Here is a 115343-nt window from a genome sequence, read left to right as displayed (position 1 = left end):
GGCGCGTTCGGCCTGTGGGCGCGTGCATCGGCGAAATCGGCCCTGACCGAGGGCGTCGAACATGCGGACAGCTGGACCGCCGACGCGCACAAATGGCTCAACACGCCGTACGACGGCGCGATGACGATCTGCCGCGATGCCTCCGCGCTTGCCGCTGCAATGAACGCCGATGCCGTGTATTCGACGGCATCGCACGATGCGCAGAAGAACCTGAATCTGGAGTTCTCGCGCCGTCCGCGCGGGCTGCCGGTGTGGGCGGCATTGCGCACTTTGGGTCGCGCGGGCGTGGCCGAAATGGTCGAACGTCATTGCGCGCTGGCCGCGCGCATCGGGCAGGGTTTGCGTGACGAGGGCTACGAGGTGCTGAATCGAGTCGTGCTCAACCAGGTGCTGGTGCGCGCGCAAAGCGATGCGCAGACCGTGGCGATCCGCGAGGCCGCGCAGGCCTGCGGAGAAGTGTGGTTCGGCGCGACAGTGTGGCAAGGGCGACCCGCTTTCCGCATCAGCGTATCGTCGTGGCGCACCCAGGAAGCGCATGTCGATCGACTGATCGCGTTGCTGGCGGCGTTGCACGCCCAGCCAGCGAATCCCCGCTAATATCCCCGGCCAGGCAACGCGTTTCCTGGCCCTCCCTTCGCGCGATTAGTACCTGTTTCAGGAAAGGTACTTTCGCGCGCATCGTCTTAATTCCCCTCCCGCCTGCGTCGACAATCGCGATCTTGCGCGTGCACGGCCTCTGCGCGCCCCCTTTCTCCAACAACAAAACGGGTACACGGTGCAACGCGTGGTGTTGGCGCGCGGCCCTGACGCCCGCAAGACCCGCACATGATGAACAGGAAAGTCCTCTCCACCTGCGTCGCCTGCCTTGGCGGCCTGAGCACGGGTGTTGCTCACGCGCAGAGTAGCGTCACGCTCTACGGCTTGATTGATACTTCGATATCCTATGTAAATAACCAGCGCACCAACGGTGCGGGTTCGTCGGGCAGCAGCAACGTGTCGATGAACAGCGGCAACCTCAGCGCGTCGCGATGGGGCCTGCGCGGCAGCGAGGACCTGGGCGGCGGCGCATCGGCCATCTTTATGCTGGAAAGCGGTTTCTCGTCGGTCAACGGCAAGACCAGCAACGGCGGCAATCTGTTCGGGCGTCAGGCCTATGTGGGCCTACGCGCGAACGGTTATGGCACGTTCACGATGGGCCGCCAGTACGACTTCATTCTCACCTTCGTCACGCCGCTGGGCGCGGCCGGTTCGGGCTGGGGCGGCAATCTGGCGATGCACCCCTACGACAACGACGATTCGATCCAGAACATCCGCATCAACAACGCCGTGCGTTATACGAGCGAAACGTATCGCGGCTTCACGGCGGGCGCGATGTATGGCTTCTCGAACACGCCGGGCAGCTTCGGCAACAATGCCGCCTATAGCGCGGGCCTGTCGTATGCGAATGGCCCCTTCAAGGCGGGCGCGGCCTTCCTCAAGATCAACCGCGACGGGCACGTCGCCAACCCGGAGGGCGCGGTGAGCGTGACCGACGGCTCCGCGACCGTCACGGGCGGCGATCAACTGATCGTGGCGGTGGGCGCGCGCTACGCGTTCGGCCCGCATTCGGTGGGCGTGAGCTGGACCCATTCGGCCACCGACGATGTCACGGGCCTCTATCAGGGCGGCAAGATCGCGACGCTCAAAGGCAACACGATCATTTTCGACAACTACTCGATCGACGGACGCTACGCCGTCACGCCCTCGCTCTATGTGTCGGCGGCCTACACCTATACGCAGGCGCGTTTCGATGCGGGTGCGGGCTCCGCACGGCCCAAGTGGAACCAGGTAGTCGCGCAGATCGACAAGTCAGTGACGCCGCGTACCGACCTCTATCTGGAAGGCGTGTATCAAAGCGTGAGCGGTGGACGCAATAACGCCGTATTCGATGCATCCGTGTACACGCTCACGCCTTCGTCGAACAGCAATCAGGTGGTGGTGGCGCTCGGCATGCGGCATCGCTTCTGATCGCACGCACACAGCAATGGCCGCTACGCAATCAGGCGTTTTTTGCCGACTCCAGCAGCCATTGTGCGAGCCGCTGCGCGCCGTTCGGCATTTCCGCGTCGGCGCGCCAGCAGAGGTAATAATGACGCCCATCGTCCAGTTCGTGATCGAACAGCTTGTGCAGCGCGCCCGATGCCAGCTCGCGCGAAACCAGCGGCGCGCGTATCAGCGCCGCGCCCAGATCGGCCAGTGCCGCACTCAAGGTCAACTGGCCATCCTCGAAGAGCGGACCTTCGGTGCGCGTGACGTGGCGCGCGCCCGCGCTTTGCAGCCAGTTCGCCCAGGTGCTGCGGTCTTCGTCATGCACGAGCGGCACGCTCGCGAGATCGGCGGGCTTGCGCAGCGGCCCGTAGCGGCGCATAAAACGCGGCGTGCACACGGGCACCACTGCGCCCGAAAGCAGCGGCGTGCTCGTATAGCCGATCCAGTCGCCGGTGCCGAAGCGGATCGACAGATCGGCGGCGTCGCTGCGGTAGTTGCGGTGGTTCGCGTAGAGCACGGTGACGTCCACGTCTTCGTTGGCGTCGAGGAAGTCGTGCAGGCGCGGAATGAACCAGCCGATGCCGAACAACGGAATCAGACTGATCGTGATCTGGCGGCGCGAGGAGCGCTCGCGCACGAAGCCCGTCGCGCTGCGCAACACCGAAAACGCCGCGCTGATCGAGCGATAGTAGTCGCGTCCTTCGTCCGTGAGGATGAGCGAGCGGCCGCTGCGCACGGTAAGCGGCGTCTGCACGAAGGACTCGAGCAATTGCAGTTGATGGCTCACCGCCGAGGGCGTGATGTCCAGTTCGCGCGCCGCCGCGACAACCGAGCCGTGGCGAGCGAACGCCTCGAAGGCACGCACGGCGCGCAACGGTGGATCATCGGCAATCTGCTGAATTTTATTCATGTATCGAATTATATCGAACGGCATTGTAGCTGGTTAAATTGCGATTTATATCGTTAGATCATGGGTTTACTGGCTATCTCTGCGCGCTGGAATATTGATCGAACTAAAGATAATTTAGGCGGTTTCGCATCAAACCGTAATCTTTTTCATGATTCGACGGCAGCGCAACCCGCGCCTGGCCGTTCCCCGCATACATGAATACGCACGCCACTACACGCACATGAAAAAGAAAGCCCTGCTGTTGTTGCCGATCGCCGCGCTGGCCGCGACGCTTTTCGCTAGCGCCGCGCGCGCCCAGGATGAACAGGTCGTTTTGATTGGTCTCGCCGCGCCGCTCACCGGCGGTTCCGCGCGGATCGGCAAGGATCTGGAAAACGGCGCGCAACTCGCCATCGACGACGCCAACGCGAAGCATCCGAGCATCGGCGGCAAGCCGGTCGTCTACAAGCTCGCGAGCGCTGACGATCAATCGGACCCGCGCACGGCCGTCACCGTCGCGCAGCAACTCGTCGATCGTCATGTGATCGGCGTGGTGGGGCACTGGAATACCGGCTGCAGCGTGCCGGCCGCACACGTCTATCACGACGCGGGCATCGCGCAGATTGCGCCAGCCTCCACGGGGCATCAATACACACTGCAAGGCTTCGACACGTCGTTCCGCATCATGGGTCACGACGACGACAGCGGCGCCTACACGGGCGCCTATGCCGTGAGGACGCTCAAGGCGCAGCGCATCGTCGTGATCGACGATCAGACCGCCTTTGGCGCGGGACTCGCGAACCAGTTCATCAAGGGCGTGCAGGCCAATGGCGGCACCGTGATCGATCACCAGTACGTGACCGACAAGACCATCGACTTCAGCGGCGTGCTCACCGAAATCAAGGGCAAGCGCCCCGATCTGATCTTCCTCGGCGGGATCGATGTGGAGGCCGCGCCGCTCGTGCGTCGCATGCGTCAGCTGCATATTCAGGCACCGCTGCTGGGCGCGGGCGGTTTCGTCAGCCAGACTTTCCTCAAGCTCGCCGGGCCGGCAGGCGAGGGCGTGACGGCGCTGGAGCCGGGCCGTCCGCTCGACCGTATGCCGGGCGGTCCTGCTTTCGACGCGCAATATCGTGCGCGCTGGCATGCGCCGATCGAACTGCACGCGCCGTTCGCCTACGATGCGGCGGCCACGATCATCGCGGCCACGCAGCAAGCCAATTCGACCGACCCGAAGAAGATCGTCGCGACGCTGCACACGATCCGCCGCGACGGCGTGACGGGCACCATCGCCTTCGATGCGCAAGGCAATCTCAAGGACCCGGCGTACACGATTTATCAGGTGCGCAGCGGCAAGTGGGCCGTGGTCGATGTGCTCGGCGGCGGCGCAAAAGCCGCTGCGCACTGAAGCTCGAGGAGAAGATCATGACGCAGCAAAACGATCAACATGATGAAGGCGTGAACGGCGAAACGCTGGGCATTCTTGCGCGCCGCCGCATCGAGGCCGAAATCATCAAGCCGATCTACGAGATCCTCAAGCGCGACTTCGGCGCCGAGCGCGCGCAGGCTGTGATCGCCGAGGCCGTGCGCGGTGCGGCGATCGAAGCGGGTCAGCAGTTCGCGCAGCGCGAGCCGAACGGCACGAGCATCGCTTCCTTCGTCGCCCTCCAGGTGCTCTGGGAGAAGGACGACGCGCTCGACGTGGAGACGTTGCGCGCCGACGCGGATGCCTACGATTACGACGTGAAGCGTTGCAGCTATGCTGAGATGTATCACGCGATGGGACTCGGCGAAATCGGTCATCTGCTGAGTTGCGCGCGCGATAGCGAATTCATCGCGGGCTACGATCCGCGCGTCGAACTCACGCGCACGAGCACCATCATGCAGGGCGGCAAGCGCTGCGATTTCCGCTACCGCATGCGCGATGACGGTCTCGGGGGGAAAGCCGATGTCTGAGCACGACCAAACGAATCGGGCCGCGCTGCGCGTGAACGGCGCGCGCCTTTGGGAATCGCTCGAACGCATGGCGCAGATCGGTGCGACGCCCAAAGGCGGTGTCTGCCGCCTCGCGCTCACCGACCTCGACCGCGAGGGCCGCGATCTGTTCGTGCAATGGGCGCGTGAAGCCGGTTGCACGATTCGCGTCGACCGCATGGGCAATATCTTCGCGCGGCGCGCGGGCCGCGATCCACAGGCCGCCCCCGTGCTGACCGGCTCGCATGCCGATACCCAGCCCACGGGCGGCCGCTACGACGGTATCTACGGCGTGCTGGGCGGCCTCGAGGTCGTGCGCGCGCTCAACGACGCGGGCATCGAGACGGATCACCCGCTCGAAGTGGTGATCTGGACCAACGAGGAAGGTTCGCGCTTTGCGCCCGCGATGATTGCCTCGGGCGTCTATGCGGGCGTGTATCCGCTCGAATATGGACTGTCACGCACGGATGCGTCGGGCACGACGATCGGCGAAGCACTCGCGCAAATCGGCTATGCGGGTGAGGAGCCGGTGGGCGGTACGCCGGTTCATGCCGCGTACGAATTGCATATCGAACAAGGCGCGATTCTCGAACGCAGCGGCAAGACGATTGGCGTCGTCACCGCGGGGCAAGGGCAGCGCTGGTACGAAATCGAACTCACCGGCGTGGATGCGCACGCGGGCACCACGCCGATGGATCTGCGTCGTGACGCGCTGGTTGGCGCAGCGCGCATGATCGCGTTCGTGGAGTCGCTCGGGCGCAGCCATGCGCCGCACGGCCGCGCGACCGTCGGCATGATCGAGGCGAAGCCGAACTCGCGCAACACCGTGCCGGGGCGCTGCTTTTTCACGGTGGAGTTTCGTCATCCGCAGTCCGAAGTATTGGCGCAGATGGACGCCGCGTTGCGTGCAGAACTCACGCGCGTGGCGCAGGAAGCGCATCTCGGCCACACAATCGAGCAGATTTTCGACTACGCGCCTGTGCCGTTCGCGCCGGAATGTATCGAAGCCGTGCGCAACGCCGCCGATGCGCTCGGCCTGTCGAATGCCGAGATCGTTTCGGGTGCGGGACACGACGCCTGCTATCTGGCGCGCGTCGCGCCCACGGGCATGATCTTTATCCCTTGCGTCGATGGTTTGAGCCACAACGAAGGCGAAGCGATCACGCCCGAGTGGGCCGAAGCGGGCGCGAACGTGCTGCTGCACGCGATGCTCGCGAGCGCCGTTTAATTCTCCCTTTGACGCGCGGCGTCTAGAGATCGAGCACGAGCAGCGGCGTGCGCGAGCGCGAACAGCACGGCAGGAACTGATCGCACGCCGCCTTTTCTTCGTCGGTGAGGTAGGCGTCGCGATGGTCGGGCTGACCTTCGATCACGCGCGTGAGGCAGGTGCCGCACACGCCTTGTTCGCACGACGTCAGCACCTCCACGCCGTTCGCCGCGAGCACTTCGATCACGGTGCGGCCTGCCGGCACATCGAGGGTCGCGCCGCTGCTCGCAATACGCACCTGAAACGCAGCGTCGGTGGCCGACTGCTCGACCACAGCGCCGAAGAACTCATAGTGCAGACGCGTTTCGTCCCACTGTTGGCGGCGCGCCTCGGCGAGCACGGCATCCATGAAGCCGCGCGGGCCGCACACGTACAGATGACTGCCCGTGGGCGCATTCGCGAGCGTGGCCGCGATATCGAAGCGTTGCGCTTGCGCCTCATCGTCGAAATGAAACGCCGCGCGCTCGCCGAAAGGCGACGCCGCGATGCGCGAGACGAACGCCGTGCGCGCGCGCGAGCGCGCACAGTAGTGAAGGTTGAAGGCTTCGTCGGCGCGAAACAGGCGCTCCGCCATGCACAGAATGGGCGTGATGCCGATGCCGCCCGCGATCAGCAGATGATGGGGCGCACCGTGCGCGAGCGGGAAATGATTGCGCGGCGCGCTGATTTTCAAGGCGTCGCCTTGTTCGACCCGATCATGAATCGCACGCGAGCCGCCCCGACCGTTCTCATCGCGCAATACTGCAATGTGATAGCGCTGCGTGCTGGCGGGATCGTTGCACAGCGAGTATTGGCGTATCAGGCCACCGGGCAGATGCACGTCGATATGCGCGCCCGCGCTGAAAGCGGGCAGTGACGTGCCGTCCGCATTGACGAGCTCGAATCCGTAGATATCCTGAGCTTCGTTCCACTTGCGCGCGACGGTGACGTTGAGCGTGGCGTCCGACATCATGCCTCCGTGGCCGTCGTGGTGGTGGTGTCGCGTTCGGCGGCGAGCAGCCGGTCGATGACCTTGCGCGAAAGCACGCCGCCAGCGTCGATATTGAGCTTGAGCAGCTTGCGCTGCGGCCACGCTTCGAGATTGCGCTGCTGGCGCTCCAGCATTTCGAGGTCTTCGGAGAAGATCTTGCCCTGGCCTTCGCGAATCTGGTCGGTGAGCGCGGCGTCGCCAGGCTGGAAATTGCGCGCCATGCCCCAGAAATACCAGATCGACGATTCGGTTTCCGGCGTGATGAAATCCACCACGATCGACGACGCCTTGTATTGCGCGGGCGCGTGATAACCGCCGTGCCCCGCATGCGCCACGCCCACTTCGATCATTACGTGGCTGGGCGGCGAGAAGCGGCAGATTTGCCAGCGGTCCACGGGCACATCGTCGGCGAGACCGTTGCCGCGCAGCGCCATGCGCCAGAACGGCGGCGCCATGATGTTTTCCATGAAGCGGCTCGTCACCACTTCGTCGCCTTCGCTCGTGGTCTTGGGCGGCGCTTCGTCGATTTCCTTCTGGCCGATGCTGCTCGCGTGCACGTAGGTCTCGTGCGTGAGGTCCATCAGGTTGTCGATCATGAGGCGGTAATCGCAGCCGATGTGATAGAGGCCGCCGCCATAGGCCCACGCGGGATCTTCGGCCCACGGCAACGCGTGGAGTTTGGTGGGATCGGCTGCTGCGGCGTCGCCGGGCCACACCCAGATGAAACCGTAGCGCTCGATCACTGGAAAGCTGCGCACGGCCGGAAAGCCGTTCACGCGCTGACCCGGCATGCCTGTGGCTTTGCCCTGGCAGCCCATCTCCAGACCGTGATAGCCGCACACGAGGGTGCCGTCGCGCACGAAGCCGAGCGAGAGCGGCGCGCCGCGATGCGGGCAGAAGTCTTCCAGCGCCGCCACCTTGCCGCCTGCGGCGCGGTAGAACACCATCGCCTCGCCGCAGATCGTGCGGCCCAGCGGCTTCTGCGCGAACTCGTCGGGCGTGCACGCCACATACCATGCGTTCTTGAGAAACACCTTGCGTCTCCTTGGGGATGAGTTTGTCGTCGCGCGGGGAAGGATCGACTCGTCGGTCAATCATTCCGTACACTGAATGACGTTCAGTGTACTTACCGATTCCCCGGCCGGCAAGCGGTGCGGTATGCTGGTTTTCCCGTAACGCTTTTGCTGAGCGCTCTCTCATGGCAACAATTGAGGCAAACCACGACGACCTTCACGCGCGCACGCGCAAGCTCGATCTTTACGACGACGCGGGCCACCTGATCCGCCGGGCGAATCAGATCGCGGTTGCGCTGTTTCTGGAGAAGATGGGGCGCGACGTCACCCCTGTGCAGTACGCTGTGCTGCGTATGCTGCACGAAGCGCCGGGCATCGATCAGGTGACGCTCGCGCAGCGTGTGGCGCTCGATACGTCGACGACGGCGGAACTCGCCGCGCGTCTGGAGGCGAAAGGCTGGATCGTGCGCGAGTTGCTCGCGCGACGTCAGCGGCGGCTTGCGCTCACCGAAGCGGGCGAGGCGCTGCTGATGAAGCTGACGCCATCGGTGGAGTCGCTGCGCGCAGGGTTGTTCGAAGGCATGGACGAAGGCGACGCCAGCGAACTGATCCGCCTGCTGCGCAAGTTCGTCGATCTGAACAACGAGCAGAGCCGCGCACCGTTGCGGGTGCGCGGCGGGGTGACTGCGGATTAACGCGTAGAAGACAAGCTGATAGTGGGTGCTTTCGTAAGACCCGCGATGATACGGCGCGCGCGGTTGGCGCCCACATCGACATGAATGTCGATCTGCGGCCCCGCGCCGAAACGCTGCTGGTTGTGATACTGGGCTTCGATCACGATCTTGTCTTCTTCGAAAGTCAGCGCAGTCTGCTCGAAAACCTGGTCCATATTGCTGCCGCCGTCGGGCCGCCGGTTGGTGGACATGGTCCAGAAGTAGTGCGTCGTGCTATCCGTCTCTGGCGTGACGCCGTGCAGCCCGCGCATATGGAAGCCGCCGCGCGCCGGGTCGTCGAGCGATTCCGTATTGGCGTCCACCGCGCCGGTCCAGATGCGCAGATGGCTCACCTCGAATTCGATTTCCTGCCAGCGGTCGATCCGGTCGGCGAACGGCCATGCGGCGGCATAGGTCGCGGGCGGCTTCGATTCGCGCATATGGCGCACGACGCGCACGCTGTTGCCGGCGCTTTCGACTTTCATCTCGGCCTGCATGTGCGTCGAGGGATCGCCGCCGATCGTGCGCAGGTGCACGTATCCGAGGTGGCTCAGATCGAGCAGGTTGTCGTGAATGAGCTGATACGGCGCCTCGTAGTGGTAGACATCGCCGCGAAATTCGTAGCGCGGGTCGGCATGCCACGGATAGTCGGGCGGGTCTTGCAGCGGCGTGGAGTGATCGGCATCGCCAAACCAGATCCAGAGAATCCGGTCCTTCTCGACCAGGGTATGGGCCGGAACCCGGCATTTTCCGGGTACCTTGTCCTGACCGGGGATTTCCAGGCAGGCGCCGTCAGCACCGAATAGCAGACCATGATAGCCGCAGCGCAGACCGCGTGCTTCGATCGTGCCGAACGACAGCGGAAGCGAGCGATGGCAGCAACGATCCTCCAGTGCGGCGGCTCGTCCATCAGGGGTGCGAAATAGCACGATCGGCTTGTTCAACAGCGTACGTGCGAGAGGCGCGGCGTGATCGAGTTCCCAACTAAAACCGGCGATGTACCACTGATTGAGTGCAAACACGATGTCTCCCTGTTCTGGACTTTGCAATGGTTTGAAAGTATTCAGCATGCTTAATATCTAACGTTCAGTGTACATAACGTTAATCGAGGAGGCTTTCCGTACCTTCCCTGGTAGGAGCGGCTTCGATCCCGACACAGGCAGGTCATAAGCTCTGCATGCGATGCGTTAAAATTCACGGAATAGAAACGGGCGCGATGCAGCACCGTTTGACCAGAGGACATTCCATGAGCAGTACGGCATCGCGGCCAGCGACACGGGCGCGCAAAAAGAAGAAAGACGAACTGTCCACCGATCTCTACGAGCAACCGGGGCACCTGATTCGCCGCGCGCATCAAATCGCGGTGTCGATGTTCCACACCGTGCTTGGGCCCGACATCACGCCGGTGCAGTACGCGGCGCTGCGCATTCTCCAGGACCATCCGGATATCGATCAGGTGACGCTCGCGCGTTACTGCGCGCTCGACAATTCGACGACGGCGACGCTTGCCGTGCGACTCGAAGAAAAAGGGCTGATCGAGCGCTTCACGCCGCCCGAGGACAAGCGCGTACGCCTGCTGCGTCTGAGCGAGGCGGGCGCGGCGCTGCTGGAGAGTCTCGTGCCCTCGGTGCACGAGTTGCGCCGGCGCATGATGCAGACGCTGTCTGCGCAGGAGCAGGAGACCTTCCTCACGCTGCTCTCCAAGTTCGTGCACATCAACAACGAGAAGAGCCGCGCGCCGCTGCGCCGTGGCGACGCCGACTGACGCGAACCCGCGCGTCTCCATTAGCCGGGAGCGGTGCCTGAATGGCGCCGCTTTGCGCTTCTGTTCTGCAACTAACTGCCTGCCTCTTCCCGTCACACCCAACGCCGTTTCACGGCGCAAACACACGCTGTCAGACATTGCTTGCGCGCAGCGCTTATTTTGCAATCTTTATAGATGTCTGACGTCGTATCTAATGATGCAGCGCCAAGATTTTCGTTTCTGTTCGTTTGGAGGGATTTTGGCTATTGACTGCGTTCGAATGCGAACATAGGATCGGTCTGGCCTTAAAGTCGCCAAGCGATGCTTCGCGCATGCAAGGTAAAAAATCCGGAATCTTTACCCGGATAGTCATACGACAACGTAACAGATCAAAACAACATGGAGACAAGCGGTATGGAGACAGTCTCGCAAGGCGTCAAAGGATTGCGCTGGTGGATCATCGCGCTGGTCTGCATCGGCACGATCATGAATTACCTCACGCGCAACTCGCTCGGCGTACTCGCGCCCGAGTTGAAGGGCGAGCTCAACATGTCCACGCAGCAGTATTCGTATGTGGTGGCCGCGTTCCAGGTGGGCTACACGATCATGCAGCCGGTGTGCGGCATCATCGTGGACCTGATCGGGCTGCGCCTGGGCTTCGCGCTGTTCGCGGCGCTCTGGTCCGCTACCGGCGTGCTGCATGGCTTCGCCACGAGTTGGATGTCGCTTGGCGCGATGCGTGGCCTGCTTGGCGTGTTCGAGGCCGCGGCGATTCCCTCGGGCATGAAGGCCGTGGCCGAGTGGTTCCCCGACCGGCAGAAGTCCGTCGCGGTGGGCTATTTCAATGCGGGCACGTCGCTGGGCGCCTTGCTCGCGCCGCCCGTGGTCGTGTTTCTTTCGCTGCACTATGGCTGGCAGTCGGCATTCGTGGCGACGGGCGCGCTCGGGTTTGTCTGGGCGGGCGTCTGGTACTTCCTCTATCGCTCGCCGGCGCAGCATCCGCGTATTTCCGCTCAGGAGCTCAACCTGATCGAAAGCGGTCAGGCGCGCGTGGCATCGGTGAACCGCCGCCCCGTGCTCGATATTCTCGGCTCGCGGCGCTTCTGGGCCATCGCGCTGCCGCGCTTTTTCGCCGAACCCGCCTGGCAGACCTTCAGCTTCTGGATTCCGCTCTATCTCGCCACCGAACGCCACATGGATCTCAAGCAGATTGCGATCTTCGCGTGGCTGCCGTTCCTCGCGGCGGACCTGGGCGGCATTCTCGGCGGCTATCTTTCGCCGTTCCTCATGCGCTTTTTCCGCGTGCCGCTGCTGTGGTCGCGCGTGGCGGGCGTGGTGCTTGGGGCGTTCATGATGATCGGTCCCGCGTGTATTGGCCTCGTCGCTTCGCCGTATATGGCGATCGCGCTGTTCTGCCTGGGCGGCTTCGCGCATCAGATGCTGTCCACGCTCGTCAACACGCTGTCCGCCGATGTCTTCGATCCCGACGAAGTCGCCACGGCCAGCGGTTTTGGCGGCATGGCGGCGTGGATCGGCGGCCTGAGCTTTTCGCTGGTGGTGGGCGCGCTGGCCGACAAGGTCGGATTCGGGCCGCTGTTCGCGTGCCTTGGCGCATTCGACCTGATTGGCGCGGGCTTGCTGATCGTGCTGATACGCGGCCAGACGAGAGCGGCGCGCGCTGCGCTGGCGACTTCATGAGCTATCCGGTCGGTAAAACGCATCGGACTCCCTACGATAAAAAATAGAGACACCAGAACAAGATGAAAAATTCACACTTCTCGTATCGCAGTCGGGCACTCAAGACGTGGCTGGTTGCAGGCGCATCCATCGGTGCGGCCATGATTGGACAGGGCGCGCAAGCGCAATCGAGCGTCACGCTTTACGGCGTACTCGACGACTCGATCGCCTACGTCAACAACCAGAAGGGCCACTCAAACGTCTATCTGCGGCAAGGGAATCTCTACGCATCGAAGTTCGGCTTCAAGGGCGCGGAAGATCTCGGCGGTGGCACCAGCGCGATCTTCGACGTGCAAGCCGGCTTCGATCCGAATAACGGCACCGCGTCGTCGGCGGGCCTGCTGTTCAATCGCCAGGCCTATGTGGGCCTGCAAAACAAGAGCTGGGGCACGCTCACCGCGGGCCGGCAGTACACGCCGTACTTCCAGTTCGTCGGCCCGCTGGCGTCGAGCGCCTGGCTGACGGGGGCAACGGGCGCGCATCCCGGCGATATCGACAGCCTCGACACGACCGTGCGCATCAACAACTCGGTGACGTGGACCTCGCCCACCTGGCAAGGCTTCAGCGCGAGCGCGCTCTATGGGCTGAGCGGCATACCCGGCAATATCGGCGCGGGGCAGAGCTGGAGCGGCGCGGTGCGTTACGCGATTGGCGGCGTCAATCTCGCGGCGGGCTTCCTGCGCTTGAACAATACCGGCCGCACGGCGGGTTTCGATCCCGGTGCGAGCGGCTCGTTCGCTGCGTCGGCGCTCAATGCGGGCTATCTCTCCGCGCGCGCGGTGCAGAACGCGGCGATTGCCGGAACGTGGACCACAGGCGGTTTGACGCTAGGCCTGAGTTACACCAACGTCGAATATTTGTCCGGCGGCGCTTCGGCGTTCAGGGATACCGCCGTGTTCAACACCTACGGCGGGTTCGCGTCGTATCGCATCACGCCCGCCTTCGATATGGGCGCGGGCTATGCGTGGACGCTGGCATCGAAGGCCAACGGCGTCGCGAGCTCCGCGCGCTATCAGCAGGTCTCGCTCAAAGAGGCGTATCACCTGTCCAAGCGCACGACGCTCTACGCCTTGCAGGCGTGGCAGCACGCGAGCGGGCAGACGCTCGGCTCGAATGGCGCGATCGTCGACGCCGTACCGAACGTGGGCGATTCGCAAAACTCGACGCCTTCGTCCACCCGCTCGCAATTCGTCGGGATGCTCGGCATCGCGACGACCTTCTGACGACCATGAGATCACGAGGAAACGCCAGATGGCATCGTTATTGAATCCCCCATTTTTCCGCCTGGTCGAAGAGGCGCACAATCGACTGACGCTGCAAAGCGAGGAGGGGGCGAGCGTCGATATCTTCGTGCTCGAAGACGATATCGTGCGGGTTCGTGTGCTGCCCGACGGCCAGCCACGCGGCCCGCGCACCTGGGCCATCGCGCCCGGAATGGACGACGTGCCGTTCGAAGGCCGTGACCGCCTCGATGTATCGGGCTTTACGCTGCCGCACTACGTCAGCGAGATTACGCCCGACTGTCTGCGCGTGAATACGGCAAAGATCCGCCTGACCGTAAAGCTCGACGGCGGTTTCTGTTCATGGGAAATTCGTCAGGATGACGAATGGTGCGTGGCGCTCGAAGATCGCCCCACGCAGGCCTATAACTTCGGCTGGTGGGACGAGCGCGCCTATCACTACGTGCGCCGCCTTCCCGGCGAGATGTATCTCGGTCTGGGCGAGCGCGCGGGCGCGCTCGATCGCGCCAATCAGTCGTTCCGCATGACCAACGTCGATGCGATGGGTTACAGCGCGAAGAACACGGACCCGCTCTACAAGCACATTCCGTTTTACGTGACATGGCGCGCGCAAACGCGCACGGGCTATGGCCTGTTCTACGACACGCTCGCCGATTGCACCTTCGACATGGGCCGCGAGCTCGACAATTACCACGGCCACTATCGCCATTTCGTGGCCGATCATGGCGATCTCGATTACTACTTCATCGCCTCGGCGGGCACGCCTCTGAATGCGGTGCGGCGCTTCACATGGATGACGGGCCGCCCGGCGCTGATGCCGAAATGGGGCCTCGGCTATTCGGGCTCGACGATGACCTACACCGACGCGCCCGACGCCCAGGCGCGCATGAACGAGTTCACCACGCGCTGCGCCGAACACGACATCCTGTGCGATTCGTTCCATCTTTCGTCGGGCTATACGTCGATCGGCGCGAAGCGTTATGTGTTCAACTGGAATCGCGAGAAGTTTCCCGATGTCGAGCGTTTCGTGCAGCGCTATCTCGACCACGGCGTCAAGCTGTGTGCGAACATCAAGCCCTGCCTGCTGCGCGACCATCCCGAGTTCGCGCACGCGCGGCGCGAAGGCCTCTTGATCCAGGCCGCCGATGGCGAGCCGGCCTGGGTGCAGTTCTGGGACGAAGTGGGCGCCTATCTGGACTTCACGAACCCCGCCACGGTGGCGTGGTGGAAGGCGCGTGTGACCGATACGCTGCTGCGCTACGGCATCGCCTCGACCTGGAACGACAACAACGAATTCGAAATCTGGACGCCCAATGCGCTGGCGCACGGTTTCGGCAAGCCGTTTCCCGCGCGCGAAGCCAAGGTGTTGCAGACGCTGCTGATGATGCGCGCCTCGCGCGATGCGCAACGCGCTTATGCGCCTGACAAACGGCCGTTCCTCGTGTCGCGTTCGGGGTGCGTTGGCATGCACCGTTATGTACAGACGTGGTCGGGCGACAACGCGACTTCATGGGAGACGCTGCGCTACAACCTCAAGATGGGACTGGGGCTCGCGCTTTCCGGCGTGTCGAACATCGGCCACGATATTGGCGGCTTCGCGGGGCCTGCGCCCGAGCCGGAACTGTGTATCCGCTGGGTGCAGTTTGGCGTGTTCATGCCGCGTTTCAGCATTCACTCATGGAACGACGATGGCACCGTCAACGAGCCGTGGATGTATCCCGACCTCACGCCGCGGATCGCGAATCTGTTGAAACTGCGCTATCGCCTGATTCCGTACCTCTATCAACTGCTGCACGATTCCAGCGCGCATTACGAACCGGTGCTGCGCCCGACCTTCGCCGAATTCCCCGCGGACGCACAGTGCTATGCCGAGTGCGACGACATGATGCTGGGCGCGTCGCTGCTGGTCGCGCCGGTCGTGGAGGCGGGTCAGCATGAGCGGCAAGTGTATCTGCCGGCGGGCGCGCGTTGGTACGACTACTGGAGCGGCGCGGCCTTTGAAGGCGGCCAGACCGTGACGCTGCCCGCGCCGTGGGATGCACCGGTCATGCTGATACGCGAAGGCGGCGTGATTGCGTTGAACGTCGCCGAGCAGCACTTCGGCCAGCGTGCCGATCGTCGCGCGTTTATCGTTGCGCCGATGGCGGGTGAGGGCAGTGCGATCACGCGCTACATCGAGGACGATGGCGAAACGCACGCGTGGCGCGATGGGGTTTGCGGGTCGTGGCGCATTGCTGTGCAGGGCAGCGTGGCCACGCTCGCGATCACGGTCGATCGCGAAGGGGATGCTGCGTTCCTCGCATCGACGGTCGAATTGCACCTGCCGGTTAGTGAGGTGCGTCCGATCGCGTTGGGCGCAGGCCGCATCGTCGCGGATCAGCGCGACGGCGGCTGGCGCAAGCTGACGGTGGATCTAGGCGATTCGGCAGGCCGTTAAATCGTCATCACGCGCACGTCGATGCGCGCGAGCCGCTTGAGGTGACGCGGCGCGGGCACGAGGTCCGCGCCGGAAAAGAGCAGCGGCGCGCCGCTTTCTTCGGTGAGCGGCGTGCTGCCGCATTCGTAGGCGACGATGGCCTGCTTGCCCACCGGCGAATTGAACAACTCGTGCCAGCTGAAGGGCACGGCATAGCCGTCGTGGCCAATCGCGAGAAAGATCATCCGCTTGAATTCGCCGTGGACTTTGCAGTGCAGTCCGGCGTGCTCGATCAGATCGGTCAGCAGGACGCCGCGATACGGCTCGACGGTGCGGATGAAGCGTTGCGTCGTGTAGCAGCGCAGATCGAAGGGCGCGCAGGTCACGGCCGGGAAGGCGCGCAAGGCGTCGAGCGTGAGCGCCTGCGGGCGCAGCAGGCGGCCCGTGAGCCGCAACGTGGTCGCTTCGCCGGTCGGGGTGGTCGAGGCGGCAGGGCGGGCGGCGGTCTGCGCGATATCCATCGTCGGGTCTCCGGGGCGAATGCGGCAATCAGTGGATCGAAAAACGGATCGATATGATCGCACGTATATTACGCCGCGCGCAGGGGCTTCTCCAATGCGCCTCAGGGCATGGCGGTTATGTCGGTGCGGTTATTCGGTAGGCGGGGTCGGAACGTTTATCGGACGCATAGGGATGCGTCTGGAGCCGATTTGGAAAGCGATGATCAGAGATCGCCGCGTACTTCGCCGGTTCCCAGCGCGTTGCGCTGCCGGTTGATTTCCGCCCACAGCTCGTCGGTGTCGTCGTTGCGCAGCAGGACCATGCAGTCGAGTTGTTCGTCGGTCACTTCGAAGTATTCGAGGAGTTCCTTGCGCACGGCATCGATGAATTGCGCGTATTCCGGGGTGGTTTGGGCTTGGGCGTGCAAGGCGTCGTATTGCGCATCGTCCGCGCCGCCGCCGTGGTCATCGATGTAACGAGTGATCCACAGGTCGCGTTCGCGGTCGTAGTCGGCCTCGGCACGCATCGCCTGCACGGCCGTGTAGATGTCCAGTTGGGCGAATGTAGCGATGGCTGCTGTTGTGGCTTCGTCGAATTTCGTTGTCATTCCGTATCTCGTGGTGGTTGTGGGTCATGAAGGACCGCCGAAAAGCACCGTTGCCAGTGCTTCCTGCATCAACCGTAGTGATATCGGCACTGCATGACATAGGTCACGCCGTCTTGCACGATATAGACGAGGCGATCGGCCTTGGTGATCCGGCGAGACCAGAAACCCGTGAGGTTGCCCTTCAAGGGCTCGGGCTTGCCGGTGCCGCGAGCAGGGTCGCGGGAGATCTCTTCCAGAAGGTTGTTGATTTCGCGCACGATTGCCATATCCGTGGCTTGCCAGTGCAGATAATCGTCCCAGGCGTGGCTTGACCACGCGACTTCAACTGCGTTTAGTGCCTCGGCCTTGTTTCGGGCCTTTTTCTTCTGCTGCTGGTTCATCGATCAAGCCTCGCTTGAAGGGCTTGCCAGCGTTGAATTCGGTGATGGATTCGCTCAGACGCTTCGCATTGGTGGGCGACCCCAGCAGATGCAGCGTCTCCTGCATGCTATTGAAGTCTTCGAGCGAAATAAGCACAACGTGCTCGCCGCGCTGTCGTGTGATCACGGCGGGTTCGTGATCGCGGCAGACATCGTCCATCGCCTGTTTCAGGCCGGCTCGCGCCTCACTGAAAGTCAGGATGTTCATCGTGAGCTCCAAGGGACCCTGTCCGATCCCGGCAAAGTGGGCAATGGGCTGTTGGAAATTGGCGGTTGGCGGTTGATTAGCCCCAGCCAGGCCCGTTGCAGTGGAACACCGGACAGTGCGACTAGCTTCCACCAAGCAAAACATTGTACTTTTCATTGTACAATGCGTCAATCTCCCTCCCACGCCTCCTCATCCAGCCCTCTCAGCCAGTCCAGCCGATCGGCGAAGCGCGCCTCCAGCCCGCGCGGCACGGGCCGATACCACTGGGTTAGCCCCACGCCATCGGGCAAATAGCGTTGTCCCGCCGCATAACCCTGCGGCTCCTCATGCGGATTCCGATACGCCGTGCGCGCGTCGCCCGTCGCACTCAGAGCCTGCGCTGCCACGCTCAAATGCGTGGGCACCGGCCGCGCGCGGTCCTGCGCAACGAACCCGCGCGCCTGCGTGAACGCCATCCCGCCCGCGTTGCTTTTGGCCGCACAGGCCAGCATCAGCACCGCTTGTGCAAGCGCGAGATCGCCTTCCTCGCCGCCGAGCATTTCGCTCGCCTTCACTGCATCGCTCGCGTAGCGCAGAGCGCGCGGATCGGCGAGACCGATATCGTCCCAGCCGATCGCGATGATGCGTCGCGCCAGATAGCTGCGCTTCACGCCGCCATCGAGCATGCGCGTGAGCCAATAAAGCGCGGCATCGGGGTTCGAGCCGCGCACGGATTTGTGCAGCGCCGAAATCTGGTCGTAGAACTGTTCGCCGCCCTTGTCGAAGCGTCGCGCGCCGCGCGTGAGCATGCCGGAGACGAAGCTTTCGTCGATAGCGTGCGTACCCGTCGCGCTCGCCAGGGTGCGAATCTGCTCCAGCAGGTTCAGGAGCCGTCGCGCGTCACCATCGGCGTAACGGACCAGCGTTTGCACGGCGAGCGCGTCGAAGTCGAGATCGGCCAGCGCGCGCTCGCACGCACGTTCGAGCAACTTGCGCAAATCGCCATCGTCGAGCGGATGCAGCACATGCACGCGCACGCGCGCGAGCAGCGCGCGGCTCACTTCGAAACTGGGGTTTTCCGTGGTCGCGCCAATCAGGATCACGCGGCCCGCCTGCACGAAGGGCAGCAGCGCGTCCTGTTGACTCGCATTGAGCCGATGAATTTCGTCGATAAAGAGAATCGTGCGGCGACCGGTACGCGCAAAGCTTTCCTGCACGCCCGCAAGGGTTGCGCGGATCGCCTTGATGCCGTCGAGCACCGCGGACAGCGCGACGAATTCGCCATCGAACGCCTGCGCGGCCAGGCGTCCGAGCGTGGTCTTGCCGACGCCGGGTGGCCCCCAGAGAATCATCGAATGCGCTTCGCCGCTCGCGAATGCGCGTTGCAGCGGCTTGCCCGCGCCGAGCAGATGCGACTGGCCGATCACGTCGGCGAAACTCGCCGGGCGCAGCGATTCCGCAAGCGGCGTGCGCGGCTGCGCGTGCGATGCGAATAAATCGGCCATGAAGCGCGAACTTCTCCCGTACCGTGACGTGCAACGAAGCGCTGCGGAGCCGGGATTATGCCGCGAGTTTCACTCCACGTCGCCGCCGCGCGCCTTGTGCTGCGCGGCGAGCTTGTCCTGTTGCCCCGGCGGCACGGGATCGTAGTGGCTCAACTGGATGCTGTAGTTGCCGTTGCCGCCCGCCATCGCATTCAGGCGCGACTGGTAGTCGTTGAGTTCGGCGAGCGGCACCTTGCCCGCTATCACCATCGCGTTGCCATTCACCGTGCGCGTGCCGTGCACCTGGCCGCGCCGCGAGGACAGATCGCCGATCACATCGCCCATCGCCGCTTCGGGCGTCATCACCTCGATGTCGACGATCGGTTCGAGCACCACGGGCTGTGCCTTGAGCACGGCGTCGATGAAGGCCTTGCGCCCGGCCGTGACGAAGGCGACTTCCTTCGAATCGACCGGATGGCTCTTGCCGTCGAACACGATCACGCGCACGTCCTGCATCGGGAAGCCCGCGAGCGGGCCATTGTCGATGACCTGCTGGATGCCTTTCTCGACGGCCGGAATGAACTGCGAGGGAATCGCGCCGCCCTTGACCGCATCGACGAATTCGAAGCCCGCGCCGCGCGGCAGCGGCTCCACGCGCAGCATCACTTCGCCGAACTGGCCCGCGCCGCCGGTTTGCTTCTTGTGGCGGCAGTGCCCCTCGGCCTTGCCGCCGATAGTCTCGCGCCACGCAATGGTGGGCGGGCGCGTGACGACTTCGAGTTTGTGCTGCTCGGTGAGCCGCTCCAGCATGTAGCGCAAATGCAGTTCGCCGAGACCCCGCACGACCGTCTCGTTGGTGCCCGCCGGATGGCTGATCAAGAGGCAGGGATCTTCGGCGGCGAGCTTTTGCAGCACGTCCCAGAGGCGCTGCTCGTTGCCGCGCCGCGCGGGCTCGATCGCGAGGCCGTAAATCGGGTTCGGAAACGCGGGGGGCGTGAGATGGATGTTGCCGTCCTCGGGCGCGTCGTGCAGCACGTCGCCAAATGCGATGTCGTCCGCTTTCGCCACCGCGCAAATATGGCCCGGTCCCGCGCGCGGGATTTCGGTGTGATCCTTGCCCTGCAACAGCAGCAGATGCGCGACCTTGAATGGCTGGCGACCGTTGCCGATATAGAGCTGGCTGTCGCGCGTGAGCGTGCCCTGATGAATGCGGAACACGGCCACTTTGCCGATATACGGGTCCACCACGACCTTGAAGACGTGCGCGAGTACGTGTTTATCGGCGCGCGGCTCAGCCTGAACGGGTTCGGTTTTGCCCCCGGCTTCGCGGTAAAAGAGCGGTGGATTGCCTTCGGTGACATTGGGCAGTAGACGCACAAACACGTCGAGCAATTGCGTGACGCCCGCGCCCGTCGCCGCCGAGGTGAAGCAGACCGGCACCAGATGGCCCTCGCGCAGCGCGCGCTCGAACGGCTCGTGCAACTGCTCGGGGCGAATGGCCTCGCCCTGTTCGAGATACAGCTCCATTAATTCGGGGTCCAGTTCGATCACCTGATCGACGAGCGCATTGTGCGCTGCTTCCACCGAATAAAAATCCGCCTCGCCGGACGGATTGAAGAAGCAGTCCACCACATCGGTGCCGCCTTTTGCGGGCAGATTGATCGGCAGGCACTGTTTGCCGAACATCTCCTGGATCTGCGAGAGCAGCCCCGGCAGATCGACTTTTTCACCGTCGATGCCATTCACGACGATCAGGCGGCAGAGCTTGCGCGCCTCGGCGGCGGCCATCATGCGGCCTGTGGTCATCTCGATGCCGGTGCGTGCGTCGATCACGATGGCCGCGGTTTCGACGGCCGGCAGCGTGCCCATCGAGAGGCCTGCGAAGTCGGGATAACCGGGCGTGTCGAGCAGATAAATGCGCGTGTCGCGATAGTCGAGGTGGGTGACCGCGGAGTTGAGCGAGTGGTGATACTTGCGCTCGAGCGGATCGAAATCGCACAGGGCCGTGCCGCGGCTCACGCTGCCGGGTGCGTGCAGCGCGCCGCTCTGATGGAGCAGGGCCTCGGCGAGCGAGGTCTTTCCGCAGCCGGCATGACCGACCAATGCGACTGTGCGGATGGCTTCGGGACTGTAATCCATGATCGCCATCGTCCAGTAGTGGATGTTCGGGCATTATTGGCGAAAATCGTCCGCACTGCCAACTCTCTTCGATCGACGCCGGTGCGGGCCCGCGCATTCGCTGCGGCGCAATAAATCAAGGGGTTTTGCGCGCGTCGAGCCGTTCCAGCAGCGCCGTGAGCAGGTCGATCGGCAGCGGGAAAACGATGGTCGAATTCTTGTCGGCGGCAATCGTGGTAAGCGTCTGAAGATAGCGTAGCTGCATCGCCTGCGGTTGCAGTGCGAGTCGTTGTGCGGCCTGTAGCAATTGTTCGGACGCCTGTAGTTCACCTTCGGCGTGAATCACCTTGGCGCGGCGCTCGCGCTCCGCTTCGGCCTGGCGCGCAATGGCGCGGATCATCGTTTCATTGAGGTCCACGTGCTTGATTTCGACGGTTGAGACCTTGATGCCCCAGGCGTCGGTCTGCGCGTCGAGCGTCTTCTGGATATCCGCGTTCAGTTGCTCGCGCTCGGCCAGCAGCGCGTCGAGTTCGTGCTTGCCGAGCACCGCGCGCAGTGTGGTCTGCGCGAGCTGACTCGTGGCCTCGACGTAGCGCGCCACCTGAATCACGGCCTTTTCCGGGTCGACCACGCGAAAATAGACCACGGCGTTGACCTTCACCGAAACATTGTCGCGCGTGATGACGTCCTGCGACGGCACGTCGAACACGACCGTGCGCAGGTCGATACGCACGGCCTGCTGCACGATCGGCAGAATGAACACGAGGCCCGGCCCCTTGACTTTCCAGAAGCGGCCGAGCATGAAGACGACGCCGCGCTCGTATTCGCGGAAGATGCGGATCGCCGAGACGGCGAGCAACGCCGCGAGCACGATCAGCAGACTCGAAAAGCCGAAGGTGAAGCCGATCATGGTGAGTTACCTCCCTGTTCTTGTGCCTGCCGCTGTTCTTGATGGGTGGTTGCATCGGCCACTGGAGACAGCGGCGCAACGGTCAGCGTGAGGCCGTGACGCGCCGTCACCCGCACCCGCGCGCCTGTCGCGAGCGGCGCCGCGCACGCCACGCGCCAACGCTCGCCATGCACGCGCGCCCAGCCTGAACTCAGGTTTGATCCGGCGCGTTCGACGCGCAGCCCTTCGTCGATGATCTCGCCCAGGCTGCCGACCATCGCCTCCGCGCCCGTCACCACGGGCTGGCGCCGCGCGCGCAGCGCGAGGCTGGACACCGCCGCCACGAACACCACGCCGCCTAGCGCGAGGCCCGCGATCAGCGGCAGCGGAATGCCATAGCCGGGCACATCGGTATCCATGAGCATCAGCGCGCCAAAGCCGAACGCGACGATGCCGCCGAAGCCCAGCACGCCGAAGGTCGGCAAGAACGCCTCGGCGACGAGGCACGCGAGGCCCAGCAGCACGAGCGCGAGGCCCGCGTAGTTCACTGGCAACAGTTGCATGGCGAAGAGGCCGACCAGCAGGCAGATGCCGCCCGCCACGCCCGGCAGCACGAAGCCGGGATTGGCGAATTCGAACACCAGGCCGTAAATGCCGAGCGTCAGCAGGATCAGCGCGACATTGGGGTCGGCGACGATGGCGAGAAAGCGGCTGCGCCAGTCCGGCGCGACGGCCACCAGCGGCGCGTGGGCGGTTGCCAGCCGCACATTGCCCGCCGAGGTGGCGACGGCGCGGCCATCGACCTGCCGGGCGAGATCGGCCGCATCGGTGGCGATCAGGTCGATCACGTGCTGATCGAGCGCCTCGCTAGCCGACAGACTCACAGCCTCGCGCACCGCGCGCTCGCCCCACACGGCGTTGCGCCCGCGCAGTTGCGCGAGGCCGCGGATATACGCGGCGGCGTCGTGGGTCATCTTGCGGGTTTCGGTCGAGGCGGTGTCGGAGGGCAGGGGCGCCGAGGCACCCGAAGCGGGCGCGGCGCCAGGCATGCCCGGCGTCGAACCCGCGCCCAGTTGCACGGGCGACGCCGCGCCGAGATTGGTGCCGGGCGCCATCGCCGCGACGTGGCTGGCGTAGACGATGTAGGTCCCGGCGCTCGCGGCACGCGCGCCGCCGGGGGCCACGAACGCGGCCACCGGCACGGGCGAGGCGAGGATCGCCTTGACGATTTCGCGCATCGAGGTGTCGAGGCCGCCAGGTGTGTCGAGCTGGAGAATCGCGAGCGCCGCATGCTGCTGCGCGGCACGTTCAAGCGTGCGGACGATGAAGTCGGCGCTGGCGGGGCCGATCGCGCCATCGACCGTCATCACGACGACGGCGGCGGGCGGCGTGGCCCAGGCGCTCATGCGCGCGGCCAGAGCGCATAGGCCGAACAAGGTCAGGAACAGGGCGGCGCGTAGTACCCGCGCCAGCGAACGCGAGTGCGCACGGCGAAGATGAGGCGGCAGCGTGTCGTGCTCCGCCGCCCGGGTGGGGCGATGAGCGCGCATCGGAACGTCCGGACGGGCAGTGGGGTGGCCCGATATTCAAAGAGTAGGCGCTTTCCGGACGTTGCGCAGGGTCGAAGAGGTTTAAGCGGCCACGCTCTCTTCGCCCACCTTGAACACGGCTACCAGACGGTCCAGTTCGGCGGCCTGCTGCTTGAGGCTTTCCGCCGCCGCTGCGCTTTCCTCGACCAGCGCGGCGTTCTGCTGCGTCACCTGATCGAGTTGCTGCACCGCATCGCCGATCTGGCCGATGCCCGCGCTTTGCTCGACGCTCGCCGACGTGATCTCGCTCATCATCGTGCTCACGCCCTGCACCTGCGCGACCACGTCGCTCATCACGCGACCCGCATCGGCGACAAGGCGCGAACCGGCGTCGACGGTCCCCGCGCTGTGCTCGATCAGCGCCTTGATCTCCTTGGCAGCCTGCGCGCTGCGCTGCGCGAGATTGCGCACTTCCGAGGCCACCACCGCAAAGCCGCGACCTTGCTCGCCCGCACGCGCCGCCTCGACGGCCGCATTGAGCGCGAGGATATTCGTCTGGAACGCGATGCTGTCGATTACCACGATGATTTCGGAGATCTTGCGCGACGCGCCGCTGATCTGCTCCATCGTGCTGACCACCTGACCGACCACCTCGCCACCCTGCGCGGCGGCCGCGGACGCGGTGCTGGCCATTTGCGCGGCGGTGCGCGCCGTGTCGGTGTTGTTCTTCACGGCGGCGGTGATTTCCTCCATCGACGCGGCCGTGCGTTCGAGATTGCTGGCCTGGTCCTCGGTGCGCTGGCTCAGATCGGCGTTGCCCATGGCAATCTGCGTCGAGCCGATGGCGATCGAGGTCGACGAGGCGCGCACGCGGCGCACCAGCGTGCCCATCGAGGCCACGAAGCGGTTGAATGCGTCGGCGAGCTGGCCGACCTCGTCGCCGGTCTCGACCGCCATCTGGCGCGTGAGATCGCCCTGGCCGTCCGCGATTTCGGCGAGCAGCATGGCGGCGCGGCGCACCGGCGCGGCAATCGCGCGGCCTACCAGCAGGATCACGGCGAGCGCAGCCGCGAGGCCCACCACGGCGGCGATCAGCGTGGCCGTGCGGATCGTGCGCTCGAACGGGCCGAGCAGTTCGCTCTGCGGCACTTCGACCACGACGTAGGCGTTCAGCTCAGGGATGTACGAGGTCGCGATGTAGCGCGTGCCGCCGGGGGCCGGGTAGGTCGTCGACTGGTAGGTCTTGCTGTCCAGCAGCGCGGTCGCAGCGGCGGCTGGCATGCCGGGCGTGTCTTTCAGGAAGTGCTTGCCGTCCACGAGGGCGGTGTCGCGATGCATCATGATCGCGCCGTCCGGATGCACGAGGTACGCGAAGCCCGTCTGGCCGATCTTGTAGCTCGATATCCCTGCTGCGAGCGCGTCGACCGAGAGCGCCATGCCTGCCACGCCGGTGGCGCCTTCCGTCGGGTTCGCGCTCTCCACTCGCGCGTTGATGAACATCATGTAGCCGCCTACGGCTACGTCGCGGTCCATGTTCACTTCGTACGGTTTCCCCGTCGCGAGAAACGCCTTCAGCCAGCCGTCCTGGTCGCCAATCTTCCGCTGCAAGCCGGCTTCCGTGTAGTAGTTGCTGGTTTTGGTCGAAACCCATTGCACGCTTGCCGCCTTTTGCTCCGCTTTGATGTTGGCGGCGAGGTGCGTCCAGTTGGTCGTGCCCGTGTCTGGCTCGCCTTGGGCTTCCCATTGCTGCAGGAAAGGATCGAGCGCCAGCGCCCGTGCAGCTGTAATCGGGCCCGCCAGTTGGCGCTGGACGTCCGCGCGGATGCCGTTGACCGCCGTCGGCAATTCGTCATTCACCACCCGCTCACGTACCGTGTCGCCTATCAACCAGATACTCAGTCCGCTCGATATGCCGATGAAAATCAGCAGGCAGGTGGTCATGCTCAGAATCAGCTTGTTCTGGATGGATAGTTTGCGCCAGATGGACATGAAAGTTTTTTGTCAGCGATGGAACGGGGACCCGTGCTGTCGTTATCGGTCGTTTGGTGCTTAAACTTCATGCGGGCTGGCGTATAGCGGGTATTTGTAAGTGCTCGTTTCGGACTTTCTCCGGTTTCGCGTTTCTTTGTCGATGTGCAAGTACCAACCAGTCAACCGGATCACGGGATTACTGCCTCTGTGCGCGTATCCTTGGTCCCTGCGTGAGGCGTTTTCGAATTACCCGTGGACGTGCGAGCGGAAGCGCAGCATGCATGGCGCGTGCGGGCCGGATGGGCGGCTTTAGGAAGTGCGCGAAGCGTGCAATGACGCGCGGGCATCGTGGCCCGTGCGAGCATGGCGGGCGATCGCGCTGCGCTGCGGATTGGCCCAGGCGCACAAATGAAAAGCCCCGCCGAAGCGGAGCCATCGACATCGCTTAGGCGCTCGTGGGCGGGCCGATCCAGGTCCATGAGATTGCGCCTGACTCCAGCCCTAGGCGCGGCATACGTTCACCTGATTTCAACTCGCGCGGGCCTCCTGCCGCCTTAAAAACGTCCCACGCGCTGGCCGACATACCCGCCGCCATCTGCGGCACCCAGCGGCCCGCACGGGGGCATGGCTCGCCGGTATGCGCGCTTACCTTCGCATCAGGGTAGGCGTCCCATCGCCATAGCTTCGCGGGGCCGATTTCCTTATGGCTACCGCCATCGCGCCGTTCCATCGTGCGCTCGGGAAACTTCTCACCCTTGCGCAGTAGCTGCGGGAAATCGTCGCGGTCTTTGTCGTCCATGCCATATGCGCGGTAGTAGCCCGTTTCCTCTACCTGAGTGCCTATTGATTTCGGGCGATTGAAGAGCAGTTCCCTTCGATATTGTTCGAATTTCTGCATATCGGCATCGTTCGATGGAAAATCATGGGGGATTTCAACGAATGAATTTTCAATGGAAAATTCAACAGCACCCTTCAATTTTTCCGGTGCTAGCACAACACAAATCGTCACTGTTGCGCCAATCACGTATCTTCCATGCTTCAATCTGTTATCTGGAATGGCCAGGAATTTTAGATATCGAATCTGACCAGGTGGTATTTCCACGATTCCATTCGGATAATCAACTTTATTGATAAATTCATCGCTTCCAAGTCTAATATCAAAATCACTGTCGTCGCTACCAACAAGTCCTCCGCCCACGCCAATCTCAGAGTTTTTTGTCATCGCTATGGCTTCGTGTCCCCAAACTTCAGGGCTGTTGAACACGATCTTCGCACTCTCCCCACTGTTCTTGAATTTGAAGGTGAATAGTAGTTTTCCACCCATCGGCTTGATGTCGACCGAAGCATCCAGGCGGGCGACGGGCGTCCCTTCGTTGTAGAACTTCGCGACCATGTCACGCGTGGGAGAGAGCACCTCCGCGCCGACGGATTTAGGCAACGAGGGGATGTCCATCAACCCATTGATTTCCCGGCCGTCGGGGCACGTTACGCTCGCCGAAAATGACGCGGGGTTTCCTGGCCTGACCGTCATCGGCTCTTTCATGGAGCAGATGCTGGTTCGCATGTTGCGAAATGCCGTCTGGTCATCGGTATCGATGATGCCTTCAGATACCCCGGCGCCATATATCGTTCCCTTGGTGCTCATAGTGTCACCCCGGAATATCACGGAGAAATTATGTTCGTCCAATCCGATTGAATCTCTCGTATTCAGATAATTATTGCTTGTCATATCGAAGCCCATCAAATCGTCATTTGCCATTACAGCCTCGCCATTTAATTTTCCAGAAATCAATAGTGAAACGAGTAAAATCTTTCGCATGCTCATGCCTCGATGCGGGGCGTCACCACCCACGATTTGCCCGTCTGACGATCGAACCAGTCCACCGCCCGTTGCAGATAATAGGAAGGAAAGCGTGGCGTAGCGAGATAGACCCCGGGACCCATCAACGTTCTATTTCCTACACCCTGCCAGGTGTTCAAATCGGGATTATGGTTGGCCAGGGGGAGATTGACCTTTTGTTCTGCCGTAATATAGTTTTTGTGGATCGACCCGCCAGCATCGAAATATTCGTCAGGGAACGAGAATAAATGTCCTGTTTCATGGGCTTGGACATGTTCGATCGGATTGTCTATCCATTCAGTTTTTTTCTTGTTGCGTATGACATTGCGCTCCCCCCAATTCCCAGAATCCGCACGCATCGACATCGGGTAAAGATTGACTCTCCGATGTGCCCGCTGCTTCGGATCGGTGATGAAATCAATTTCGAATTTGACATTGACCTGTTGAACGCAGGTGCTCTGCCAGAGAGGTGCCGTGCCACTCGGTGCATCAGGCGTGCAGGTATCGGCCGGACTGGAAAACGGACACTGTTTCAATGCCATTTTGTAGTTATTGCCGTTCAGAAAGGTTTCAATCTTTTGTTTCATATTGGCGAGATTGGTGATTTCCGAAACAGGGCGATCCGATTTCAGGAATTGCTCGTCGAAACGGGGGTCATTGTCGCGCGCGGATTCATACGGCGTTTCCACGTCGGGGGTGGCTGAGGTTGGACTTTTTTCCTTCACACTCCTGGGAATGACCAGCACGATCACCCGCATGGTGAGTGTCTTGCTTGCTTTGTCGAATCCGATATCGAATGTCCCGTTCGAACCGGCCATGCGGATAAATTTCTGCTTGCCGGTTTTCTCGTCGATGTAGGGGCTTCCGTCGGCAAGGAGCCCCCAGTAATCGGCACACTCCATATCCCAGGTGACTTCCGACATCGGGATATCTCTTAGATCGTTGATCTTGCAGGGTTCCGTCGGCGCATGCACGGGCGTAGTGGCCTGGGGCGCGGTGGTGCCAGCGGGCGCGGTGGACGCCTGCGCGGCGGGCAGGGACGCCGGGAGCCCCGCTGGCATCATGCCCGCCGCTGACTGCATATCGCTGGCGGAGAGCATCTGCGGCGAGGGAGCAGGCGAAAGGGACGCCACCGCCGCCGATGTTGAGGACGCGGGTGACGGCACCGCGCTGCGACTCTCCCCAGTGTCCGTCGCCTCGACCGCATTGAACGCTGCGCACGAGACGGTCATCGGGTAAGGGGCCACGACGGCGAAGTGTGACGGCGCGGCCAGGGGGGCGTCCGTCGCGTGATCGGCACCATGCAGCCGCACCTCGCCACGGGTGCGCGCGGTCACGCCCTGCGCATCAATCACGACCTCCGATTCGCCCGCCCTCAGGACGATCCGCTCCTTGCCGAGCACAAAGACCGTGCCATTCTCGCTTAACACGGTGACGTTGCCGTGCCCCGCCAGGTCGAGCGTACTGGCCTGCGCATGCACACGTACCTTGCCAAATGCCGAGCCAATAAAGACACCGGCCTTGTGCGAATAGAGCGAAATCCTCTCGATGACGGAAGCGAGGAACGAACCCGCCGACGCAATCGCCACGCTACCGCCCGCACTGATCGCGGTATGGCGCTCGCTTGCAAAGTGCGCCGTGCCTGCTGCCGTCGTGTGCAGGTTTCCCGCGCTGGAAACGGCGATATCCGGGTTTTCGAATTCCGGAAAATCATCTTCGCGATGGCCTGCCTGGCCGCGCAGCGCTGCATTGATTTCCTTGATGTCTTTCGCTACGTCTGCCTGTTCGCCCGTCGCGCCCTGTGCGCCGTTCTTCTGCGCGATACCGGCCATGCGCTCCTGAAGATCGCGCGCCTGGGTGAGCCGCGCGATGGTTTCGGCGATTTCAAGGGCCTTCCCCACTGCGCCGATTCGCGCCCATGTTGTGATCAACAACCCCATTGCGGCCCGGATCGCCGCCTTCAAGTCCGTGCGCAGATCGACGCCTTCGCCGCGCGCGTCTTGCCGCCCCTTGTTGCCCTCGATGCGGGTGTTATAGCCCAGCGCCAGGCTCGATTTGCCGTGATCGCTCGCGAGCTGGACCTGTTGCTTGCCCTGGGTATCGTCGAACCCGAGAAGGTTAGATGTGCCGCCATATCCCAGGCTTTTCGTCACCACGCCGCTGAGTGCCTGGTTAGTCGACATTTCCCACGGCGGCATGTTGAAGTTATTGACGACGAAATGCGCGATAAACGGGCGGTCACAATCACCTTCCTCGTACCCAATCAATACTTCCTGCCCCGCGCGCGCATGGAATACCGTGCCCATCTGGTTACCTTGCCACTGCATCCCGAGACGGACCCATATCGAATTTCGTCCCGTGAAATCTTCCTTCCGATCCCATGTAAACCGGACCAGTGCACGGTTGTACTTGTCCACCCACACTTCGGCATCGTTCGGGCTGACAATCACGGCCCGCTCGAAATGGTCAATACGCGGACGGGGCGTGACCTGGGGTAAGCGCAGATATTCGGTGACGGGATGAAGCTCGAATTCAGTCTCAATCGAATAGGTACGATCGCGCCCCGTGCCCGTACCGACATCGACCAGCTTCATATAAACAGTGTGGACGACATATTCCCTGTTAGCTGCATCCTGGGGGAAATTGAAAACCGTCGTTGTCCGCCCCGATTGAAGCCCGGTTAAATGACCCTTGCCAAACGCGCGCACGCCCTTGCAGCGTGCGGCCTCCAACGTCACGCGCGCCAGATACTGGCCTTCCTCATGCATATCGTTGTCGCTGAAATGGCCGTGACCGGCGTCAGGCTGGGCGTATGCGGCCGATGTATAAAGCTTGATGTTCGGATCGGCCGTCCCGCGCGAATCCTCGTATTCCTCGCGGTTCTGGACCAGCGAGCGGCGCATGCGCGTGCCGTTATAGTCGTGATCGTTGACGACGGCTTTCGACGCCGTGGCGGAATACGAAACGCGTAGTTCGCTGACGTGTTCCTCGTCAATACGGCTACCCGTGTGATAGCGCAGCTTTTCGTAGGCGACGCCATGCGGGTGATAGCCGCCCATCGAGTCAGTAATGACGAGCGTATGCGAATGCTCGGAATGCTCGTACCAGTAGGTTAGCCCCCATTCTTCCATGATGCGATGGGCGAATGTCCAGTTCGACTCCCACGCCTGGCGGATGTAGTCGCGCGGCGGGTAGGTCTTGCGGCCCCCCCACGGCCCCCCGATGCGCCATTCGATCAGGCCGTACCGTTCTAGCGCGCGTTCGAGCACTTCAATCACATTGCCCCGGTAAATCCGCGAGTCGCTATTCTGCGTCGCATCCCAGGCGGTGGGCGCAAGGACGAATCTATAAATCGCACCACGATCTTCCGTACCTTCAATTTCGGCCGTAATGATGGTGCCGTTGATGTAGCGGATATTCGCCCCTTTGTTCGGGTAGCCCGTATAACCCGGTTGCCCCTTCTGGTACGAACCGATGCCCGTGATCTGGATAGCGATTGTGCCGGGCGATCCTATGAGGGATTGAAGATCGAGTTGTGCCGCGTCGTGCGGATCTTGTAGCCACTCCGGATTCGCGACTTCGGCTTTAATCACGTACTCGAATTGTTGGCCGACGCCTTCCCGGCCTTCCACGCTGCGCACGGTGAGCAACGGTTCACGGATTCTTTCGCGGTTGTAGCCCGTATGGACGACCTCCGGTAGTTCGTCGCCGGTGAACGTCACGGCGCGTTTCTGTATTTGCCACGCCATCGTCATTCCTTGACGAGCGTGGCACCGCACGCGGTTTTATCACCCAGAAACGCAACGCGTACGCCGCCATGTGTGCGGGTGCCTGTAGCAATGATGGGGAACAGGTCGCCGCACTTCGGGCACTCGACAAGATGACCATCGAGCGCCACACGAATACCCATATGCGTAAGCGTTGGACTGGCCTGTACGACCTCGCCGCCGTGGTCGGTTTTGTCGCCCAGGCGGGCGACTTCACGTCTTGTTACTGCGTCTCTCATGCGATTCCTCCATTGGAAAAAAGCATTACGCCAGCAGAGCGGACGGTTTTTCCACTCACCTTGCCATGCTGATTTGCCGGGAATCGCGACGGAACGAGATTTATCCTAATTTGCGCCAGATGAAGCCATTTTTTGCCCGAGGAAGACAGGGCGGACGATTCGCGCCTGATTTGATATGCGACAAGAACTGCTTAATATCGCGAATTAATCGGCCGTTGAGCGCGGCGGAATGCTTTCACTGGGCCTGTTGCATCAGGGCGTGTCGTCTGGATCGGCGTCGAAGGGCACCGATGCCACGGCACAGGCGGGGCCCATCCTGCGTCAGCTCGATCGCGTCATGCCACTCTCGCGGGCAGTTATCTCAATCCAGAATTTGAAACGTCGCGGCGCGATAGATACGCACGGCGCGTCACCATACGGTCGCCTTCGGCGGCTCGTAGGGTGTCGATGCCACTTTGCGACTCGGTATCGTTGGGCGCGGTCCCATTCTGCAAGCGCTGCGCGCCCGTGGTTGCTCGTGCGTGGGCCGCACAGCGGATTGTTATGGATTGCGCAAGAACACCACGTAGCCACGAAACCACGGATTCGTCGCGAGATACGGCGGCGCTTCCCATGTGCCCCCCTGGATCAGGCCAATCCGGAATGGCAATTGCAGGCGCGCCACGCGCGGCAGGTAGGCGTCGTAGCGCGTAATCGTGTGACTGCCCTGGTAGGTCTGCACCACCACTTCATCCACGATCTCCTTGAGCTGGTTCACCTGGTTCGCGTCGATGCGGCTGCTCCAGTCAAGCAGCCCCGTGATGCTCAAGCGGCAATCGGCCGGAAGGTTCGCGCGCAGTGTGCGCAGGAAATCCAGGTAGTCCTGAAGATGCAGTGTGCGCGCGTCAAAGTCGATCTGGATGCCTTCGATCGTCTCGCCCCTTCGTCGTGCTGTTTCGCGCCAGCGCGCAAGCTGCGCCAGCATGATCTGCATCACGCGCGGCGTCCAGCGCAGCGTATGTGCGCGATAGGCAAGCCAGATGTGCGCCCGGGTCTTGTCCGGCAGAGCCACGCCCTGGGCAATGACGCGTACCTGATTTTCGTCGCCCGGTGTCGCTTCAATCTGACCTTGCAGCACGTAGAGCGTGTGCGCGTCGCGCAACACCGTCTGCGGTTTGACGCCCGCCCAGAGCCAGTACGCGTCGTACTGCGTGGCATCGACCGTGCCGGCCGATGCCGTCTGCGCAAGCGCCAGCAAGAGGGCGCAGACTCCACGCTTCACCCCGCGTTTCACCAGTAATACTTCAATGTTTGCGCCCATTTGCTGCGCGGGTAGGCGCTCTTGAGCGTGTTGAACCAGCGTTTGCGGGTGCTCGATGGCAGGTCGTTGCCGCCGCATTCGCTCGTGCCCGCAGGCGCGAAGCAGTTGATCGCGCGGTAGAGCGCATAGGCACGCTCGTCGGCGCTCGCCTGCGGGTTGCCAATCACGCTCTGGTAGCTCGCGATTCGCTGGTATGGCTTGCCCTGAAATTGCGAGGGCGCGCTGCCGAGCGTGGGCGGCGCGGCTGCGGTCGTGCTCGCTCCGTCAGGCTGCGCAGCGGGCGGGGCGAGCTGGTAAGCCTCTTCGCCCAGACCCCCTGCGGGCGGATGGCTGCGCACGAATTCCGCGAGGCAATTCAGCCCCTTCGGGTCGTTCGGGTTTGTTTGCAGCGTCGCTGCGATGTCGCGCGCCGAGGGGCATGCGTATCCTTCGTCGTTCTTCGCACCGGGCAGCGTGAACGGTTTGAGTGCGTCGGATGGCGTGGACGGGGTCAGGGCGAGATCCGCGAGAAAATCGGCGTAGTGGCTGCGCGTGAATTCCTTGTAGAGCAGCGTGTAGAGCGCGATGTCGCGTAGCGCGCTGCTCGTTGCCTTGTTCTGCGCCTGGGCGCGCAACAGGTCCGCATTCGCTGCGCGTTGCAGCAACGTCGCACGAATCGCCGCGTTCTGAATGAGCGAGTCGTCGGCAAACGCGCGATCCGCGAGCCCCGCTTGCTCAAGGTTCATGGCGAGCGCGAGTTCAAGCGCTTCGCGTTGCAGCCGCAGCCGGGAAAGCGGGATCAGGTCGCTCCAGAGTTGCCGAGCCTTGTCGGCCTGGCCGCTGTCTTCGAGCGCAAAGGCGCGCAAGGTCTGCTGGCTTAGGCCGAAATAGCCGAGCCATGCGCCGGGCGCGTCGGGCAGCAAGGCGAGCGCCTGGTCCGGTTTGTGATCGACGTAGACGTGGTATGTGGCGAGCAAATAGTCGTGCACGGCGGGCATGCTCGCGAAGATCGGCTTTTGCGCCTGCAATTCGTCGAGTTTGATGGGTTTGAGTTGCGAGGAATCGAAATCGCCTGTCGCGCGCATGCGCATCAAGTCGACGATGGCGAGCACGGCGGGCGACTGTACTTTCGCGACGTCCGCGTTGCTCATCAATAGCTTGCTGTCGAGTTCGTTGGCGAGTTGTCCGATCGGCATGTTCGAGGTCTGCGGCGTCCAGCGTGCGAGCGCGCGGTCGTAGCTGTCGGCCTGCAGCAAGGTGTCGCCGCCAAGCCATGCCACGCGCCGTTGCAGTCCTGTTGCCGAGGCCGCGTAGCGTCCGTGCGGATAGACGCGCAGATAGGCGCGAAACACCGTCTGGGCCGCATCGAGCGACACCTTCGTGACCTTGCTCCGGTCGAGTGTGGCGGTGTCGCTCTGTGAGTTGAATGCGTCGGCCTGCGCGGCATTGAGTTGTGCGCGGCCCGTCATGTAGAGCGAGGCTTCCCGGAGCCACGGGTCGTTACTATGCGAGGCGTTCGCGAAGGACTTCGTCGCTGTGAAGAAGTCGTAGCGATAGAACGCATTCGCACCGTCCAGGTAGGTCGCGAACTGTTGGCCAAGCGCGGACTTCAATCCGGTGGGCTTGAGCCAGCCAGGCGCGTTGTCGCTGGCGCCATTGCCATTCGCCGCGCATGCCTTCACCATCTCCGCGCGCGAGGCGCGCAGGCGCGCGGCGTCGTCGGCGGGCAGGCCTTTGGCGGCATTCAATGCGCTGTAGAAGGCCTTGTCGCCCGAGGCGACGCTTCGGCAGATGCTGCCTTCGCCGTCGGCGTAGAGCGTAGATTGGCCGTTCGCGCCTGGGTTGGCGTTGTCGCTATCGGAGGTGTTGTCGGCGTCGTCGGCGGCGCTCACGATCTCGGTCTGCTTCTGGCCGATGAAGATCCAGCCCGAGTAGTCGTAGAGGAATGGCACCACGAGCTGGTTCGGGCGATCCGCGACGGGGATTGTCTTCGGGTCAGGGAAGGTTTGCGCGAGCTGCGTGCTGTCGGCCATCAGCAGCATCGCGTTGATGCGCGTATCGTTGCCGGGGCTCAGGATCGGCACGCCGCCGCACGCGAAGGTGGGCTGGCGCAACGTGGCGGTGGGGTAGCAGCCGGTGTCGCCGCTCGCGTAGGCGGCGGTGGCGGGCAACAGCGGGAGCAGGCTCGTGAGCAGCCTGGTGATCAGAGGTCGGTGCAGCAACGGGGTTCTCCGCGTCGTTCTTGTGCTGGTGTGGCGTCGGGCGAGTGTGTGTGCGTTTGCGCGATATGCAGCCACGTGGCGGCCATGTGGCCGCACACGGGCGTGCCCAATATGCATTGCTTTTCGATGCGTTTGCGATAGGGGGCGAAAATCGGCGCCCCGTACTATAGCCAAAGCTCTGCAAACGCGCGCCCATCGTGTTCGCTAGGTCCGTGCAGGCACTGCGTTCGCTCAACCATGCGCTTCCCGTGCCCGACGGGCACGGTGGGAGATATCGAGAAACCCGACCGCCTCATCCTCGATCTCGATCCCGATCCGTCGCTGGGCTGGGACCGATTCGGGGCGGCGCAACTGACGCGCGAATTGCGCCACGCATTGGGCCTGCGCGCCGCGCACCGCGCGCCGCGCGCGGCCGGGCTTGGGCGTGTCGATGCCGATCAGCTGGGAAGAACGGGAGACAGTGAAGCGCGGCGCGAAATGGACCGTGGCGATGCGCAAGCAACTCGACGCGTAGTGACAGCACGCATTCAAACAGTGTGCTTGAATCAGAAGCGGTGCTTCAAAGACTTGCTCGTGGGTTTTATCGCGCCCCCGCTGCCGTGCCGTAAGATTGGGGAACGAAGCATTGCGCGGCTGAGGGGCAACTCGGCGTTCGTCAACCTTCGTGGCAGGTGCAGGGCGCTTATTCCGGGCAGTTGGGTCGACTATTTTGCGTCCATTAAATGGAGTGGAAAATCGATGGCCACTGAACTTTCCAGATTTCCCGTCTACTCCTATGACTACAACGAAATAGAGACGTTTTGCCTCGCTAAAAGAGAGCGATTGCTTCGCGAAAACATCGGCTTGATCTTAGGCATCTTGCGTGGTGGCGGCATACCCGCGCTGATGCTCTCGCAGATGTTGGGCATCGCGGTGGACTTCGTCCACTACGATCGTCGCGAAGCCAAAGCGGAAATCAGGAACCAGGACGTGTTTGGCCTGATCGACGCCTGCATCGGGCGTGGCAACAAGATTCTGCTGGTGGACGATGTAGCAGGGGCGGGGCACACGCTAGTTAACTGCTACGAATATTTGCTATCTTTTGTGAAAGACCGGGCGTTGATCAGCGTACTGGTGTTGGTGCATCACGAACATAGCCGGGCACAAGCAGACTACTTTAAAGATTGCACTTCGGTCCACGCGGTTTTGCCGTGGGAGCGCTATGTCACCAGTCGGCAGTGCCTTGATGAGTTCTCGATCGCGGGTGAGGCATTGCCAGGCGATCAACGCTATAAAAAGATCCTCGCGATCAACGACCCAGCCCATCCCTTGAGTTTGAAAGACGATTGGAAGGTGGATTGTCACCTGGCCTGCGATGGCGATGACCGAGTCGTTCTGGACGCCATCAAGGCGATGGGCCCGGAGGAAATTTACTGCAATATCGAATCGCTAGCGATTGCCATATTGAATCAATTCCCTTTCATCGTCCTGTATAAAGTCGTCAATCAAAAAAGGTACAGGATCAGCGCGCTCGACTAGTGCGCTCGCGTGGCGATCAGGTCAGGTCGAATCCGGAATCGTTGCGACCGCAATCACATCGAGGCGCATCGCCTCACATCGGAATCTCAGACGTAAGCTTGATCTTCTGCATCGGAATATCCGTCTTCACACTCTGCACGCCTGGAATGCGCGTGAGATATTCCATCAGGAAGCGGCGATATTCATCGAGATCGGCCGCCACGATACGCAGCAGGAAATCGCAGTCGCCGGCCATCAGATGACACTCCACGACGTCGGGGAACTGGCGCACGGCTTCGGCGAAGCTGTCCACCGTATGCGCGTCCTGTCCCTTGAGCCAGACGCGCGCGAACACGGTCAGCGCTTTGCCCACCTTGGCCGGATCGAGCACGGCCACGTACTTTTCGATCACGCCCGCGTCTTCCAGCAGGCGCACGCGCCTCAGGCAGGGCGAGGGTGACAGCCCCACCTGCTGCGCGAGATCGACATTCTGCAAACGCCCGTCGCGTTGTAGCGCGTTGAGGATGCGGCGGTCGATGGCGTCGAGCTTGAGCTGGCTTTCCATGTCGATATTTCACTGATTCGTGGCATTGAGTGCCAAATTCTCGCGCCTGCATGGCCACAACGCAACCCAATTCGAACGCATTCGGCAGAAAATATCGCCTTTGCAGGAATTGTAATTATCATGAGCAGCGTGCCTACCTCTGCCGCCTCCGCGCGGCGTTCCATCGATACCTCAGAAGTCGCGCGCGGCATGCGCGCGGCCTTGCCCATCATGATGGGCTTCATCCCGTTTGCGCTGGTGCTGGGCGCCCAGGCCGCCCAAAAGGGCCTGAGCAACATCGAAGTACCGCTGATGACGGGAGTTAATTTCGCCGGCGGCTCTGAATTCACGGCGATCCGCCTGTGGACCTCGCCGCCCCATATCGCGCTGATCGTCGCGATGTCGTTTCTCGTCAACGCGCGCCACATCCTGATGAGCGCGGCCTTTGCGCAATACATTCGCCATGTGCCGCTGCGGCGCGCGCTGCCCGCGCTGTTCCTGATGTGCGACGAAAGCTGGGCGATGGCGATGGCCGACGCGAAGACGAACGGGACCGGGCGCGTCAGCATGGCCTATTACATGGGCGTCGCGATCAACCTGTGGCTCACCTGGGTTTCGTTCACGGCGCTGGGTGCGGTGCTAGGCCCCGTGCTGGGCGATGTGCAGCGCTATGGTTTCGACATGGCGTTCACGGCAGTCTTTCTCGTGCTGCTCAAAGGCATGTGGAAGGGCATGCGTGCGAGCCTGCCGTGGCTCGTGAGCCTCGTGGCGGCCGCGGTGACGTACCTCTATTTGCCGGGCGCCTGGTATGTGGCGGTGGGCGCCTGCGCGGGCCTCGTGGTGGCGGTATTGCGGGAGCCGGCTCATGCTTGAGGGATCGACGCTCGCCACGCTCGCGACCATCTTCCTGATGGCCGTCACGACTTACCTCACGCGCATCATCGGCTATGTGGCGTTGCGCGACCGCACGCTCAGTCCGCGCATGCGCGCCGTGATGGAAAATGTGCCGGGCTGTGTGCTGATTTCGGTGATCGCACCGGCCTTCGTGTCGCGCAATCCTGCCGATCTCGCGGGGCTCGCCATCACGCTGTTCGCGGCTACGCGGCTCTCGTTATTGCCGACGGTGCTGATCGGCGTCGCGGCAACAGGCATACTGAGGCATCTGTTCGGCTAAACGGAAACGGCAAGGCCGAGCCCATCCGACCAAAGAACGACCGCATAACAATGAACGAGACACCCACCCTGACGCAGGACCACTGGATTGCAGGCCCCACGGGCAAGCTGTTCGCACGTAGCTGGCAACAGGATGTATCCGCGCATCGAGCGCCCATTGTGCTGCTGCATGACTCGCTCGGCTGCGTGACGCTCTGGGGCACCTTTGCGCAGACGCTTGCGCGCGCAACGAAACGCCGCGTGATCGCCTACGACCGCGCGGGTTTTGGTGCGTCGGATGCGCGCACGGATCGGCTCGACGCCCATTTCGTGAGCGACGAGGCCGCGCGCTTTTTTCCGGCACTGTGCGAGCAATTGGGCATCGAGCGTTTCATCGCGTTCGGGCATAGCGTGGGCGGTGGCATGGCGGTGGAATGCGCGGCGCAGCACGCACAGCAGTGCGCCGCGCTCGTAACCGAAGCGGCGCAGACCTTTGCGGAAGACCGCACGCTCGCAGGCATCGAGGCGGCGCGCGAGCAGTTTCGCGATCCCGCGCAGTTCGCGCGTCTCGTGCGCTATCACGGCGACAAGACGCAATGGGTGCTCGATGCGTGGATCGAAACCTGGCTGTCGCCCGCATTTGCCAACTGGTCGCTCGATCCCGTGTTGCCGCGCGTGCAATGCCCGACGCTGGCGATTCACGGCAGCCTCGACGAATACGGCACGCGCGTGCATCCCGAACGGATTGCGGCGCGCGTGAGCGGCCCCGCTCGCGCCGCGATCATGGAGGGCGTGCGTCACGTCCCGCACCGCGAACAGGAAGCGCAGGTGGCGGCGATGGTGGCCGAATTCCTGCACGCGCTCGACGAGTGAGAAGAGGCGCTTCGCAGCAGCCTTCTACGGGTTTTTCACACGATTGAAAAAATTTTCGAAATACCTCTTCACACGTTCGAAAAGTGTCGATACAATTCCGTTCCCTTGCCTAGGTGGCGAAATTGGTAGACGCACTATCTTGAGGGGGTAGCGCCGAGAGGCATTCGGGTTCGAGTCCCGACTTAGGCACCAGAATTGACGCCGCGAGGTTTTTCGAAACCACGCCGGCGTCAGGAAACCCGCGAAAGCATTCTGCTTTCGCGGGTTTTTTCATGGGCGATCGTAAAAGCACGGAGTACATCTTGGGCAGGAAAAAGAGCGCGGAAAAGTTGAAGGTCGTCGCAGTGCGCGTCGATCCGACCATCGAGCGCAGGTTGCGATTGCTCGCCGCTACGACCGGCCGCAAGCCCTCCTGGTTCCTGCAGCAATTGATCGAAGGCGGTCTGGGTGCAATGGAAGAGGCCTGGTTGCCCCCCGAACTGCTCGCACAAGTTCGCGCAGGCACGGTCCCCGAGTCGCTTGAATCGCAATCGGTCCCAGATCTGTTCGACGATGCCGCGCCCGAAGAGGAATCGGTGTCCACGGAACGCCCGGTTTTAACGCTGTTTTAAAACCGGAGAAAGCCCCCGCTTTGCCAGATGGAAGCGGGAGCGGATCAAATCGTTAGTTCACCTTGTTGGCTTGCTCTTTGGCAAGCAGTCGCTGCGCCTGAAGATCGCCACGGTTAGCCTCCTGCGCCGTTTGCACCGAGGTCTCGGTGGCCTCGGCCAATGCGGCGCGCGCGGCGTTGCTGATCTTCACGGAATACGAAGCCGACGACGCCGCAGCTTGCGCGGCGTTTGTTCCGCCTGACGATTGCGTGGCGCTGGACGATTGCGTCGTGGCGCTGGCCTGTGCCGATTGCCCGTTGCTTGTCGCGGTTGCGACCGGCGCGGTAGCGCTGGCGAGTGGATTGGAAACCGATTGAATGGCCATCAAAATTTCTCCTGTGTGCGTGCCGGAATACGGCTCGTGCTATATCGGCGCCGTTTTAATTACGCTTTAGAAGTATATTTTTTGTAACGAAGGCAAAGCTTAAGCGGTTGATAAGGTGGCGTTAAATCGGTCGATTTAAATGAAAGAAGCTTGAATAAGAACGACTGTCGTTCATTATTCAGGCTTCTTTAAAAAGCGATTTAAAAGCAGCTTTAATAATCGTGTCTTATTCGACCGTATGGGCGCTTCCCAGCGCCTGCGTGATCTCCCGACTCGTCCGCCACGTGCCGAAATACGTCTTGCGCCCGTAAAGCGCCGCAGCCACGAGGCCGAGCCCGCCCGCGATCGCGCTGAATACCACGCACGCCCAGGGCGTCTGCCGAGATGCTGCGATTAGCGCGAGCGGCGCCACGCTGGCCCAGATCGCATAGGTGATGTTGTACGAGAATGAAATACCCGAAACGAGAATATCGGTCGAAAACAGAGTGATGATGACCGACGGCACCGCACCGACGATACCCGACAGCATGCCGGCGAACGCATACGCGAGCGCGAGCTGCATGCTGCCGCCATTGCCAGCTACCAATGAAAAATACAACGCGGCTGTCCCAACCGGCATCAGCGCGCTATAGAGCGCCACGGCTTTCCAGGCGCCGAACCGGTCGACCGCAAGACCGGCGATCACGCAGCCGATGTTGAGAAACACAATGCCGATACTGCTGAGCGCGAACGTGAGTGGCGCAGACAGGCCGAAGCGCGTCTGCATCAGCGTAGGCGTGACAACGACCAGTACGACGACGGCCGATGTCAGCACGGCGGTGAGCAGGACGGCGGGCATCAGTGCGCGGCGCTGGCCCCGCAGCGCCTCGCGCAGCGGGAAGCGCGCGGCGCTCTCCTGGCGGGCCTGCAATTCGACGAACACGGGCGTTTCGGTGAGACGCCGCCGCACCCACACGCCGACGACGCCGAACAGGCCGCCGAGCACGAACGGAATCCGCCACGCGTAGTCGATCATCTGCTCGGGCGTGAAGAGACGCACCATCAGCGTGGCCGTGAGCGCGCCGAAAAGATAGCCGAGCGTGAGGCCGGCCTGGAGGCATCCCAGTGCATAGCCGCGCCGGCCGCTGCGCGCATGTTCGGCCACGAAGGTCCAGGCGCTCGGCACTTCGCCGCCGACCGCCGCGCCCTGGGCCACGCGTAGCACGAGCAGCAGCAAAGGCGCGGCATAGCCGATCTGGGCGTAGGTCGGCATGAGGCCCATCAGCAGGCAGGGCATGGCCATCAGGAGGATCGTCAGGCTGAAAATGCGCTTTCTGCCGTGGCGATCGGCGAAATGCGCCATGACGATCCCGCCGAGCGGACGTGCGAGATACCCCGTCGCGAAGATCGCCACGCTCTGCAGCAGGCGCAGCCATTCGGGCATGTCCAGCGGGAAAAAGACCTTGGATAACGTCAGCGCGAAAAATACGAAGACGATAAAGTCGTAAATCTCCAGCGCGCCGCCGAGCGAGGCGAGCGCGAGCAGTTTATGGTCGACTCCGGCCGGATGGTGCGGGCGCGAACCGGAAACGGTCGTCATGGGCATGTCCTTGTTATATGGCGCGAGGCGGAGCAATGCGGCGCGGGATGCAGGCGCTAATCCAACGCCTTGGTCTCCTGCCTTTGTCATCTGCCTTTTTCATGGTTTGGCAGTGTGAGCCGCAATTCTTCCATAGAAGCGCGCCCATCATGGTGCGGCTTCGCAATCCGCGCTCTGCAATGCCCTGTTGCGAGCGCGGCAATCCGCCTGGCGAGGGATTACACCCCCAATACCGCTTTCGGTTCGAGGAACGCCTCGAGCCCATATTTACCGTACTCACGCCCGATACCCGATTGCTTGACCCCGCCAAACGGCGCGGCCGGTTCGTGCGCAAGCGTATTGACGAGCACGCGGCCCGCTTCCACGCGCGCCGCCACCACGCGGGCGCGCGCCACATCGGCTGAACACACATAAGCCTGCAAACCATAGGGCGTATCGTTGGCAATCGCGATGGCGTCCTCGGTATCGCGGTAGGCGATGATCGAGAGCACCGGCCCGAAGATTTCCTCGCGCGCGATCGTCATGTCGTTGCGCACGTCGCTAAAGAGCGTTGGCTGCACGAACCAGCCTGCTTCCACGCCATTCGGGCGGCCTTCACCTCCCGCGATCAGACGCGCCCCTTCCTCGATACCGACGCGGATATAGCGCTGCACACGCTCCCATTGCTTCTGGCTCACCATCGGGCCAATGCTCGTGCGCGGATCGCGCGGGTCGCCCGCCTGGTACTCCGCGACTGCCGCCACGATCATCGCCTCGAACTCGGCGAGCCGCGCTTGCGGCACCAGAATGCGCGTCCCGGCGATGCATGCCTGTCCGCTGTTCATGAAGCCCGCCTGCAAGGCGAGCGGCACGACATCGTCGAAGTCGGTATCGTCGAGCACGATCATGGGCGATTTGCCGCCCAGTTCCAGCGTCACGCGCTTGAGCGTTTGCGCGCCGGTGCGCAGGATCGTCTTGCCCACCGCCGTCGAGCCCGTGAACGACAGTTTGGCGACATCGGGATGCGCGCAGATTTCCGCGCCCACGGTATCGCCGCGTCCCGTGACGATGTTGAACACGCCCTTGGGCAAGCCTGCCTCGTGCAGCGCTTCGGTCACGATACGCGTCTGCATCGCGCTCATTTCGCTGGGCTTGATGACGGCCGTGCAACCCGCGGCAAGCGCTGCCGCAAGCTTGCCGCAGATGAAGCCAGCGTCGCTGTTCCAGGGCGTGATCAGGCCCGCCACGCCCAGCGGCTGCATGACGACTTGCGCCGATCCGGCGCGGCTCGTGAACGAATAGGCCTCGAGCGTATCGGCCGCCTGTTGCAGCACGTCGCTGGCGTGGCGGGCCATCCAGCGCCCGCGTGAGACCGGCGCGCCGTATTCCTCGACGATTGCTTCGAACAGCGCGTCCTCCTTCGCCAGCACGGCCGCATGCATGCGCCTGAGCATCGCGACGCGCTCGGCCTTGTCGGTGCGCGAAAACGCGGGGAAGGCGCGTTTCGCGGCGGCGATGGCGTGGCGGGCGTCCTCGGCGTCGGCGAGGCGCACGCGGCCGATGACCTGCTCCGTCGATGGGTTGAAAAGGTCGAAGTATTCGTCGCCGTGGGGCACGACGAAGGCGCCGTCGATATAGATGTGCTCGATGATCTGCATGGTGTGGGGGAGGCAATAAGTGTTGTCCAGATCGCAAGATAGACCCCGTTGATTGGCCTGACTAGCCGTACAATCGAGGATGACGTGTTGAGGAATCCAGGACAATGAGAACCTCCGGACTGACCGAGCTGGAAGCTGTGCTGGCGGTGGCGCGCCGGCGCAGCTTTCGCGCTGCGGCCGACGAATTGAGTGTGTCGACTTCGGCGTTGAGTCACGCCGTGGCGGCCCTCGAAGCGCGCATTGGCGTGCGGCTGTTCAATCGCACCACGCGCAGCGTGTCGCTTTCGGAAGCTGGTGCGCAGTTCGTGCAGACCGTGGCGCCCGCGCTCTCCACCATCCAGACCGCGCTCGAACAGGCAGGCAGCTTTCGCGATACGCCTTCCGGCACGCTGCGCATCAATACGTCGGCGGGGGCGGCACGACAGGTGATGCCGGTTTTCATCGCCTTTTTGCAGCGCTATCCGGAGATGAAGCTGGACATCGTGACGGAAGGTCGCTTGATCGACATCGTCGTCGAAGGATTCGATGCGGGCATACGCCTGATCGAAACGGTGCCTCAGGACATGATCGCCGTGCCGTTTGGCGAGAGCCAGCGCTTTGCCGTGGTTGGTAGTCCAGACTATCTCGCGAAACACAAGCCGCCGCGTACGCCTGCCGATCTCGCCCGGCATCGCTGTATCCGTAGCCGCATGCCAAGCGGCGCAATCTATCAGTGGGAATTCGAAAAGCGTGGTGAAGTCGTGCGCATCGACGGCGAAGGCGCGCTCACGCTCGACGAACCGAATCTGATGCTGGCGGCGGCGCGCGCGGGCCTGGGTCTCGCGTATCTGACCGAGTGGAACGTCAAGGCCGACATGGAAGCCGGGACACTCGTGCGCGTGCTGGAAGACTGGACGCCCGCTTTGGACGGGCTGTGCCTTTACTATCCAGGCCGCCGTCATGTGCCCGCAGGATTGCGCGCGTTGATCGAGATGATCCGCGAGCATGCCGATACGAATCGCGCGCGCGGCGCGAAGAAGGCCGGCCGCAGCAAGGCGAAATCGCGCGGCTAGAGCTGCTTGCGCATCTGCTTGGCAAACGCGCGTATTAGCGGCTCGTTGCGTGCGAGGAAGGTCCACTGGCCCACGCGCGTTGTCACGAGTAACTGCGCTTTCACCAGCGTGGCAAGATGGACGGAGACGGTCGATTGGGAAAGCCCGCTGCGCCGCTGGATCGTGCATAGTGCAGCGATGCACTTGAGCTTGTTAGACGGCTGAAAAAAGTTCTTTTACAGGGCCAGAGCGCTGCGTTTTCGGGCGCAGCGGCTTATCACAGCGCCCCGCCTATGCGCACGACGCCTCGCGACGGCTCGAGGTGACGCCCCAGCCATATCGTCAGCGCTTCAGAGGAGAGGTGCCGATCAGTGAACTCCATGCCTTCAACATCGCTTCCTGACATCCTGCAGCCTGGTTTATCGGTGCTCTTTTGCGGCATCAATCCGGGCCTGCGCGCGGCCGCCAGCGGGCAGCACTTCGCGGGCCGGGGTAATCGTTTCTGGCGCACGCTCTATCTTGCTGGTTTCACACAAGAGCCATTTCAGCCGGAAGACGGAAAACGTTTGTTGCAACTGGGCTATGGGTTGACAACTGCCGTGGCGCGGCCCACGGCACGCGCAGACGAGCTATCGAAGGCTGAGATTCAGGCCTCAACCGCAGCGTTTGAAGAGAAGATTCGTCGCTATGCGCCGCGATACGTCGCCTTCCTTGGCAAGATGGCGCTGGCCGAAATGACCCATACGCGTGTCATCGAATGGGGCTTGCAAAGCGCCGATTTCGCGGGCGCGCGTGCGTGGGTGCTGCCGAACCCGAGCGGACTGAACCGCTCGTTCAGTCTCGATGCGTTGGTGAAGGCCTACCGCGAACTGCATCTTGCCGCTAACGCGAATCGCTAGCTCTTGCACCCGCGCGCAGCCGGCACGCGGCGCTGGCAGCGCGGGAAAGTCCGGCGAAGCGCGAGAAAGCGCTATGCGGAAATCGTCATCGTAACCGGGCTACGGGAACAAGACGGCTGCGCGCGTGTTGCCTACGATTGTCGCCATGAACACGGTCACTGCAATCGACTCCCCGACCGGTGCCGAGCCCACGCTGCCCACCGCCGCGATGGCGTGTTCTGCGCGCGAACAGTCCGAAACGAGCTTCTCTATTCTTCAGGATCCGAAGGAAACAACATGAGCAACAACATCTTCACGGGCACGATTCCGGCCCTCATGACGCCGTGTACCGCAGAACGCACGCCCGATTTCGACGCACTCGTCGCCAAGGGGCGCGAACTGATCGATATCGGTATGTCGGCTGTCGTGTATTGCGGCTCGATGGGCGACTGGCCGCTGCTGACCGAAGCTCAGCGTCAGGAAGGTGTCGCGCGCCTCGTGGCCGCCGGCATCCCGACCATCGTCGGCACGGGCGCGGTCAACTCGAAAGAAGCGGTTTCCCATGCTGCGCACGCGGCGAAGGTCGGGGCAAGCGGCTTGATGGTGATTCCGCGCGTGCTGTCTCGCGGCGCATCGGCTGCTGCACAGAAGGCGCATTTCTCCGCGATTCTCGAAGCGGCGCCGGCACTGCCCGCCGTGATCTACAACAGCCCGTACTATGGATTCGCTACGCGCGCCGATCTGTTTTTCGAACTGCGCGCCAAATATTCGAATCTGATTGGCTTCAAGGAATTCGGCGGTGCGGCGGACATGCGTTACGCCGCCGAGCACATCACCAGTCAGGACGATAGCGTCACGCTGATGGCGGGCGTCGACACGCAGGTCTTCCACGGCTTTGTCAATTGCGGCGCCACCGGCGCGATTACCGGCATTGGCAATGCGCTGCCGCGTGAAGTGCTTCAACTGGTCGACCTGTGCCGCAAGGCGGCGAAGGGCGATGTGACGGCGCGTCGTCAGGCGCGGGAGTTGGAATCGGCGCTCGCCGTGCTTTCGTCGTTCGACGAAGGCACCGACCTGGTGCTGTACTACAAGTACCTGATGGTTCTCAATGGCGACAAGGAATACTCGCTGCACTTCAATGAAACCGATGTCCTGAGCGAAGCACAGCGTCGCTATGCGCAAACCCAGTACGAATTGTTCCGCAACTGGTATGCCGGCTGGTCGAAGGAAGTGAATGCCTGAGGCTTGAGCACCTGCGAAGCCGCAGCATGAGAAAGCGCCCAAACGGGCGCTTTTTTGCGTCTTGAGTCCTTTAAGGAAACGCTGACCGAACGTCAGGCGCGTTTCTTGTACGCGTATCCCCGGAACCGTATCCTGCCGAGTACGAACACTATGCTGATTTCTGCATTTCCGCTGTCGATTTTGCCCAAGACTCCCTGATTTTTGAAATCTTATATTGCTCCCAGCCCATCACTGGTCAAGCCGGAAAGCGAAAGGCGAGTGCCCGAAAGATCCGTAAGGATACGGGTAACGGGGTCATCAACTATCAAGGAGCACGAAATAATGAAATTTCAGAGGACGGCTATTTCCAGCGCGTTGGCTTTGGGCGTAGCCCTGGCTGGCGCACCCTGCTCCTATGCGGCGTCGCCGGTGGAAATCAAGATCGGTTTCGCGGCTCCACTCACAGGCGGCCAGGCCCATTACGGTGCGGATTTCCGTAGCGGCGTGCAGCTAGCGATCGAAGACATGAACGGGACGAATCCAGTTATCGGCGGCAAGCCGGTGCATTTCGTTCTCGACGCCCAGGATGACCAGGCCGATCCCCGCACGGGCACGACGGTCGCGCAAAAGCTGGTGGACGATGGCGTGGTTGCGGTGATCGGTCATTACAACTCGGGCACGAGTATTCCGGCCGCGCCGATCTACGCGAAAGCGGGCACGCCTGAAATCGCAATGGCGACGTCGCCGACCTATACGCGCCTTGGCCTTCCCACGACGTTCCGTCTCCTGACGTCGGATACGCAGCTAGGCGGCGTGCTGGGCGATTACGCCGTCAAGGGCCTCAAGTTCAAGCGCCTCGCGATCGTCGACGATCGCACGGCCTATGGGCAAGGCGTAGCAGAGGAGTTCACCAAGGCCGCGAAGGCTGCGGGCGCAACGATCGTCGACGAGGAATATACGAGCGACAAGGCCGTGGATTTCCGCGCGATTCTCACGAAGATCAAGGCCGCGAATCCCGACGCGGTCTTTTACGGCGGCGCCGACACCCAGGCCGCGCCGATGCTCAAACAGATGCGCTCGCTGGCGATCAAGTCGGTGCTGATCGGCCCCGACATGCTTCAGTCCGACAATCTCATCAAGGTGGCAGGCGAGGCGTCGGAGGGCACGCTGGCCGCGTCAGAAGGCAGCCCGCTTGCACAGATGCCGGGCGGCAAGGCCTTTGGCGAGCGTTACGCCAAGCGCTTCAACCAGCCGGTCGAGTTGTACGCGCCCTATGCCTATGACGGCACGATGGCGGTGTTCAACGCGATGAAGAAAGCCGACTCCACCGACCCCCACGTCTTTCTGAGCGCGCTGAAGGCGACGAACATGAAGGGCGTCACCACCAGCGAGCTGGCCTACGACCAGTACGGCGACCTGAAATATGGCGGCGTGACCGTGTACAAGGTCGTGGGCGGCGCGTGGAAGCCGTTGCAGACCGTGGGTACGAAGTAACGCGGCGACAACACCGCGTGCTATGCAGAAATCGTCATCGCGGCGGGGCCGTTCGAACAAGACGGCCGCGCGCACGATGCCTACGATTGTCGACATGAACACCGTTATCGTTATCGACTCCCATACCGGCGGCGAGCCCACGCGGCTCGTCGTTGAAGGCGGCCCTGATCTGGGCCGCGGCCCGCTCGCTGAGCGGCTCGACATTTTCCGCCGCGATTTCGATCATGTGCGTGCGGGCGTAGTCAATGAACCGCGCGGCTCCGATGTGATGGTCGGCGCGCTGCTTTGCGAACCTCACGATCCCACCTGCTCGGCGGGCGTGATCTTTTTCAATAACGTGGGATTTCTCGGCATGTGCGGGCACGGCACGATCGGACTGATCGTGTCGCTCGCGCACATGGGGCGTATCGCCGCGGGCGTGCATCGCATCGAAACGCCGGTGGGCGTTGTCGAGGCCGAACTGCACGACGATGGCAGCGTGACCGTGCGCAATGTGCCCGCCTACCGCTATCGCACAGATGTGCCGCTCGACGTGCCGGGCCTTGGCCGTGTGCATGGCGATATCGCGTGGGGCGGCAACTGGTTCTTCCTCGTTGCCGATCACGGTCAGACGCTGGAATTCGCCAACGTCGAAACGTTGACGGAGGCTTCCTGGGCGATCCGCGCCGCGCTCGAAGCGCAAGGCATCACCGGCGACGGCGGCGCTCACATCGACCATATCGAACTGTTCGCAGACTCCACCGTGCCGGGTCTCGACAGCCGCAACTTCGTGCTGTGCCCGGGCAAGGCCTACGACCGCTCGCCGTGCGGCACGGGCACGAGCGCGAAAATCGCGTGCCTCGCCGCTGACGGCGTGCTTGCACCGGGCGCGACGTGGCGCCAGGAAAGCATTATCGGCAGCGTGTTCGAGGCGAGCTACGAGCCGCTCGACGACACGAGCGAGGCGGGGCGGCGCTGCGTGCGCCCGAGCATTCGCGGCACGGCCCACGTGAGCGCAGAAGCGAAGCTGATTTTCGCCGCCGACGATCCTTTCGCATGGGGCATTCGCGCGTGAGCCAGCCGCTTCATTCGAGTCCCGACGTGATCGTGGTGGGCGCGGGCATCGTCGGCGCCGCTTGCGCGCACGAACTGGCCCAGCAGGGCGCCAGCGTGCTCGTACTCGATCGTGCGGGCGTGGGCGGCGGTGTGACGGCGGCCGGCATGGGCCATCTCGTGCTGATGGACGATAGCCCGGCCGAGTTCGCCCTGTCGGCCTGGTCGCGCGATCTGTGGCTCGAACTCGCGCCGCGTCTGGGGCCGCGCGAAGCGTTTGTGCGTTGCGGCACGCTCTGGGTCGCGGTGGACGACGAGGAATACGCACTCGCGCAAACGCGTCAGGAGGCGCTGGAGCGCGCTGGCGTGGCCTGCTCCTTGCTGGATGCCCAGCAGGTGCGAGAAGCCGAGCCTGCGCTGCGTGAAGGCCTGCGCGGCGGCATGGTGCTGCCCGACGACGCCGTGGTCTATGCGCCCGCCGTGGCGGCATGGTTGCTCGCCCAGCCGGTGAAAGGGCGTGTGACGTGCAGGCTCGATACGCAGGTCGCGCGCGTGGATCGCCAGGGCGTCGTGCTGGCCAATGGCGAAACGCTCGCGGCGGGCGCGGTGCTGCTGGCCAACGGTCTGCAAGCCGCCGATCTGCTGCCCGGCTTGCCGATGCAGGCAAAAAAAGGCCATCTGCTGATTACCGATCGCTACCCCGGCACGATCCGGCATCAGATTCTGGAACTCGGCTATATCAAGAGCGCGCACAACGCGAGCGGCACGTCGGTGGCATTCAACGTGCAGCCGCGCCCGACGGGCCAGATCCTGATCGGCTCATCGCGCCAGTTCGACAACTTCGATCCCGCCATCGAGCCCGCGATTCTCGCGCGCATGCTGCGCCGCGCCGCGGAGTATTTGCCCGAATTGCCGTCGCTCAATGCCATTCGTGCGTGGACCGGCTTTCGCCCCGCCACCAGCGATGGTTTGCCGTTGATCGGCGCAGCGGAGCCATTTGTGCAGGACTCCTGCCACCGCTCGACGTGGCTCGCGACCGGGCACGAAGGCCTGGGCGTGACGACCGCGCTCGCCACGGGCAAGCTGATCGCCGCGCAGATGCTGGATCTGGGCGATGTGCTGCCGATCGACCCGGCGCCATACCAGCCCGCTCGCTTTGAGAAGACAGGAGTCAGTCATGCCTGACATGGTGACGCTCAACGTGGATGGACGCAGCGTGCAGGTCGCGCGCGGCAGCTCAGTCGTCGCGGCCATCGCGCTCGCGACGGGGGCGGCAGGCGTGGTGACGCGCGAGTCCGTTAGCGGCGCGCAACGCGGACCGCTCTGTGGCATGGGCGTGTGCCAGGAATGCCGCGTGACGATAGACGGCGTGCGCCATCGGCTCGCTTGTCAGACGCTTTGCGCGCCTGGCATGATTATCACGACGGCGAGGTCCGCGTCATGAATTTCGATATCCTGATTATTGGTGCAGGACCGGCTGGTTTGAATGCGGCAAGCGTGGCGGCGCAAGCGGGCGCGAGAGTCGGTATCGTCGACGACAACGCGCTGCCTGGCGGCCAGATCTGGCGACAAGGGCCGCAGTACCGCGCGAAAGGTCGCGCACACGATGCCATCGAAGCGATGCAACGGTTGGCGAACGTGACGTATCTCAGCGACACGCGTGTGGTGCAGGCGGTGGGCGCGGGTCAACTGCTCGTCGAAGACGCTTCGCGAGGCTATACGATCGACTACGGCAAGCTCATCGTCGCCGCTGGTGCAAGAGAACGCTTTCTACCGTATCCGGGTTGGACGCTGCCAGGCGTGACAGGCGCGGGCGGTTTGCAGGCGCTCGTCAAGGGCGGCATGCCGGTGCGCGGCGAGCGCATTGTCATCGCGGGGACAGGGCCGCTTTTATGGGCGGCGGCGGTGACCGCGCGCGAACAGGGTGCACGTGTCATGGCCATCGTCGAGCAGGCCTCGCCGCGTGCGGTCCGGCAGTTCGCGGCGTCGCTCGTGCACACGCCCGCGAAGCTCGCGCAGGCCGCGCGTATGCGCTTCGATCTGCGCGCGACGCCGTATCTGTGTGGCGCGCATGTGAGCGCCGCGTCGGGCGACGGGAAGCTTTCGCAGGTCACGATCAGGCAGGGCGAAAAGCTCACGCATATCGACTGTGATCGGCTGGCGTGCGCCTATGGTCTCGTGCCCAACACGACCTTGGGCGCGGCGCTGGGCTGTCGCATCGACGAAACGCAGAGCGGGCTCGCCATCGTCGTGGACGATATGCAGGCCACCACGCAGGTGGGCATCTATGCAGCCGGAGAATGCACGGGTGTGGGCGGTATGGAATTGTCTGCGCTCGAAGGGCGCATTGCGGCACATGCGGCGCTTGGCGACGTTGCGCAAGCGCGTGCGCGCTTTGCGCAGCGCGAGCGTTATCGCCGGTTTGCTGCGCGGATGCACACGGCGTTCGCACTCGATCCGCAATTGCGTAGTCTGGCCGCGCCGGACACGGTGATATGCCGCTGCGAAGATGTCCGCTTTGCCGATGCCGCGCAGCATCGCAACTGGCGCGATGCGAAACTGCACACGCGCTGCGGCATGGGGCCATGCCAGGGCAAGATCTGCGGTGAAGCGGCGGCGTTCTGTCTGGGATGGGCGCGCAATGGTCCGCGTCCGCCGTTCTCGCCAGCCCGCATCGGCACGTTGATGGAGGCGCGCACGCAAGCTTGAAATGGTGCGAAGGGATGGCAGACGGGCGGTGCAACGGCATCGCCCGTATTTCTTTGCAGGTGGGCAAGCGGCGGCGGCAAAGGCATAATCGACCGGATTCCGACTCGCGACGCTTTGCCATGCACGACCTGCTCCTGCCCGCTGTCAGCGGAAACACGACGCTGCCGCAGATGGTGGCGCATTTCTCCTTGCTGGAACCGCTCTTCGACGCCATGCCGGACGTGGTGTTCTTCGTGAAGGATCACGAGGCGCGCTATGTGATCGTCAATGCGACGCTCGCGGCGCGCTGCGGTTGCAAGGATCGTCGCGCACTGCTCGGCAAGACGGCCGCGGAGGTCTTTCCTTCGCGTTTCGGCCGCATTTACATGGAGCAGGACGAAGCGGTCGTGCGCGATAACAGCCGCCTGATCGATCAACTCGAACTGCATCTTTATCCGGGGCGCCAGCCCGGCTGGTGCCTGACGTCCAAAGTCCCTCTGCAGGACACGCAAGGGCGCGTGCTGGGCGTTGCCGGCATCTCGCGCGACCTGCGGGCGGCGGAGGGTACGCACCCCGCGTATCAGCGCGTGGCCAGCGCGGCGAAATATATCCAGGAAAATTACGCGCAGCCGCTCAAGCTCTCGAATCTCGCCGCGCTGATCGATATGTCGGTGGCGCAGGTCGAGCGCTACTTTCACAAGGTCTTTCATTTGACGCCGCGCCAGATGCTGCTGAAAACGCGTCTTGATGCAGCATCCGAACTGCTTGCCGGCGACCTGAGCATCACCGACATCGCGACACGTTGCGGCTACAACGACCACAGCGCATTCACGCGTCAGTTCAAGGCGACCGTGGGGCTCACCCCGAGTCAATATCGCGCGCTGCTGCACCCGCAAGCGGCGCCATCCGATCAATAACGCGTCGACACGGCACACGACGTTCTCGCTCGATTCAGGCGCGAATATCTAAGTGTTGTCCCCGATAGCGCTTGAGCATGTCATCTGTATCCGCGTAGCCGTGGCTGCGATTGTGCTGATTTCGTCATACCCGGGCGCGAAAGCTCTCAAGCCTTGAGGAATCTGGATAGCGATACTTCTTCGCATCGCCGCCGATCTGGCGCGACGTATTCAACGAAGGAGATTGGCACTGTGAGCCGTAACGTTATCCACTCTGGCGGAGTGAGCCCCGCCGAGCCACCTCGTGCAATCCGCCGATACGACGTCACCCCGGCGCAGGTGAAGCGCTCGCACGCGTAGAGGCCCGCGCGGGACCCGATCCCGGGCCGCGTACGCAGCACACCGCACCTGCGTACGTCCATTGCGCCCATCGCGCGTATCACACACTAGCGCCTCCTTATTCACGTTTCGCGCCTGCACCCCGATGCGGCAGCGCAACGCGCACGCGCTCATTCCTCAAACAGGAGACTCGACAATGTCCAGTCAAGGCAATCTGCATCGCTCACTGCCCGTTGGCGACGCCGCGCCGGCCGCCTACGGGCAGGCCGGCGAAGGCCGCTTCAAGAAGCAACTGTCGCTCACTGACCTCACGTTCATCGGCCTGGGCGCCATTTTCGGTTCGGGCTGGTTGTTCGCCGCGAGCCATGTGTCGGCCATCGCCGGCCCGGCCGGGATCGTCTCCTGGTTGATCGGCGGCTTTGCGGTGTTGCTGCTCGGCATCGTCTATTGCGAACTGGGTGCGGCGTTGCCGCGTGCGGGCGGCGTGGTGCGCTATCCCGTCTATTCGCACGGGCCGTTGCTCGGCTATCTGATGGGTTTCGTCACGCTGATTGCGTTCTCCAGCCTGATCGCCATTGAGGTCGTCGCCGCGCGCCAGTATGCGGCCGCGTGGTTTCCCATGCTGAGCAAGCCCGGTTCCGGCAACCCGACTGTGATGGGCTGGTTCGTTCAGTTCGCGTTGCTGTGCGTGTTTTTCCGATTGAATTATTCGAGCGTGAAGACTTTCGCACGCGCCAATAATCTCATCAGCATTTTCAAGTTCATCGTGCCGCTCTCGGTGATCGGCGTGCTGTTCACGTTTTTCAAGCCGGCCAATCTCACCGTGCACGGTTTCGCGCCATTCGGTCTTTCCGGTATTGAAATGGCGGTGTCCGCAGGCGGCATCATCTTCGCGTACCTCGGTCTCACGCCGATCATTTCGGTCGCGAGCGAAGTGCGCAATCCGCAGCGCACGATTCCCATCGCGCTGATTCTCTCGGTGTTGCTCTCGACGCTGATTTACGTGCTGCTGCAACTGGCCTTCATCGGCAGTATTCCGACCGATATGCTCAAGAGCGGCTGGGACGGCGTGAGCAAGGCGTTTTCGCTGCCCTACCGCGATATTGCGCTTGCGCTGGGCGTGGGCTGGCTCGCCTATATGGTGGTGGCGGACGCAGCCATTTCGCCGAGTGGCTGCGGCAATATCTATATGAACGCCACGCCCCGCGTGGTCTACGCATGGGCGAAAACGGGCACCTTCTTTCGCGTATTCACGCGCGTCGATGCGGCCTCGGGCATTCCGCGTCCGGCCATGTGGCTGACCTTCGCGCTGGCTGTGTTCTGGACGCTGCCGTTTCCTTCGTGGGAAACGCTCATCAATGTGGTGTCGGCGGCGCTCGTGCTGAGCTATGCCGTCGCGCCGATCTCGGTCGCCGCGCTGCGCCGCAACGCGCCCGATATGGACCGGCCGTTTCGCGTGGGCGCTTTCGGCATCCTCGGGCCGGTGTCCTTCGTTATCGCGGCGCTGATTGTGTACTGGTCGGGCTGGAGTACGGTGTCCTGGTTGTTGGGACTCCAGATTGTCATGTTCGTGATCTATCTCGCGGCGGGCCGTTTCGTGCCGACGCGCGAACTGAGTCTCGCGGAACAGGTGCGCTCGTCGCTGTGGCTGATCGCGTTCTACGCCGTGATGATCGTGCTGTCGTGGCAGGGCAGCTTTGGCGGTAACGGCACGCTCGCGCATCCTTACGACACGATTGTGGTCGCGCTGGCGAGCCTCTGCATCTACTACTGGGGCGCGAATACGGGCGTGCCCGCCCACAAGCTGCAACTCGACGCCGACGATCAATGAACGAATCGGCGAGCGAACCAAACGCTGATTCACTCTAGGCATTTCCATCGATTCAAAACCGGGCCTTACCGGCCCGGTTGCTTTTTTGCAGGGACAAGGATGACGATTACCGGCCAATCGCTAATCGGCGCGATGAGCGTGCGCGGCACGCAAGGCACTTTTCACGGCATCGACGCACGCACGGGCGAAGCGCTCGAACCCGCGTTCGGCGGCGCGACACAGGACGATTTGCAACGCGCCTGCGCGCTTGCAGAAGCCGCTTTCGATAGCTTCCGGGAAACGCCGCTCGAAAGCCGCGCCGTGTTTCTGGAGACGATCGGCGAGCAGATCTTGGCGATCGGCGACGCATTGATCGAGCGCTGTATGGCCGAGACGGGCCTGCCGCGTGCACGCCTCGAAGGCGAGCGCGCACGCACGGTTGGGCAACTGCGACTCTTCGCCAGCGTGCTGCGAAACGGCGATTTCGTCGATGCGCGCATCGATCCCGCGCAACCAGACCGCAAACCGATGCCGCGCGTGGATCTGCGCCTGCGTAACATCGCGATAGGACCGGTGGCCGTGTTCGGTGCGTCGAATTTTCCGTTGGCATTTTCGGTGGCGGGCGGCGATACGGCGTCTGCGCTTGCAGCGGGCTGCCCGGTGATCGTGAAGGCGCACGGCGCGCATCCTGGCACGTCCGAACTCGTGGGCCAGGCGATCCAGCGCGCCGTGCAGCAATGCGCGCTGCCCGAAGGCGTTTTCTCGCTGCTGTTCGATAGCGGCCTGTCGATTGGCCAGGCGCTGGTGGCCGATGCGCGCATCAAGGCGGTCGGTTTCACGGGTTCGCGAGCGGGCGGCGTGGCGCTCATGAAGATCGCCAACGCGCGCGAGGAACCGGTGCCTGTGTATGCGGAGATGAGTTCGATTAATCCGGTCGTTCTGCTGCCCGGCGCGCTCGGCACGCGTGGCGAGACGATCGCGCAGCAGTTTGCGGCGTCGCTTACGCTGGGCGCGGGCCAGTTCTGCACGAATCCCGGTCTCGTGCTTGCCGTGGACGGCGATGCGCTGCACGCATTCGAACAGGCTGCCAGCGCCGCGCTTGCGACTACGAATGCATCGACGATGCTCACGCCCGGCATTCACGCGAACTACGTCAAAGGTGTCGAACGCCTGGACGCCCACGCTGCTGTGGCGCGTCTCGCGAGCGGTCAGGCAGGCGGTCCGTTCGACGCGCAGGCCGCGCTTTTCGCCACCACGGCACAGGCATTTCGCGCGGATGCCGCGTTGCGTGAGGAAGTATTCGGCCCCGCGTCGCTGATCGTGCGTTGCCGCGATCTCGACGAACTGCACAGCGTGCTAAAGTCGCTCGACGGGCAATTGACGATAGCCGTGCATCTGGACCAGGACGACCGCACTGCCTGCCACGCGCTGCTGCCTACGCTCGAACGCAAGGCGGGCCGGATTCTTGCAAACGGCTTCGGCACCGGTGTGGAAGTCGGTCACGCGATGGTGCACGGCGGTCCGTTCCCGGCCACGTCGGACGCGCGCACGACTTCGGTCGGCAGTCTTGCCATCGAGCGCTTCCTGCGGCCCGTTTCGTATCAGGATCTGCCCGACGAACTGCTACCGCAAGCGCTGCTCGAGCGCAATCCGCTTTCGGTCGCGCGGCGCATCGATGGCGTCGTTCAACGCGAGGAATAGAAGGATGACTAATCAAGGCGACGCCGTTGTACTTTCGCTCGACGAGCTTTTCGCGCTGGCGCGCAAGGTGTTGGTGCATCACGGCGTCTCCGAGTCCCATGCGGATGCGATCGCGCGCGTCATCACGCAAGGCCAGCGCGACGAGTGCCATTCTCACGGCCTCTATCGCCTGCTGGGCTGCGTGCGCTCGGTGAAAAGCGGCAAGGTCGATCCGCGTGCGGAGCCTACGTTGCGCGACGTGGCGCCGGGTGTTCTCGCCGTCGACGCGCATTATGGCTTTTCGCTGCTGGCGTTCGAAACGGGCTTGCCCGTGCTCGCGGAAAAAGCCCGCACGCAAGGTCTTGCCGCGATGGCGATCAATCGATGCTTTCATTTTTCGGCGCTTTGGCCCGAAGTGGAGGCGATTGCCGCGCAAGGGCTCGTCGGCCTCGCAATGACGCCGAGCCATAGCTGGGTGGCGCCCGCGGGCGGCACGCGCGGTGTGTTCGGCACCAACCCGATTGCGTTCGCATGGCCGCGAGCCGAAGGGCATCCGTTCGTGTTCGACTTCGCGACGAGTGCGATCGCACGCGGCGATATCGAGTTGCATGCGCGCGAGGGCAAGCCGATTCCATCGGATTGGGCCATCGACGGCGCAGGGCAGCCGACCACGGACGCGCGCGCAGCGCTCGAAGGCGCGATGAAGACGTTTGGCGGGCACAAGGGATCGGCGCTCGCGGCGATGGTCGAACTGCTCGCGGGTGCGTTGATCGGCGACCTCACGAGCATGGAATCGCAGGCGTTCGACGAGGGGGCGGGCGCGAGCCCCTGTCACGGCGAACTCCTCATCGCCATCGATCCGCAACGGTTTGCCGGCGCAGACGCTTCTGGCGGCGATGCTCGCGCGGAGAGGCTTTTTGCAGCGGTGACGGAACAAGGCGCGCGTCTGCCGTCACAACGGCGCTTCGAGGCCCGGGCGCGCAGCGAACGTGACGGCGTGCGCATTCCGCAAGCGTTGTATCAGGACGTGCTGGCGCTCGTCGGCTAAGGCATTCAACACAATAGCCCTGCCGCGCGCGGCAGAGCTTTTCCCCTGACGGAACCCGCCCAATCAGTGTCCGGCGCTCTGACCGCCGTCCACGTGCAGAATTTCGCCCGTTACAAACGAGGCCGAATCCAGATAGAGAATCGCATCGACGATCTCGCTCATCTCGCCCATGCGCCCCAACGGATGCAGCGCGCCGAGCGCCGCGTGCGTTTCGGGCGCATGCATGGGCGACTTGATGACGCCCGGCGAAACGGCATTCGCGCGGATGCCTGCCGCGGCGTATTCGATCGCGAGCGATTTCGTTGCGGCATTCAGGCCGCCCTTCGTGAGCGATGCGAGCACGGAAGGCACATTATGGTTGGCCTGATCGACGAGGCTCGTCGTGATGCTGACGATGTGGCCACTACGCTGCTTTTGCATCTGCTCGACAGCCAGTTGCGTGACGTAGAAGAAGCCGTTGAGATTGACGTTCGTGATCGCCGCATAGTCCTGTGAGGTGTACTGCGTGAACGGCTTGGCGACGAAGATGCCCGCGTTGTTGACGAGCGTATCCACACGACCAAAGCGTTCGATGGCGGTCTCGACCACGCGGCGCGCGGTGGCCGGGTCGCCGATATCGCCCGCGACAGTCACGAGATCCGGCTCGCTTGACGGGGCGATCGTGCGTGACGTGGCGACCACGCGATGACCTTGTGCGCGAAACGCCTTGACGGTTTCCGCGCCAATGCCTTGCGACGCGCCGGTGACGATGATGACTTTCGATGTGTTCATGATTTGCCTCGCTGGGTTTGGATGCCGGTCGGCTTCGGTTTGCTTTCCGGTCGAATCGAAGCGATCCGATGGATGCAGACTGTAGGCGTGTCGGCCCGGGATTCGAACACCCACCGTGGACCATGAGTTTTGCGTCGCGAGAACAAATGAACGCCAGCGAGTTGCCCGTTGCGCACGGGCGGCGAGGCCCAATTTCCATTGCGTTGGAATAAAAATCCAGTATACTGGATTGATGAATGTCGAAGCCCTACTCGCCAAGCGCGTGCGCGACCTGCGCAAGGCGCATGGTCACACCCTGGACGATCTGGCCGAGGCCAGTGGCGTGAGCCGTTCGACGATCTCGCTCATCGAGCGTCAGGAGATCAGCCCCACGGCCGTCGTGCTCAACAAGCTGGCCGATGCGCTCGGCGTGACGATGGCCACGCTTTTCTCAGACGAATCGGAAGGCCGCACTGAGGAGCCGCTCGCGCGCCGCGCGCAGCAGCAGACCTGGAAAGACCCGGCCACGGGTTATCTGCGCAGGCACGTGTCGCCGGTGGGCTTTGCCTCGCCGCTCGAACTGGTCGAAGTGAGTTTTCCGCCAGGGGAGAGCGTGACGTTCGACAACGTCACGCGCCATGTGGCGACCCATCAGCAGGTCTGGGTGCTCGAAGGCGAGATGGCCATCAGCGTGGGCGAGACGGTTTGGCACCTGAAAGAGGGCGACTGCCTTGCGATGGTGCTCGATCAGCAGATTGTTTTTCGCAACCCGGGTCGCAGGCACGCGCGCTATGCACTGGCGTTGACCACCGTTCCAATGACACAGAGGATAACGAAATGAGCGACCACACTATCGTGCCTTGCACGCACGAGCGTCATGCGGACGCGATCCTGGCGATCTTCAACGACGCGATCGTCAACTCGACCGCGCTGTACGACTACAAGGCGCGCGACGCGCAAAGCATGGTCAACTGGTTCAACGCCAAACGCGCCGGCAATTTCCCGGTCATCGGCGTGGAGGACGAAAATGGCACGCTGCTGGCTTTCGGCAGCTATGGCACGTTTCGCGCATGGCCGGCTTATAAGTACTCGGTCGAGCATTCCGTCTATGTGCACAAGGACCATCGCGGGCAAGGTCTCGGACGCGTGATCATGGAAGCGCTGATCGCCGCCGCCCGCGAAAACAACGTGCACGCCATGCTGGGCGGCATCGACGCAACCAATGCGGGCAGTATCGCGTTGCATGAGCGGCTGGGGTTCAAGCACGTCGGCACGCTGCCTGAAGTGGGTTTCAAGTTCGGCCGCTGGCTCGACCTCGCGTTCTATCAGTTGCTGCTCGAAACGCCGTTGAATCCGGTCGACGGCTGACTTTCTGCGTCAGGCAGCGATTGCTGCCTGTCCAATGGCTGACGCCCCGCGATGGGGCGTGCCTTTTCAGCCACTCATTCATGCGCCCATATTGCTTGCGCGCGCATCGAATCGAATAAGACCCAACCGCTATCGTTCTTGATCGGCAGCCGTACGTCGTAGTTCGGCAAACATCCGCGGCTCCCATTCCCGCGTGCCGATCAGCAGGCCCGTGCCGCGCCGGTGCGTGAGCGGCGCCGACGCCGACTCATCGTGCAAGGCCGCGAACTTGCTGCGCAACCGGCGCAGTTCCACCGACAGTTCCGCGCGCGCCGCTTCCGTGAGCATGCCTTGTGTGAATTCGAGCGATTCGCCCGCGCCGCCAAAGCTGTCGTCGAGAAAATCACCAAGCCCTCGCGCCTTGAAATACTGCCGGATCGGCCCGCCCGGAATCCAGTCGAAGTCGCGCGCCACCAGCAGGCGAATGCGGTCGCCGGGCAGCAATGCGATCAGACCCATGCGATCGAGCGCGAGCAACAGCTTGAGACATTGCGCCCGCGTGATGGTGTAGGTCGCCACGATATCGGCCGCCGACCAGTGGTTGAGCGCGCAAACGGTGACCAGCAACAGGCGTTCGTTCGACACGAGCTGGGCTTCCTGCGCCTGGCTGAGGATGCGCAGTTGCGGGACCGTGGCCGCGGCCTCCTGCGCCAGTTCGGCGAGGGTGAAGCCAATCAGTCCACAAATCTCCTCCAGCCGGTCGAGCGTGAACCGTCCCTTCGAAAAGAGCCGCTTCACGCTGGGCTCGGATACGCGCAGCGCCTGCGCAACGTCGCGATAGGTGAGTCGCCGTGCGCGCAGTTGCCGCTTCAGCGTTTCGACCAGTTGGGCGGTTTCGCTCATCGGAAAGTATTGAAAATTGATACTGAGGGTCAGTCAGAGCGGACTCTAGCACGGAAATGAGCGTCATTTGATCCTCGTCGGCATACTCGCATCGTCTCCTGGCCGGGCGCGAGATTTCGATGTCAAGCTGCACCGCGCGTCCCCGATCGATCATCCACGAAGCTCACGAGCCTCACATGACCTCTACCGAATCCCGCGAACGCCATGATGAACGGCCTGCCTCGCAGTTCACCCTGTTGCGCGAGCGCCGCTTCGCGCCGTTCTTCTGGACGCAGTTCCTTGGCGCGCTCAACGACAACGCGTTCAAGATCGGCTTCACGTCGCTCGTGACTTACGAAGCGTCCAGTTTCGCGGGCGTCGATCCAAAGACCGCGGCCTTCGTCATTCCCGCGCTGTTCGTATTGCCGTTCGTGCTGTTCTCCGCAACGTCGGGCCAGCTTGCCGACCGCTTCGACAAGGCCGTGCTCACACGCTTCGTCAAGAGCTTCGAGATCGTCGCGATGTTGATTGGCGGCGTGGGCTTCATCTTGCATAGCGCGCCGTTGCTGTACCTCTGCACCTTGCTCATGGGCTTGCATTCGACCTTGTTCGGGCCGGTGAAATACGCGTATCTGCCGCAGCATCTCGCGGATGGGGAACTGGTGGGCGGCAACGGCCTCGTGGAAATGGGCACCTTCGTGGCCATCCTCGCGGGCACCGTGGCCGGCGGCGCGGCAGCCGCTGCGGGCACGCACGGCGCGGTGCTGCTTGCAGGTCTGTGCGTGGCGCTCGCGCTCGTGGGGCGCATCGTATCGGCGCGCGTGCCGGCGTCGCCCGCACCGCAGCCCGATCTGCGCATCAACTGGAATCCCATCAGCGAGACGTGGCGCAATCTGAAAGTCGCGCGCGAAGATCGCACGGTGTTTCTGAGCCTGCTTGGCATTTCGTGGCTCTGGTTCGTGGGCGCGACCTTGCTCTCGTCGTTCTTCGGCTTCGCCAAGGACGTGCTCAGCGCGAACCCCGATGTCGTGACCGTGTTGCTGGCTACGTTTTCCGCAGGTATCGGCATGGGGTCGCTGTTGTGCGAACGGCTCTCGCGCGGGCGCATCGAAATCGGTCTCGTGCCGCTCGGCTCGATCGGCATGAGTGTGTTTGCCATCGACCTGTTCTTCGCGAGCCATGCACTGCCCGCTCACACGCATCTGCAATCGGTGAGCGAGTTCATGGCGGCGTCTGCGCATTGGCGCGTGCTTGCCGACCTGTTCCTGCTGGCGATGTTCGGCGGCTTCTATAGCGTGCCGCTCTACGCGCTGATCCAGAGCCGCAGCAAGGCGACGCATCGCGCACGCATCATCGCCGCGAACAATATTCTCAATGCGCTGTTCATGATTGCTTCGGCGCTGATGGGTGTGGCGCTCGGCGCGGCGGGAGTCAGCATTCCGGGGCTTTTTCTCGTGACAGGGCTGCTGAATATCGTCATTGCCTTGTATATCTACTCGCTGGTGCCTGAATTCATGCTGCGTTTCATCGCGTGGGTGCTGGTGCATACGTTTTATCGCATCCGTCTTGTCGATACGCAGCGCATCCCGCCAACGGGCGCTGCCGTGCTCGTCTGCAATCACGTGAGTTTCGTCGATGCGATCGTCATCATGGCCGAAAGCCCGCGTCCGATCCGCTTTGTCATGGACCACCGCATCTTCCGCTCGCGACTGGCAGGCTGGCTGTTTCGCCACGTCAAGGCGATTCCGATTGCCCCCGCGCATGAAGACGCTGCGTTGCTGGAGGCCGCGTATGCACGCTGCGCGCAGGCACTCCTGGATGGTGAACTGGTCTGCGTTTTTCCGGAGGGCAAGCTCACCCGTACCGGCGAGATGAATACGTTTCGCCACGGCGTGACCGAGATCCTGCGTCGTGTACCCGTGCCGGTCGTGCCGATGGCGCTGTGTGGCCTGTGGGGCAGCGTGTTCTCGCGCGATGAGCAGGCGCGCGTGCCGCGTCCGTTGCGTCGTGGTGCGATGAGCCGGCTGACGCTGGCGGTAGGCGAGCCACTGACGCCCGCCGAAGCCTCGCCGCAACGGCTTCAGGAAATCGTCCATGCGCTGCGCAGTGCGCAGTCCTGATCATTTGTGCGCAGAGTCCAGAGGCTCATGGTGCCCGCGACAGGCCATTCGTGTGGATCTAATCCGAGGCGGGTACGCGCGATACCAGTACGCTTGCTAGCCTTGTTAGGGAAGTGAATCGTCGCAAGAATGTCCGTTCTTTCCCGGCTCTTTGGCGATATTCACCATGAAGAAACTCAAGCTTTGTTGCACACTCTGTGCTGCGTTGATCGCCACCGGCTCAGCCCGGGCGAGCGGCTTCGCGATCGAAAGCGTGGAACTCACCGGCGGCTCATTCGACAACGCCCAGGTATCGAATGGCTTCGGATGTCACGGACAGAACCTTTCGCCCGCGATACGTTGGACGGGGGCGCCGAAGGGAACGCAAAGTTACCTTCTCACGATGTTCGATGCCGACGCACCGACCGGATCGGGATTCTGGCATTGGGTCGTGACCGATATACCCGCGTCGGTGAGCGGTGTTGGGCAAGGTGCTGGCAATGACGCGTCGGAGTTGCCCGCGGGAGCCGTCTTGATGAAGAACGATACGGGGCATGCCGCGTATCTCGGACCTTGCCCGCCGCAAGGCGAGACGCATCGCTACGTCATATCGCTCACGGCGCTGAAGGTAGCGAGGCTTCCGGTCGACCACGACGCCACGCCGGCCGTCGTCGGCTTTACTGCCCACTATCAGGCATTGGCGAAAGCGACGACGACGGTGCGATTCGGACGCTAGTTTCGGCAACGGCGTCGACGACCATCGTGCGGCGACGCGTGCCGATACGTTCAATAGCGCGAAAGCTGGCTTCCATTGACCTGCACGCGATCACCGGGATGCAGATCGCCGGGCGTCGGCACGTCGAAGGCGCGCGTGGAGCCGTCGCTCAATTGCACGTCGATGCGATAGCCTGCGGGCGCGCCCATTTGCTGGCCGAGCTGGTTACCCGCGTAGGCGCCGCCGAGCGCACCGATCACGGTCGCGGCGTCGCGGCCATGCCCACGGCCCACCTGGTTGCCGAGCACACCGCCCACCAGTGCGCCGACGACCGTGCCGGCCATGCCCGAAGCACCCGTGGCGCTGCTGACCGGGTGGATCGCGGTGATGGTGCCGTACTGTGCGCCGTATTGATTCGATTGCGGCGTGTTGTATTGCCCGCTGTACTGGCCGCCATTTTGCGTGTCGTACGGCTGCTGTTGCGGGGGCGGCGGCGGGACATAGGCCGGCTGCACCGTGGCGGGCTGCGCGTAGGCGGGCTGGCTGTACGCCTGGCCTTGATACCCCTGTTGCGCGCCGTATGACGAATAGCCCGGCCCATAGCCGGGTGCGACGCAGGCGGACAGCGAAACGGCGGAGGCGGCGACGAGCGCGGCGGTCAGGACGGAACGGGTAGAGAGCATGAGCATCACGGTGTTTTCTGCGGCGCTGCACGCGTGCTGCGTGGCGGGCCGTTTGTCGGTTTGATGCGGCGGAGTATAAGGAAAGCCCGTCCAGCCGTCCGCTCCGCGCGGGTAACAACGTGTAAAGTCTGTTGCCGAGGTTGCGCCGCCCCGCGCGCGCCGTTCAGAACCGCGTCATCAATCCCATCCATTGATCAGCCGGGCTCGTCCTGGCTGCGCTGAAACTGCCCCTTGAGCACGATGCGGCTGCGCGGGCCGTCTTCGATGCTGTCGAGCGATGCGCCCATCTTTTCCGCAATCTTCCTGCACGCGGGCATGAGCCAGCCGTTGCGCTCGCGCGTGCGCGGCCTCGGCTTCGCGCCGGGCGGGACCGCGTCGAACACGAGTTGCAGGTCGAGCAGGCCGCGCGTGCGCGCCGAGGTGCTCAACGCGATCGTGACGAGCCGCGTGCGCGACGCGCCGCCGAGCGCCGCCTCGATCAGCAGACCGAGCAAATCGTCGAAGGCCTGGCGATCCATCAACGCGGGGCGCGCGGCCGAACGTGGTGTCGCGATGTCCAGGTCGATCTGCGCCTGGGCATGGCGTGCGCGCGCTTCGTCGATGGCGGCGCGCACGAGATCGGCAGGCACGCTGCGTTCGAGCCGGCCTGCCGACGTATCGTCCTGCACGCGCACGAGCATGGCGAGCCGGTTCAAGGTCGCGCGCAGCGACTCGACGGCTGCGCCGGCTTCGCTGGCGGCGGCGCTCGTGCGCGCCGTCTCATGCTGTCGCGCGATCAACGCGCCGAGCCGTTCGACTTCGGGCGCGAGCGTCTGCACGAAATGATGCAGCAGGCCGTCCTTCTGGCGCGCGCTGAGTTCGGCGCTCGCGAGCTTGTCGCGTAGCGCGACGAACGCCTGCTCCTGATCCGTGACGTTGAGGCTGCCGCATAGCATCGCCTCGATCGTGCCGCCGTCGCGCAGTGGCGCGCCCCAATGCAGCGCGGCGACGACGCCGTTCGCGCCGTCGAGCATGATTTCGCGTCGATACGCCGTGCCGTGGCGCACCGCATCGGCAAACGTGCGCTGAAGTTCGCGGGCCTGATCGAGCGACGCGCCCAGCAGTCTGGCGTGCTCGATGAAGTCGGTGCCCACGAGCCATTGCGCGCGATCGCCCAGCGCCTCCTGACTGTAGCGGTTCAACAGCACCACCCGGCCTTCGCAGTCGCGCACGCTCACATGAAAGGGCAGCGCGTCGAAGACAAAGCGCGCGAGTCCTTTTTCACGGTCGATCGCGGGGTTGTCGCGCGCGGGCGCGAATGTGTGGCTTGTGCGTGGCGTATCCGCTTCGCTACGCCGGACGATCTCCGCGAGTTCGACCACCGAGGTCGCATTGAGCTTTTGCAGCAGGCGGCGTTTGTAGGTGCTCACCGTGCTTTCGCTGAGCGCGAGTTCAGCGGCGATGTGGCGCAGGCGTTCGCCCTTCACGAGGTACGAGAGCACGAGCCGCTCGCGCGCGGAGAGCGCGTCGAGTTGCGCGGCTTCGGAGGCCGCCGTGTTGTGCGCGGGGGCGATGCCATCGTCCGTTACGGGGAACCAGCTGCGCCCGCGCCGCACCGCGTCGAGCGCCGCAGTCAGTTCGGATAACTCACCTTGTTTGCTGACGAACGCCGTGGCGCCTGCCTGGGCGGCGAGACCGGTCCAATGCGCGCTATCGAGCGCCGAAAGCACGACGAAGCGCGTCGCGGGCAATTCACGGCGGATGCGCCCGATCGCCTCGAGCCCGGAAAGACGGCGCATGCGCAGGCCGAGAATCACGATATCGGGCCGCTGTTGCAGCACGCGTTGCACGGCGCTCAGACCATCGGCGGCTTCCGCGAGCACACGATAGCCGGCGCGCTCCACCAGCAGGCGCACGGCCTGGCGCGTGACGGTCTGGCTTTCGGCAATGACGACACTCGTGCTCATCGGCCTCCCCATGCGCGGCGTCGGCCCGCGCGATCCGTTGCGAGTGTAGCGCGTGTAGCGATTTCTCTACACGAGTATCGCGATTCCGCGATAGGCCGCGCTGAGCCGTCCATTCATAATGGAAGAGGACTTCTGGGTGAGGGCACCGTGGTGGCGTTCCGTCCGCGTAATGTGCCGCTTGCCCCGGAGTACAAGGAGAAAATCATGACCCCCCGAAGTGTTGTTGCGCCATTCGTGTCGGTGGGCCGCCTGTTGCGGCGCTGGTCGACGCGCCTGCTGGCCGCCCTCGACGCGCATCCCAATCTCATCTCGGTTGCGGGCGTGTTGTGCGCCGTCGTGGTGCTGGCGGGCACGGTTGCCACGCTCACCGCCGATCGCGCGGGCCGCGTCGAGCGCGCGCAGGAGCACGCGCAGAGCGTGGCGAACGTCGTCGCGATCGGCATCAGCGCCAATATGAACGTCTACGATGCGCTGCTTGGCGAGATGGCCGATGAAGCCCACAACCCCGCCACGCCGCTCATGACCGACAACGTTCGCGAACGTATCCGTTTCGGTCAGGCGATCTCGCATCAACTGCTCGACGATGCGTTCATCGTCGGTGCAGACGGGACGCTGGACGTACCGCTCGACAACCCGGCGGCGGCGCGGGTCGACCTGCACGACCGCGACTACTTCCAGGCGTTTGCGCATGGCCGCTCGCAAGGGCTCTATGTTTCGCAACCGTTTGAGTCGCGCATCCGCGACGGGCATCGCTCGGTCGCGCTCGCGCGCAGTGTCGCGGGTCCGGGCGAGGCGTTCGAGGGCGTGGCCGTGCTGGTCGTGCGGCTCGATAGTCTCCAGCGCTTCATCGGCAGTTTTGAAACGCGCGATGTAGATGCCGTGCGCGTCGTACGCGACGATGGCCTCGTGCTGGCGCAAGCCCGCCGTCCCAGCGACACGGACGATTCCGCTGAAGCGACAGCCCTCGCCGTGCAGGACCCTGCGGACGAGGCGATCGCGCGCCTCGACGCAGCCAGCGAGACGGGTCGCACGGCCCATGTCAGAGGCACCTCCCTTGCCGTGGTTGCGACGCCCTCGACGGAGCAGACGCTGCACAGCTGGCGGCGCCAGGCGTTCTGGCAGGGAGCCTTGGGGATTGCCTTCGCGCTTACCCTGGCGGTTGGCTCGATGGGACTGGAGAGCGCCCTGCGCTCGCGCAACCAGGCACTGGAGCAACTGCGCGAGATGTCGCTCACCGATGGCCTCACGGGTCTGTTCAATCGCCGCGCGCTGGACACGCGCCTCGACGAGGAATGGCGCCGCGCAGTCCGCAAGCATTACCCGTTTTCCATCCTGTTTATCGACATCGACCGGTTCAAGCTCTTCAACGACGAGTACGGTCATGCGGTGGGCGATGAAGTGCTGCGCAGCGTGGCCCAATGTGTGGGCGCGCACGCACGGCGCGCGCAGGACATGGCCGCGCGCTACGGCGGCGAGGAATTCGCCGTGGTGTTGCCCGATACCGATGCGCAAGAAGCCGCGCGCATCGCCGAAGCGATCCGTCACGCGGTGCAGGCATTGCGCATCGCGCATACGAAGAGCGAAGCGGGCGCGGTGACGGTCAGCGTGGGCTGTGCGAGCGTCGCGGCCGCGGCCGGTGTCGAAGGCGGCGCGGAACAACTGCTTCAGGCCGCCGACGCGCAATTGCTGCGGGCCAAGAGCAGCGGGCGCAATCGGGTGGTTGCGACGGTGCTCGATACGCCTGGCGCGGCGGCGACGCCCGAGGAGCACGCGCAAGCGTGACTCAGATTTGATTGAGCATTGGTGTGCTCTTGATCACGTCCGCGCATTGCTCGGGTCGAGCGCCGTGAGCAGGCGCGGAATTTCGCTCTTGTCGTGCATGCCGAGCTTGCGGTACGCGCAACGCAGATAGTGCCGCACAGTGGTCGGCGAAATACCCATGCGTTGCGCGACTTCCTTGTGCGAGAGACCGTCGCCGTAATGCTGGATCGCAACGAGCTCGCGCGGGCTCAGGCGGTCGAGTTCCGAGCGCGTGCGCGCCTCCAGTTGAAAGAGCCCCGCCGTGGGCACGCAGTGCACGGTGACGCGCTCGCCCGTGTAGGGATGCGCGCTGCCGCCGTGCAGCCAGTCGATCAGCGGCTGCGGCAAGGTCTGGTTCGCATAGAGCGGCCAGTCGTGGCGCAAGGTCGCCTCGAAAGCCTTGTCGGCCTGATGCACCGTGCCGAAGGAGTCGCAGATCGCGCGCGCAGGGGAGGCGCTTGGCGCCGCGCCCCGTTCGCGCGTGAGCTGGAACGAGCGGTTGATCGTCAGCGCCGCCGCCAGATGGGGAATCACGTTCTGGACGTTTTGCGCGTCCGCCGTGCTGAACGGCTTGTCAAGCGCGCGCCGGTACACCGAAAGAAAAGTCGTGAGTCCGAAGCGATGGTCCAGCGCCGTCACCACCATCAACTGCGCCAGCCCGTGTTTGACGGCCCAGTTGCGAAAGCGCGGCGGCACCTCGGGATCGACGATGGAGATCGCCATTGCGCGTCCATAAATGCCGCGCGTGCCGCTTGCGAGCGGATCGCAGTCGCGCACCTTGATCCATTCAGGAAAGAACGAATCGGCGAGTCCCCAGGTGAAGCTGTTGTGCATGACGGGGCCGCCGGTCGTGTGCGTGGTCACGCCGGTCCAGCCCGCATCGAAGGCGAGCAAGGCGCCCAGCAGCCGGAAAAAACCGTTCTCGAATTCGCCGATGCCAGTCTGGTTCGCCAGCGCGTAGAGGTCGAGCAGCAGCACGCTCAGGTCGCGCTCGACGCTGCCGTCGCCCTCGAACGGGCCTTCGAAATCGGCGCTGCGTGCGCACGGTGCGCCATGCGCATAAGCGTCGATGGCGATCGCGGCGGGCATATCCGTGGCGCTGTCGAAACTCACGTGCCGGTCTGCGTTGCGTCTCAAGCGCTTCTCCTCTCCGATGCTGTCTCGCGCGGGGATGTGCCGGTTTTGCACCGGCTTCTTACCGTTTTCGCCTCGATTGTGGAGCGATTATACGTGCCGCCGATTTTCGGCGGACAGCGCCGGGGAACGCGCACATACCCCCTGCAATTGAACGGGGCGGCGTACGCGCCGAGGCAAGTTCGCCCTTCCCGTAGCACGCCCAAAGCCCGTCTGGATGGGCCGCGCCGCCCGCATCAGGGTTTTCCGCAGCGTTCACTTGAACGTCTGTTCACGTTTTTTCCCGCTACCGACACTGCACGCAGATCCGGGGCCACGACGCCACCGGACGCAAGCAATCCACGACAACAACGTTGCACGGTTTGGAGAGTCGGTCGATGAAACGATGGGATGGATTCAGGCGCTCGCGCATGGCGGCGGTCACTGCCGCAACGACGGCCGCGCTGGCGCTCGGTGCGAGTGGCACGGCACACGCGCAATCGAGCGTGACGCTGTACGGCATTCTCGACGCGGGCATTCAGTACCGCACGCATGCGGACGGTGAGCATGGCGCGGTCAATTTGCAGAACTACGGGGTGCTGCCTTCGCAAATCGGCATTACCGGCACCGAGGATCTGGGCGGCGGTCTGCAAGCGATTTTCCGCCTCGAGCAGGGGCTCAATCTCAACGACGGCACGGCGACGGTGCCGGGCCTGGCGTTCTTTCGTGGCGCCTGGGTCGGACTCAAGGGCGGTTTCGGCACGCTGACGCTGGGCCGCCAGTTCAGCGTGCTGTTCGACCGCACGGTCTTCTACGATCCGCTCTTCTATGCCGCGTACAGCGGCCAGGGCGTGATCGTGCCGCTCGCGGCGAACTTCATCGACAACGCCGTCAAGTATCAAAGCCCCGATGTCGCCGGCTTCAGCGGCGAGGCGCTGGCCGCGACCGGCGGCGTCGCCGGCAACTCGCGCTCGGGCCGCGTGCTGGAAGCAGGCGCGCAGTACGCGGGCAACGGCTTTGGCGTGAGCGCGGTGATCCATCAGTCGTATGGCAGCGTGTCCGCGACGGTGGATACGTCGTCCGAGCAGCGTGTGATCGGCGTGCTGGCCGCGCACTGGGACATCGACAAGCTGTCGCTCTATGGCGGCGCGGAGCGTCAGACCGGTTCGCTCGAACCCGCGAAGACGGTGGCATGGGGCGGCGCGCGCTACCGGCTCGATCCGGCCATCGGATTTGCGGCGGGCATTTATCACACGTTCTCGAATACCGCGAGCGTCGGGCATCCCACGCTCTATATCGCCAGCGGCACGTACGCGCTGTCGAAGCGCACCTTCGTCTATCTGAATCTCGGCTACTCGCATAACACGAGCGGCAGCACGCAGCCCGTCTACGAGTACGACTCGCTGCCCGTTGCCGGTGTCTCGCAGTTCGGCGCGATGGCGGGCATGTCCCACACGTTCTGATGCATCGGCTGGTCAACCGGAATTCCTGAGCCATGAAAAATCCCTCTCCGTCCTTCGCTTCAGCCGATGTCGCGCCGCGCGACTTCGCGGCCTCCACGCTGCTCTCGCTCGTTGTGTTCGCGGCGATCACGCCGTTGCTGCTGCTGGTCGCGCCCGCCGTCGCCGCGCAACTGGCGGTGCAGCTCGGCTTGTCCGCTTCGCAGATCGGCACGTACTTCTTTGTCGAACTGGGCGCGTTCAGTTGTGCCACGCTGCCTTCGCTGCTCTGGCTCGGCCGCGTGGACGCGCGCAGCGTCGCGGCCATTGCCACGGCCGTGTTCTGTGCGGGCAACTTCGCGACGGCGCTGTGGATGCCGGGCTTCGCGGGCTTGCTCGCGCTACGCACGATCACCGCGCTTGGCGGCGGCACGCTGATGGTGCTGTGCATGACGAGCGCGGCGACCAGCGCGAATCGTGACCGCGTGTATGGGCTCTGGGTCGTTGGCCAACTGATAGCGGGCGCGGTGGGCCTGTTCCTGCTGCCGCATGTGTTCGATGGGTATGGCTTGCGCGCGCTCTATGTCGTGCTCGGTGTGCTGGGTCTGTGCGCCGCGCCGCTCGTGCGCGGTTTCGATCCGGCGCTGGGTCGGGCGCAGCGTGTCGGTCACACAGGCGGCCAGGCATCCGGTTCGAACGCACAGGGCGCGGCGCTGAACGCTGTGTTCGTGATCTGCGGCGTGCTGACGTTCTATGTGGCGATTGGCGGCGTCTGGACCTTCGCGAGCAAGGCGGCTGCGCTGGCGGGTTTCGACGCCGCGCACACGGGTGAAGTGCTCGCCGTGGCGAGCGTGATGGGCATCGTCGGCGCGGGCTGTGCCTCGCTGATCGGCGGGCGCGTGGCGCGCCTCGCGATGCTGCTGGCGGGTTACGCGATCCTCGCCGTCGCGCTTGCCGGGCTCGCCACGCGGCCGGGCACGTCGGGCTATATGGCCGCGGTGTTCGCGTTCAAGTTCGCCTGGACCTTCGTGCTGCCCTTCATTCTCGCCGCCGCAGCGAAGCACGACCGCAGCGGCCGGCTGGTTGCTTCGCTGAACTTCGTGATTGGCGCGGGACTCGCGGCAGGGCCGCTGATCGCTGGCGTGCTGCTCGATGCGGGCGCCACGCTGGCCTCGCTGTTCGCGGGCGCGGCGGCGATCTGCGTTTTGTCCTGTCTGTGCCTCATGCGCGTCGAGCGCGCTTGATTCAAAACCGCATTCGTAACAAGAACCACCACCAGCAAGAGAGACTCATGAGCAAAACTGCCTTCTTTACCGACGAACGCACGTTCTGGCACACGGGCGGCACACACGCGCTGTTCTTTCCGGTCGGCGGCTGGGTGCAGCCGCCCGCCGCGAGCGGCTACGCGGAATCGCCCGAATCGAAGCGCCGTCTGCTGGCGCTGATCCAGGCGTCGGGGCTTGCGGCCTCGCTCGACATGAGCGGCGCGCCGGCGGCCAGCGACGACGACCTCGCGCGCATTCATCCGCGTGACTACCTCGAACGCTTCAAGGCGCTCAGCGACGCGAATGGCGGCGACCTGGGCGATCTCGCCCCGTTCGGCAAGGGCAGCTACGAGATCGCGGCGCTCTCGGCCGGTCTCGCGATGAGCGCCGTGGACACGGTGCTCGCGGGCCGCGCCGCGAATGCGTTCTCGTTGTCTCGCCCGCCGGGCCACCACTGCCTGCGCGACAAGCCGATGGGCTTTTGCCTGCTCGCCAACATCCCCATCGCGATCGAGGCGGCGCGTGCGAAACACGGCGTCGAGCGCGTGGCCGTGATCGACTGGGACGTGCACCACGGCAACGGCACGCAGTCGATCTACTACGACGACCCCAACACGCTGACGATTTCGCTGCATCAGGAAGGCTGTTTTCCGCCGGGTTATAGCGGTGCGGAAGAACGCGGCGCGGGGCGTGGCGAGGGCGCGAACATCAATATCCCGCTGCTGCCGGGCGGCGGCCACGATGCGTATCTCTACGCATTCGAGCGCATCGTGCTGCCCGCGCTCGATCGCTTCAAGCCGGATCTGATCGTGGTCGCAAGCGGCCTCGACGCGAGCGCGGTCGATCCGCTCGCGCGCATGCTGCTGCACAGCGAGAGCTATCGCGCGATGACACAACGCGTGCGCGACGCCGCCGAGCGTCATTGCCGCGGGCGTCTGGTGATCGTGCACGAGGGCGGCTACTCGGAGGCCTATGTGCCGTTCTGCGGCCATGCCATCGTGGAAACGCTCGCCGATGTGCGCACGAAGGTCGAAGACCCGATGCTCGATCTGGCGATCCTGCAACAGCCGAGTGCGCGCTTTGCCGCGTTCCAGCGCCAGTTGATCGACGAAATCGCCGAGGTCTTCGCGCGCGCGGCGTGAGCCAGTCAGAGCGCGTTGTCATCCTTCTGGTCGATGCCGCGCGGCGGGGCGGCTCCGTAGAGTGTGAGTCACGCCGCCGCCTCGCAGCAAAAGCCGCGCGGCGCGCGGTCCTCACACCATCTCCAGGGAGTCCTCCTTATCATGTCGTCCCAACCCGTCTTTATCCAGGTCGGCGCACTTGCCGAAGGCTTCGCACCCGAGAGCCACATTCTCGCGCCCTCGGGCGATCTCGAAGGCCGCCGTTTCACGCTCGAATTCGCGCACGGCAGCGTGAATACGCTGCATTTCACGGGCTCGCAGCGCGTGGAAGTCGAGCGTGTTGTCGGCACAATCAAGCAGCAGGCGCAGCACGATTGCCGCGTGACCTCGGTGCGTGATGGCATCTATTTCGTCGACTACATCGGCGCGGACGAAGCACTTGTCGATGACGAAGGCCGCCCGCGCAGCGCCTCGACGAGCTATGTGCTCGATCTGCGCCGCGCCTTGTGCACCGTGGTCGTGGGCATGTTGCCTACCGAAACGGAAACGCATATCGACGCCTTCACGCGCGTCGAGCGCGGCATGGAGTTGACCGGCGTGCAGGTGCAACTGCGCCACGGCCGCATCACGGCAGGTGCAGAGCCCACGCAAACCCGGCTGCACGCGCCCACGCGCGAGTTGATCGGCATGCGCAATCTGTACACCTATAGCGCGACCGAGCGCTACGAGCACATCTATCTGAACGAGAACTTCTACGCGTGGCAGTGCCTCTCAGGCGTGGAAGCGGGCCTCGCGGACGTGGATCGGTGCCATATGATCGGCATCGACGAAAAGCTCTATCTCTTCGTGTGGCGCGAGAAGATCGTGCCGACGCTCGGCGTGGTGATGATCGACCTCGAACGCATGAAGACCGACGGCAAGATCTTTGGTTATCGGGGCAGCCGCTTCGACGCGCTCTCGAACTTCCCGGTGGGCGCGCACGCGCAGATCCTCAACGTCACGCGGCATCCGTCATGACCGGCGCGTTCGAAGGCCGCACCGTGCTGGTGACGGGCGGTGCGCAGGGCATTGGGCGCGGCATCGTGGAGGCGTTCGCGCGCGAAGGTGCGCGCGTCGCCGTCGCCGATCTCAAGGCCGATGCCGCGCGCGCCTGGCTGGTCCAGCCGACGCATCGCGCCTACGACGTCGATCTTGCCGAACGCGAGCAGATCGGCGCGCTGATCGCCCAGGTCGAAGCCGACTTCGGGCGGCTCGACGTGCTGGTGCACAACGCCGCGTATTTCCCGCTCACGCCGTTTGCCGCCATCACGCCCGCCGTGCTGGAGCGCACGCTTGCCGTGAACCTGAGCGCGCTGTTCTGGCTCGCTCAGGCGGCTACGCCAGCGTTCGTGCGCCAGGGCGGCGGGCGGCTGCTCGTCACGTCGTCGGTGACAGGGCCGCGTGTGGCGTATCCGGGGCTCGCGCACTATGCAGCGTCGAAGGCGGGCGTCAACGGCTTCATCCGCGCCGCCGCGCTGGAACTCGCGCCGCATCGCATCACGGTCAATGGCGTGGAGCCGGGCATGATCCGCACGCCGGCGATGGAGAACCTCGGCGATGCGGCGTTGAACGCGCGCATCGCCGCCTCGGTGCCGCTCGGACGCTTAGGGGAACCTGGCGATATCGCCGCGGCGATGCTCTATCTCGCTTCGTCGGGCGCGGCCTATGTCACGGGGCAGACCATCGTGGTCGATGGCGGCGCGACGCTGCCTGAAGCGTCGGCCGCGTTTTTGTCCTGATGTTTGCTAAGTCAGAGGCGCGCGAAGGCGAGCGTCGGTACATCGACGATCGACGAGCCGCCGTCCGCCACGAGCGCCGCGCCCGTCACGATGCTCGCGGCGGGCGAGGCGAGGAAGGCGCAGATCTCGGCAATCTCGTCGGCGCTGGCCGCGCGCCGCAGCGGCACGTCGGCGCACACGCGTGCGTAGGCTTCGTCGAGCGTGTCGCCGTGATGGGCGATGAGCGGCTGCATCTCCTCGTCGGCCATCGGCGTGCGCACCCAACCCGGGCACACGGCATTCACGCGTACGCCCTGCGGGCCGTAGTCGCGCGCGAGCGAGCGCATGAGGCCGATCAGCGCGTGCTTGGCCGTGGTGTAGCCGCAGACCTCGGGACCGGCGGCGAGCGAGGCGATCGACGCGACCAGCACGATCGAGCCGCGTCGCTCGATCAGTTGCGGCAAGCAGGCTCGCGCGCTCGCAAAGGCGGTGTCGAGGTTGGCGCGCATGGCGGCGGCCCAGGCTTCGTCGGCGGTGTGCAGCGCGCTGCCCATGCCCAGACCGCCCGCGCAGGCGATCAGCGAGGCGATGCCGCCTTCGGCTTCCAGCACGGTGGTGAAGCGCTGCCAGTCGGCGGCGCTGGCGGCGTCGCCTTCGAGCACGATGCCGTTCGTTTCTGCCGCGACGCGTTCGAGCGGCGCGCGGCGGCGGCCGACCAGCGCGACGCGCGCGCCTTGCGCGGCGAAGCGCTTCGCGCAGGCCTCGCCGATGCCGGTGCCCGCGCCGGTGATGACCACACAGCCCTGGGCGGCCGGGTTCGCGGATGAGGATGTCATTTCATAGGCTCCTTGATGGTGTGCCGCCAGTCTAGGCAGGGCTGGCGGGCGGGCCTATCGGGCAAAAGGATGACAACGCACGTCCGTGCCAGGTGCGGTTTGCCAATTTGCGCTCACACTTCGCGGTGCCCGCTGCCTAGCATCGTCGGAACAGACCGTCGATACGGATCACGGAGACCGATCATGCCCAGAGAAGACCGCCGCGCCGCCGCGCTCGCAACGGCCGTTGCCACGCTCGCGAAGCTCGTGCGACCGGGCGCGACCGTGTTCTACCGGATCGGCGCCGACCAGCAGCCTTCCGGCTTCGAGCTGTTCGGTCTCGCGGAAACCATGCACCGTACCTGGCTGCAACGCTATCTCGTCCTGGACCCGATGCACCCGTCGCGTTACGTGCGCCAGCAGGGCAACGTGCTCACGCTCGCGGGCGAATTGCCCGAGGCGTTGCGCGGCGAATCGGTGTACTGGCGGCGCTTTTTGCAGCCGCATCGCGTGGTGGACGTGATGGAGGTGTTGCTGCGCGACGAAGGCCGGGCCATTGCCGCGTTCTCGTTGCTGCGCTTCGCGCCCGATGCGCCGTTCGCGCAGCCCGAGATCGAGCGCGCCAGCGCGCTTCAACCCTTGCTCGAACTCGCACTTGCCCCCGCATTGCGCGCCGAAAGCGCCCTGCATAGGGCGACAGGCGGCAACGAAGCCGATACGCCGCGCCTCACGCATCGCGAGGAGCAGATCGCGCACCTCGTGCGCGACGGGCTCTCGAACAAGGCCATCGCGCGCGATCTCGAACTCTCGCAGCCCACCGTGAAGACGCATCTGCTGCGTATGTTCCGCAAGCTGGGTGTGTCGAGCCGAACGGAGTTGATTGGTGCGCTGTTTCTTTGACATCCCTTTGATTTGCCTTTGACCTGCCATCGAACGAGGACCGCACGATGAACGCCTGCGCGCCCCTGCTGGACCACGACCTTCCCGCGACGTATGAAGAAAGCGGCCTGCTGCTCTACGCAGTGGCCGCCGTGGCTGTCGAGGCCACGGAACAAACGGGCTGGTTTCGCCGTTGCGCGCACGCGGGCGCGGCCGTGATCTCGCGCGAGGAGGACGTGCCCGACGTGCTTTTGCGTCTGCCCGACTGCTGGAATATCGCCGATGCCGCGCGCTGTCACGGCCTGCACGACGACCCGGATATCGTCGCGGTCGATCCGCGCTTCCGGCATGGCGTCGACGACACGGCCTTCGCCATCGTCGCGCACGACGACGGCCTGCGCCACGTGCTGCTGATGCAGGTGAACGCAGCCGAAGCCGCGCTGATGCCCGAGCGGGCGTTTCAGGAGCGCGAAGGCTTCGAGCGCTGCGTATGGCCTGTCGCGCCATGAGTGCCATAAGCGCCATGCACGCCATGAACGTTTACCCGCAGCGTGTGGCGATCTGCCAATTTGCGCTAACGCCTGTTGATTCGCGCCCCTAAAGTCGGCACACGAGGACTTTCCGCGCAAGCGCCCCATCCGCCGCGCGAACTGTCCAGATTGATTGCCCACCGTGTGACAAGCGAGAGATTGAAGATATGAGTAGCGATGCGAAGGTCAGGGTCAACGACAGCGTGCGGGCGTTCATCGCACGCGAACACGGCCTCTTCATCAACGGCGGCCCGCAGCCCGCACGCGGCGCGCAGCGCCTCGACGTGTTCGATCCGTCCACCGGCGAAGTGCTGTCGAGCGTGGCCGATGCCGATGCCGCCGACGTCGACCGCGCCGTCACCAATGCGCGCGAAGCCTTCGACGCACGTGTCTGGAGCGGCCTGCGGCCCGCTGACCGCGAGCGCATCCTGCTGCATCTGGCCGATCTGATCGAAGCCAACGCCGAAGACCTCGCGCAGCTCGAAACGCTGGAGCAGGGCAAGTCGATCAACATCGCGCGCGCGATCGAAGTGGGCGCAACGGTCGAGTACGTTCGGTATATGGCCGGCTGGGCCACCAAGATCACGGGCGAAACGCTGGACGTGTCGATTCCGTTCCCGCCCGGCGCGCGCTACACGGCCTTCACGCGCAAGGAGCCGGTGGGCGTGGTCGCGGGGATCGTGCCGTGGAATTTCCCGCTCATGATCGCCGTGTGGAAGCTGATTCCCGCGCTGGCGGCAGGCTGCACGATCGTCATCAAGCCGTCGCCCGAGACGCCGCTCACGGCGCTGCGCCTCGCGGAAATCGCGGTCGAGGCTGGCATTCCTCCGGGCGTGTTCAACGTCGTCACGGGCGGGCGCGAATGTGGCGCGGCGCTGGCCGCGCATCCGGGCATCGCCAAGATTTCGTTCACGGGCTCGACGCCCACGGGCAAGCTGATCGGCACGGCGGCGGTGCAGAACATGACGCGCTTCTCGCTCGAACTGGGCGGCAAGAATCCGGCCGTGATGCTCGCGGACGTCGATGTGGATCAGGCCGTGCAGGGCGCGCTCGCGGGCGGCTTCCTGAATCAGGGGCAAGTGTGCGCGGCGGTGTCGCGCATCTACATTCATCGCAGCAAGTATCGCCAGATCGCCGACGGTCTCGCCGACGTCGCGCGTTCGATGACGCTTGGCGCCGGGCTCGATCCTAACGCGCAGATCAACCCGCTGGTGTCCGCGCAGCATCGCGAGCGCGTTGAGCAGCACATCGCGCGCGCCCACGCCGATGGCCTGCGCTTTCTCGCGGGCGGCACGCGTGTCGATCATCCGGGCTATTTCGTGAATCCCGCCGTGATCGACGATGTGCCGCACGACGCCGCGCTGGTGCGTGACGAAGTGTTCGGCCCGGTGCTCGCATTGATTCCCTTCGACGATCCCGCCGAAGCGCTGCGTCTGGCCAACGACTCGCCCTATGGGCTTGCCGCGAGTCTGTGGAGCAACGATCTGCGCGCGGTCATGAACCTCGTGCCGCGCATCGAGGCGGGCACGGTCTGGGTGAATTGCCACGTGCCGCTCGATCCGTCGATGCCGTTCGGCGGCTACAAGCAATCGGGCATGGGCCGCGAGTTCGGCAAATATGCGGTCGAAGGCTTCACCGAAACCAAATCCATCTGCATCGCGCACTGAACATTCCATTCGAGGGAGACACCATGAGCACGTCATCCGCCTTCTGGCATCCGATGATCCATCCCGCCGAAATGCAGCAACGCACGCCGATTCGCATCGTGCGCGGCGACGGCTGCTTCGTGTTCGACGAGCATGGCAAGCAGCTTGTCGATGGCGTCGCGGGTCTGTGGAACGTGAACATCGGCCACAACCGTCATGAGGTGAAGCAAGCCATCACGGCGCAGCTCGACGAACTCGAATACTTCCAGCTATTCGACGGCATTTCGCATCCGCGCGCCGAAGAGCTTTCGCGTCTGTTGATCGGCATGCTAGAACCCGAGGGCATGACGCGCGTGATGTATAGCTCCGGCGGCTCGGACGCGGTGGAGTCGGCGCTCAAGCTCGCGCGCCAGTACTGGAAGGTCGAAGGTCAGGCCGATCGCACCAAGTTCATCTCGCTCAAGCAGGGCTATCACGGCACGCACTTCGGCGGCGCGTCGGTCAACGGCAATACGGTGTTTCGCCGCAACTACGAGCCGAATCTGCCGGGCTGTTTCCATGTGGAAACGCCCTGGCTCTATCGCAATCCGTTCACGCAGGACCCGCAGGAACTGGGCCGTATCTGCGCGGAAATGCTCGAACGCGAGATCCTGTTCCAGAGCCCCGACACGGTGGCCGCCTTCATCGCCGAACCGGTGCAGGGCGCGGGCGGCGTGATCGTGCCGCCGGAGAACTACTGGCCGCTGATTCGCGAGGTTTGCGATAAATACGGAGTCCTGCTGATTGCCGACGAGATCGTGACCGGCTTCGGGCGCACCGGCAGCATGTTCGGCAGCCGCGGCTGGGGGGTGAAGCCCGACATCATGTGCTTCGCGAAGGGCATTTCGTCGGGCTACATTCCGCTTGGCGCGACGGCCTTCAATGCGCGCATCGAACAGGCCTTCATGAAGAACGCCGATTTCACCGGCGCGCTGATGCACGGCTATACCTATGCGGGCCATCCGGTCGCGTGCGCGGCGGCGCTGGCCAACCTCAAGATCGTCGCCGAGGAAAACCTGCCCGCCAATGCGGCCGCACAGGGCAAGCATCTGCTCGAAGCGCTGACGCCCTTCGCGAAGCGCTACGCGGCAGTGGGCGACGTGCGCGGCAAGGGGCTGATGGTGGCGCTCGATCTGGTGAAGGACAAAGCCACGCGCGAGCCGATCGACCCCACCGACGGCTACGCCAATCGCGTGGCCGAGATCGCGCGCGCGAATGGCGTGCTGGTGCGCCCCGTGGGCACCAAGATCATCCTTTCGCCGCCGCTCGTGATCGAGACCGCGCAGATCGACGCCATCGTCCGCGCGCTGGCTGCGGGCTTCGATCAGGCTTGAAGCCAGCGATCTGCCGCACCATCGCTCCGCTGCACTCCTGTGCAGGCTGCGCGATTTTTTCAGGCAAGACCGGGCCCGCCGTCATGGATTAAGATGCTGTGGATTGATGCAGGAGACAGCAGATGGATTTCAGGGTCAGCGCGCTTGCCGACGTGCATGATCATTCGCTTGCCGTCAACGGCTGGGAGCAGGTCTATCGTCAGATGACACCCGGGCGTTATGAGAGCCGGCTCGTGCAGGCCACGTCGAGCGAGTTTCACTTTTTCCGCGAAGCGACCAATCGCCGGGTGGTGCAGGCGGGTGTGTCGCCCGCGGGCTTCGCCTCGCTCGCGGTGCCGCTTTACGCGCCTGTCGTGGGCACCTTCCAGGGCCAGAAGGTCGACGGTTACGCGCTCTTGCAGCTTGGCTCCGGCGAGGAGTTCCGCTTCTACACACCCGAGGCGATGGACTACGTGGGCGTGAGCCTGCCCGCCGACAAGATGGCCGAACTCGTGGCCGTGACCATCGGCGAGGAGGCCGCGCGCCAGTTGCGCAGCAACGTCGTCGCGCTGCCGGCCGAAGCCGCCCAGGTGCTGAGCCTGCGTCTTGCCCCTTTTCTTGATGCCAGCGAGCGCAATCGCGCGGCCTTCGTGCACCCTGCCTCGCATCAGTCCTCGATCAAGCGCTTTCAGGACGAAGTGCTGAGCGTGCTGCTCGGCCTGCTCGAAAGCGCGACGACGCGGCCCTCGCGCGACCTCACGCACGCCACCTACAGCGATATCGTCAAACGCTGCGAGCGCATCACCGAAGACAACACCCTGGAAACGCTCACCGTGCTCGATCTGTGCCGCCTGCTGCGTTGCAGCCGCCGCACGTTGCAGACGAGCTTCCAGCGTGTGGCGAACGTCACGCCCGTGGAGTATCTGCGCTCGATCCGCCTGAACGCCGTGCATCGGCTGTTGCGCTCGACTAGTGCGGACGAACTGCTGATCGGCGACGCCGCCGCGCGCTGGGGCTTCACGCACCTGAGCTACTTCGCGCGCGAATATCGCGATCTTTTTGGCGAATTGCCTTCGCAGACCGTGCGCAAGGGCTGAGCGTTTTTTCTCCACGCTATTCACAGCATTGATCGCGCCGTTTTTCGTTCTGCTTACGGCTGCGCGTTTTTCGCCCGACGTTTTCCTCCCGACTAACCCTGGTTCCGGCCCCGCTCCGCGCGGCTTGCCGATTTGTGCTGCCGGTCGGAGTTTTTGGCTCTCTACAGTGCTTCTCGACACCCGGCCCGCTTCGCGCGCCGCGGCACGATTACTACTTATCGGAGCGAGATCCATGAACGTCGCGGCAGAAACCACGCCCTCGACCGAACTACGCAAAGGCGCTTTGGGCCTGGGCTTCATCGTCTTTTTTGTCATCTCCGCCGCCGGGCCGCTCGTGGCCATCGCGGGCGGCTTTCCCATCGGCATCATGCTTGGCAACGGTGCGGGCACGCCGGCGCTGCTCGTCGCCACGGTCGCGATCCTGCTGCTGTTCGCGGCGGGCTACACGGCGATGTCGCGTCACGTCACCAATGCGGGCGGCTTCTACGCATTCACCGCGCGCGGACTCGGCGGCACCGCGGGAGGCGCGGCCGCCTTGCTCGCGCTGCTCGGCTACAACACGATGCAGATCGGCCTGTATGGCATGTTCGGTGCGGTGGCATCGGGCTTCTTGCAGGCGCATTTCGGCGTGAACGCGCCGTGGTGGGTGTGCTCGCTGGTGGCGCTCGCGAGCATTGCCGTGCTCGGCTACCGGCAGATCGATCTCTCGGCCAAGGTGCTGTCGCTGCTCGTGCTGGGCGAATACGTGGTCGTGCTGATCCTCGATCTCGCGATTCTGAAGAGCGGCGGCGCGCATGGCGTGAACGCCGTGTCGTTTACGCCGCGCGTGTTTCTGAGCGGTACGCCCGCACTGGGCTTCCTGTTCTGCTTCGCGAGCTTTATCGGCTTCGAGGCCACGACGATCTACAGCGAAGAGGCAAAGGACCCGCAACGCACGGTGCCGCTCGCGACGTATATTTCCGTGCTGCTGATCGGTGGCTTCTATGCGTTCTCGGTTTGGTGCATGGTGATTGGCGCGGGCGCGGACGATATCGTCAAGACGCTGAGCGCATTGCAGGACCCGACCACCTTCCTCTATTCGCTTTCGGATCATTACGCCAACGGCACGCTCACCGCCGCCATGAGCGTGCTGTTCATCACGAGCGTCTATGCGGGGCTGCTCGCGTTCCACAACTCGGCCGCGCGCTACTTCTTCGCGAGCGGCCGCGAAGGCCTGTTGCCGAAGTCGCTGGGCCAGACGCATGCGCTGCACAGCAGTCCGCATAAGGGTTCGCTGTGGCAATCGGTGATCGCCGCGCTGGTGGTGCTGGTGTTCATCGTCGCGCATGCCGATCCGGTGCTCACGCTGTTCTCGTGGCTCACCAATGTCGCGACGCTGTGCATCATCGCGTTGATGGCGCTCGCCTCGGCGGCCGTGTTCGTGTTCTTCCGTCGTCAGCCCGTGCGTGAAGAAAGCGCGTTGCGCGTGATGTGGTTCCCGGTGATTTCGGGTGTCGCGCTGGCCGCCGTGCTGGCGCTTGCGATCGTAAATTTCCCGCTGCTCACGGGCGCCGGTCCGACGCTCTCGTATGCGTTGACGGCGTTGTTGCCGGTGTTCGCCGTGATCGGCGTGGCGCTGGCGCGCCGTTTGAAGCGTCGCGATCCGGCGGCTTATGGGCGGCTAGGGAATTCGCGGCTGTGATGGGGGGCTGATGCGCGATTAAAGACTGCGAAGCGAGCGAGGCGCGGCCCGTCCATGACGGGCCGCGCGGCGTTTACGGCACGGCAAATGCAGGGGCAGGCTGCGCGCGTCAACGATCGGCAACATTCATCGAGCCTCGTAGGCCACGGTCTGATGTGCGTTGAGCCATCTCGTCGAGCGCGGCAATGTCAAAGAGTGTGGGCTGCGATACCGATTTCAGGGTCATAGCGATACACTCGCCGGACTCTCACGGACGGATACCCGCCGCGTAGAGCTCGCGTGTCGCGCACTAGCCATTCGAGGAAAATATGCCGGCTTTCATCGTCAAATATACCCATCGTCAGATGAACACCATGACGGACATCGGCTCAGCGATCCGCGTCGACGCCGTCTCTGGCGATGCGGCCATCGATCAAGCGTGGGTCCTGCTGAAGCAGCGCCATCCCGGCGAATACATCGTGGTGACGGCGGCGATCAGAAAGTGACGATGGGCTGTGCAGGGGGGAGATTTCGTCCCGGATGGGTTCCCGCTGCGGCTCGCCGCGCTGCCACGGGTCAGTAAATTCCGAATTCGGGCCACCGTGCGTGCAAGCGTGCGCAGGCTGCTGTACCGTCAGGCGTGCAACGGATTCGTCGTTGATGCGTTGCGGATCGGTCGTGGTTCGGTGGCGTATCCGTCACGTATCGGTCAATCAGGCAGACGCCAGTCACGCTCGCCAACAAGGTGGCCAACATGAAAAAAATCCACTCTCTTTTCGCGCTTCCCGCGCTTGCTGCCATGCTCTGCGTGAGCGCAGCTTGTGCCCAACCTTTACCGCCCAGCGCACAGAGTTCCGCGCAACAGCGGGCCGGGCTCGCCAATCCCGCATCGGTCAATTGCGTCCACAGCGGCGGTACCTTGCAGATCGTCGAAACGAACGATGGCCAGATGGGTATCTGCAAGCTGCCTAATGGCCGGCAATGCGAAGAGTGGGCCCTGTTGCGCGGCGAGTGTCAGGCGGGCGGGCAATGAACGCGCCAGACGGGGAGCGCGACTATGGCGGCGAGGCGGAGGTGCTCGCGCATGCGCTGCGCGCCGATATCGATCGCGCGGCCTCGACGCCCAGGGCGCGGGCCTGGGTCGTGCATCTGCCCAACATCGACCCCGATGCAACGCTGCTGTTGCGCTTTTCGCCGCCCGAAGCAGCGGGACGGCTCGTGGTGGAGGCCGTGCTCGCGCTCGACGGTGCGAGGGTGCGGGTGTCCGACTACCTCAGCGTCGAAACGCTGCGCGCGTGCCGTTATCGCCGCACGATTTCATTGGCGCTCACCCGGAAGTCAAGCCGGCTGGCCGAGGACATCAAGGTGCGCCTGATGCCCGGTTATATCGACGTGCTCGAACGGATTCGCGCCGAACGGCGACGGCTGGGCGTGGGCAACGCGGTACGCCTCGCGCAGGCCGAGGGCGCGATGCGCGCCTATGCCTTCGCGCATCCCGCCAATGGCGACACGCTGCCCCGGCTGCTCGGGAGCATTGGCCTGCATAGCGCGGAGTGGAGGGGACACCGCAAGGTGGCGCTGCCTCGTCTCGTCACCGGCGGTCCACATATCGACGTCGAAATTGGCAGCGATCAGGCGGGCAGCGTTCATCTGTCGATTCGCGAACTGCCGCTCGAACGGGCGCAAGCCGTGCTGCAACTCATCTGCGATGTGCGGTGAGCGCAAAGCGGTGCGCGAAGTGATCGCAAACTTTACGAATACATGAAACGTGTTGGGACGTTTTCGGGACGGTATTTTCCCAACGTCCTGCATACTTCGCCTGACGAGGCGATAGACGGCGCCGCGGCGCCGCCTCGGCAACCAGCAACCCCATAGGAGTCAAGCAAATGAGCATCTTTGGCGATATCGTGAACAAGCTGTTCCACAAGGCCAAACCCGATGAGACCCCGCCGGCCGTCGAGCCGACGCCGGACCCCGCAGCCGCCCAGGCCGCGGCACCCGAAGCCGCGCCGGCTCCCGCGCCGCTGACCGATGTCGACGTCGCCGCCGTGATGGACCAACTGGTGTCCGAAAGCGGCCAGACGCTGAACTGGCGCGTGTCGATCGTCGATACGATGAAGGCGCTCGGCGTGGACAGCAGCCTCGATCACCGCAAGCAGCTTGCGCAAGAGCTGAAGTACACGGGCGACACGAACGACTCCGCGAGCATGAACATCTGGCTGCACAAGCAGGTGATGGCGGCGCTCGCCGCGAATGGCGGCAAGCTGCCGGCCGATCTGGCGGGTTGATACAGCGCATGCGCTGGCGCGTCCTGACGGGGGCGCCAGTGTTTGGATGAGCTGAAGAGCGAGTCGCGGGAGAGGATCCCGCGACTCGCTTTTTTATGCGCCTGGTTCCAATTGAGGGACAGCCAATCGAAGATTGCGCTGCGTCGCGCGACATGCGCATGGGAAGGAGGCCCGACGATATCAGCGCTTTTCGTGTAAGGCTTGAGATTAAATTTAAAAATCCACGATGCGGGAAATGCAAGCCGCGACGGTCATCTGCTGTTGTTTCCAATGCGAGTGGGATCCTCTCGTAGATTTGCTTTCCATGACTGAATTCAATAAAAGAATACATTTATTTCATACCTTATGCGATGGGCGGCGCGTTTCAGAAGCGGTGAATCTGATCCGCACACTTTCTGCTCAGGCTTATTGGCTGACTGATTACATCGAACTGGGATACGGTTTTTTCCGCGTTGGTATGTTTGAAGAGGCGGAGCACGCTCTGGAGGCCACGTTGCCCTATCTCGCTCAGGACGAGCGGCAAACCGCTCGGGTCACGGAGGGGCTTGCGATCGCAAAACTTCATCTCGGCAAGATCGATGAAGGCGCGGTATTTGATAAGGCCATTTACAGCAGGGAGGCGTATCAAGTCGATGCTTCGATTTCCGAAAACGAGCGGAGAATTCTTAACCGGATTTTCCAGGAAAAATTACTCGTTGACGAAGAATCGGTCGAAGGCAAGAAAGTTTTTTTGATTGGCTGCGGAGGATTCGGCGACCAAATCGAACAGTATCGGAATATTCAACGCTTGCTGGCGGAAGGTGCGAAGGTGGTTGTCGCCGATCCTCACGAATCCTTGATGGAGCTTCTGGGAGAAAGTGCCATTCCAGTGGCGCTGACGCGTGCGACGGCCGATAACCTGAGCCGCAGCGACAGGCTGGCCTTCGGCAACATGTTGAATTGGCGTTACGCTCGATCGGCGTTTTCGTCGCTTCCCGAAGCGGGCTATTTGAGACCGGTCAAGCACGGCAGACCGCCCGTCGCGATTCCCGAAACGTCAAAAAGTAAACGAGTCGGAATCGTCTGGAAAAGCAATAACACGCAGTGTCGTTACGAACCGTTTCGCTCCATGGAGCTTGTCGCGATGGAGCCGCTATTCCTGAATACGGAAACGCAGTTCTACTCACTCCAGTTCGGCGAACTCGCCCCTGCGGAAGCCGAGTGTTTGAAGCGTTTTGGCGTTGTCGATCTGTCGTCGCACATCCGTACGTTCCTGGATATGGCAAAGCTGATGATGCGCCTGGACCTGGTCATCACCGTCGACTCTGCGCCCGCGCATCTGGCCGGTGCACTGGATATCCCCGTCTGGAACATGCTGGCCAAGGTTGCAGATTGGCGTTGGGGAGCGCACGGGCAACGCGACACATCGCTGTATCCTTCCATGCGCCTGTTTCGCCAGCAGGCCCTGGGCGAATGGGATGCGGTCGTCGCCGAGGTGGCCGCGGCGCTACAGGCGCTTTGAAGATTCCGGCCGTCGCAAAGCTGCGCATGAACAGTTTCAGCGTCGCCTTGCTGCCGCCAAACACCGCGCGCTGGCCAGACTTACCGCCGTCGCGCCGTTAATCTGGCGGCTAGCCCGGTCGTTGGTCTCGCTGTCAGTCACGCGGCGGCGAATTGGCGTCGACATACACCCATGCCGACACACCAGACACGAGCGTGACGCGATCGCGCCGGTAGGCGGCGACTTCGTAACTGTCCGCGTGCGCGAGTTCTTCCGGCGAGATCGCGAACACCGTGCCGCTGACCCGATCATAGGGATTGCCCGTCCACGTGACGACCGGATGATGCGTCTTGCCGCTGGTCGCGACAACGGCGGGGTCGTCGATCTTCAGCATGGTGAGCGAGAAATTCGGCATTTCGTCGGGCTGGCCGTCGAGCTTGCGGCCGAAAGTGGCGATCTGCACTTGTTCGAGCTGCAAGGTGCCGTACGAGAAAAGCGACTCGGAGAATTGGGGATTGGTGCTGGTCATGGTGCGTGCCGGAGAGTGAGGCGCGTAGAAAAACGCGACGATGAATATGTCGTGAACATTATAGGGAGCGACGCGTTTCCGCGTCTGCGGCGCGGCTTACAGCAGCTTTTCCGTTACCGATAAAATAGGCTTCGCCACGAACGCAAACATCCCGCCAACTTACCGCAATCCACGGAGACCGATTCCCATGCAAGCCCCGCAGCATCGCCTCGACATCGTTCCCGACGCGCAACGCGAGCAACACTTGCCGCGCAGCGTCATCGCCCGCCTGCCCGCGCAGGGCGTTACGGTTTTCACGGTGGACGACGACGCATCCGACACCGCGCAGTTCAGCGAGCGCTACGGCTTCGGCCTCGAAGACTGCGCGAACACGCTGGTGCTGCGCTACAAGCGCGAGGGGGCGGAACACCACGCCGCCGTGGTGACGCTGGGCTCGCGGCGGCTAGACGTCAACGGTGCGGTCAAAGCGAGGCTGGGCGCGCAACGCCTGTCGTTCGCGAAGCGCGAGCAGGCGGTCGAACTCACGGGCATGGAGTTCGGGGGCATCACGGCATTCGGGGTGCCCGACGACTGGGTCGTGCTCGTCGACGCCGCAGTGATGGCGCGCGAACGCATCGTGATGGGCGCGGGCGTGCGGGCCGCCAAGCTGCTGCTGGCGCCCGCGTTGCTCGAACAATTGCCCAATGTCGATATCGCACCGCTCGTTTTCGACGAAGAGGAAATTGATAAGGAGTGCTGACAGGTTGTCTTGAGTGCTGCCAGACCGGTTCGACCTCTATATTCGAGCGGACGGCGGATACAAATCAATGCATGAGCGATGCCTTTTTACATTTTTGTATCTCATTGTATTAGCGCGGCATCTGGACAAGAACGCTTGCACACAGGTGGGTCGGCGCAAACATGCCAGATACGTGGGCGGCGCCAAATAGCGTCATGCCAGCCGACATCGAAACCGATACCCCGGTTGGTCAACGCCAGGCGCCTTGCACACCGTTCAGGGCGCGGCGAACCCCACACTCACTTGAAGGTGCTCACCATGAAGCTCATCCAGTCCCTGATCGCTGCCGCCGCCGTTGCGCTTCCCGTCGCCTCGTTTGCACAAACCAGCCAGCCCGTCACGCGAGCCCAGGTGTTGGCCGAACTGGCTCAGCTCGAAAAGGCGGGCTACAACCCGGCGAGCAACGACGTGAACTATCCGCAAGACATCCAGGCGGCCGAGGCGCGTGTGAGTGCGCAGAACCTGGCAGCGTCCGCGGCGTATGGCGGGGTGGCGAATGGAGCGTCGGCTTCGGGAGCGGCATCGTCGGCATTTTCGGCCTCGCTCGCTTCGACCCAGGACGATGTGCCCGGTCTCGGGCCGATCTTCGCGCATCCGTGAACGATGCACGATGCGGGCCGGGTGCTCCCGTGGCACACCGGCCGCGTTGCCGTTGAGCTGAAGGGTTCAGAGGCGCCGGGCGACACGCTCGATAGCATCGACGATGACTAGCGGCGCATCGCGTTGCACGAAATGTTCGCTTTGCGGCGCGCGCAGCAGTTCGGCGCGCGATGACAAGGCGAGGAAGCTCGCCTGCATGCGCTCCCATTCATGCTGCAAGGCGCTACGCCGCGCAGCGACGAAAAACGGCGAACGCGCGAACGACTCGGCGACGATCACGACAAGCGGCAAATCGCCCAGCGTGTCGATGGCGCTCGCCGCGCGAAAGCTCGCCGGCAAGTCGATGGCTTCGGGCGTCGTGCGTGGATCGCGCCAACCGTCGCGCCAAAGTGCGCGCATCGAGTTCAGCGTGACGGAATCGTCGGGAGAGGGCGCAACGAAGTCCGCGCCGAAAGCGTTGAATTGCGCCTCGTGCATCGCTTCGACGAGCACGAGCCCCGCCGTCTGCGCGCGATAGCGCTGCGCGAAAAGCCGCATGAGCAGGCCGCCAAACGAATGGCCGACCAGCAACCAGGGAGCGGGCAGTTGCGCGTTGTGCAGCAATTGCGCGAGCTCATCGACCATCGTGGTGGCGTCGCGCGCGCCGTGGGCCGGATCGCTGGCGCCTCGTCCCGCGCGATCGTAGCGGAACACGCGGAAATGCGGCTCGATCGCCGCCTGCACGGCTTGCCACTGCGCGCTCTGCGCGCCGAGGCCCGTTTCCAGCACGACCGTGGGCGAGCCGCTTCCCGACGACCACCAGGCAAGGCGCCGCCCTTCGACGAGCGCGAAGTTCGGCGGGGCAACATACGGGGAGAATGAATCGGACACGGCGCGCTGGACGGTCGGGGAAGACCCGGTCGGAGAAGACCGGGCCACTATAACCGCCCGGTGCTTACAGCGCGCGCAGGCCTTCGATATCGACGATGCGGATCAGCTTGCCGTGGGCGTCGATCAGATTGCGCTTCTGAAAGCGCGAGAGAATCCGGCTCACCGTTTCGAGCGTGATGCCGAGATAGCTGCCCATGTCCTCGCGCGACATGCGCAGATGGAATTCCGCGTGTGAGTAGCCGCGCTGCCAGTTGCGATCCGACACGTCGAGCAGGAAGTTGGCCACGCGCTCCTCGGCGGACAGCGTGCCGAGCACCATCATCTGCGAGGCCTCGCGATTGAACTGGTCGCCCATCAGGCGGTGCAGGCGGTCCTGCATCGTCACGGTTTCGCGGCACAGGGTCTTGAGCGCGGCATAGGGCAGCGTGCAGATCGAGCTGTCTTCGAGCGCGATGGCGCTAAACGCGTGCGTGTCGCTGGCGATGCCGTCGAGGCCGAGCGCCTCGCCCGCCAGTTGCAGGCCGGTGATCTGCTCGCGGCCGTCGCGGTGCACGATGAGCGTCTTGAGCGAGCCCGAACGCACGGCATAGAGATTGTCGAAGCGGTCGCCGGCGCGGTAGAGCGCTTCGCCGCGCCGCACCTTGCGCACGTTGCAGATCACGGCTTCGAGCTTGGGAACCTCGTCGGAGGCGAGCCCTTGCGGCATGCACAGATGACGCATGGCGCAGGCGGAGCAGCGCGGCACGGTCTGTTTGCCTGCGCTGGGCGCGCGGCTGGCGGGACTCGCATGACGCACGACGACTGGGGATACCGCGGTAGGGGACAGCATCGAAACACTCCTCTGATCGGTTCCGGATTATTGTCCCCTTAAGGTGTAGGGTTAAATAGGCGACAAAATGACGCGCATCCGGAACGCGCTTCTTCGAGCCTTGTCAGGCGGCGCTTTGCGCGATCGTGTTAGCGCCGCCATGCATCGAAAACAACATTCGTGGCGCATCGGCAAGCCAGCAGTAATGGATCAGGCCGCCTCCGGCCACGGCAGATCCGGCGCGGCCCAGTCCAGTTCGACGGCGAGCAGCACCGGCTGCTTGTCCACCTCGATCGCAATCGAGGCGATCACGCACAGGCAGCTCGTTAGCGGCGAGAGCATCGGCCCGGAGTAGATCGCCTGGCCGTTGTAGCGCGTGGCGCGCCAGAAGAACGCGCGATGATCCCAGCGGCCGCCCGCCGCGTCGCTGCCGTTGTGCAGGCTCAGCGGCGGCTCGGTGCATGCGGCCCCGCGCGCTTCAAACAAGGTGGGGCGGCCCGCCGGGCCGAGCGCGAAGGCGCGCACGCACTGCGGCCCGGCCAGCAGCCCGGCAAGCGATTCGGCATACGGCACGCCGGCCTGCAAGCGGCGGCTGGCCTCGGCGAGTTCGGTGAGCCACGGGCGGATCGTGCTGTCGAAGCGGCGCATGCGCACCGCGCGCGCTTCGGCGGCGATGTCGAAAGCGTGGTCGATGCGCGTGGGCGTACTGTTGGCGGGCGTGAGCGAGGCGTTGGGGCGTCCCAGCAGGAAGCCCTGGGCAATATCGACCTTGGCCTCGACGGCCAGCACCAGTTCCTCGGTCGTCTCGACGCCCTCGACCACCACGACGATATCCGCCTGGTGCAGCAGCGTGACCAGATCGCGCAGCAAGGGACGGCCCGAGCGGCGATTGCGCGAGCGGATCAGCTCGCCGTCGAGCTTGACGAGGTCGGGCTGGATGCGCAGCAGGCGGTCGAGATTCGAATAGCGCGCGCCGAAGTCGTCCACGGCGATCAGGAAGCCCCGGTCGCGATAGCGATGCGCGGCGAGCGACAGCGCGTCCGGGCCCGCATCGTCGGATTCGAGCAACTCCAGCACGATATCGCCGGGCGCGAGACCCGCTTCGTCGACCATGCGTGCCAGTTCGGCTTCATAGCCATCCTGGATGAAGGTCGACGGCAGGATGTTGAGAAAGAGCCGCGCGCCTTCGGGGAGTCGACCCGCTGCGCTTTGCAGATGGCAGCGATGCGCCAGCACGTCCAGCTCGCGCAGCTGCGCGGCGCTCAGGCCGCCGAACAGCACGACCGGCGGCACGATCGCGCCGTGCTCGTCCTCGCCGCGCAGCAGGGCTTCCACGCCGATCAGCTTTTCGCGCGGCAGGCTCCAGAGCGGCTGGAAATGCGAGACCAGCGTGACGCCGCGCCATGGCAGGCGCGGCAGCGCTTGCGGCGCACGCGCGGGCTGGACGGCGTCATTGGCCGCCGTGTTGCGCACCGTCACGAGCGAGTCGCCGCGCTCGAACGCCACCTGGTCGCGGCCGGCCTGCTTGGCGCGGAACAGCGCCTCGTCCGCGCGTTCGAGCAGTGCCGCGAGATTGTCGCCCGCGCTCAGGCGCGCCACGCCGATGCTCACGGTCACGTAGCCGTCGGGCCGCGTGATCTGCGCGATCGCATGGCGCAGCGAGTGGGCGAGACCCGCGATGGGCGTGGGCGCTGGCTCCTCGACCAGCACGACGAACTCCTCGCCGCCCATGCGCGCGATCAGCGCGCCCTCGGGTGCGTGCTGGACGATCGCATCGGCCACGTTCTGGAGCGCCTTGTCGCCCGCGCCGTGGCCGAACTGCTCGTTGATCGACTTGAACTGGTCGATGTCGATGAACAACAGGGCGACGGGACGGTTTGCCGAGCGGCGCGTTTGCACAAAACGCGCGGCTTCATCGAGAAACGCGCGGCGGTTCATGACGCCCGTGAGCGCATCGGTGGCGGCGAGCGTCGTCAGCGCTTCTTCGAGCTGGAACTGGCGATAGCGGAAATGATAAAAGCCGAAATGAAACACAACGGCCGTCGTGAGTGCGATGGCGACCCACACGCCGAAGATCGCGAGATGGGCGGTGTCATGCGGCAAGCTGAAAACGAAGGGCAGCGTCGACGCAAAGTAAAGCACGCTGCCCACCGCGAAATGACGCGGCGTGAGCCAGAGCGGCGCGGCGCAGAGCGTGATCGCCACAACGGCCGGTGTCATCCAGACGAGCGGATCGTCGGTGCCGCGCACGAGCGCGTTCGCAGCGAACTGCAAGATGATCACGTAGGCCGCGCCGATCAGGCCGAATTCCGCCGTGGAGCGTGTGCGCGGAATCGCGCACACCAGCAGCACGAGACCGATGCCGGCGAACACCGTGGCCCACAACGGGAAGGGCGCGGCCACGAGCTGCGCGCGTGCCGCTGCGAACAGCGCGTAAGCGCCGATCGAAAGCGTCATGGTGACGAACGAAAGCGGGCGCTGATGCTGGAGCGAGCGCGCGTGAAAACGATTTCGTTCGACCCCACGAAGCGGGGAAGAGAAGAAGGATGACCGCATGACTCGCACTCCGGCGATTTGTCGGACGAAAGGAGGCGCCCAGTATAGCCGTCGGGGGTGCTTTGCGGATATGCGCGCCAAAAGCCCTGGGTGGATGAGGGCTCTGCACGCGGGGCGCGCGTAGCGGACAGGCAGTAACAGCCGTATAGAATGGGCTCGATTTCAACGAGAGCCCTTGCGATGCAACTACTCGACCATGTATCGATTGGCGTGCCCGACCTCGACGCGGCCCGTCCGTTTTATGACGCCATCATGTCAGCCCTTGACGCGCGCAAGGTCTACGACCGGCCCACCGCGCTCGGTTACGGCGAGCGATGCAACGCACAGGACACGATATCGACTTGCCTCGCCGTGTATCTCGATGCGCACGCAATCGGTGACAACAAACGTCATTGGTGTTTCAAGGCGCCGACGCGCGCTCACGTCGATGCGTTCCATCACGCGGGCCTCGCCGCGGGCGGGCGCTCCGATGGCGAACCGGGGCTGCGGCCGCACTACCACGCGGACTACTACGCCGCGTTCCTGATCGACCCGGCGGGCAATCGCGTCGAAGCCGTCTGCCACGCCACCGACGCAACCGACGCCTCCTAACGCTCCCAGGGCGCGTCGCGGCCGCTGCGCGCGAAATGGGCCAGACGCTCCTGCGCCTTCACCACCGTAAAGACCGGCGCGCGTTTCAATTGCCGCTCGTGCAGATCGAGCAGCCACGCAGCGAGCGCCTTGTCCTCTTCGCGCAGCGCATAGAGATCGAGATCGGTATCGTGCGCCGTGTGGCCGATCATTCGTTCGATATCCTTAAAGTCGGTTTGATCGGCGTGACAGACACCCGCATCGCATAAGAACCAGGTGAGATAGGCGGTTTCGATCAGCACGGCCAGCTGGTGGCCGTTGCCCTTGCCGGCCAGCAGCGCCGCGAGCGCGAGGTGAATGCGCAGCACGCGATCCTGAACCGATGCGGGGGACCCGGGCAACAACATCGACTTACTGAGGGGTTTCTTGCCGTACATGGTGCGGTTCGGTCGATGTCATTTCGTGACGTACCACAGGGCGCCGGTCCCCGTGTTGCCCGTCGCCTGCGGTTTGGCCGCTGCCGGCGGGCTGGCGGTGGGCGGCTGCGCCACGTGGTAGGTGGCGGGCGGCTGAGCGGGCGCTTGCACTTGCGTCTGCGCCTGTGTCTGCGTCTGCGCCTGAGTCTGAACCTGAGTCTGCACCTGAGCCTGCACCTGAGCCTGCACCTGAGCAGCCTGGCGCGGCGTGGAGAGATACCAGAGCGCGTCTACCGAGGGCGTCGATGCGCCTCGCGTGCTGGCTGCCTTATCCGCTTTGGGCGCAGCGCTGGCGTCCGACGCCACCGCGCTCTTCGTGCCTTTGGCGCCTTTGGCGTCGTTGGGCAGTGGGCGGCTGTTGTCGGCATCCGCGCTCTTTTGCGCGCGCGCCTCGGCGGTGCCGATCTGGAAAATCAGGGTGCGCTCGACCGACGCAATCACGGCATAGGGCGGCTGCGCCTCCCAGCGCAACAGCACCCGGCCGCGCGGCGTATCCGCGAAGATCGCGGGCGGGCGCTTCATGTCGCTGAACTGCACGTACACCTTCGCGCCGTCGTCGAACACCTGCACGGGCTTCACGTCATCGGCGCCGCTCACGGTCCAGCCGAAGCTGTAGGCGCCCGGCGCCACACCCTGCGCGCTGGCCTGCGAGGCGGGCAACGCAGCCGGCGTCGCCTGGCCGGCGCGTGGGGCGTTCATCCGCACCTGCGTGACCTCGAGATTCGAAAACGGGTTGTAGCCGCCCGCTGGCGGCGTATAGGAGGGCGGGAGGATGGGCATGGGCGAGTTCGGCGAACTGGTGATGGATTGCGCGGTGGCGTAGACCTTTTGCGCGTAGGCGAGCCGCTTGTCGGGCGCCGCGGCGTTGTACGCGCCAATCGCGTTCCATGTCGGGCCGAACTGGCGGATGTTCTCCGCGAGAATCCAGGCCGCGACGTAGGCGTTCGTGCAGGGATCGTAGAGGCTCTGTTCGGTGATGCCGACCTGGGCGAGGCGCGGCAGCCACGAACTGTTGATCTGCATGAGGCCGATATCGACCGTGCCGTTGCTGTTGCGGTTGACGACGTTGGTCTGGGTGCCGGACTCCACCTGCGCGATGGCGCGCATGAGGCTCACGTTGACGTGCTGGAACGCGGCCGCATCGTCGATGCAATCGGCGAGTGCGAGACCGGGCGCGGCAGTCAGCAGCGCGGCGAGCGCGAACGACTGCGCCGGGACAAAAGCAGGGGCGGGGCGTGGCAAGGGCGTGGTCGGGTACTGCATGATTGGTCTGGTCTATACGCGATATTTCGCCGTGCAACGGCGATCGTTTTTCTTGTCGGTGACATACCCCGGTCGTGGTGGTTTTAATTTACGCTGCTCATCCGGCGACAAACCTGGCTTTCGTCATTTTTGCCGGTTTGCCGCTGGCAGGTATTTTATGCTGCTGTTGTTCTTCTCGCGCGGCGATATTGAGCGCGGTTCGGTATTTTAATTTGAATTCGCCGGATGGCGATAGATGCGTGAACGAATAATATCGGCAATGAATTATTTTTGCTCGACGAAGTGCGCCTGAGGTCGCGCAGAGCCAGGTTTGGCGCGGCGTTGGCGTGACCGGTATTGATGCCGGAATTCGCGCTTCGGTAAAAACGTCCGCAGTATGCGACTCGCATTGAATGATGGAAAATTTTCCATGACACGCTGGATTCAATGGGTTTGTTAAATTAATTCAGATTCATATGTCGCGTATATAAAATACCGTTTTTCAATTTTCCAAATCCAGAACCGAAGAACAAGCCGATGTCCCGATTCGCCAGGTAAGTGTCACCGAGGATCAAGCGCCGCGCGCATCGAAGCCGAACAATGGTGCGCATTACACACCGCTTGTTCGCCTTCTGGAGACACCCCATGAACTTCCTCGACGGTCATCTTTTTCCCGAGAACCAGCCGCCCTTGATCATCACCGCCGCGCCTTACGCGCCCGGCTGGCTGCCCGGCGATTTTCCCGACGACATTCCTGTCTCGATGGAAGCGCAGATCCAGAAAGCGGTCGATTGCTACCACGCGGGCGCGACCGTGCTGCATCTGCATGTGCGCGAACTCGACGGCCGCGGCAGCAAGCGCCTTTCGCAGTTCAACGCGTTGATTGCCGGCGTGCGCCGGGCCGTGCCCGAGATGATCATTCAGGTGGGCGGCTCGATCTCGTTCGCACCGGAAAACGAAGGGCAGGCCGCCAAATGGCTGTCCGACGACACGCGTCACATGCTGGCCGATCTGGAACCCACGCCGGACCAGGTCACGGTGACGGTCAACACCTCGCAGATGAACGTGACCGATCAGGCCGAGGATGCCGACTTCAAGGGCACCTCGCGCGAACACCCCGCGATCTTTGGCGCGTACAAGGAAATGACGGTGCCGGCGCAGCCTGGCTGGGTCGAGGAGCATGTGCGCCGCCTGAGCGCGAGAGGCATTCAGAGCGCCTTCCAGTGCTACAACCTCAATAGTTTCGAGTCGGTCGAGCGGCTGATGCGTCGCGGCTTCTATAAGGGGCCGCTGGTCATGAACTGGGTCGCCATTGCCGGGGGCATGGATACGCCCAGTGTCTACAGCCTCGCCAATTTCATGCGCGCCGTTCCCGATGGCGCGGTCGTCACGGTGGAAAGCAACGTGCGCAACGTCTTGCCCGTCAACATGATGGGGATTGCGATGGGGCTGCACGTGCGCTGCGGGATCGAGGACTGTCTGTGGAATCAGTCGCGCACCGAAAAGATGAGCACGGTGAAGCAGATCGAACAACTGGTGCGCATCGCGCGCGAATTCGGACGCGATATCGCCACGGCCGGCCAGGCCCGCGAGATTTCGCGTATCGGCGTGTTCTACGACTCCGTCGAGGAATCGCTGCTGGCGAACGGCTTCGCGCCGAATCGCAACGGCGGCAATCAGGGCTTTCTGCGCAAGAGCGCATGAGCGCGCCGATGCCATCCGGCGTGGCGATTTGCGCGGTGAGCGAAGTCGCCGAAGGTCAACGCAAGCTGGTCTTCGTCGAGGGGCGCAGCGTCGTGGTTTTTCGCATCGAAGGCCAGTGGCGCGCGATTGAAAATAGTTGCCCGCACAACGGAGCGTCGCTGGCGGGCGGGCGTCTCGATGGCGCTGTGCTGAGCTGCCCCGCGCATGGTCTGCGTTTCGATTTGCGCACGGGGCGTGCGGTGGGCGGGGGACACCTGTGTCTTGGCCTTTTGCCCACGCAAGTGATCGACGGTCAGCTCGTCCTGACGAACGTTGCCGCGGAATAAGTCGGACGAAAGACGCCCAGTTGTTCCGCCGGTTTCCCGCTCAGTGGCCCCGATTGCTCAACTCGCCCACTTCATTCAGGGCCGGTTCGACGAGCGCGCTGCGCCAATGGCTCGGCGGCTTGCCGAACTCGCCGCTGAACCAGCGCGAGAACGCACTCAACTCCGAAAAGCCGAGCAGTTCGGCGACATCGGAGACCGAATGGCGCGGCTGCGTCAGATAGCGGATCGCGAGCGAGGCGCGCACCTCGTTGAGCAGCGTGGAAAAACGCATGCCGGTCTGTTCGAGTTGCCGTTGCAGCGTGCGCGGCGTGAGGCCTAGCCGCAAGCTCACGGGCTCGATCGCGCCCTGGCCGCGCGGCAGCAGGATATGCAGCGTGCGCCGCACGTTGTCGGCGAGCGATTCCTGCTGATAGCGCGGTTGCAGATCGAGCAGTTCGCGCGCGTAGTGCGCGAGATGCGCATCGGCGAGCGGATTCGCGCGGTCGAGGTCGTGGCGCGCGAGCACGATGCCATCGCATTCGCTGTCGAACTCGACCCGCTGGCCGAAAAAGCGCCGGTGCACGGCAACGCTGGCCGGCGCCGCATGCGTGAAATGCACGCTACGCGGCATGTATTGAGGGCCGAGCATCGAGCGCACCAGACTGAACACCGCGCCCACGGCGAGTTCGACGATTTCAGGGCCGGGGTGCGGGCGGCCGGTCAGCAAGGGCACGTGCAGGACCGCCACGTCGTCGATTTCCTCGACATGCACCGCCACCGAATCGCTGAGCAAATGCCGGTAGTTTTCGATCTGCGCGAGCACGTCGCGCAGCGTCGCCTGATGCTGCAGAAAAAGACTCAGCGCGCCGAAATCGGCCATCCGCCAGGCCTCGCCAATGCGCACGCCCAGCGAGCCGTGGCCCTCGTGCGCCGAGACCTCGAAGACGCGCGCGAGGCTCGCTTCGGGAATGCGCAGATCGGGCATGGTCAGGCAGGACGGATCGACACCCGCTTCGCGCAACGTGCGCAGGGGATCGATACCCACGCCGCGGGCGATCTGCGAGTACTTGGTCAGGGAGGCGGTGCGAACCAGAAGGGGCATGGCGTCGGGAACAGACTGAATCTGACGAGGCTACCGGCGGGGCGCGCAGCCGTCTGTCCGGAATAACCATGAACACGGCTGAACAGTTGCCGCGCGGCCACGCTTGTCGCCCTGCGTCAGGTCCTGTCGTGCACCGTCAAGCGTGTGGCGCGCGCCCTTCACACAATGGCCTCTCATGACGGCGCGCTCTGCAAGCGCAGGCCGCAATCCCATACGGGGCACGAACGCGAAGGGCGGCGCGCCGCGCATGTGGCCCCACGAATCAAGGACTCTGGCCATGCGAATCGAACGACTGACTTGTACCCTCGGCGCCGAACTCGGTGGCGTGAATCTCGGCGATGCCGCGCGCGACGCCGGCCTGTTCGGCGAGATCAAGGCGTTACTGCTGGAGCACAAGGTCCTGTTCCTGCGCGACCAGGCCATCACGCGGGCGGAGCATGTGGCCTTCGCACGCCGCTTTGGCGCGCTGGAGGATCATCCGGTTGCGGGCAGCGATCCCGATCATCCCGGGCTCGTCCAGATCTACCGCAGCGATGTTAAGGAAAACTACGAAAACAGCTACCACACCGATGGTTCGTGGCGCGCCTGTCCGCCAATGGGCGCGGTGCTGCGCTGTATCGAGTGCCCGGAAGTGGGCGGCGACACCGTCTGGATCGACATGGCCGCCGCGTACCGCCATCTGCCCGACGAGATCAAGCAGCGCATTGGCGGGCTGCGCGCGAAGCACAGCATCGAGCATTCGTTCGGCGCGGCGATGACGCCCGAGGCCCGCGCGAAGCTCGCGGCGGATAACCCGATGGTCGAGCATCCGGTCGTGCGCACGCATCCGGAGACGGGCGAAAAAATCCTCTACGTGAATAGCTTCGCCACGCACTTCGCCAATTTCCATACGCCGGAGAACGTGCGCTTCGGACTCGACAAGACGCCTGGCGCGAGCCAGTTGCTGAATTACCTGATCAGTCAGGCGTGGATTCCCGAGTACCAGGTGCGCTTTCGCTGGACGCCGGGCAGCGTCGTCATCTGGGACAACCGCTCGACGCAGCACTACGCCGTGCATGACTACTGGCCCGCGCCGCGCAGGATGGAGCGCACGGCGATCGTCGGCGACCGGCCTTTCTGAGGCGGCTTCTGGAGCCATCGCGAGTCGCGGACCTGAGAGAGCAGGCGGCCCCACGCCGCCGCAAAAAATTCCACAGAGATACCCATCATCCGCCATACAGGAGACACGAAATAATGGCCTATGCAATCCGGTTTCACCAGACGGGCGCGCCCGATGTCATGCGCTGGGAGGAAGTGTCGGTCGGCGCGCCGGGACCCGGCGAAGTGCGGCTGCGTCACGAGGCGGTCGGCCTCAATTTCGCCGATACCTACTTCCGCAGCGGGCTCTATCCGGTGCCGCTGCCGGCGGGCATGGGCGTGGAAGCCGCGGGCGTCGTGGAAGCGGTGGGCGCGGGCGTGACGCACGTCGTGCCCGGCGACCGCGTGACCTATACGGGTTTTATCAATACGCTGGGCGCTTATAGCACCGAGCGGCTGATTCCGGCCGCGCCGCTCATCAAACTGCCCGACGCGATTGCCTGCGAAACGGCGGCCGCGATGACGATGCGCGGCCTCACCTCGGCTTATCTGATGCGCCGCATCTGGCCGCTGGCGGCGGGCGAGACGATCCTCGTGCATGCGGCCGCGGGCGGTGTCGGCCTGATTCTTTGCCAGTGGGCCAAACTGCTCGGGCTCAAGGTGATCGGCACGGTATCGAGCGAAGAAAAAGCCATCGTGGCGCGCGCGCACGGCTGCGATCACGTGATTCTCTATACGCGTGAAGATGTCGCCAAACGCGTGCGCGAACTGACTGATGGCGTGGGCGTCTCCGTGGTGTACGACAGCGTTGGCAAGGACACCTTCATGGCCTCGCTCGATTCGCTCAAGCGGCGCGGCCTGCTCGTGTGCGTGGGCACCGCTTCGGGCAAGGCGCCGGCCTTCGAGCCGCAGATGCTGGCCATGAAAGGCTCACTCTATGTGACGCGTCCCGCGCTGGCCGACTATATCGCCGACCCCGCGGAAAAGGCCGCGCTCGCCGAGGAAATCTTCGGCCACGTCGCGGCCGGGCGCATTCGCATCGAGATTAACCAGCGCTATGCGCTCGAAGACGCCGTGCAGGCGCATCGCGATGTCGAGGCGCGCCGCACGACCGGTTCCTCGGTCTTCACGGTCTGAGGTGGCGCGATGAAAGTCGAGCAACTGACCTGCGCCATCGGCGCGGAACTCGTGGGCGTCGATCTCGCCGATGCGGTGCACGACGACGGCCTGTTCGCCGCGATCAAGACCGCGCTGCTCAAGCACAAGGTGCTGTTCCTGCGCCAACAGACGCTTTCGCGCGCGGAGCACGTAGCGTTCGCGGAGCGCTTCGGCAAGCTGGAGGATCATCCGGTGGCGGGCAGTCATCCCGATCATCCGGGCCTCGTGCAGATCTACAAGACGCCGGAGCAGCCCAACGACCGCTATGAAAACGCGTGGCACACCGACGCCACCTGGCGCGCCGCGCCGCCGATGGGCGCGGTGCTGCGCTGCGTGGAATGCCCGCCCGTGGGCGGCGACACCATGTGGGCCAACATGGCGCTGGCCTACGAGAACCTGCCCGCGCACGTGAAGGCGCAGATCGCGGACCTGCGCGCGAGCCACAGCATTCAGGCGAGCTTCGGGGCCGCCATGCCGCTGGAAAAACGCCTCGCGTTGAAGGCCCAATATCCCGATGCGGAACATCCCGTGGTGCGCACGCACCCCGAGACCGACGAGAAGGTGCTGTTCGTCAACGGCTTCACGACGCATTTCGTCAACTACCACACACCGGCGCGCGTGCGCGTCGGGCAGGACGGCAATCCTGGCTCGGGCCAGTTGCTGCACTACCTGATCAGCCAGGCGTACGTGCCCGAATACCAGGTGCGCTGGCGCTGGCAACCGGGCAGCGTGGCGATCTGGGACAACCGCAGCACGCAGCACTACGCCGTGATGGACTATCCGTCCTGTCACCGCAAGATGGAGCGAGCCGGGATTGTCGGCGACGTGCCATATTGATACGGATGCCAAAGTAAATAGTCAATCAGCAAAAGAACACCGACACTGGAGCCAGACATGCAATTCCTCGACGATTCGCTGCACCCCGAAAACATGGACAAAGTGGTCATCACCGTGGCGCCCTATGGCCCCGAGTGGATGCCCGAGGACTTTCCGGAAGACATTCCGGTGACGATGGAAGAGCAGGTGCAGAAGGCCGTGGACTGCTACAACGCGGGCGCGACGGTGCTCCATCTGCACGTACGTGAACTGGACGGCAAAGGCTCGAAGCGTCTGTCGAAGTTCAACGAGCTGATCGCGGGCGTGCGCGCCGCGGTGCCGGACATGATCATCCAGGTGGGCGGCTCGATCTCGTTCGCGCCGGAGGACGATGGCCAGGCCGCCAAATGGCTTTCGGACGACACGCGCCATATGCTGGCCGAACTCGACCCGCGCCCCGACCAGGTGACGGTGGCCATCAACACCACGCAGATGAACATCATGGAGCTGCTGTATCCCGCGTATCTGCACGGCACGTCGCTCGCGAACCCAGCCTTGCAGGCGGCCTATGCGGAGATGACCGTGCCGGCAGGCCCGGCGTGGGTCGAGGAGCATCTGCGCCGCCTGCAGAACGCGGGCATCCAGCCGCACTTCCAGCTCACCGGCATCCACGCGCTGGAGACGCTGGAGCGCCTCGTGCGCAAGGGCGCGTATCGCGGACCGCTGAATCTCACGTGGATCGGCATCGGCGGTGGCTTCGACGGCCCGAACCCGTTCAACTTCTTCAACTTCGTGCATCGCGCCCCCCAGGGCTGCACGCTGACCGCCGAGTCGCTATTGAAGAACGTGCTGCCCTTCAACATGATGGCCATGTCGATGGGATTGCATCCGCGCTGCGGTATCGAAGATACGATCATCGGCCAGCACGGCGAGCGCATGAGCTCGGTGCAGCAGATCGAGCAGTGCGTGCGCGTGGCGCGCGAACTGGGTCGCGAGATCGCCAGCGGCAAGGAGGCGCGCGCGATCTACCGTATCGGCACCTTCTACGAAGATGTCGATACCACGCTTGCGGCCAACGGCTATCTGCCGAACCGCGTGGGTGGCGCAGACCTTGGCCTGGTGAAGTCGGCGGCATGAAGAGCATGAAAGTCGATCCGACCATCGTGATCGTCCCGGGGCTGCGCGACCATGTCGAGCAGCACTGGCAGACCTTGCTCGAAGCGCGGCTGCGCGCCGCGCGCCGCCCGGTTGCGGCCGTGGCGCCGATGGGCCGTGACGATCTCGATTGCGCCGCGCGCGTGGACGCGATAGAAGCGGTGGTGGCGTCCTGCGCGCGGCCTGCGATCATCGTCGCGCACAGCGCCGGTTGCCTCGCGGTCGCGCACTGGGCTCGCCGCTATCCGCGCACGGCCCGCGAAGCGCTACGCGGGGCGCTGCTCGCGGCGCCGCCCGACTTCGACACGCCGATGCCCGAAGGCTATCCCGCCCTTCCTGCGCTCGCGGCGGCGGGCTGGCTGCCGGTGCCGCGCGAACCGTTGCCGTTCGCGGCCATCGTCGCGGCGAGCCGCAACGATCCGCTCGCCCGTCACGCGCGCGTGATCGAACTGGCGAGCGCGTGGGGCAGCGAGTGCGTCGATCTCGGCGAGGTGGGGCATCTGAATCCGGCCAGCGGGCACGGCGAATGGCCGGCCGCCGAGGGCCTGATCGAGGTGCTCGCGCGGCCCGGCGCACCGTGACACGCCGCGCCGCGCACATAACGAATAGACAAGGAGACGAACGTGGGAATGCAAGCGACCATCGCGATGGGCGAGCCCGACGCGGCCGCGCCCGATGTATCGAGGGCCTTTGCCTGGTGTGTGTTCGCACTGACCTTCGGCCTGCTGCTGGCGGACTATATGTCGCGCCAGGTGCTCAATGCCGTCTTCCCGCTGCTCAAGGCGCAGTGGCAGCTCACCGACACGCAGTTGGGCTCGCTCAGCAGCATTGTTTCGCTGATGGTGGGGCTGCTGACGTTCCCGCTCTCGATACTCGCCGATCGCTGGGGCCGCGTGCGTAGCCTGATCCTGATGGCGGTGCTCTGGAGTCTCGCCACGCTGGGCTGCGCACTCTCGGCGAATTACGGCGAGATGTTCGCAGCGCGCCTGTTCGTCGGCGTCGGCGAGGCCGCGTATGGCAGCGTTGGCCTCGCCGTCGTGCTCAGCGTGTTTCCCGCCCATCTGCGCGCGACGCTCTCGGGCTCGTTCCTCGCGGGCGGTGCGTTCGGCTCGATGCTCGGCATGGCGCTGAGCGGCATCGTCGCGGCGCATCTAGGGTGGCGCTGGTCGTTCGCGACGATGGCGGTGTTTGGCCTCGTGCTCGCCCTGATCTATCGCCTCGTTGTCACCGAGCGGCGCATCGCGCCACGGCACACGCAGGTCGCGCGCGCCGCGCGGCCGCGCTTCACGCCGGGTGGCCTCGCCCGCGCGTTGTTCGCCAACCGGGCCGTGAGCTTTGCCTATGTGGGCTGCGGCGTGCAATTGATTCTGCCCGGCGCGCTGTTCGCGTGGTTGCCGAGCTATCTCGTGCGCGGCTACGGGATGCGGCTCGACCGCGCGAGCGTCATCGCCGCGCTCTTCGTGCTCACGTCGGGTCTCGGCATGATCGTGTGTGGCGCGCTGACCGACCGCATCAGCCGTCATCGTCCCCTGCGGAGATGGACGATGGCGGCGCTCTTCTGCGCCGCGTCGCTGCTCGCATTCGGGACGGCCTTCCATCTGCCGCCGGGCGACCTGCAACTCGTGCTGATCGGCGGCGGCATGTTCATCGTCTCGGGCGCGTGCGGTCCCACGGGTGCGCTCGTAGCCGAACTCACGCCGCCGGCGATTCACGGCACCGCGATGGCACTCTGGGCGCTCGCCAACAATCTGCTCGGCCTCGCCGCTGGCCCCGTCATCACCGGGTTGCTCGCGGATCGCATGGGCCTGCATGCGGCGCTGGAGTGGATTCCCTTCGCGGCGCTCGCTTCGGCGCTGCTGTTCGCGGTGGGCAGGCGCAGCCATGCACGCGCTTCGAGCCGCTAGATAACACCACGATTCAGGAACTGCCCGCGAAACCTATAAAAAATCGCGCGGGCATCACGATATCGGGCCGGCACGTATCGGCCTTCGCAAGCAGTCGGAGATCTGAGGAGACGCAATGAAAAAGCAGTGGAGCGCCGTGGCCGCTTGTGCGGCCCTGGCGGGCGCAGCGCACGCGCAATCTTCGGTGACGCTGTATGGCGCCATCGATACAGGCCTGTTTTATCAGAGTTCGTACGCGGCCTCGTTTGCGCCGAACGCGAAGAATCTCGGCCACGTCTATGCCTTGAAGGACGCGGGCATCTACGCGAGTTTCTGGGGCATCAAGGGCAGCGAGGACCTCGGCGGCGGCTACAAGGTCAATTTCCGCCTGCAAGGGGTTTTCAACAGCGGCAGCGGCAAGCTCGGTCTCGCGGATAGCACGGGCGCCACGGCCGTGTTCAATCAGCAGACGACCGTAGGCGTGTCCGGGCCGTTCGGCTCGATCGACATGGGGCGGCAGTTCACGCCCATGATCTACGCGATGGCCGAAACGGATGTGCGCTCGGCGCAGTACTTCGGCAGCATCCTGAGCGCGTGGCTGGGCATGAATCAGGTGGCGGGCTGGTCGGGGACCAACACCAACGTGCCGATTGGCGCGCTGTACGACAGCAATGCCATCGTCTGGCAGTCGCCGAAATTCCGTGGCGCGTCGCTTGCGCTCGAATACGCGCCGGGGGGCGTGCCGGGGCAGATTCAGGGCGGCACGCGCGAGTCCGCCGTGCTCAAGTACTCGAACTACGGCCTCAATCTCGCCGCCGTGTATTACAACGCGCACGATACGAATCTCGCTGCCACTGCGCCGTCCACGGGACTCGACAACAACCGATTTTATTACTTCGGCGCGAAATATACGTTTCATGGTGTGTCTGTTTCCGCGTCGTACGGCCTCGGCAGGAATCCGGCGAACACGGGGCATACTGATTTTCAACTCGTCTCGGCTGGTCTTGGCTATCAGTTCACGCCGTTCTTCCGCATCACATCGGGCTTCTACTATCTGCGCGACCGCAACGACTCGGCGAACCATTCGAGCGAATACGCGATCGGCGCCGAATACAACCTGTCGAAGCGCACGCTCTGCTACGCGCAAGTGGGCTACGTGGCGAACCGTGGCACGATGAACCAGGCTATTACCTATGGCGGTCCTGTCGCGCCGGGAATTTCGACCACGGCGGCGATGCTCGGCATCCGCCATACCTTCTGATTCTTGCAGCGAAACCGAGGGTGGAGTTTTCAATGAAATACAAAGGATTCCTTTTTATTTTGATGATGGCCACGAGCGTGGTATCGTTCGGCGGCGTGTCTTCCGAGGCACTGGCGCAGGGCGACACGCCGCTTGCGGCACCGAGCGCGAAGAACGTGCGCAAGGCCAATCGCGCACTCAGCCGCAAGGTGTACGCGGCGCTTGCGCAGCACAAGGAGATCGACGCCGGCACTATCAGCGTGGTGGCGAGAAATGGCGCGATCACGCTCGACGGCTCGGTGAAGGCGGCAAACGAAATCGACACGGTCGCCGCCGTTGCGAAGACCGTGCCGGGGGTGACGTCCGTCACCAACCGGCTGTCGGTTCAGCGGCCGATGGGCGAGTAGCGCGCCCACGCGCGCATCGATGCGCTGTTGCTGGCCGTCGAGCTTGCCGATCTGCACGCGGGTGCCGGGTTCGCGATAGCGCGCGTCGATACGGCACCTCAGCGTATGACTTCTTCGCATGTTCGTCTATATGAGAAGCCCCGTCAAAGCGGGGCTATTGAGTCGGTTATACGTGCGTGCTTCCTAACCGCTCGTTATCGAGTGTAGATCGCGCAAGAATTCGTTTTCCTGATTCAGGATCGTATAGCGGCAACGTGCCGCCATGACGTCGTACAGTTCGATATGGTCCCGTTTGGCTCGCTCCTTCGCCGTTGGATACTCAAGGTTGATCGCAAGATTGCAGGCGCTGGCCGCATCGTCTTGCGCCCGCAAGTATGCCATCAATGTGCGCTTATTCGCTGCCGTTACACCGCGCGTAGACTTTATCGAGTTAGCAAGTTTAGTGTTATCGTCGATCAAACCTTTTATGTGCAATTCGTAACAATCGAAATCACCGAATCCACCTCCACCGAGATGTTGCATACAGTTTTCGTATGTGATGTTTTCATCTGCATATACATGGCTGAATCCGAACATGAAAATTGCCATAGCACAAAATTTAAGTGATTTAACCCACATCAATCCCCCTTCCGTGGCGGGCGTCATAGTTTCCAGTTGCGAATAGGCGCGCCTCAAGACTGCGCCGCCACTCGATTCCATTTGAGCGATATGCCCGGATATAGGCTGGAATTTTTCCATACTCCCCACTATTGACTTTGTCGACAAGCTCCGCGATACCTTGCCCGATTCCCGCATTGAAAGCGATGCTAACAAGCGCATCGTATTCGTACTGATGAAGAGGAACCTTTATACGGCGATTGATTGCGAATTCACACTCTGTCTTGTTTCTCTTTGAAAGCTCTCTCGCGCGTTCAACTGAGATTGCCTGGCCAACATGAAGGTGATCGGATGGAACAACCTTATGACCAAAACCGACAGTTGGGTATCCTTTGCTGTCAACGTAGACTTTTAATATCATTCCATCAACAACAGGCATCCCCATGTAGGTTCCATTCAAGACTCCGCTCTCGCATACTGCCATGAAGGAAATCCCATTGTCGGACAGGTTCCACGGTTTTCCATACCGATCACATTGTGCGGTAACGCAGGAATCAGGAGTAGTGTTCGTTACCGAAGTTGCAATTGCGTCAGGCATTTAAACCTCCGTTATCCGGGATAATTTTGAGTTTATGCTGATATGACATTGCCTTATATCCTTGAAGCCAACGAAAGGAACCGGCCCAATACAGGAGCCGGCCACGCGCAGCGCACCTGCGCCGCTAACTTCCCAGTGGACTGCGAATCGAATTTCGGTGGTATCAGATTTAACTGAATTTGATGAATACGTTCGATCTGTGAAGCAAAATGCTTTCTAACGAGACCGTGGGACTTCGCAGGGCGCGCGAAACTGCCGCCACGTCGTTTCCCGTGTTTTAAGCTCGCTCATCCAGCACGCGTCGATATCCTGGCGCGCTACCGTCTCAGTTCATCGAAGCCTATAGAGATCGCATTCGCCAAACCGCGGCGCTGCCGCGATTGGTCCATCGTGACCGGCGACATGGACTTGTCAGCCGCCTGCGGACCGCCGGCGACGTCGTGAACTATGCCGCGTGTGCAGTTGCGCGTGCGCCGCAACGTGCTCTGGAGCGGCTCGCTGCTCGACGGAAAAGCGGTCATCAAGTGCAGTGCGCACCGAACGGCACACTGCTCTCAGCGGCAATCTCGCGCGGGATACGGCGGCGCTGCGTGCAAGTGCAGCGCTCCGACCCGATGCCGCTCGACACGAATGGCGAGGCGCGCAGAGAGTTCGTGATCGTGCTGCGCCCGGCGGGCTGAAGTCAGCGATGCGCGCTCAAGCCCGCACCCGCGCCTTCTGCGGATCGTAGAACACCGGCGCGCCCACGCGCGCGTCGATGCGCTTTTGCTGGCCGTCCAGCTTGCCGATCTGCACGCGGGTGCCGGGCTCGCGATAGCGAACGTCGATACGACACAGCGCGATCGTGCGCCCGAGCAAAGGCGAGCGAGCCGCGCTAGTCACCACGCCCACCTGTGCGCGCCCGTCGTGCACGCAGTCTCCGTGATGCACGCTCTCGTTGCCGTCGATGTCGAGGCCCACGAGCACGTGCCGCGGATGCGCGCTGCGTTCGAGCAGCGCTTCGCGGCCGATGAAATCGTCGGCCTTGGTTTTGAGCGGAACGGTGAAGCCGATACCCGCCTCGAAGGGATCGGTCTCATCGGAAAACTCGTGCCCGGCGAAGACGAGTCCGGCCTCGATGCGCAGCATGTCGAGCGCCTCCAGACCCAGCGGCGCGATGCCATACCGTTGCCCCGCCTCCCACACGCGATCCCACACCGCACACGCATCGCGCGGATGGCACCAGAGTTCGTAACCGAGTTCGCCCGTGTAGCCGGTGCGCGTGACCATCAGCGGCGGCCCGTCGTGACTGCCCAGCCGCCCGGTGAGCAGACGGAACCAGCCCAGTTCCGCGAGCGCCGGTTGCGTGGCCGGGGACCAGACGATCTCGCGCAGCAATTCGCGACTCGCCGGCCCCTGCACGGCGACGTTATGGATGTGATCGCTCGCCGATTTGACCCACACCTTCATGCCGAGCGCGGCGGCCTGCTCGCGCAACCAGATGCCCGCATAGTCCTCGCCGCAGATCCAGCGGAACGCATCGGGGCCGAGGCGCAGCAGCGTGCCGTCGTCGAGCATGCCGCCATGCGGATAGCACATCGCGGAGTACACGACCTGGCCCACGGCCAGCTTGCGCACGTCGCGCGTGAGGCAGTGCTGGAGCAGCGCTTCGGCATCGGGGCCCAGCACTTCGAACTTGCGCAGCGCGCTCAGGTCGATCATCGCCACGCGTTCGCGGCAGGCGTGGTATTCGTCGATGGCGCCGCGGTTGTCGTAGGTGTTCGCGAGCCACCAGCCGCGATAGTCGGTAAAGCGCCGCGTGAGGGCCGAGGTGCGCGGATGAAAGCCGCTTTCGCGGGTCAGGACGGGATCGGCGTCCGGGGTGCTGCGCGTGGCCATGGACACGGAAATGCGCTCCTTGTCCGCATAGGTGCGGATCTGGATATCGGTGGGCTGCCAGCCGTTGGCCGGGTCGATGTCGTCGGGGCAGGAAGTGTTCACGCACACGAGGTCGGTGAGCGCGCGCAGCAGCACGTAGTCGCCTGGACGCGACCACGGCTCGTCCACGGCGATCTGCTGCTGCGCGTTGACCGACGTGTTGAAAAAGAAGTTGATCGCAGGCCAGCCGGGACGCGCCTCGACACCGTAGGGCGCCAGCGCCGCGCTCATGTTGTCGCTACAGTTCGCATGGCCGAAATAGCCCTGCGATTCGTAGTAGCGCGCGGTGCAGGCGAGCGCGAAGGTGTCGTGGCGGCCCACGGTGTCGCGCACGACTTCGAGCATCGGCTGCATGCTGCGGTCGAAGAACTTCGCGTAGAGACCGGGCAACGGGTACGCGTTGCCGTTGAGCGTGCGCGTAACGGTGGGGTCGAGGTCGAGCGTCACGCCCCGTTCGAGCGCGGCGCGGTCGAAGGCGACGAAGTCGGAGCACTGGCGTCCGGCCGCGTCGAGCACCTGGATGTATTCACCCGCGCACACGGTATAGGCGCGCGCGGTGCCGGGGTGGATCGTGAAGTCGGCAAGCGGATCGGCGAGCGGGTCGGGCAGCGGCGGCGCGCTCACGAGCGCCGGGTTCGCACGCTCGATCGTCAGGCGCAGATCCGTGGGCGCGTGCTGCGTGTCGACCGATACGCTTAAAGCCGGTGCGGCCACAACGACCACGAGCGACTGCTGGGCTATGAGACGGCGTGTGTGACCGGGCGGCGTGTCGTGCGTCCACAGGCACGCAGCGGCCATCTGGTTGAACGTGTCGACGCCACGCCGGGCGAGCGCCGCGCGTGTTTTCGCCGCGTCGGGCGTCTCGCGGCTCAAAAGCCCGGCGATAAAGCGCGCTAGCGGCGATACCTGCAAGCCGAGCGCGCCCGGTATCGGCGAACCGTTCGCGGCGTCGAAGGCGGCCAATTCGGCCGCCTGCATGCCTTCGACATCGACGACTTCGAGCGTATCGCCCGCATGCAAGGCGACGACGGTGCAGCCGCCGCCTGCGACGCGATAACGCTCGCGCTCGGGCGCGCGCGCGAACAGCGCGGGTTCATGGGGCCGCGTGACGATGGGTGAGCGGATCAGCATGCCAATGGCCTCCGGTGCTTGTGGCTTACGCGGGTTGCTTCACGCCGGGTGCGGCGGGCGTGGTAGACGAAGGGGCAGGCTCGCCAAGATACGCGGCCATCGAATCGTCGAGCGCCTTGATCCACGGCGTGTGATGGGGCGGCGATTGCGTACCCGTCATCAGCGAGCGATACGACTTGTTGCGATAGCCCATGATGTCGTCGTGCTTGTCGTGCTTCCACGCGAGGAAGGTGCGGTTCACGCCTGCGATATCGAAGCTCGGGTAGTCGGTTGCGGCCACCAGTTGCTCGATATAGCTGCCCTGGAATTCGAACATGTCCTGGTTGGTGACGAGCGCTTCCTCGCGCGCGCGCCAGGCGAGGTTGTCGGCGGTCATGGCCTCGCGTGCGGGCAAGGCGATGCGGCCGAGCATCACGTCGCGCGCGTACCACGCCTGCGCATCGAACATGTTGAACGAGTACCAGAGGTCTTGCATGCCCAGATAGATGAGGCGCGGGTTGCTCTCCCAGAAAATGCCTTGATACAGGTCGAGCGGCCAGAGCCGGTTGTTCGTCTTCAGGCGCAGCGAATCGGGCAGAAAGGGGAAATGATGCTTGTAGCCCGTACAGAGGATGATGGCGTCGATATGCTTGACGCTGCCGTCCGCGAAATGCGCGACATTGCCGGTCATGCGTTCCAGCAGCGGCTTTTCTTCCCAGGTGGCGGGCCAGTGATAGCCCATCGGCGCGCTGCGGTAGCAACTCGTGATGCTGCGCGCGCCATATTTGTAGCATTGCGAACCAATGTCTTCGGCCGAATAGCTGCTGCCGATCAGCAGCACGTCCTTGTTCTTGAATTCGAGCGCATCGCGAAAGTCGTGTGCGTGCAGGATGCGCCCGCCGAAGCTTTCGAAGCCGGGGAAGGTGGGCGCGTTCGGCGTCGAAAAATGGCCGCAGGCGTTGACCACGTAGTCGAAGGTCTCGGTGTGCGCGATATCGTTGGCGAGGTCGTGGCTCGTGAGCGTGAACTGTTGCGTTGCGTCGTCAAAGCGCACATCGCGCACCGCAGTATTGAAGCGGATGTAGTCGCGCACGCCGGCCTTTTCCACGCGGCCCTTGATGTAGTCCCACAACACTTCACGCGGCGGATACGAGGCGATCGCCTTGCCGAAGTGCTCCTCGAAGGTGTAATCGGCGAACTCCAGGCATTCCTTCGGCCCGTTCGACCAGAGATAGCGGTACATGCTGCCGTGCACGGGCTCGCCGTTTTCGTCGGTGCCGGTGCGCCAGGTGTAGTTCCACATGCCGCCCCAGTCGGCCTGCTTTTCGAAGCAGACCAGTTCGGGAATGTCGACGCCTTGATCGCGCGCCGACTGGAATGCGCGCAGTTGCGCCATGCCGGAAGGGCCGGCGCCGATGATGGCTACACGTTGCTTCATGCTGGTTTACCTCGCGAGAGAAAGCTCAACGGAAAGAGAAGACGACTGGCGGCGGGCGGCCAGCACGGTGTTGCGCATGAGGCAGGCAATCGTCATCGGGCCGACGCCGCCGGGCACGGGCGTGAGCGCCGACGCCACCTGCGCGACGCTGGCATGATCGACATCGCCCACGAGTCGCGTGGGTTCGCCTTGCGCCGCAGCGGCAACGCGATTGATCCCCACGTCGATCACCACCGCGCCGGGCTTGATCCACGACGCGTCCACGCAGCCCGCGCGGCCTACGGCCACGACGACGATATCGGCGGCGCGGCACAATTCGCGTGCGTTTTCGCTGCGCGAATGCAGCACCGTCACCGAGCAATGCGCATTGAGCAGCAGCGCGGCCATCGGCTTGCCGACGATGTTCGAGCGGCCCACTACCACGGCGTGCTTGCCGGCAAGGTTGCCCATCGTTTGCTGGAGCAGGATCAGACAGCCTTGCGGCGTGCACGGCGCAAACGTGGCCTCGCCGAGCGCGAGACGGCCCACGTTTTCGCGGTGAAAACCGTCCACGTCCTTGTGCGGATCGATGGCTGCAATGACGGCCGCCGTGTCGATCTGCGCAGGCAACGGCAGTTGCACGAGTACGCCGTGGACCTCGGGATCGGCGTTCAGGCGGGCGATGAGCGTGAGCAACGCCGCTTCGCTCGTGCTCGCATCGAGCCGATGTTCGATCGAGCGGATGCCCACCTCGTGTGCGCGCCGCACCTTGTTGCGCACATAGACATCGCTGGCCGGATCTTCGCCGACCAGCACGACCGCGAGGCACGGCGCGATACCGTCCTCGGCCAGCGCCGCCACCTCGCGGGCTACGTCGTCGAGCACGGTTTGCGCCGCCGCGCGGCCGTCGATCGTGCGTGCCGCGCTCATCGGAATACCACCGTGCGGTTCTGGTTCAGAAACACGCGATGCTCGGTGTGATAGCGCACGGCGCGCGCGAGCGCCACGGTCTCGGTATCGCGGCCAATTGCAACGAGGTCGTCGGGGCGCAGTGCATGATCCACACGCTGCACTTCCTGTTCGATGATCGGGCCTTCGTCGAGGTCCGAGGTCACGTAATGGGCCGTCGCGCCGATCAGCTTCACGCCGCGCTCGAACGCCTGGTGATAGGGCTTGGCGCCCTTGAAACCGGGCAGGAACGAATGGTGGATGTTGATCGCACGGCCCGCGAGCTGCTGGCAGAGGTCGTTCGAGAGGATCTGCATATAGCGCGCGAGCACGACGAGATCGGTGCCGGTTTCGTCGACCAGACGCAGCAGTTCGGCTTCCTGCTGCGCCTTCGTGTCGGCGGAGACGGGCAGATAGATGAAGCGAATGCCTTCGCGCTCGGCCATCGGCCGCAAATCGAGGTGATTCGAGACGATCGCCGTGATGCGCATGCGCAGCTCGCCCTTGTGGTAGCGGTAGAGCAGATCGGTCAGGCAGTGATCGAACTTGCTGACCATCAGCAGCACTTTCATCGGTTCGCTTGCGCTCGCAAGCTTCCACTGCATGCGATAGTCCTTGGCGACGCTCGCGAAATCGCGGCGCAGCTTTTCGATGTCGCCGCGTGCGGCGTCGTTGAAACGGAACACGGCGCGCATGAAGAAGGTGCCGCTCGCTTCGTCGTCGAACTGGGCGAGTTCGCTGATATAGCAGCCCGAGGTCGCAAGGTACGACGTGACGGCGGAGACGATGCCGGAAGTGGCCGGGCAGCTGATGGCCAGAATGAATTGCTGGGTCACGATTGGGACTCCGTAGTAAATCCGCTTGAATTAGGCCGCCCGGTGCAAAAGCGGCCTGATCGATGCCGTCAGCCTACGGCGAGGCGCTTGCTCTTGTCGGGATCGTCGAAGGGCAGGAGTGCGGCGCGCGCCGTCGTCTCCATGCTGCCGCGCACCTCCAGCGCGAAGCCGGGTTGCGCGGCTTGCACGTCCAGTCGCGCGATGGCGAGCGAGCGCTGGGTGAGTCGCGAGTACATGCCGCACGTCACGATACCCACCTGCTTGCCCGCATGCCAGAGCGTGTCGCCCGCCATTGCCGCCTTGCCGGCGTCGAACTCCACGCCAAAGATCTTGAAGCGCTCCTTGCCCGCGAGTCGCGCATGCTCGAGCGCGCCGCAAAAGGCTGTCTTGCCCGGCGATACCGTGAAGTCGAGGCCCAGTTCCCAGAGCGTGTCGCCCGCTTTCTCGTTGGCGAAGGCGTACATCTCTGAGTTGTCGTACGGATAGAACAGCAGATAGCTTTCCACACGCAGCCAGTCGAGCGCCGTAAACGCACAGGGGATGATGCCGAACGGGGCGCCTTTCGCGAGGATCGTGTCCCAGATCAGAGGCGCATCGGCGGCCTTGCAGAAGATTTCATAGCCGCGCTCGCCCGTATACCCCGTGCGCGAGATCATCACCGGACGGCCAAAGAGGCGCGTTTGCATATGATGGAAGTAAGGCAGATCGCGAATGCCGGGCACATGCTCGGCAAGAAACTCCACGGCGGCGGGGCCTTGCAGCGAGAGGTCGTGCAGGTCGTCGTCGAACAGCACGGCGACCTGCTTGCCTTGCGCCGACGCCACCAGCCGCTCATAGCCGTTGCCCGCGCCATGCACGACCATGAACGCATTCGGCCCGGTGCGATAGACGATGCAGTCGTCGATGAACTTGCCGTCTTCGTTGAGCATCGTCGCGTACACGGACTTGCCCGGATAGAGCTTGCCGATATCGCGCGTAGTGGCCCAGTTCAGCAGGCTTTCCGCGTGCGGGCCCACGTAGTGCACTTTCTTCAGGCCGGATACGTCCATGAGGCCCGCCTTCGTGCGGATCGCCTCGTGATGGTCGGCGAGATCGCTGGCATAAGTCCAGGCGGTGCCCATGCCGTTCCAGTCTTCGAGTGAGGAACCCAGTGCGCGATGGCGCTCGGCGAGCGCGGAGATACGCCAGGAATTGGCCATGTTCTGCTCCAGTTAAAGTGTGACGGAGTGCGAAGGATGTCGATGATTAGCGATCGAACTGGCTCAGCCATTCGAGCAGCGCCGGGCGATAGCGTGTCATGCCCTTGTAATCGGCGATGGGCTCGGGCAGATCGCGCAGCACGCGATAGAGTCGCTGCGCCCATGCCGGGTTGGTGCAGAGATCGGCGACGCTGCACAGATAGGTGCGGATGCTGAACATCAGCGCATGGCTACGCGGCAGACGCAACATCAGTTGCAATTCGACGCGCAGGTGCACGAGTTCGCCCGCGTTGTCCGCCGTGACGGTGCCGCGGTCGCTGCCCCATTCGTGATACGTCTCGGGCGAGGTGTCGAGGCGCGGGTGCACGGTGAGCGTCCAGTTCAGGCGCCGCACGGGCGCGCCCGCCTGAATGCCGAGCAGGTACTTGAGTGCGCGGTCGAACACGCCCATCTGATGCGCAAGCGGCACCGGCGCATGCCATTGCTTGAAGCTCATGCCTGCGTCGAAGGCGAGCGACCAGTCGGCCGGGCCGGTGATGACGCCCGCGTCCATATAGAGATCGTCGTCGCGCTGGTCGAGCAGCGCGAAGTCGCCTTGCGTTTGCCGCGCGATGTATTCGAGCGGCGCATAGGGCAGCGTGCTCTCATCGCCGAACAGGAACGCCTGCTCGATGCCCAGCACGTGGTTGGTCCAGTGCCAGCGCGCGCCGTCGCGTTCGAGCGCGAAGCAGTCGGGGTAATCGGCGGCCAGGTGCTCCATGATGAGTTCCAGCGCGTCCCATGAGGCCGTCTGCATATGCGGCATCACAATCGCGCGGCGCGGGTCGCTTTCGAGCACGAGCGCACGTTCGGCCACTTCGGAGCGGTAGTGTTCGTCGATATCGAAGCAGTGTTCGAACACAGAGCCTGGTTCGCGCGGCGTGGCGGGCTCGATGTTCACCGAGTATTGATAGCGGTCCTCGGGAAACGGAAAGGGAAAGCGCGCGATGGCCTTCGCGCTGTTGGCGAAGCTGAAATCGCCGCGATAGGTTTGGGCCGGCTTGATCAGGACGCTCATGGAGTCGGGCTCACAGGTCGAGGGAAAGGGTGGTGCCGCAAGCGCGCGAGACGCAGGGCATCAGATGGGTCGCGCGCTCGTCGGCGCCAAGGAAGTGGTCGCGATGTTCGACTGCGCCATCCAGATGGCGTGTCGCGCACTGTCCGCATACGCCGCCGCGGCAAAGGTTCGGTACGGCCACGCCCGAGGCTTCGAGCGCTTCGAGCAGGCTGCGGTCCGAGGGCACTTCGATGCGGCGGCCGCTGCGCGCGAGCACGGCGGTGAAGGGCGCGCCAGGCGCGGGCGCGGCGAAGGCTTCGGCGTGCA

At 63.9% G+C, this 115343-nt stretch carries 107 protein-coding genes and 1 tRNA gene (2 of these 108 running past the window's edge); 64 read left to right on the top strand and 44 right to left on the bottom strand.

The window, feature by feature from the left end; genetic code table 11:
• Both U5782_RS16510 and U5782_RS16505 read left to right on the top strand, forming a co-directional pair.
• Positions 1-597, top strand: the 3' portion of a protein-coding gene (locus U5782_RS16510; protein ID WP_322044913.1) for a pyridoxal phosphate-dependent decarboxylase family protein. Its footprint begins 762 nt before the window's first position; the window shows 597 of its 1359 coding nt (coding positions 763-1359); the start codon falls outside the window, past its left edge; it ends in the stop codon at positions 595-597.
• A gap of 231 nt (positions 598-828) precedes the next feature.
• Positions 829-2007, top strand: coding sequence for a porin (locus U5782_RS16505; protein ID WP_322044964.1), 1179 nt, complete (start codon positions 829-831; stop codon positions 2005-2007).
• Positions 2008-2038: 31 nt separating this feature from the next.
• On the opposite strand, the gene U5782_RS16500 is transcribed toward U5782_RS16505, so the two are convergent.
• Positions 2039-2938, bottom strand: a complete 900-nt coding sequence (locus U5782_RS16500; protein ID WP_322044912.1) for a LysR substrate-binding domain-containing protein — start codon at positions 2936-2938, stop codon at positions 2039-2041.
• Positions 2939-3158: 220 nt separating this feature from the next.
• Between U5782_RS16500 and U5782_RS16495 the strand changes: the two genes are divergently transcribed.
• Genes U5782_RS16495 through U5782_RS16485 form a run of 3 tightly spaced genes read left to right on the top strand, consistent with a single transcriptional unit; the run spans position 3159 to position 6119 of the window.
• The gene (locus U5782_RS16495; protein ID WP_322044911.1) at positions 3159-4325 is read left to right on the top strand and encodes a branched-chain amino acid ABC transporter substrate-binding protein; all 1167 of its coding nucleotides are present in this window, start codon (positions 3159-3161) and stop codon (positions 4323-4325) included.
• 17 nt (positions 4326-4342) lie between these two features.
• Positions 4343-4873 (top strand): L-2-amino-thiazoline-4-carboxylic acid hydrolase, encoded by a 531-nt coding sequence (locus U5782_RS16490; RefSeq protein WP_322044910.1) that lies wholly within the window; start codon positions 4343-4345, stop codon positions 4871-4873.
• Entirely contained in the window at positions 4866-6119 is a 1254-nt protein-coding gene (locus U5782_RS16485; RefSeq protein WP_322044909.1) for a Zn-dependent hydrolase, read from the top strand. The genes U5782_RS16490 and U5782_RS16485 overlap by 8 nt, the downstream gene beginning before the upstream one ends.
• Before the next feature lie 22 nt (positions 6120-6141).
• Here U5782_RS16485 and U5782_RS16480 read toward each other — a convergent pair whose 3' ends face one another.
• Together U5782_RS16480 and U5782_RS16475 are read right to left on the bottom strand one after the other, a co-directional pair.
• On the bottom strand, positions 6142-7107 hold the full coding sequence (locus tag U5782_RS16480) for a PDR/VanB family oxidoreductase (protein ID WP_322044963.1): 966 nt from the start codon (positions 7105-7107) through the stop codon (positions 6142-6144).
• The gene (locus U5782_RS16475; RefSeq protein ID WP_322044908.1) at positions 7107-8162 is read right to left on the bottom strand and encodes an aromatic ring-hydroxylating dioxygenase subunit alpha; all 1056 of its coding nucleotides are present in this window, start codon (positions 8160-8162) and stop codon (positions 7107-7109) included. The genes U5782_RS16480 and U5782_RS16475 overlap by 1 nt, the downstream gene beginning before the upstream one ends.
• Positions 8163-8326: 164 nt before the next feature.
• Here U5782_RS16475 and U5782_RS16470 point away from each other — a divergent pair, with 164 nt between their 5' ends.
• Positions 8327-8836 carry a MarR family winged helix-turn-helix transcriptional regulator gene (locus tag U5782_RS16470; RefSeq protein ID WP_322044907.1) on the top strand — a complete coding sequence of 170 codons (510 nt, stop codon included), beginning with the start codon at positions 8327-8329 and terminating at the stop codon, positions 8834-8836.
• On the opposite strand, the gene U5782_RS16465 is transcribed toward U5782_RS16470, so the two are convergent.
• Positions 8833-9924, bottom strand: coding sequence for a Rieske 2Fe-2S domain-containing protein (locus U5782_RS16465; protein WP_415914344.1), 1092 nt, complete (start codon positions 9922-9924; stop codon positions 8833-8835). The two genes, U5782_RS16470 and U5782_RS16465, sit on opposite strands and share 4 nt — an antisense overlap.
• A gap of 176 nt (positions 9925-10100) precedes the next feature.
• On the opposite strand from U5782_RS16465, the gene U5782_RS16460 reads away from it, so the two are divergent.
• From U5782_RS16460 to U5782_RS16445, 4 genes are all read left to right on the top strand, one after another.
• Positions 10101-10619, top strand: coding sequence for a MarR family transcriptional regulator (locus tag U5782_RS16460; protein ID WP_322044905.1), 519 nt, complete (start codon positions 10101-10103; stop codon positions 10617-10619).
• 393 nt (positions 10620-11012) lie between these two features.
• Positions 11013-12296: an MFS transporter gene (locus tag U5782_RS16455; protein ID WP_322044904.1), complete on the top strand. Its 1284-nt coding sequence runs from the start codon at positions 11013-11015 to the stop codon at positions 12294-12296.
• A 62-nt stretch (positions 12297-12358) separates the two neighbouring features.
• On the top strand, positions 12359-13558 hold the full coding sequence (locus U5782_RS16450) for a porin (RefSeq protein WP_415914343.1): 1200 nt from the start codon (positions 12359-12361) through the stop codon (positions 13556-13558).
• A gap of 28 nt (positions 13559-13586) precedes the next feature.
• Positions 13587-16013 carry a glycoside hydrolase family 31 protein gene (locus U5782_RS16445; RefSeq protein ID WP_322044903.1) on the top strand — a complete coding sequence of 809 codons (2427 nt, stop codon included), beginning with the start codon at positions 13587-13589 and terminating at the stop codon, positions 16011-16013.
• Here the strand turns inward: U5782_RS16445 and U5782_RS16440 are convergent.
• The 14 genes from U5782_RS16440 to U5782_RS16375 all read right to left on the bottom strand — a co-directional run bounded on the left by U5782_RS16440 (position 16010) and on the right by U5782_RS16375 (position 35044).
• On the bottom strand, positions 16010-16513 hold the full coding sequence (locus tag U5782_RS16440) for a molybdopterin-dependent oxidoreductase (protein ID WP_322044902.1): 504 nt from the start codon (positions 16511-16513) through the stop codon (positions 16010-16012). The two genes, U5782_RS16445 and U5782_RS16440, sit on opposite strands and share 4 nt — an antisense overlap.
• 203 nt (positions 16514-16716) lie before the next feature.
• Complete coding sequence (locus tag U5782_RS16435; RefSeq protein WP_322044901.1) at positions 16717-17100, bottom strand: ATP-dependent protease; 384 nt, start codon at positions 17098-17100, stop codon at positions 16717-16719.
• A gap of 68 nt (positions 17101-17168) precedes the next feature.
• The gene (locus U5782_RS16430) at positions 17169-17480 is read right to left on the bottom strand and encodes a Txe/YoeB family addiction module toxin (RefSeq protein WP_322044900.1); all 312 of its coding nucleotides are present in this window, start codon (positions 17478-17480) and stop codon (positions 17169-17171) included.
• Positions 17422-17727 carry a type II toxin-antitoxin system prevent-host-death family antitoxin gene (locus U5782_RS16425; RefSeq protein WP_322044899.1) on the bottom strand — a complete coding sequence of 102 codons (306 nt, stop codon included), beginning with the start codon at positions 17725-17727 and terminating at the stop codon, positions 17422-17424. Before U5782_RS16425 ends, U5782_RS16430 begins: the two co-directional genes overlap by 59 nt.
• Before the next feature lie 167 nt (positions 17728-17894).
• The gene (locus U5782_RS16420) at positions 17895-19211 is read right to left on the bottom strand and encodes a replication-associated recombination protein A (RefSeq protein ID WP_322044898.1); all 1317 of its coding nucleotides are present in this window, start codon (positions 19209-19211) and stop codon (positions 17895-17897) included.
• A 69-nt stretch (positions 19212-19280) separates the two neighbouring features.
• A complete protein-coding gene (fusA, locus tag U5782_RS16415) occupies positions 19281-21329 on the bottom strand; it encodes an elongation factor G (RefSeq protein WP_322044897.1) in 2049 nt (682 codons plus the stop codon).
• A 115-nt stretch (positions 21330-21444) separates the two neighbouring features.
• Positions 21445-22218 carry a slipin family protein gene (locus U5782_RS16410; protein WP_322044896.1) on the bottom strand — a complete coding sequence of 258 codons (774 nt, stop codon included), beginning with the start codon at positions 22216-22218 and terminating at the stop codon, positions 21445-21447.
• Positions 22215-23747, bottom strand: a complete 1533-nt coding sequence (locus U5782_RS16405) for a nodulation protein NfeD (protein ID WP_322044895.1) — start codon at positions 23745-23747, stop codon at positions 22215-22217. The genes U5782_RS16410 and U5782_RS16405 overlap by 4 nt, the downstream gene beginning before the upstream one ends.
• Before the next feature lie 81 nt (positions 23748-23828).
• A complete protein-coding gene (locus tag U5782_RS16400) occupies positions 23829-25715 on the bottom strand; it encodes a methyl-accepting chemotaxis protein (RefSeq protein ID WP_322044894.1) in 1887 nt (628 codons plus the stop codon).
• A 427-nt stretch (positions 25716-26142) separates the two neighbouring features.
• On the bottom strand, positions 26143-27516 hold the full coding sequence (locus U5782_RS16395) for a hypothetical protein (RefSeq protein WP_322044893.1): 1374 nt from the start codon (positions 27514-27516) through the stop codon (positions 26143-26145).
• 2 nt (positions 27517-27518) lie between these two features.
• On the bottom strand, positions 27519-31286 hold the full coding sequence (tssI, locus tag U5782_RS16390) for a type VI secretion system Vgr family protein (RefSeq protein WP_322044892.1): 3768 nt from the start codon (positions 31284-31286) through the stop codon (positions 27519-27521).
• Positions 31287-31288: 2 nt separating this feature from the next.
• Positions 31289-31543: a PAAR domain-containing protein gene (locus U5782_RS16385; RefSeq protein ID WP_322044891.1), complete on the bottom strand. Its 255-nt coding sequence runs from the start codon at positions 31541-31543 to the stop codon at positions 31289-31291.
• A gap of 541 nt (positions 31544-32084) precedes the next feature.
• Positions 32085-32804 carry a DUF3142 domain-containing protein gene (locus U5782_RS16380; RefSeq protein ID WP_322044890.1) on the bottom strand — a complete coding sequence of 240 codons (720 nt, stop codon included), beginning with the start codon at positions 32802-32804 and terminating at the stop codon, positions 32085-32087.
• 8 nt (positions 32805-32812) lie between these two features.
• Positions 32813-35044 carry a hypothetical protein gene (locus tag U5782_RS16375; RefSeq protein ID WP_415914342.1) on the bottom strand — a complete coding sequence of 744 codons (2232 nt, stop codon included), beginning with the start codon at positions 35042-35044 and terminating at the stop codon, positions 32813-32815.
• Between the two features lie 264 nt (positions 35045-35308).
• On the opposite strand from U5782_RS16375, the gene U5782_RS16370 reads away from it, so the two are divergent.
• Positions 35309-36562 (top strand): phosphoribosyltransferase family protein, encoded by a 1254-nt coding sequence (locus tag U5782_RS16370; protein WP_415914341.1) that lies wholly within the window; start codon positions 35309-35311, stop codon positions 36560-36562.
• Positions 36563-36635: 73 nt separating this feature from the next.
• Here the strand turns inward: U5782_RS16370 and U5782_RS16365 are convergent, their stop codons facing one another.
• Positions 36636-37106 (bottom strand): Lrp/AsnC family transcriptional regulator, encoded by a 471-nt coding sequence (locus U5782_RS16365; protein ID WP_322044889.1) that lies wholly within the window; start codon positions 37104-37106, stop codon positions 36636-36638.
• Between the two features lie 120 nt (positions 37107-37226).
• Between U5782_RS16365 and U5782_RS16360 the strand changes: the two genes are divergently transcribed.
• The 5 genes from U5782_RS16360 to U5782_RS16340 all read left to right on the top strand — a co-directional run bounded on the left by U5782_RS16360 (position 37227) and on the right by U5782_RS16340 (position 39721).
• Positions 37227-37958, top strand: a complete 732-nt coding sequence (locus tag U5782_RS16360) for an AzlC family ABC transporter permease (RefSeq protein ID WP_322044888.1) — start codon at positions 37227-37229, stop codon at positions 37956-37958.
• On the top strand, positions 37951-38259 hold the full coding sequence (locus U5782_RS16355) for an AzlD family protein (protein WP_322044887.1): 309 nt from the start codon (positions 37951-37953) through the stop codon (positions 38257-38259). Before U5782_RS16360 ends, U5782_RS16355 begins: the two co-directional genes overlap by 8 nt.
• 50 nt (positions 38260-38309) lie before the next feature.
• The gene (locus U5782_RS16350) at positions 38310-39110 is read left to right on the top strand and encodes an alpha/beta hydrolase (protein WP_322044886.1); all 801 of its coding nucleotides are present in this window, start codon (positions 38310-38312) and stop codon (positions 39108-39110) included.
• Between the two features lie 107 nt (positions 39111-39217).
• Positions 39218-39302, top strand: a tRNA-Leu gene (locus U5782_RS16345).
• 137 nt (positions 39303-39439) lie between these two features.
• Positions 39440-39721: a hypothetical protein gene (locus U5782_RS16340; protein WP_415914340.1), complete on the top strand. Its 282-nt coding sequence runs from the start codon at positions 39440-39442 to the stop codon at positions 39719-39721.
• Between the two features lie 52 nt (positions 39722-39773).
• On the opposite strand, the gene U5782_RS16335 is transcribed toward U5782_RS16340, so the two are convergent.
• The 3 genes from U5782_RS16335 to U5782_RS16325 form a co-directional block, all read right to left on the bottom strand.
• Positions 39774-40085: a hypothetical protein gene (locus tag U5782_RS16335; protein WP_322044884.1), complete on the bottom strand. Its 312-nt coding sequence runs from the start codon at positions 40083-40085 to the stop codon at positions 39774-39776.
• Between the two features lie 226 nt (positions 40086-40311).
• Positions 40312-41664: an MFS transporter gene (locus tag U5782_RS16330; RefSeq protein ID WP_322044883.1), complete on the bottom strand. Its 1353-nt coding sequence runs from the start codon at positions 41662-41664 to the stop codon at positions 40312-40314.
• Between the two features lie 218 nt (positions 41665-41882).
• Complete coding sequence (locus tag U5782_RS16325) at positions 41883-43301, bottom strand: aldehyde dehydrogenase family protein (RefSeq protein WP_322044882.1); 1419 nt, start codon at positions 43299-43301, stop codon at positions 41883-41885.
• 104 nt (positions 43302-43405) lie between these two features.
• Between U5782_RS16325 and U5782_RS16320 the strand changes: the two genes are divergently transcribed.
• The 13 genes from U5782_RS16320 to U5782_RS16255 all read left to right on the top strand — a co-directional run bounded on the left by U5782_RS16320 (position 43406) and on the right by U5782_RS16255 (position 57418).
• Entirely contained in the window at positions 43406-44353 is a 948-nt protein-coding gene (locus U5782_RS16320; protein WP_322044881.1) for a LysR family transcriptional regulator, read from the top strand.
• Between the two features lie 359 nt (positions 44354-44712).
• Positions 44713-45231 (top strand): G/U mismatch-specific DNA glycosylase, encoded by a 519-nt coding sequence (gene mug, locus U5782_RS16310; RefSeq protein ID WP_322044880.1) that lies wholly within the window; start codon positions 44713-44715, stop codon positions 45229-45231.
• 145 nt (positions 45232-45376) lie between these two features.
• Positions 45377-45511, top strand: a complete 135-nt coding sequence (locus U5782_RS16305; protein WP_322044879.1) for a hypothetical protein — start codon at positions 45377-45379, stop codon at positions 45509-45511.
• Entirely contained in the window at positions 45508-46452 is a 945-nt protein-coding gene (locus tag U5782_RS16300) for a dihydrodipicolinate synthase family protein (protein WP_322044878.1), read from the top strand. The genes U5782_RS16305 and U5782_RS16300 overlap by 4 nt, the downstream gene beginning before the upstream one ends.
• 321 nt (positions 46453-46773) lie before the next feature.
• The gene (locus U5782_RS16295; protein ID WP_322044877.1) at positions 46774-47925 is read left to right on the top strand and encodes a branched-chain amino acid ABC transporter substrate-binding protein; all 1152 of its coding nucleotides are present in this window, start codon (positions 46774-46776) and stop codon (positions 47923-47925) included.
• Positions 47926-48010: 85 nt separating this feature from the next.
• A complete protein-coding gene (locus U5782_RS16290; protein WP_322044959.1) occupies positions 48011-48979 on the top strand; it encodes a 4-hydroxyproline epimerase in 969 nt (322 codons plus the stop codon).
• Entirely contained in the window at positions 48961-50142 is a 1182-nt protein-coding gene (locus tag U5782_RS16285) for an FAD-dependent oxidoreductase (protein ID WP_322044876.1), read from the top strand. The genes U5782_RS16290 and U5782_RS16285 overlap by 19 nt, the downstream gene beginning before the upstream one ends.
• Positions 50135-50401: a 2Fe-2S iron-sulfur cluster-binding protein gene (locus U5782_RS16280; protein WP_322044875.1), complete on the top strand. Its 267-nt coding sequence runs from the start codon at positions 50135-50137 to the stop codon at positions 50399-50401. The genes U5782_RS16285 and U5782_RS16280 overlap by 8 nt, the downstream gene beginning before the upstream one ends.
• A complete protein-coding gene (locus tag U5782_RS16275) occupies positions 50398-51666 on the top strand; it encodes an FAD-dependent oxidoreductase (RefSeq protein WP_322044874.1) in 1269 nt (422 codons plus the stop codon). Before U5782_RS16280 ends, U5782_RS16275 begins: the two co-directional genes overlap by 4 nt.
• A gap of 119 nt (positions 51667-51785) precedes the next feature.
• Positions 51786-52562 (top strand): AraC family transcriptional regulator, encoded by a 777-nt coding sequence (locus U5782_RS16270; RefSeq protein ID WP_322044873.1) that lies wholly within the window; start codon positions 51786-51788, stop codon positions 52560-52562.
• Between the two features lie 514 nt (positions 52563-53076).
• Positions 53077-54711, top strand: coding sequence for an APC family permease (locus U5782_RS16265; protein WP_322044872.1), 1635 nt, complete (start codon positions 53077-53079; stop codon positions 54709-54711).
• A 99-nt stretch (positions 54712-54810) separates the two neighbouring features.
• Entirely contained in the window at positions 54811-56391 is a 1581-nt protein-coding gene (locus U5782_RS16260) for an aldehyde dehydrogenase (NADP(+)) (protein WP_322044871.1), read from the top strand.
• A gap of 4 nt (positions 56392-56395) precedes the next feature.
• The gene (locus U5782_RS16255; protein WP_322044870.1) at positions 56396-57418 is read left to right on the top strand and encodes an Ldh family oxidoreductase; all 1023 of its coding nucleotides are present in this window, start codon (positions 56396-56398) and stop codon (positions 57416-57418) included.
• Positions 57419-57481: 63 nt separating this feature from the next.
• Here U5782_RS16255 and U5782_RS16250 read toward each other — a convergent pair whose 3' ends face one another.
• The gene (locus tag U5782_RS16250) at positions 57482-58189 is read right to left on the bottom strand and encodes an SDR family NAD(P)-dependent oxidoreductase (protein WP_322044869.1); all 708 of its coding nucleotides are present in this window, start codon (positions 58187-58189) and stop codon (positions 57482-57484) included.
• A 232-nt stretch (positions 58190-58421) separates the two neighbouring features.
• Here U5782_RS16250 and U5782_RS16245 point away from each other — a divergent pair, with 232 nt between their 5' ends.
• Both U5782_RS16245 and U5782_RS16240 read left to right on the top strand, forming a co-directional pair.
• A complete protein-coding gene (locus U5782_RS16245) occupies positions 58422-59009 on the top strand; it encodes an XRE family transcriptional regulator (protein WP_322044868.1) in 588 nt (195 codons plus the stop codon).
• Positions 59006-59536 (top strand): N-acetyltransferase family protein, encoded by a 531-nt coding sequence (locus U5782_RS16240; protein WP_322044867.1) that lies wholly within the window; start codon positions 59006-59008, stop codon positions 59534-59536. Before U5782_RS16245 ends, U5782_RS16240 begins: the two co-directional genes overlap by 4 nt.
• 129 nt (positions 59537-59665) lie before the next feature.
• Here U5782_RS16240 and U5782_RS16235 read toward each other — a convergent pair whose 3' ends face one another.
• Positions 59666-60418 (bottom strand): helix-turn-helix domain-containing protein, encoded by a 753-nt coding sequence (locus U5782_RS16235; RefSeq protein WP_322044866.1) that lies wholly within the window; start codon positions 60416-60418, stop codon positions 59666-59668.
• Between the two features lie 176 nt (positions 60419-60594).
• On the opposite strand from U5782_RS16235, the gene U5782_RS16230 reads away from it, so the two are divergent.
• Positions 60595-62517 (top strand): MFS transporter, encoded by a 1923-nt coding sequence (locus U5782_RS16230; RefSeq protein ID WP_322044865.1) that lies wholly within the window; start codon positions 60595-60597, stop codon positions 62515-62517.
• A gap of 166 nt (positions 62518-62683) precedes the next feature.
• Positions 62684-63232 carry a YbhB/YbcL family Raf kinase inhibitor-like protein gene (locus U5782_RS16225; RefSeq protein WP_322044864.1) on the top strand — a complete coding sequence of 183 codons (549 nt, stop codon included), beginning with the start codon at positions 62684-62686 and terminating at the stop codon, positions 63230-63232.
• Positions 63233-63282: 50 nt separating this feature from the next.
• On the opposite strand, the gene U5782_RS16220 is transcribed toward U5782_RS16225, so the two are convergent.
• Both U5782_RS16220 and U5782_RS16215 read right to left on the bottom strand, forming a co-directional pair.
• Positions 63283-63903, bottom strand: coding sequence for a glycine zipper 2TM domain-containing protein (locus U5782_RS16220; RefSeq protein WP_322044863.1), 621 nt, complete (start codon positions 63901-63903; stop codon positions 63283-63285).
• A gap of 185 nt (positions 63904-64088) precedes the next feature.
• Positions 64089-65840 (bottom strand): response regulator transcription factor, encoded by a 1752-nt coding sequence (locus tag U5782_RS16215; RefSeq protein WP_322044862.1) that lies wholly within the window; start codon positions 65838-65840, stop codon positions 64089-64091.
• A gap of 204 nt (positions 65841-66044) precedes the next feature.
• Here U5782_RS16215 and U5782_RS16210 point away from each other — a divergent pair, with 204 nt between their 5' ends.
• Positions 66045-67622, top strand: a complete 1578-nt coding sequence (locus tag U5782_RS16210) for a sensor domain-containing diguanylate cyclase (protein WP_322044861.1) — start codon at positions 66045-66047, stop codon at positions 67620-67622.
• Positions 67623-67655: 33 nt separating this feature from the next.
• On the opposite strand, the gene U5782_RS16205 is transcribed toward U5782_RS16210, so the two are convergent.
• Entirely contained in the window at positions 67656-68777 is a 1122-nt protein-coding gene (locus tag U5782_RS16205; protein WP_415914338.1) for a response regulator transcription factor, read from the bottom strand.
• Positions 68778-69151: 374 nt separating this feature from the next.
• Between U5782_RS16205 and U5782_RS16200 the strand changes: the two genes are divergently transcribed.
• The 5 genes from U5782_RS16200 (at position 69152) to U5782_RS16180 (ending at position 74356) form a co-directional block, all read left to right on the top strand.
• Positions 69152-70216, top strand: coding sequence for a porin (locus tag U5782_RS16200; RefSeq protein WP_415914337.1), 1065 nt, complete (start codon positions 69152-69154; stop codon positions 70214-70216).
• 32 nt (positions 70217-70248) lie between these two features.
• A complete protein-coding gene (locus tag U5782_RS16195) occupies positions 70249-71436 on the top strand; it encodes an MFS transporter (RefSeq protein ID WP_322044860.1) in 1188 nt (395 codons plus the stop codon).
• A gap of 47 nt (positions 71437-71483) precedes the next feature.
• Positions 71484-72599 carry a class II histone deacetylase gene (locus U5782_RS16190; protein WP_322044859.1) on the top strand — a complete coding sequence of 372 codons (1116 nt, stop codon included), beginning with the start codon at positions 71484-71486 and terminating at the stop codon, positions 72597-72599.
• 141 nt (positions 72600-72740) lie between these two features.
• A complete protein-coding gene (locus tag U5782_RS16185) occupies positions 72741-73595 on the top strand; it encodes a MoaF C-terminal domain-containing protein (RefSeq protein ID WP_322044858.1) in 855 nt (284 codons plus the stop codon).
• Complete coding sequence (locus U5782_RS16180) at positions 73592-74356, top strand: SDR family oxidoreductase (protein ID WP_322044857.1); 765 nt, start codon at positions 73592-73594, stop codon at positions 74354-74356. The genes U5782_RS16185 and U5782_RS16180 overlap by 4 nt, the downstream gene beginning before the upstream one ends.
• Before the next feature lie 11 nt (positions 74357-74367).
• On the opposite strand, the gene U5782_RS16175 is transcribed toward U5782_RS16180, so the two are convergent.
• Positions 74368-75171, bottom strand: a complete 804-nt coding sequence (locus U5782_RS16175; protein ID WP_322044856.1) for an SDR family oxidoreductase — start codon at positions 75169-75171, stop codon at positions 74368-74370.
• 183 nt (positions 75172-75354) lie between these two features.
• Here U5782_RS16175 and U5782_RS16170 point away from each other — a divergent pair, with 183 nt between their 5' ends.
• The 11 genes from U5782_RS16170 to U5782_RS16120 all read left to right on the top strand — a co-directional run bounded on the left by U5782_RS16170 (position 75355) and on the right by U5782_RS16120 (position 86103).
• Positions 75355-76050, top strand: a complete 696-nt coding sequence (locus U5782_RS16170) for a helix-turn-helix transcriptional regulator (RefSeq protein WP_322044855.1) — start codon at positions 75355-75357, stop codon at positions 76048-76050.
• Between the two features lie 47 nt (positions 76051-76097).
• Positions 76098-76538, top strand: coding sequence for a hypothetical protein (locus U5782_RS16165; protein WP_322044854.1), 441 nt, complete (start codon positions 76098-76100; stop codon positions 76536-76538).
• 188 nt (positions 76539-76726) lie between these two features.
• Positions 76727-78226 (top strand): aldehyde dehydrogenase family protein, encoded by a 1500-nt coding sequence (locus tag U5782_RS16160; RefSeq protein WP_322044853.1) that lies wholly within the window; start codon positions 76727-76729, stop codon positions 78224-78226.
• Positions 78227-78249: 23 nt separating this feature from the next.
• Positions 78250-79578, top strand: coding sequence for an aspartate aminotransferase family protein (locus tag U5782_RS16155; protein WP_322044852.1), 1329 nt, complete (start codon positions 78250-78252; stop codon positions 79576-79578).
• Positions 79579-79700: 122 nt separating this feature from the next.
• The gene (locus U5782_RS16150; protein ID WP_322044851.1) at positions 79701-80654 is read left to right on the top strand and encodes a helix-turn-helix domain-containing protein; all 954 of its coding nucleotides are present in this window, start codon (positions 79701-79703) and stop codon (positions 80652-80654) included.
• Between the two features lie 232 nt (positions 80655-80886).
• Positions 80887-82335 (top strand): APC family permease, encoded by a 1449-nt coding sequence (locus U5782_RS16145; protein ID WP_322044850.1) that lies wholly within the window; start codon positions 80887-80889, stop codon positions 82333-82335.
• A gap of 308 nt (positions 82336-82643) precedes the next feature.
• Positions 82644-82820, top strand: a complete 177-nt coding sequence (locus tag U5782_RS16140) for a hypothetical protein (RefSeq protein WP_322044849.1) — start codon at positions 82644-82646, stop codon at positions 82818-82820.
• Between the two features lie 248 nt (positions 82821-83068).
• Positions 83069-83347: a DUF333 domain-containing protein gene (locus U5782_RS16135; protein ID WP_415914348.1), complete on the top strand. Its 279-nt coding sequence runs from the start codon at positions 83069-83071 to the stop codon at positions 83345-83347.
• Positions 83344-84033: a hypothetical protein gene (locus U5782_RS16130; protein WP_322044848.1), complete on the top strand. Its 690-nt coding sequence runs from the start codon at positions 83344-83346 to the stop codon at positions 84031-84033. Before U5782_RS16135 ends, U5782_RS16130 begins: the two co-directional genes overlap by 4 nt.
• Positions 84034-84200: 167 nt before the next feature.
• Entirely contained in the window at positions 84201-84602 is a 402-nt protein-coding gene (locus U5782_RS16125; RefSeq protein WP_322044847.1) for a DUF3597 domain-containing protein, read from the top strand.
• 304 nt (positions 84603-84906) lie between these two features.
• A complete protein-coding gene (locus U5782_RS16120; protein ID WP_322044846.1) occupies positions 84907-86103 on the top strand; it encodes a glycosyltransferase family 9 protein in 1197 nt (398 codons plus the stop codon).
• 133 nt (positions 86104-86236) lie between these two features.
• Here U5782_RS16120 and U5782_RS16115 read toward each other — a convergent pair whose 3' ends face one another.
• Positions 86237-86611, bottom strand: coding sequence for a gamma-glutamylcyclotransferase family protein (locus U5782_RS16115; RefSeq protein WP_322044845.1), 375 nt, complete (start codon positions 86609-86611; stop codon positions 86237-86239).
• 187 nt (positions 86612-86798) lie between these two features.
• Between U5782_RS16115 and U5782_RS16110 the strand changes: the two genes are divergently transcribed.
• Positions 86799-87350, top strand: a complete 552-nt coding sequence (locus tag U5782_RS16110; RefSeq protein WP_322044844.1) for a YbaK/EbsC family protein — start codon at positions 86799-86801, stop codon at positions 87348-87350.
• A 297-nt stretch (positions 87351-87647) separates the two neighbouring features.
• Positions 87648-87989, top strand: coding sequence for a DUF4148 domain-containing protein (locus tag U5782_RS16105; protein WP_322044843.1), 342 nt, complete (start codon positions 87648-87650; stop codon positions 87987-87989).
• Positions 87990-88055: 66 nt separating this feature from the next.
• Here U5782_RS16105 and U5782_RS16100 read toward each other — a convergent pair whose 3' ends face one another.
• The 3 genes from U5782_RS16100 to U5782_RS16090 form a co-directional block, all read right to left on the bottom strand.
• The gene (locus tag U5782_RS16100) at positions 88056-88859 is read right to left on the bottom strand and encodes an alpha/beta hydrolase (protein ID WP_322044842.1); all 804 of its coding nucleotides are present in this window, start codon (positions 88857-88859) and stop codon (positions 88056-88058) included.
• A gap of 64 nt (positions 88860-88923) precedes the next feature.
• Positions 88924-89580, bottom strand: coding sequence for a helix-turn-helix domain-containing protein (locus tag U5782_RS16095; protein WP_322044955.1), 657 nt, complete (start codon positions 89578-89580; stop codon positions 88924-88926).
• 297 nt (positions 89581-89877) lie between these two features.
• On the bottom strand, positions 89878-92223 hold the full coding sequence (locus tag U5782_RS16090; protein WP_322044841.1) for a bifunctional diguanylate cyclase/phosphodiesterase: 2346 nt from the start codon (positions 92221-92223) through the stop codon (positions 89878-89880).
• Positions 92224-92403: 180 nt separating this feature from the next.
• On the opposite strand from U5782_RS16090, the gene U5782_RS16085 reads away from it, so the two are divergent.
• Entirely contained in the window at positions 92404-92814 is a 411-nt protein-coding gene (locus tag U5782_RS16085; protein WP_322044840.1) for a VOC family protein, read from the top strand.
• On the opposite strand, the gene U5782_RS16080 is transcribed toward U5782_RS16085, so the two are convergent.
• A complete protein-coding gene (locus tag U5782_RS16080; protein WP_322044839.1) occupies positions 92811-93230 on the bottom strand; it encodes a hypothetical protein in 420 nt (139 codons plus the stop codon). The genes U5782_RS16085 and U5782_RS16080 overlap by 4 nt on opposite strands.
• An 18-nt stretch (positions 93231-93248) precedes the next feature.
• Positions 93249-94532, bottom strand: coding sequence for a transglycosylase SLT domain-containing protein (locus U5782_RS16075; RefSeq protein WP_322044838.1), 1284 nt, complete (start codon positions 94530-94532; stop codon positions 93249-93251).
• On the opposite strand from U5782_RS16075, the gene U5782_RS16070 reads away from it, so the two are divergent.
• The 3 genes from U5782_RS16070 to U5782_RS16060 all read left to right on the top strand — a co-directional run bounded on the left by U5782_RS16070 (position 94531) and on the right by U5782_RS16060 (position 96541).
• A complete protein-coding gene (locus tag U5782_RS16070) occupies positions 94531-94743 on the top strand; it encodes a hypothetical protein (protein ID WP_322044837.1) in 213 nt (70 codons plus the stop codon). The genes U5782_RS16075 and U5782_RS16070 overlap by 2 nt on opposite strands.
• Positions 94744-95156: 413 nt before the next feature.
• Positions 95157-96215: a 3-keto-5-aminohexanoate cleavage protein gene (locus U5782_RS16065; protein ID WP_322044836.1), complete on the top strand. Its 1059-nt coding sequence runs from the start codon at positions 95157-95159 to the stop codon at positions 96213-96215.
• Complete coding sequence (locus tag U5782_RS16060) at positions 96212-96541, top strand: Rieske (2Fe-2S) protein (RefSeq protein ID WP_322044835.1); 330 nt, start codon at positions 96212-96214, stop codon at positions 96539-96541. The genes U5782_RS16065 and U5782_RS16060 overlap by 4 nt, the downstream gene beginning before the upstream one ends.
• A 40-nt stretch (positions 96542-96581) precedes the next feature.
• Here U5782_RS16060 and U5782_RS16055 read toward each other — a convergent pair whose 3' ends face one another.
• Positions 96582-97622 (bottom strand): AraC family transcriptional regulator, encoded by a 1041-nt coding sequence (locus U5782_RS16055; RefSeq protein ID WP_322044834.1) that lies wholly within the window; start codon positions 97620-97622, stop codon positions 96582-96584.
• Between the two features lie 277 nt (positions 97623-97899).
• On the opposite strand from U5782_RS16055, the gene U5782_RS16050 reads away from it, so the two are divergent.
• The 8 genes from U5782_RS16050 to U5782_RS16015 all read left to right on the top strand — a co-directional run bounded on the left by U5782_RS16050 (position 97900) and on the right by U5782_RS16015 (position 105358).
• A complete protein-coding gene (locus U5782_RS16050) occupies positions 97900-98742 on the top strand; it encodes a TauD/TfdA dioxygenase family protein (RefSeq protein ID WP_322044833.1) in 843 nt (280 codons plus the stop codon).
• A gap of 113 nt (positions 98743-98855) precedes the next feature.
• Positions 98856-99836 carry a quinone oxidoreductase gene (locus U5782_RS16045; RefSeq protein ID WP_322044832.1) on the top strand — a complete coding sequence of 327 codons (981 nt, stop codon included), beginning with the start codon at positions 98856-98858 and terminating at the stop codon, positions 99834-99836.
• A gap of 9 nt (positions 99837-99845) precedes the next feature.
• Positions 99846-100694 (top strand): TauD/TfdA dioxygenase family protein, encoded by an 849-nt coding sequence (locus U5782_RS16040; RefSeq protein WP_322044831.1) that lies wholly within the window; start codon positions 99846-99848, stop codon positions 100692-100694.
• A gap of 57 nt (positions 100695-100751) precedes the next feature.
• Positions 100752-101810, top strand: a complete 1059-nt coding sequence (locus U5782_RS16035; protein ID WP_322044830.1) for a 3-keto-5-aminohexanoate cleavage protein — start codon at positions 100752-100754, stop codon at positions 101808-101810.
• The gene (locus tag U5782_RS16030; protein WP_322044829.1) at positions 101807-102409 is read left to right on the top strand and encodes an RBBP9/YdeN family alpha/beta hydrolase; all 603 of its coding nucleotides are present in this window, start codon (positions 101807-101809) and stop codon (positions 102407-102409) included. Before U5782_RS16035 ends, U5782_RS16030 begins: the two co-directional genes overlap by 4 nt.
• 48 nt (positions 102410-102457) lie before the next feature.
• On the top strand, positions 102458-103732 hold the full coding sequence (locus tag U5782_RS16025; protein WP_322044828.1) for an MFS transporter: 1275 nt from the start codon (positions 102458-102460) through the stop codon (positions 103730-103732).
• 115 nt (positions 103733-103847) lie between these two features.
• Positions 103848-104972 (top strand): porin, encoded by a 1125-nt coding sequence (locus tag U5782_RS16020; RefSeq protein WP_322044827.1) that lies wholly within the window; start codon positions 103848-103850, stop codon positions 104970-104972.
• A 32-nt stretch (positions 104973-105004) separates the two neighbouring features.
• Positions 105005-105358 carry a BON domain-containing protein gene (locus U5782_RS16015; protein ID WP_322044826.1) on the top strand — a complete coding sequence of 118 codons (354 nt, stop codon included), beginning with the start codon at positions 105005-105007 and terminating at the stop codon, positions 105356-105358.
• 183 nt (positions 105359-105541) lie between these two features.
• Here the strand turns inward: U5782_RS16015 and U5782_RS16010 are convergent, their stop codons facing one another.
• The 9 genes from U5782_RS16010 to U5782_RS15970 form a co-directional block, all read right to left on the bottom strand.
• Entirely contained in the window at positions 105542-105934 is a 393-nt protein-coding gene (locus U5782_RS16010; protein ID WP_322044825.1) for a hypothetical protein, read from the bottom strand.
• Positions 105935-105965: 31 nt separating this feature from the next.
• Entirely contained in the window at positions 105966-106553 is a 588-nt protein-coding gene (locus U5782_RS16005) for a lysozyme (protein ID WP_322044824.1), read from the bottom strand.
• Between the two features lie 696 nt (positions 106554-107249).
• Entirely contained in the window at positions 107250-109601 is a 2352-nt protein-coding gene (locus U5782_RS16000) for a DUF1989 domain-containing protein (protein ID WP_322044823.1), read from the bottom strand.
• Positions 109602-109626: 25 nt separating this feature from the next.
• Positions 109627-111018: an NAD(P)/FAD-dependent oxidoreductase gene (locus tag U5782_RS15995; RefSeq protein ID WP_322044822.1), complete on the bottom strand. Its 1392-nt coding sequence runs from the start codon at positions 111016-111018 to the stop codon at positions 109627-109629.
• A gap of 6 nt (positions 111019-111024) precedes the next feature.
• Positions 111025-111927, bottom strand: coding sequence for a bifunctional methylenetetrahydrofolate dehydrogenase/methenyltetrahydrofolate cyclohydrolase FolD (locus U5782_RS15990; RefSeq protein ID WP_322044821.1), 903 nt, complete (start codon positions 111925-111927; stop codon positions 111025-111027).
• Complete coding sequence (gene purU / locus U5782_RS15985; RefSeq protein ID WP_322044820.1) at positions 111924-112781, bottom strand: formyltetrahydrofolate deformylase; 858 nt, start codon at positions 112779-112781, stop codon at positions 111924-111926. The genes U5782_RS15990 and purU overlap by 4 nt, the downstream gene beginning before the upstream one ends.
• A 68-nt stretch (positions 112782-112849) precedes the next feature.
• Positions 112850-113980, bottom strand: coding sequence for an aminomethyltransferase family protein (locus U5782_RS15980; protein ID WP_322044819.1), 1131 nt, complete (start codon positions 113978-113980; stop codon positions 112850-112852).
• 46 nt (positions 113981-114026) lie between these two features.
• A complete protein-coding gene (locus tag U5782_RS15975; protein ID WP_322044818.1) occupies positions 114027-115037 on the bottom strand; it encodes a DUF3445 domain-containing protein in 1011 nt (336 codons plus the stop codon).
• 10 nt (positions 115038-115047) lie between these two features.
• On the bottom strand, positions 115048-115343 hold the final stretch of the coding sequence (locus U5782_RS15970; protein WP_322044817.1) for a PDR/VanB family oxidoreductase. The gene runs 649 nt beyond the window's last position; the window shows 296 of its 945 coding nt (coding positions 650-945); its start codon lies off the right edge, out of view; the stop codon is at positions 115048-115050.

Origin of the sequence: Paraburkholderia sp. J67 (assembly GCF_905220265.1) — a bacterium.
In the GTDB taxonomy this organism is placed as follows: domain Bacteria; phylum Pseudomonadota; class Gammaproteobacteria; order Burkholderiales; family Burkholderiaceae; genus Paraburkholderia.
This window is presented reverse-complemented; position numbering and strand designations above follow the sequence as displayed.

Coding starts and splice junctions, on each gene's coding strand:
- U5782_RS16230 (WP_322044865.1), top strand. CDS start 60,595: ATGACCTCTACCGAATCCCGCGAACGCCATGATGAACGGCCTGCCTCG.
- U5782_RS16460 (WP_322044905.1), top strand. CDS start 10,101: ATGAGCAGTACGGCATCGCGGCCAGCGACACGGGCGCGCAAAAAGAAG.
- U5782_RS16245 (WP_322044868.1), top strand. CDS start 58,422: ATGAATGTCGAAGCCCTACTCGCCAAGCGCGTGCGCGACCTGCGCAAG.
- U5782_RS16050 (WP_322044833.1), top strand. CDS start 97,900: ATGCGAATCGAACGACTGACTTGTACCCTCGGCGCCGAACTCGGTGGC.
- U5782_RS16045 (WP_322044832.1), top strand. CDS start 98,856: ATGGCCTATGCAATCCGGTTTCACCAGACGGGCGCGCCCGATGTCATG.
- U5782_RS16140 (WP_322044849.1), top strand. CDS start 82,644: ATGCCGGCTTTCATCGTCAAATATACCCATCGTCAGATGAACACCATG.
- U5782_RS16260 (WP_322044871.1), top strand. CDS start 54,811: ATGACGATTACCGGCCAATCGCTAATCGGCGCGATGAGCGTGCGCGGC.
- U5782_RS16440 (WP_322044902.1), bottom strand. CDS start 16,513: ATGGATATCGCGCAGACCGCCGCCCGCCCTGCCGCCTCGACCACCCCG.
- U5782_RS16085 (WP_322044840.1), top strand. CDS start 92,404: ATGCAACTACTCGACCATGTATCGATTGGCGTGCCCGACCTCGACGCG.
- U5782_RS16040 (WP_322044831.1), top strand. CDS start 99,846: ATGAAAGTCGAGCAACTGACCTGCGCCATCGGCGCGGAACTCGTGGGC.
- U5782_RS16425 (WP_322044899.1), bottom strand. CDS start 17,727: ATGAACATCCTGACTTTCAGTGAGGCGCGAGCCGGCCTGAAACAGGCG.
- U5782_RS16200 (WP_415914337.1), top strand. CDS start 69,152: ATGAAACGATGGGATGGATTCAGGCGCTCGCGCATGGCGGCGGTCACT.
- U5782_RS16035 (WP_322044830.1), top strand. CDS start 100,752: ATGCAATTCCTCGACGATTCGCTGCACCCCGAAAACATGGACAAAGTG.
- U5782_RS16490 (WP_322044910.1), top strand. CDS start 4,343: ATGACGCAGCAAAACGATCAACATGATGAAGGCGTGAACGGCGAAACG.
- U5782_RS16485 (WP_322044909.1), top strand. CDS start 4,866: ATGTCTGAGCACGACCAAACGAATCGGGCCGCGCTGCGCGTGAACGGC.
- U5782_RS16385 (WP_322044891.1), bottom strand. CDS start 31,543: ATGAGAGACGCAGTAACAAGACGTGAAGTCGCCCGCCTGGGCGACAAA.
- U5782_RS16275 (WP_322044874.1), top strand. CDS start 50,398: ATGAATTTCGATATCCTGATTATTGGTGCAGGACCGGCTGGTTTGAAT.
- U5782_RS16480 (WP_322044963.1), bottom strand. CDS start 7,107: ATGTCGGACGCCACGCTCAACGTCACCGTCGCGCGCAAGTGGAACGAA.
- U5782_RS16285 (WP_322044876.1), top strand. CDS start 48,961: ATGGGGCATTCGCGCGTGAGCCAGCCGCTTCATTCGAGTCCCGACGTG.
- U5782_RS16445 (WP_322044903.1), top strand. CDS start 13,587: ATGGCATCGTTATTGAATCCCCCATTTTTCCGCCTGGTCGAAGAGGCG.
- U5782_RS16465 (WP_415914344.1), bottom strand. CDS start 9,924: ATGCTGAATACTTTCAAACCATTGCAAAGTCCAGAACAGGGAGACATC.
- U5782_RS16005 (WP_322044824.1), bottom strand. CDS start 106,553: ATGCCTGACGCAATTGCAACTTCGGTAACGAACACTACTCCTGATTCC.
- U5782_RS16135 (WP_415914348.1), top strand. CDS start 83,069: ATGAAAAAAATCCACTCTCTTTTCGCGCTTCCCGCGCTTGCTGCCATG.
- U5782_RS16240 (WP_322044867.1), top strand. CDS start 59,006: ATGAGCGACCACACTATCGTGCCTTGCACGCACGAGCGTCATGCGGAC.
- U5782_RS16000 (WP_322044823.1), bottom strand. CDS start 109,601: ATGCTGATCCGCTCACCCATCGTCACGCGGCCCCATGAACCCGCGCTG.
- U5782_RS16210 (WP_322044861.1), top strand. CDS start 66,045: ATGACCCCCCGAAGTGTTGTTGCGCCATTCGTGTCGGTGGGCCGCCTG.
- U5782_RS16495 (WP_322044911.1), top strand. CDS start 3,159: ATGAAAAAGAAAGCCCTGCTGTTGTTGCCGATCGCCGCGCTGGCCGCG.
- U5782_RS15995 (WP_322044822.1), bottom strand. CDS start 111,018: ATGAAGCAACGTGTAGCCATCATCGGCGCCGGCCCTTCCGGCATGGCG.
- U5782_RS16280 (WP_322044875.1), top strand. CDS start 50,135: ATGCCTGACATGGTGACGCTCAACGTGGATGGACGCAGCGTGCAGGTC.
- U5782_RS15980 (WP_322044819.1), bottom strand. CDS start 113,980: ATGGCCAATTCCTGGCGTATCTCCGCGCTCGCCGAGCGCCATCGCGCA.
- fusA (WP_322044897.1), bottom strand. CDS start 21,329: ATGGATTACAGTCCCGAAGCCATCCGCACAGTCGCATTGGTCGGTCAT.
- U5782_RS16305 (WP_322044879.1), top strand. CDS start 45,377: ATGAACACGGTCACTGCAATCGACTCCCCGACCGGTGCCGAGCCCACG.
- U5782_RS16055 (WP_322044834.1), bottom strand. CDS start 97,622: ATGCCCCTTCTGGTTCGCACCGCCTCCCTGACCAAGTACTCGCAGATC.
- U5782_RS16070 (WP_322044837.1), top strand. CDS start 94,531: ATGATTGGTCTGGTCTATACGCGATATTTCGCCGTGCAACGGCGATCG.
- U5782_RS16060 (WP_322044835.1), top strand. CDS start 96,212: ATGAGCGCGCCGATGCCATCCGGCGTGGCGATTTGCGCGGTGAGCGAA.
- U5782_RS16160 (WP_322044853.1), top strand. CDS start 76,727: ATGAGTAGCGATGCGAAGGTCAGGGTCAACGACAGCGTGCGGGCGTTC.
- U5782_RS16155 (WP_322044852.1), top strand. CDS start 78,250: ATGAGCACGTCATCCGCCTTCTGGCATCCGATGATCCATCCCGCCGAA.
- U5782_RS16335 (WP_322044884.1), bottom strand. CDS start 40,085: ATGGCCATTCAATCGGTTTCCAATCCACTCGCCAGCGCTACCGCGCCG.
- U5782_RS16400 (WP_322044894.1), bottom strand. CDS start 25,715: ATGTCCATCTGGCGCAAACTATCCATCCAGAACAAGCTGATTCTGAGC.
- U5782_RS16505 (WP_322044964.1), top strand. CDS start 829: ATGAACAGGAAAGTCCTCTCCACCTGCGTCGCCTGCCTTGGCGGCCTG.
- U5782_RS16030 (WP_322044829.1), top strand. CDS start 101,807: ATGAAGAGCATGAAAGTCGATCCGACCATCGTGATCGTCCCGGGGCTG.
- U5782_RS16355 (WP_322044887.1), top strand. CDS start 37,951: ATGCTTGAGGGATCGACGCTCGCCACGCTCGCGACCATCTTCCTGATG.
- U5782_RS16430 (WP_322044900.1), bottom strand. CDS start 17,480: ATGAACCAGCAGCAGAAGAAAAAGGCCCGAAACAAGGCCGAGGCACTA.
- U5782_RS16500 (WP_322044912.1), bottom strand. CDS start 2,938: ATGAATAAAATTCAGCAGATTGCCGATGATCCACCGTTGCGCGCCGTG.
- U5782_RS16010 (WP_322044825.1), bottom strand. CDS start 105,934: ATGTTCGGATTCAGCCATGTATATGCAGATGAAAACATCACATACGAA.
- U5782_RS16450 (WP_415914343.1), top strand. CDS start 12,359: ATGAAAAATTCACACTTCTCGTATCGCAGTCGGGCACTCAAGACGTGG.
- U5782_RS16080 (WP_322044839.1), bottom strand. CDS start 93,230: ATGTACGGCAAGAAACCCCTCAGTAAGTCGATGTTGTTGCCCGGGTCC.
- U5782_RS16250 (WP_322044869.1), bottom strand. CDS start 58,189: ATGAACACATCGAAAGTCATCATCGTCACCGGCGCGTCGCAAGGCATT.
- U5782_RS16170 (WP_322044855.1), top strand. CDS start 75,355: ATGCCCAGAGAAGACCGCCGCGCCGCCGCGCTCGCAACGGCCGTTGCC.
- U5782_RS16470 (WP_322044907.1), top strand. CDS start 8,327: ATGGCAACAATTGAGGCAAACCACGACGACCTTCACGCGCGCACGCGC.
- U5782_RS16405 (WP_322044895.1), bottom strand. CDS start 23,747: ATGCGCGCTCATCGCCCCACCCGGGCGGCGGAGCACGACACGCTGCCG.
- U5782_RS16185 (WP_322044858.1), top strand. CDS start 72,741: ATGTCGTCCCAACCCGTCTTTATCCAGGTCGGCGCACTTGCCGAAGGC.
- U5782_RS16125 (WP_322044847.1), top strand. CDS start 84,201: ATGAGCATCTTTGGCGATATCGTGAACAAGCTGTTCCACAAGGCCAAA.
- U5782_RS16300 (WP_322044878.1), top strand. CDS start 45,508: ATGAGCAACAACATCTTCACGGGCACGATTCCGGCCCTCATGACGCCG.
- U5782_RS16095 (WP_322044955.1), bottom strand. CDS start 89,580: ATGCGTCATCTGTGCATGCCGCAAGGGCTCGCCTCCGACGAGGTTCCC.
- U5782_RS16075 (WP_322044838.1), bottom strand. CDS start 94,532: ATGCAGTACCCGACCACGCCCTTGCCACGCCCCGCCCCTGCTTTTGTC.
- U5782_RS16020 (WP_322044827.1), top strand. CDS start 103,848: ATGAAAAAGCAGTGGAGCGCCGTGGCCGCTTGTGCGGCCCTGGCGGGC.
- U5782_RS16420 (WP_322044898.1), bottom strand. CDS start 19,211: ATGGCCGATTTATTCGCATCGCACGCGCAGCCGCGCACGCCGCTTGCG.
- U5782_RS16025 (WP_322044828.1), top strand. CDS start 102,458: ATGCAAGCGACCATCGCGATGGGCGAGCCCGACGCGGCCGCGCCCGAT.
- U5782_RS16270 (WP_322044873.1), top strand. CDS start 51,786: ATGCACGACCTGCTCCTGCCCGCTGTCAGCGGAAACACGACGCTGCCG.
- U5782_RS16295 (WP_322044877.1), top strand. CDS start 46,774: ATGAAATTTCAGAGGACGGCTATTTCCAGCGCGTTGGCTTTGGGCGTA.
- U5782_RS16225 (WP_322044864.1), top strand. CDS start 62,684: ATGAAGAAACTCAAGCTTTGTTGCACACTCTGTGCTGCGTTGATCGCC.
- U5782_RS16150 (WP_322044851.1), top strand. CDS start 79,701: ATGGATTTCAGGGTCAGCGCGCTTGCCGACGTGCATGATCATTCGCTT.
- U5782_RS16145 (WP_322044850.1), top strand. CDS start 80,887: ATGAACGTCGCGGCAGAAACCACGCCCTCGACCGAACTACGCAAAGGC.
- U5782_RS16235 (WP_322044866.1), bottom strand. CDS start 60,418: ATGAGCGAAACCGCCCAACTGGTCGAAACGCTGAAGCGGCAACTGCGC.
- U5782_RS16265 (WP_322044872.1), top strand. CDS start 53,077: ATGTCCAGTCAAGGCAATCTGCATCGCTCACTGCCCGTTGGCGACGCC.
- U5782_RS16130 (WP_322044848.1), top strand. CDS start 83,344: ATGAACGCGCCAGACGGGGAGCGCGACTATGGCGGCGAGGCGGAGGTG.
- U5782_RS16365 (WP_322044889.1), bottom strand. CDS start 37,106: ATGGAAAGCCAGCTCAAGCTCGACGCCATCGACCGCCGCATCCTCAAC.
- U5782_RS16395 (WP_322044893.1), bottom strand. CDS start 27,516: ATGCGAAAGATTTTACTCGTTTCACTATTGATTTCTGGAAAATTAAAT.
- U5782_RS16330 (WP_322044883.1), bottom strand. CDS start 41,664: ATGACGACCGTTTCCGGTTCGCGCCCGCACCATCCGGCCGGAGTCGAC.
- U5782_RS16190 (WP_322044859.1), top strand. CDS start 71,484: ATGAGCAAAACTGCCTTCTTTACCGACGAACGCACGTTCTGGCACACG.
- tssI (WP_322044892.1), bottom strand. CDS start 31,286: ATGGCGTGGCAAATACAGAAACGCGCCGTGACGTTCACCGGCGACGAA.
- U5782_RS16090 (WP_322044841.1), bottom strand. CDS start 92,223: ATGCGGTCATCCTTCTTCTCTTCCCCGCTTCGTGGGGTCGAACGAAAT.
- U5782_RS16325 (WP_322044882.1), bottom strand. CDS start 43,301: ATGCAGATCATCGAGCACATCTATATCGACGGCGCCTTCGTCGTGCCC.
- U5782_RS16015 (WP_322044826.1), top strand. CDS start 105,005: ATGAAATACAAAGGATTCCTTTTTATTTTGATGATGGCCACGAGCGTG.
- U5782_RS16410 (WP_322044896.1), bottom strand. CDS start 22,218: ATGATCGGCTTCACCTTCGGCTTTTCGAGTCTGCTGATCGTGCTCGCG.
- U5782_RS16110 (WP_322044844.1), top strand. CDS start 86,799: ATGCAAGCCCCGCAGCATCGCCTCGACATCGTTCCCGACGCGCAACGC.
- mug (WP_322044880.1), top strand. CDS start 44,713: ATGCCTTCAACATCGCTTCCTGACATCCTGCAGCCTGGTTTATCGGTG.
- U5782_RS16165 (WP_322044854.1), top strand. CDS start 76,098: ATGAACGCCTGCGCGCCCCTGCTGGACCACGACCTTCCCGCGACGTAT.
- U5782_RS16215 (WP_322044862.1), bottom strand. CDS start 65,840: ATGAGCACGAGTGTCGTCATTGCCGAAAGCCAGACCGTCACGCGCCAG.
- U5782_RS16455 (WP_322044904.1), top strand. CDS start 11,013: ATGGAGACAGTCTCGCAAGGCGTCAAAGGATTGCGCTGGTGGATCATC.
- U5782_RS16320 (WP_322044881.1), top strand. CDS start 43,406: ATGAGAACCTCCGGACTGACCGAGCTGGAAGCTGTGCTGGCGGTGGCG.
- U5782_RS15990 (WP_322044821.1), bottom strand. CDS start 111,927: ATGAGCGCGGCACGCACGATCGACGGCCGCGCGGCGGCGCAAACCGTG.
- U5782_RS16115 (WP_322044845.1), bottom strand. CDS start 86,611: ATGACCAGCACCAATCCCCAATTCTCCGAGTCGCTTTTCTCGTACGGC.
- U5782_RS16195 (WP_322044860.1), top strand. CDS start 70,249: ATGAAAAATCCCTCTCCGTCCTTCGCTTCAGCCGATGTCGCGCCGCGC.
- U5782_RS16120 (WP_322044846.1), top strand. CDS start 84,907: ATGACTGAATTCAATAAAAGAATACATTTATTTCATACCTTATGCGAT.
- U5782_RS16105 (WP_322044843.1), top strand. CDS start 87,648: ATGAAGCTCATCCAGTCCCTGATCGCTGCCGCCGCCGTTGCGCTTCCC.
- U5782_RS16065 (WP_322044836.1), top strand. CDS start 95,157: ATGAACTTCCTCGACGGTCATCTTTTTCCCGAGAACCAGCCGCCCTTG.
- U5782_RS16350 (WP_322044886.1), top strand. CDS start 38,310: ATGAACGAGACACCCACCCTGACGCAGGACCACTGGATTGCAGGCCCC.
- U5782_RS16435 (WP_322044901.1), bottom strand. CDS start 17,100: ATGACAACGAAATTCGACGAAGCCACAACAGCAGCCATCGCTACATTC.
- U5782_RS16180 (WP_322044857.1), top strand. CDS start 73,592: ATGACCGGCGCGTTCGAAGGCCGCACCGTGCTGGTGACGGGCGGTGCG.
- U5782_RS16255 (WP_322044870.1), top strand. CDS start 56,396: ATGACTAATCAAGGCGACGCCGTTGTACTTTCGCTCGACGAGCTTTTC.
- U5782_RS15975 (WP_322044818.1), bottom strand. CDS start 115,037: ATGAGCGTCCTGATCAAGCCGGCCCAAACCTATCGCGGCGATTTCAGC.
- U5782_RS16360 (WP_322044888.1), top strand. CDS start 37,227: ATGAGCAGCGTGCCTACCTCTGCCGCCTCCGCGCGGCGTTCCATCGAT.
- U5782_RS16175 (WP_322044856.1), bottom strand. CDS start 75,171: ATGACATCCTCATCCGCGAACCCGGCCGCCCAGGGCTGTGTGGTCATC.